Raw genomic sequence first — 109,621 nt, 5'->3', positions numbered from 1 at the left:
CGACGTGGCGCACCAGGTGGAGCACATCCTGGGGGCGGAGTTCTCCAGCCGGGGTTACGACCCGAAGCTGGCGGAGCTGTACTCGCAGGCGCTGGTGGGCATGGTGGCGTTGACCGGGCGCTGGTGGTTGGAGGTGCGCAAGCCGCGGAAGGAGACGGTGGCGGCGCACCTGGTGAACCTGGCCTGGAACGGCCTGTCGCACCTGGAGGCGAAGCCGGGTCTGATCACCGTCCGCAAGCGGGGCTGAGCCAGGGCTCAGCGGTGGGTCTCGGCGACGGGGTGGTTGCGGCGGCGCCGTTCCTCGGCGGCGTGCTCGTCGGTGCCGACCTTGTCGTAGAGGCCGGTGGCGAGCAGGACCAGCCCGAACACCAGCGAGACGAGGACGGTGGACATCGAGAAGTTGAGGAAGTTCGCCGAGGTCTGCAGCACGGCCATCATGAGGATGCCGGTGGCCAGGAAGACCGCCCCGGCGGTCAGGTTCATGTAGTGGCCGAGGTTGCCGCGGCGGGACGCGCCGATCATCAGGAAGGCGCCGAAGAGCACGGAGACCAGGGAGAACGCCAGGTTGGTGCGGAGGCCGAGGGCCGTGGTGTTCTCCCGGCTGAAGAGTCCGTCGCCCCAGGTCTCGAAGACCCCGTAGACGCCGAAGACCAGGATGTAGAGGCCGATGAGTCCGGACAGCACCCGGTAGAGCGGCCGTGCGGGGTGGTTCACCGGGAAGTGCGCCATGGGAGCCTCCGGTCGACTGACTGCTTTGGCGCAATTGTCCCCCGAGCCGCCCGCTCCCGTCCCTGGAAAACGCCGAAGGCCCGGCGGGCGCCGGGCCTTCGGGGGGTGGCTGCGGGTCAGAGCACCAGCCGGGCCTTCTGCCAGGCCTCGTGCTCGTCGTCGGTGCCGACCTTGCCGTACATGCCGACCATCAGGAGCACCAGGGAGAGGGTGAGCACCACGATGTCGGTCATGATCGAGAAGTTGAAGATGTTGGCGTCGGTGTGCAGGAACGCCAACTCGGCCAGGCCGAAGACCATCAGGACGTAGGCCAGCCACTGGTTGATCGCCACGTCGAGGTTGCGGCCGATCGCGGTGCCGACCAGGATCGCGGCGCCGAGCAGGATCGCGAGCATCGAGAAGCCGAGGTTGGTGCCCTGGCCGAGGATCTTGGTGTCGTCCTGGGCGAGGACGTCGTTGCCGGCGCTGGCGATGATGCCGAGCACGCCGAAGACGACGAAGTACAGACCAACGAGCCCGCCGATCGCCCGGTAGACAGGCCGCGCGGGGTGGTTGACGGGGGTGTGGGCCATCTGTGCGTCTCCAAGACCGAACGGAAGAGGGTCGCCTGCGATTGTCCCGCACGCCCGTCAGTGACGCCGCACACCCCCCACCACCCCGGGTGGGGTCAGCCGGCCGGCAGTTCCTCGGCGAGGGCCAGCCAGGTCTCCTCGGTGCGGTCCCGCTCGGCCCGGACCTCCTTGAGCTGGGCGTCCAGCTCGGCGACCTTGGCGTAGTCGGTGGCGTTCGCGGCGAGCCGCTCGTGCAGCGTCGCCTCCTTCTGTTCGAGCTTGGCGATCTGCCGTTCCAGCCGGCTGAGCTCCTTCTTGGCGGTGCGTACGTCGGCGGCGGACATGCCCTCCCGGGCCGGGGCGCCCGCGGCCGGGGTGAGATCCGCGGGCGCGGGGCCGCCGAGCGCGGCGGCGCGGGCCAGGTACTCGTCGACGCCGCCGGGGAGGTGCACCAGCCGGCCGTCGCCGAACATCCCGTACGCCACGTCGGTGACCCGCTCGATCAGGTAGCGGTCGTGGCTGGCCACGACGATCGTGCCGGGCCAGGAGTCGAGCAGGTCCTCCAGCGCGGCGAGGGTGTCGGTGTCCAGGTCGTTCGTGGGCTCGTCGAGGAGGAGCACGTTGGGCTCGCCGGCGAGCAGCCGCAGCATCTGGAGCCGGCGGCGCTCGCCGCCGGAGAGGTCGCTGACCGGGGTCCAGAGCCGCCGGTCGTCGAAGCCGAAGACCTCGGCGAGCTGGGCGGCGCTGATCTCCCGGTCGCCGAGCTGGACCCGCCGGGCCACCTCCTCGACGGCTTCGAGGACGCGCAGGTGGCCGGGGAGTTCGGCGAGTTCCTGGGAGAGGAACGCGGGGCGTACGGTCTGCCCGGCGGCGAACCGCCCGCCGTCGGGGCGGGTCACTCCGGCGAGCATCCGCAGCAGGGTGGTCTTGCCGGCGCCGTTGCGGCCCAGGACGGCGACGCGGTCGCCGGGGCCGACCTGCCAGGTGATGTCGTGCAGGATCTCCTTCGGGCCGGCGTGCAGGGTGACCTGCTCGAGGTCGTACACCTGCTTGCCGAGCCGGGCGGTGGCGAGCCGTTGCAGCGACGTGGTGTCGCGCGGTTCCGGCACGTCGGCGATGAGCGCGTTGGCGGCGTCGATCCGGAACTTCGGCTTGGAGGTACGCGCGGGCGGGCCGCGGCGCAGCCAGGCGATCTCCTTGCGGAGCAGGTTCTGCCGGCGGGCCTCGGTGGCGGCGGCGACGCGCTGCCGCTCGACGCGGGCCAGGGTCCAGGCGGCGAAGCCGCCGTCGTAGGCCCGGACGGTCTGGTCGGCGACCTCCCAGGTGGTGGTGCAGACGGCGTCGAGGAACCAGCGGTCGTGGGTGACCACGACGAGCGCGCCCTTGCGGGTGACGAGGTGCCGGGCCAGCCAGTCGACGCCGCCGACGTCGAGGTGGTTGGTGGGCTCGTCGAGGATGAGCAGGTCGGTGTCGCGGACCAGCAGGGCGGCGAGCGCGACGCGGCGGCGTTCGCCGCCGGACATCGTCCCGACCGGCGCGTCGAGGCCGAGGTGGGGCATGCCGAGGCCGTCGAGGATGGCGCGGACGCCGGCGTCGCCGGCCCATTCGTGCTCGGCGCCCATGCTCTCGCCGAGCCAGGCGGTGCCGAGCACCACGTCCCGGACGGTGGCCTCGGGCGCGAGGTCCAGGTTCTGCGGCAGCCAGGAGACCCGCAGGTCGCGGCGGTGGGTGACGCGACCGTCGTCGGGCTCCTCCTGCTTGGCGAGCAGGCGCAGCAGGGTGGACTTGCCGGCGCCGTTGAGGCCGACGACGCCGACCCGGTCGGCGTCGTCGAGGCCGAGCGAGACGTCGGTGAGCAGCGGCCCGGCGGCGCCGTACCCCTTGGACACCCGGTCCAGGTTGACGATGTTGGCCACGAACCCACCTTTCATGATCAAGGCGCCCCGGTGCCCGGGACGCCCGCATCAAGGGTACGCGGGCCCCCCGGCCACGGGATCGCTCGACCGGCGGGGCTCAGACGACGCGGGCGCCGGGGACCGGGCCGTGGGCGACCCGCGCGTCCCGGCAGACGCCGGCGGCGGACAGGTCGGCGGCGATCCGGCCGGCGTGCGCCTCATCGGTGGCGAGGAAGACGCAGGTCGGGCCGGAGCCGGAGACGAGGCCGGCGAGCGCCCCGGCCGCCTCCCCGGCCTTGAGCGTCTCGGCCAGCGACGGGCGCATGGTCAGCGCGGCGGCCTGGAGGTCGTTGCCGAGGGCGGCGGCGAGCACCCGCGGGTCGCGCTGGCGCAGCGCGCCCAGCAGCGTGTCGGTGCTGCCCAGCGGCTCGCCCGCGGTGCCGGCGTCGCGGAGCCGGTCCAGCTCCCGGTAGGCGGCCGGGGTGGAGAGGCCGCCGTCGGCGACGGCCACCACCCAGTGCCAGGAGGTGGGGCGGGCCAGCACGGGGCTGACCGCCTCGCCCCGCCCGGTGCCCAGCGCGGTGCCGCCGTGGATCAGGAACGGCACGTCGGAGCCGAGGTCGGCGGCGATCCCGGCCAGTTCGTCGCGGGACAGCCCGGTGCCCCAGAGCGCGTCGCAGGCGACCAGCGCGGCGGCCGCGTCGGCGCTGCCCCCGGCCAGCCCGCCGGCGAGCGGGATCTGCTTGCGCAGGTGCAGCCGGGCGTGCGGCAGGACGCCCGCGTAGCCGGCGAGGGCGTGGGCTGCCCGGATCACCAGGTTGGAGTCGTCGAGGGCCAGCTCGCCGGCGCCCTCGCCCTCCATGGTGAGGGTCAGCGTGTCGCCCCGGCGGGCGGTCAGCTCGTCGTAGATGGAGATCGCGTGGTAAACGGTGTTCAGCTCGTGGTAGCCGTCCCGGCGCAGCGGCCCCACCCCGAGGTGCAGGTTGACCTTGGCCGGCACCCGCACCTTCACCGGGCCGCTGGCCCCGCGCCGCTGCCCGTCCTCGTCCGGTCGCCAGGCCTCGGTCACGGGGCGATGTCCCGCGGTCGCAGGCGGATGTCGAACGGCTTCTGCACGGTCAGCTCCTCGGCGGGGTCGGCAACGGCGCCAGCCTACTGGGCGACGGCGGAAGCGGCCGGGGCCGACGCGGCGATGGCGGCGAACTGCTCCACGGTGAGTGACTCGCCGCGCGCGCCGGGGTCGACACCGGCGGCGGTGAGCGCCGCGGCGGCCCGGTCCGCGCCGCCGGCCCAGCCCGCGAGGGCGGCGCGCAGGGTCTTGCGGCGCTGCGCGAACGCCGCGTCGACCACCGCGAAGACAGCCTCCCGGGGTACGTCGGCGCGGGGCGGTTCGCGCCGGGTGAAGGCGACCAGTCCGGAGTCGACGTTCGGCACCGGCCAGAAGACGTTCGGCGGCACCTTGCCGGCGGCCCGGGAGCGGGCGTACCAGGCGAGTTTGACCGACGGGATGCCGTACACCTTGGAGCCGGGACCGGCGACGAGCCGGTCGGCGACCTCCTTCTGCACCATCACCAGGCCGTGGCGCAGGGTGGGCAGCTCGGCGAGCAGGTGCAGCACCACCGGCACGGCCACGTTGTAGGGCAGATTCGCCACCAGCGCGGTCGGCGCCGGGTCGGTCAGCTGGGCGGCGGTGATCCGCAGCGCGTCGGCGGCGTGCACGGTGAGCCGGGCGGCGTCCGGGCCGGCGAACCGGGCGGCGGTCTCCGGCAGCGCCGCGGCCAGGGCCGGGTCGAGTTCGACGGCGTGCACGTGCGCGGCGACCGGGAGCAGGGCCAGGGTGAGCGAACCGAGGCCGGGGCCGACCTCCAGCGCCACGTCGTCCGGGGCGAGCCCGGCGGTGGTGACGATCCGGCGCACCGTGTTGGGGTCGTGCACGAAGTTCTGGCCGAGCTTCTTGGTCGGCGTCACGCCGAGCCGCGCGGCGAGTTCCCGGATCTCCGCCGGGCCGAGGAGGCCGGTCACGCCGGGCATCCTTTCACCACGGCCCGAAGGCGCGTTCGCCGGTCGCGGAGATCGCCGCGCACAGCTCGTCGAGGTCGGCCCCGGTGGTCTCGGCCAGGAACCGCACGGTCAACGGGATGAGGTACGACGCGTTCGGCCGCCCCCGGTGCGGCATCGGGGTCAGGTACGGCGCGTCCGTCTCCACGAGCAGCTGCCCGGGCGGGGTGACGGCGGCGGCCTCGCGGAGCGCCGTGGCGCTGCCGAAGGTGACCGTGCCGGCGAAGCTGAGCAGGTAGCCCCGGCGGACGCACTCGCGGGCGAAGTCGGCGTCGCCGGAGAAGCAGTGCAGCACCACGGTGTCCGGGGCAGCCTCGTCGTCGAGGATCCGCAGCACGTCGGCGTGCGCGTCCCGGTCGTGGATGACCAGCGCCTTGCCGTACCGCTTGGCGATGGCGATGTGCGCCCGGAAGCTCTCCTCCTGCGCGGCCCGCCCCTCGTCGCCGGTGCGGAAGAAGTCCATGCCGGTCTCGCCGATGCCGCGCACACGGTCCCGGCCGGCGAGCGCCTCGATCTCGCGCAGCGCCGTGTCCAGGTCGGCCAGGCGGGGCGCCTCGTTTGGGTGCAGCGCCACGGTGGCCAGCACCGCGCCGTAGCGCTCGGCGACGTCGGCGCCCCACCGGGACGACTCGACGTCGACGCCGACCTGCACCAGCCGGTCCACGCCGACGCCGGCGGCCACCGCGATCGCCGCCGCCACCGGGTCGTCGGCCGGCCCGCCTGAGCCGCCGTTCGCTCGCGACTGCGGGGCTCGCCACCCCGGCTCGCTCCTCGCGCTCCCCAGGGGCACGCCGTATTCGCTGACCGTGATGTCGAGGTGGGTGTGGCTGTCCAGCACGGGCACCGCCAACGCCTCCGGGGCGGGCGGGAACTCACCGGCCCGGCGGGCGGCGCGCTGCTTACGGGATTCGGTCTGCTCGCTCATCGCGGCCAGCATCACACACCGCCGGGGGCCGGCGTTTCCGGACCGCCACCGACTGTTCACGTGCAGCACATCTGTCGCGCCTACGGTCCGGTGCGTGACCGTCACTCCTCAGGCCAACGAGGCCGCCCCCGAGCGGACCGGGCTGCGCGTGACGTACGACGGCCGCGTCCACCCGGCGGAGGAGATCGCCCGGGGCGCGGCGTACGAGCTGTTCAGCGCCGACGAGGCGCCCGGGTTCGAGTGGGCGCCCCGGCCCGGGGTGGCGTACCCGTGGCGGAAGTTCGTGCACGTCACCGAGGTGAGCGCGGTGCACGGGGCGGCTGAGCCGACGGAGGACGTCGACCCGCCGCTGCTGATGCCGCTGCACCGGGAGCACGGCTGGGCGTACCTGCACCAGCTCAGCCAGCAGCCGGGCGCGGCCGGCGACCCGACCCTCGCGGCGGCGCGCGGCTCGGCGCTGATCCGGCCGGGCACCCGGATGGTGAAGGTGCTCTCCGCCCGCCAGCTCGCCGGCTACGTGCGGGGCTGGCTGCCGCACGGCTTCTGCCACCGGGAACACGACGTGGCGCACCTGCGCACCCCGGCGGGCATGGCGGTGCTGCGCGGCGACTCGGAGGGCGGCGACGTGGCGTACGCGCTGCGCTGGCGCGCCACCGATCCGGCCGACTACGACGTGCCGGTCGGTCCGGCGTACCAGGGGCTGACGGCGCTGCCCTCGCGGGACCGGCTCGGACCCGCGGTGCTGGGCACCGGGTTCGTGCCGAGCAACACCCAACTCGTCCCGGAGTTCGTCACCCGCGACTTCGCCGACCTGCCGATGCCGGCGAACGCCACCCTGCTCGCCTACCCGGCGGAGGGGGTGGAGGTGGTGCTCTACACCTACCAGGCGGAGCAGCGTGGCTGGCTGCGCATGGTCGGCCCGCAGTGGCGGCACCTGCTCGCCGCGGTGCCCGGCCTCTCCCCCGACCAGGAGTACGTGCCGACCGGCGACGCACCCCGCTCCACCCAGCTCGTCGGCGGGTACGGCGGCACCGAGTACGAGGCGGTGGCCGACCAGCCCGGCGGGTTCCGGGTGCTGGCGATGACCCGGGCGGCCCGCTACCCGGTGGAGTCGGCGGCCCGCCGGCTGCGCTACGCCGCCTGGCGCGGGGTGCCCTGCCTGGTGCTCCGGGAGGAGGCGGGCTGGCTGCGGCTGCGGCTGTGCCGGCCGGATCCGGACGCGGTGGCCACGACCGGGGCACAGTGCCACGAGCGGGGCGTCTACGAGACGTGGGCGCCGGGCGCCGAGCTGACCGACGACCGGGTGGTGGATCTGCCGTACCGGACGGCATAACCGGAGGCGGGTCGGGAATGCGCGGGCGTCCGAGACGCACGCAAGGGGAGAGAACCCGACATGCCTTTCGTCACCGTCGGTACGGAGAATTCCGCACCCATCGACCTCTACTACGAGGATCACGGCTCCGGCCAGCCGATCGTCCTGATCCACGGCTTCCCGTTCAACGGGGCGACCTGGGAGAAGATGGCCAATCCGCTGCTCGCCGCCGGCTACCGGGTGATCACGTACGACCGGCGCGGATTCGGCAACTCCGCCCAACCGGCGTTCGGCTACGACTACAACACCTTCTCGGCCGACCTCGACGTGCTGATGACCGAACTGGACCTGCGCAACGCGATCCTGATCGGGCACTCGATGGGCACCGGCGAGGTGACCCGCTACCTCGGCGCGTACGGGTCGGACCGGGTGGACCGGGCGGTGCTGATGGCCCCGTTGGCGCCGTTCCTGCTGAAGACGGCCGACAATCCGGAAGGGGTCGACCAGAGCCTGTTCGACGGGTTCAAGGCGGCCATCATCCAGGACCGGTTCGCCTACCTCACCCAGTTCTGCGACGCGTTCTTCAACTACAGAGAGAACAAGGGCAAGTGGGTGAGCGAGGAGGCGTACCGGGCGCACTGGCAGATCGGGGCGCGGGCGTCCGCGAAGGGCACCCACGACAGCGTCGACGCCTGGCTGACGGACTTCCGGGGCGACCTGCCGAACATCAACCTGCCGGTGCTGATCATCCAGGGCGACAAGGACAACGTGCTGCCGTTCCCGGCCACGGGTCAGCGGCTGCAGAACATGCTGTCCGACTGCCGGCTGGTCACCCTCAAGGGGGCGCCGCACGGCACGCCGTGGACGCACCCCACCGAGGTCAACAAGGCGATCATGGAGTTCATCGGCGCGCCCCAGATGGCCCGCGCCTGAGCCACCGACGACGGCGGCCCCGGGGGACATCCCCCGGGGCCGCGTCGCGCGTGTCGGCTCAGCCGGCCAGCCGGGCCAGCTCCTCGTCGACGATCGACGGCTCGAGCTTGCGGAACACCGGCTTCGGCGCCGCGAGCGGCCGGCCCGCCTCCAGGGGTACGGACTCCCAGCGCGCCCCGACCGTGTAGTCGCCGGTCAGCACCGGGTACGCCGGCCCGCCGTCGAGGTCCTCGACCTGCTCGATCACCGGCATCGGCGCGTGCACCCCGGTGCCGCCGAGCAGCTCGTGAATCTTCTGGGCGGAGTGCGGCAGGAACGGGGTGAGCAGGGTGTTGGCGTCGCTGACCACCTGGAGGGCGACGTGCAGGATGGTGCCCATCCGGGGCTTGTCGTCCTCGCCCTTGAGCTTCCAGGGCGCCTGCTCGGACAGGTACTTGTTGGCCTCCGCGACGACCTTCATGGCCTCGCCGATGGCCTGCTTCTGCCGGTGCCGGGCGATCAGGTCGCCGACGGTGGCGAAGCCGGCCTTCGCGGTGTCCAGCAGGGCCCGGTCGGCCTCGGTGAGCCCGGCCGGGTCGACCGGCGGGATCGCGCCGAAGTTCTTCGCCGCCATCGAGATGGACCGGTTGACCAGGTTGCCCCAGCCGGCGACCAGCTCGTCGTTGTTGCGGCGGAGGAACTCGGCCCAGGTGAAGTCGGTGTCGTTGCTCTCCGGGCCGGCCACCGCGATGAAGTAGCGCAGCGCGTCGGCGTCGTACCGCGCCAGGAAGTCCCGGACGTAGATGACGACCTTGCGGGAGGACGAGAACTTGCGCCCCTCCATGGTCAGGTATTCGCTGGAGACCACCTCGGTGGGCAGGTTGAGCCGGCCCAGCCGGCCCGGCTCGCCGTCCCGCGAGCCCTCGCCGGAGTAGCCGCCGAGCAGCGCCGGCCAGATCACCGAGTGGAAAACGATGTTGTCCTTGCCCATGAAGTAGTAGCCGCGGGCGTCCTTGCCCTCGCCGTCGGCGGACCACCACTTCCGCCACGCTTCCGGGTCGCCGGTGCGCCGGGCCCACTCGATGGAGGCGGACAGGTAGCCGATGACCGCGTCGAACCAGACGTAGATCCGCTTGTCGGGCCGGTCGCGCCAGCCGTCGAGCGGGATCGGCACGCCCCACTCCAGGTCGCGGGTGATGGCCCGCGGCTGGAGGTCGTCGAGCAGGTTGCGGGAGAACCGGAGCACGTTGGGGCGCCAGCCCTCCCGGTTGTCCAGCCACTGCCGCAGCGCGTCGGCCAGGGCGGGCAGGTCCAGGAAGAAGTGCTCGGTCTCCACGAACTCCGGCGTCTCGCCGTTGATCTTCGACTTGGGGTTGATCAGGTCGATCGGGTCGAGCTGGTTGCCGCAGTTGTCGCACTGGTCGCCGCGGGCGCTGTCGTAGCCGCAGATCGGGCAGGTGCCCTCGATGTAGCGGTCGGGCAGGGTCCGGCCGGTGGACGGGGAGATCGCCCCGGTGGTGACCTTGGGGACGATGTAGCCGTTGCGGTGCAGGCCCTCGAACAGCTCCTGCACCACCGCGTAGTGGTTGCGGGCGGTGGTCCGGGTGAACAGGTCGTACGACAGGCCGAGCGCCCGCAGGTCCTCGGCGATCACCCGGTTGTAGCGGTCGGCCAGCTCGCGCGGGCTGACCCCCTCGGCGTCGGCCTGCACCTGGATCGGGGTGCCGTGCTCGTCGGTGCCGGAGACCATGAGCACGTCGTGACCGGCCATCCGCATGTACCGGGCGAAGACGTCGGAGGGAACGCCGAATCCGGATACGTGGCCGATGTGGCGCGGGCCGTTGGCGTAGGGCCAGGCGACCGCGGCGAGAACGTGACTCATGAGCGCCAAGCCTAGTGATTGCCGCGGGGCACCGGCGAACCAATAGGGCGCGTCCCACGCGCCGACCCCGGCCGTACGCCCGATTTGTCGCCGACACGCGGCCTGAGCTGCCCGGCGGCCCCGGCCCGCCGGTGTGAAATGAACGGCGTGACCAGCAGACCAGCGGCGCCCGGGCAGGGTCGGCCCTCCTCCGCGCCCCCGGCCGAGGAGGCCGCGCCGCGGCGCCCGGCGCGCGGCACGTCGGTGGCTCCCCAGCCCCGGCTGGACCCGGCGGACCCGCCCGTCGAGGTGGAACCGACCACCGGGGCGCCGGTGGACGCCGTCCCGCGCCGGGTGCCGGTCCGGCAACCGCGCTGGCACCGCCGATCCGCCGCCGACGGCGGGACCGCCTGGGCGCCGATCGAGGAGGTGCACTGGGACGGCACCCCGCTGCGGGAGGAGCCGCACCGCCGGTCCCGCCGGTGGCCGGTCCGCCGGTCGGCGTCCCGGCGCGACCGGGCCCGCCCGGCCCGTCCCGCGGACCCGGTCACCGGCCTGTCCGTGCTGCTGTCGCTGAGCCTGCTGGCCGCGTTCTTCGCCTGGGTGAGCGCCGGGCCGCTCTGGCTGGCCGTGGGGCACGGCACGAGCGGCACCGCCGTGATCACCGATTGCAGCGGCGGCGGGCTGACCCAGCGCTGCCGGGGTCTCTTCCTGGCCGACGGCGAGCGCTTCCTGGCCCACGGCGTCCGGGTCAGCGGGGTGCCGGCCGACCGCAGCGCCACCGGCTCGGTGCTGCCCGCCCGGATGACCAAGCCGGCCGGCGGCACGGCCTACGCGGACGCCGGCGCCGGCCGGCACCTGCGCTGGCTGCTCGGGCTGCTGCTGGTGGCCGGTTGCGCCGCCGGCATCGCCCGGTGGACCGGCGCCACCCGGCTGCCGGACCCCCGGCACCGCCGCTGGGCGGTGGGCGTGGCGCTGGCCGGCCCGCTGCTGATCACCGTCGGTTTCCTGGCCGCGGCCTGGTAGCCGCGTCAGGACGGGCCACCTCCTCTACCGGAGGCGTTGACAGGGGCCCCTTCCGTTCAGCTGTGCACGACCGTGTAGACCTCACGGCGGCGCAGCCCGTACTCGGTGGCCACCTCGGTGACGGCGTCGCGCCGGGACAGCCCGGCCGCCTCCCGCGCGGCCACCGCGGCGCGCAGTGTGTCGTCGTCGGGGCGGACGGCCGCGGCCGGCGGCGCCCCGGCCACGACCAGGGTGATCTCGCCGCGCGGCTCGCCCGCCGCGGCCCACTCGGCCAGCTCGCCGAGCGGCCGGCGGACGACCTCCTCGTACGTCTTCGTCAGCTCGCGGCACAGCGCGGCGGGCCGGTCCGGGCCGAACGCCTCGGCCATGTCGGCCAACGCACCGGCGATCCGGTGCGGCGCCTCGAAGAGCACCAGGGTGCGCTCCTCGGCGGCCAGCGCGCGCAGCCGGGACCGGCGGGCGCCGGGCGTGCGGGGCAGGAAGCCCTCGAAGCAGAACCGGTCACACGGCAGCCCGGACAGCGCCAGGGCGGTGGTCACGGCGCTCGGCCCCGGGGCCGCGGTGACCGGGACGCCGGCGTCGAGGGCGGCCCGGACCAGCCGGTAGCCGGGGTCGGAGACGCTGGGCATGCCGCCGTCGGTGACCAGCGCGACGGTGTAGCCGGCGGCGAGCACGTCGACCAGTTCGGGGGTGCGCCGCTCCTCGTTGCCCTCGAAGTAGGAGACGATCCGGCCCGGCACGGTGACCGCCAGGTCGCGGGCCAGCCGGGTGAGCCGGCGGGTGTCCTCGGCGGCGACCACGTCGGCGGCGGCGAGCACCTCGCGGAACCGGGCGGACGCGTCGGCCGGGTTGCCCAGCGGCGCACCGAGCAGCACCAGGCGACCAACCTCGGACATTTCACCCACGACATGCGCTCCTTCATCGACGGCCGTACCAATCTCGGAGACGACGGGCGCCACCGGGCACCTTCGCAGCCTACGATCGCCGGGTGACGAGTGCGTCGACAGCACAGAGCGCGAACGCGGGCGGGTCCGCCGTCGAGCCGACCAACGCCGACCAGGGCACGGGCCCCGCCACGAGTGGCGGCGGTGGCCGGATCCCGGCCGTCGTCCGGCGACGGCTCGACACCGTCGACGCCCGCCTCGACCGCGGGCGCGCCTGGCTGGCCACCGGGGTCGTGGTGGCGATCGCGGCGATCCTGCGCTTCGTCGGGCTGAGCGGTCCCAACGGGAAGATCTTCGACGAGGTCTACTACGCCCGTGACGCGTACGGGCTGATCGACCGCGGCGTCGAGTGGAACTACAAGGACAACGCCGCCTCGTACGTGGTGCACCCGCCGCTGGGCAAGTGGCTCATCGGCCTCGGCGAGTGGGCCTTCGGCTACCAGGACGCGGAGACGAAGATCTCCGTGCCGGGGCATCTGGTCACCACCGCCCCCGAGTTCGGCTGGCGCTTCGCGGCGGCCGTCGCCGGCACGCTGTCGGTGCTGCTGCTGGTGCGGATCGGCCGGCGGATGTTCCGCTCCACCACGCTGGGCTGCGCGGCCGGGCTGCTGCTCGCCCTGGACGGCTTCCACTTCGTGCTCTCCCGCACCGCGCTGCTCGACATCTTCCTGCTCCTGTTCGTGCTGGCCGCGTTCGGCGCGCTGGTGCTCGACCGGGACGCGCGGCGGCGGCGCTGGGCCCGGGCCCTGGAGGCGGGGCTCGACCCGACGCTGCCGGGGCGGGCGGGCCGGCCGCCGTCGACCTGGCGGGACTGGCCGTGGTGGCGGCTGGCCGCCGGGGTGCTGCTCGGCTGCGCGTGCGCGGTGAAGTGGAGCGGCCTCTACTTCGTCCCGGCCTTCGCGCTGCTGGTGCTCCTCTGGGAGGTCGGCATGCGCCGCTCGGCCGGGGTCCGCCGCCCGTGGCGGGACGCCCTGCTGGACGAGCTGCCCTGGCTGCTGGCGGCCGGCGTGCTGATGGTCGTCACCTACGTGCTCACCTGGTCGGGCTGGCTGCTCAGCGACGAGGGCTACTACCGCCTGGCCGACCGCTACCCGAACACCCCGGGGCTGAGCGACACCCCGGTCATCGGGCCGCTGATCAACCTGTGGGAATACCACCGGGCCGCGTACGGCTTCCACACCCAGCTCGACGACCCGCACAAGTACCAGTCCTGGCCGTGGCAGTGGCTGCTGCTCGGCCGGCCGGTCGCCTTCTACTGGTCCGGCGACGGCAACTGCGGCGCGCCGAGCTGCGCCTCGGAGATCCTGCTGCTGGGCACCCCGCTGCTGTGGTGGTCGTTCCTGCCGGCGCTGGCCGGGACGGTCTGGCTCGGGCTGGCCCGGCGCGACTGGCGGGCCGGAGCCATCCTGCTCAGCGTGGCCGCCGGCCTGCTGCCCTGGTTCTGGTTCGCCCTCGACGGCCGCACGATGTTCTCCTTCTACGCCGCGCCGGCGGTGCCGTTCCTGGTGCTCGCGGTGGTCTACGTGCTCGGCGCGATCATCTCCCCCGCGCCGGCCGCCGGCACGGCGGCGCCACCGAGCGCCGAGGACGCCTCCGACCGCCGCCTGGTCGGCGGGATCGTCGCGGGCGCGTACGTGCTGCTGGTCGCGCTCTGTTTCGGCTACTTCTACCCGATCTTCGTGGGCCGGCTGATGGCCTACGCGGACTGGTCCGCCCGGATGTGGCTGGACGGTCGCTGGATCTAGACCGGCGCGGCCCGGCGGGGCACCCGCCGGGCCGGAAAACCGGTTGCGATCACGAGCCCGTCGGCCTGCGGCGGCATCGGATACGAAAAAGCGCGCCCCGATCGCCTGCCACGGGGGAAGCGGGCGATTGGGGCGCGCAAGACAGAGCTTAACCACAGTGCGGCAGTGGCACAACCGGTCGGCCCTGGTCAGATTTCCGACGAATGCGCCACCCCACAAAAGGTTTACATCGGGCACCTCACGGTGGGTCACCCTGCGGAAACGTAACGAATTCCCTACCATTTGCCGACGCCTGGGCGACCCGCCCACAACTCCTGATCATGCCACCTGCCGCATCGATCGATCTCGACAACCGGACCCGGATGATCTTCCACAGTGGATCTCACTACACTTCGCCCGGTGATCAACAAGAGACGATCGGCGGCCGTCCTGATCGGACTGCTGGCGACGACCGCGCTGATCGGTCCGCCGCCCGCCGCAGCCGACGACGAGACCGCCGAACCCCCCGCCGAGCCGCCCAAGGTCGAACTCGTCCTGGACGTCAGCGGCTCGATGCGGGCCCGGGACATCGACGGGCGCAGCCGGATCTCCGTCGCCCAGCAGGCGTTCAACGAGGTGGTCGACGCGCTGCCGGACGAGACCCAGCTCGGCATCCGGGTGCTCGGCGCCACCTACCGGGGCGAGGACAAGAAGCAGGGCTGCCGGGACACCCAGCAGATCGTGCCGGTCGGCCCCGTCGACCGTACGCAGGCCAAGGCGGCCGTCGCCACCCTGCGCCCGACCGGCTTCACCCCGGTGGGGCTCGCCCTCCGCTCCGCCGCGCAGGACCTGGGCACCGGCAGCACCGCGCGCCGGATCGTGCTGATCACCGACGGCGAGGACACCTGCGCGCCGCCCGACCCCTGCCAGGTGGCCCGCGAGCTGGCCGCCCAGGGCACCAGGCTGGTCGTCGACACGCTCGGTCTGGCCCCCGACGAGAAGGTCCGCCGGCAGCTGCTCTGCATCGCCGGGGCGACCGGCGGGACGTACACCGCGGCGCAGAGCGCCGACGAGCTGACCGGGCGGATCAAGCAGCTGGTGGACCGGGCCCGGGACACGTACACCGCCACCCCGACCGTGGTCGGCGGTTCGGCTGAGTGCGACGGCGCGCCGCTACTCGCCCCCGGCGTCTACACCGACCGGGAGGCGTTCGCCGAGCACCGCTGGTACCGGGTACCGGTACGCGCCGGGCAGGAGCTGCGGGCCTCGGTCAGCGTCGCGCTGGACCGGCCGGTGAACCCGGACTACGGCGTGCTGCTGCGGGCCACCGCTCCGGACGGGCGGGAACTGGTCCGGGGTGTCGACGCCGGCAGCGGGCGTACCGACGTGGTCTCGGCCGGGCTGCGCTGGTCGGCCGCCGAGGAGGAGAGCCCCGATCCCGTCCCGAGCGGGGTGCAGCCGGCGCGGACCGTATGCCTGGTGGTGAGCAACTCCTTCGCGCCGCGCGCCGGCACCCAGGTCACCCCCGGCATGCCCGTGGAGCTGACCGTGGACGTGGTCGCCGCGTCCCCCGCCCCGGACGGGCCGGACCTCGGCCGCGGCTGGGCGCTGCTGCTCCTGCTCACGCTTGCGGGGCTGGCCACCGGGCTGGTCGCCGGGCTGCTCACCCGCTGGTGGGTGGCCACCTGGAGGGAGAACTGAGCATGCGTACGCTGATCCGCTCCGCGGCGGCGCTGGCCGCCGCCGGGCTGACCCTCACCCCCACGGCCGCCGCCGCGGCGCCGACTCCGTCGCCCGGCGCGGCCACCGTCACCAAGGCCGGCACCTCGTTCCTGACCGCCACGACCATCACCCCCGGCCAGCCGGTCCGGGTGGGTGCCTCGACCGGCGACCACCTCTACTGGTCGTTCCGCGCCGAGGCCGGCCAGGTCCACGAGGTCACCGCCACGGTCTCCTTCGGCAAGGCGCGCACCGGCCCGTCCACCTGGACCGTCGACGTCTTCGACGGGCTGCGCCGCCGGCAGGCGTGCGCGGCCGGCGCGCAGACCCCGACCGCGGCGGCGACCGCGACCAGCGTGACCCTCGGTTGCACGCTGCGCCGGGTCCGGCCCTGGGCGGAGCCGTGGTCCGGCGACCCGCTACCCGGCACCTACTACCTCCGGCTCTCGGTCACCGACCTGCCCGAGCCGGACCTGGGCCTGCCCGTCGAGGTGGACCTGCTGGTCGGCGGGGGCACCGAGGGCGGCGGGTCGGGCGACGACGGGGAGCTGGCGGCGCCACTGGTGGCGAACACCAGGGCCGGCACGGTGCTCACCGCGGAGCCGGCCCCCGAGCCGGTCGCCGAGGGGGAGGCCGGCCTCACCGGCTGGCTCCCGGAGCCCGGCTCCCGCTGGGTCTGGACCAGCGCGGGCGGGGTGCTCGCCGCCGTGGCGGGCGTGGTGGGCTTCGCGCTCACCCGGCGGCCCCGCCGCCCCTGAGCCCGCGACCGGTGGCCGCCGCGTCGGGTGCGGGGCGGCCACCGGAAGCGGGGGTCAGTGGGTACGTGGACCGCGCGGCACCCAGCCGATGAACCGGTCCTGGAGCGAGGAGCCCGGATCGGCGCGCAGGTCCTGCCTGGCGGCCGCCAGGCAGGAGCCGAGATAGACGCTCAACGAGGCGCGGTCCACCTGGTACTCGTCCAGCAGTTGCCGGCGCTTGCTGGCACAGGGCCAGTCCTCGCCGCAGGAACCGCAGGTCCAGTCGGGGGTCACGGGGGCGTGCTCGCCCGGTCGTGATTCCGACGCCTTCGCACCAGGCGTCATCGGCCGTTCCTCTCGTCAATGGACTTCGCTTGTGGACGGTGCTCCCCGCAATGACCTGACAGCGTCCCGGAACTCTCCGGCGTTACATGGTTGCGGTACGTTTCGGCGTCATGCGGGACCTGCTGCCACCCGAGGTCGCCGTGGCGGTGGCCGGCCCCGCGACTGGGCCGGCCCCCTGCTCCCGGCCGAGCGGGCCTGCCTGGGCGAGCGGGCCGTGGCCGGCCGCCGCCGGGACTTCACCGCCGGCCGGGTGTGCGCCCGCCGGGCGCTGGCCGGGCTGGGGCTGCCGCCCACGCCGGTCCCCACGGCCTCCGACCGCGCTGCGGTCTGGCCGGCCGGAGTGGTCGGCGCCATCACCCATACCCGGGACTACTGCGCGGCCGCAGCCGCCCGCGCCGTCGAGATCCGCGCGGTGGGCATCGACGCCGAACGCCACCGGGAACTTCCCACCGGGGTACGCCGGAAGGTCTGCCTGCCCGAGGAGGAGGCGGAGCTGACCCGGCTGCCCGCCGGGGTGGCCTGGTCGGTCGTGCTGTTCAGCGCCAAGGAGACCGTCTACAAGGTCTGGCGCCCGCTCGTCGGGACCTGGCTGGACTTCTCCGACGCCCGCGTCACGCTCGACGCGGAGGCGGGCACGTTCACCGCCCGCATCGCGCCCGCCCGGCTCACCGCCGCGCCGCTGACCGATTCGCCGTCGTCGATAGCCGGTCGGTTCGCGGTGGACGCCGATCTGGTGCGCACCGCCGCCGTTCTGGTACCCGGGTGAGGGCCTGACGGTCGCGTTGCCCGCGGCTTGTACCGTCGTCCCGACTGACGATCTCGAAGGTGCCCAAGGAGTACGGTGAGCCACCCTCAGCCTCCGTTCGGACCGCAGGACCCGAACCAGCAGCCTCAGGAACCGCCGACCCAGGCGTTCCCCACCGCGCCGATGCCCCCGGTGCCCGGCAGCCCGCAGCCGCCGCAGCCGCCGGTTTCGGGCACGCCGCAGCCGCCGACCTCGGGCGCCCCCTACCCGCCGCAGCCGCCGACCTCCGGTGCCCCGTACCCGCCGCCGGGTGGCGGGTACCCGCCCGCCCCGGAGTCGCCGTACGCGCCCCCGCCGACCTCGGGTTCGCCGTACACGCCCCCGCCGCCGACGTCGGGCGCGCCGTACCCGCCGCCGGGCGGGGTGCAGCCGCCGTATCCGCCGACCGGGTTCCCCCCGCCGCCCGGGCAGTTCCCGCCGCCGCCGGGTGAGGCGTACCCGCCGGCCGGGCCGTACCCGCCCGCGCCGGGGCAGTTCGGCCCGCCGGCCAAGAAGTCCAACAAGAACGTCTGGATCACCGTCGGCATCGTGGTGGCGGTCATGCTGCTGCTCTGCTGCGGCGGCGGCATCTTCGCCATCTACAGCGGGGCGCAGAAGACCAAGGACGCGATCGACAGCCTGCCCACCCCGGGGGTCACCTACAGCAACCCGGTCGACGACACCCCGACCGGCGGCACCTCGGCGACGCCGGAGCCGGGCCGGACCGACAGCGAGACCTTCAACATGCCGTCCGGCGACACGCTGATCGTCAACGACGACGACGGGACCGTCGAGATCACGGTCAGCAACTTCCGGACCAAGGACAAGGCCTGCCAGGAGTTCATGCCGGGGCCGAAGAACGGCATGTACCTGATCGCCGACGTGACCGCCGAGGTCACCAAGGGCACCGGCTCGGTCAACCCGTTCTTCTTCAAGTGGATCGGCACCGACGGCACCGAGGAGAGCGGCGTCGGCGGCGCCTTCTCCGGCTGCGGCAAGCTGATGGGCTCGGGCAACAACCTGCCCACCGGCAGCAAGCGCAGCGGCCAGCTCATCTTCGACGTCAAGAACAAGAACGGCACGCTGGAGTACGAGCACCACCTGCGTACCGCGGGCTCCTGGAAGCCGTAGCGGCTTCCGCGGCGCCAGCGAGGGGTCGGTCCCGGAGGGGACCGGCCCCTCTTCGCGTTGCCGAGCCGGTCAGGCGCGGCGGCCGAAAGCGCCGATCCGGGTGTGGAACAGGGCGATCGCGAGCACTCCGAACGACGCGGCCGCCCACGTCGGTCCCGGGAAGCGGGCCGGCTCGCCCGCGAGCAGGAGCAGCCCGGCGAGGTTGGCCATGCCCCAGCCGGCGACGACGTTGACCACCGGGGAGGGACCGAAGGGGTGGGGAACTGCTCCTTCGTCACGCCCTTGGCGAAGTGCGGCACGGCGTTGCCGGCCAGGATGCCGGCGAACAGGGCGAGCACCTCGTCGAGCCGCTGCTGGCCACGGTCGGCGCCAAACTGGCCGACGAGCCCAGCGAACTGCTGGCCATGCTCCGTTCGATGCTCAGCCGTCCCGAGGCGGCCCACGAGGTGCGCGCCTTCATGACCCGGCCCCAGCGGCAGGCGGCCGACGCGATCGACGGCGACGACGCCGAACTGCGGGCCGGCCTGGTCGGCGCGCTCACCATCGGCACGGTCGTCGCGCGCTACCTGCTGCGCCTCGACGGCGTACGGGACGCCCCGCCGGAACGGATCGTGGAGCTGCTCCGGCCCTGCGTGCAGGCGCTGGTCGACGGCGAACCCGACGAGACCGGGGACGGCCGGTAGGAACCGCTCCGCGTCACCGAGCCGCCCCGCTCCCGGGCGACCTCCCTCGTCCGTTCGGACATTTCCCGGTGCGAACGCCGCCCTCGCGCCGCTAGGAAGAACGGATGGCCCACGAGACGACCATCCCGCTGCTGCCGTGCCGCTCCCTCGACGACGTCGCGCCCTTCTACCAGGCCCTCGGTTTCCAGGTCGGCTACCGGCAGGCGCGACCCAACCCATATCTCGCGCTGCACCGCGAGGACCTCCACCTGCACTTCTTCGGGATGCCCGAGTTCGACCCGGCCACCTCGTACGGCTCCTGCCTGGTCCTGGTGGACGATCTCGTCGCGATCCACCGCGACTTCGCCACCGGTATGCGGGCGGCCTACGGCAAGGTGCTGGTCTCCGGCATGCCGCGGATGACCCGGCCCCGGGTACGGAAGAACCAGGACGGGCACAGCGGGTTCAGCATCGTCGACCCCGGCGGCAACTGGATTCGGTTCGTGGCCCGCACCAAGCCACCGGCCGCCGACGACCCGACCGGGCGGCTGGCCCGGACGCTGGAGAACGCGGTGGTGCAGGCGGACTCGGTGCTGAACGAGCCGGCGATCGCCCGGAAGCTGTTGGAGCGGGCGGGAGCCGTGCCGCTGAGTGAGGACGGCCGGGAGCGGCTGGCCGCCACGCTGCGGCACGCGGCCGACCTGGCCGCGGCCGGCGACTGACCACCTGCGCGCCCCCGGCCCACAGGTGACCCGGCCGGCGAACCGGTCGCTAAGCTACCGCTCCCCTTTCCCCAGAGGAAAATCATGGCGACGATCCGCCGCTCCAGGACCGCTCGGACGGTCGCCGCGACAGCTGCGGTGTTGGCCACCGCCGCACTGCTGCTGGCAGCCGGATGCACGACGACGGAACCTGCGGCAGCGCCGAGCACGAGCCCCTCGCCGCAGCGGAAACTGTCCCTCCCGGACACCCTCCTCGGGATGCCGAAGTCGATGAGCCGGGAAACGACCGGCGATGCCCGATCCCAGCTCGATCAGCTCAAGCGCGAGGCCGGCAGCCCCACCAGCGCCGTCGGCTGGGCCTACGGGGGTGAGACGCCGGACGCCGACGTGCTGTACGTGAGCGGCGTGTCCGGAACGGTCGCCGACCCGTCGGGCGCCCTGGACCGGGCCCTGCGGGTCTACCGGATCACCGGCACCGAGCCGGCCGACGCCGGCCCGCTCGGTGGCGAGGCCCGCTGCGGACAGGGACGCACCGAGAACGGCAGGTACATGACGATCTGCGGCTGGGCGGACGTGGAAACGCTCGGGGTGGTCGGGTTCACCTCCGCGCGCCAGCAGGCGGACCGCACCGCCGACTTCCACGCGGTGCGGAGCGCCCTCGTACAACCGGCTGCCTGACGCCCTCATCGGCCTGGTCGCGGCCTGGTCGGGCGGGGGGCAGTGAGCGACCACCCCGGGTTTCAATCCTCGACGGCCGGGGACGCCGCTGGCGGAGGGGTGCGACGGCGCCCACGACGACAGGGGAGGCGGCATGAGCGTCGAACGGGCGAAGGACGACCTCGAGGATCTGGCCGGCCCGGCCCGGGCGCGGTTGGGTGACATGACCGCGGACGAACGGTCCGAGGCGGACGAGGTGCGGCGCCAGGACGACATCCGGGGCAAGCGGCCCGGCGAGCACGTCCAGCAGGACGCCCGGGACGCGCGGGACGACTTCTCGGGCTGAGCCGCTCTGGTCTCGGCCGGTGCCGGTGACGGACACTCTACACCCCGCTCACGTGCGGGACGTTTCGAAAAGGATGCCGACGGGGCAGATATTCGTGACCGACCATGCGACAAGGGAGGCCACGACATGGCTAAGGGCGACATCGACACGTACCACGAGGACGGGCAGTGGAAGAACCGTCCCGAAGGCAACCAGCGGGCGAGCACGGTGCACGACACCAAGTCGGAGGCGGAAGCCGCGGGCCGGGAGACGGCCGCCGACCGCGGCGTCGAGCATGTGATCAAGAAGCAGGACGGCACGATCGGCGCGAAGAACACCTACCCCCGCAGCCGCGACCCCCGCGACATCAAGGGCTGAGCCGCCGGGTACGACGGCGCGCGTCCGAAGCGCACAGGTTCGGCGGTGGCCTCCGGAAGGGACGCCACCGCCGATCTCTTTTGAGGACGGGCTTGCACGGGGAGCGGGCGGCCGCCGCGCGCGATGCTCTACCCGGTCGGCCGGTTGCTGTTCGAGTGGCCGGTCGCCGGCCGGACCGGAACTGGGCTGACCAGCGTTTCTCGCCAGCCGAGTAGCTGATCACCACTCGTCGCTCCGGGCAACCAGTCGGCACACTCCGACATGACAGGCGGTCGAGGTGTCAGCACCGACGGTGCCCGATCAGCCGCTAGCAATTGTTGAGGCCGCAAGCACACTGAGACGCGTGACGTACCCACCCCCGCAGGACCCGTGGCACGGGCAGGCGCCGCCACCTCCGCCGCCGCCTCCGCCGCCTTACCAGCAGCCGACCGCCCAGTTCGGCGCGGTCCCGCCGTACCCGATGGCGCAGTACCCGGCCATGTCGCCGCAGCAGTCGTGGTGGCGCCGACTCTCCCGCGGCGCGCAGGTCGCCATCGTGACGGCGGGCGTGCTGGTGCTCTGCTGCTGCGGCGGCGTCGCCATCGGCGCGGTCACCGACACCCCGGCGAACACCGGCAAGAAGGACGCCGCCCCGGCCACCTCCGCGCCGAACGGCGGCGAAGCCGCCGCTCCCGCTCCGGCCGTGGCCGACGTCGCCACCCCGTCGGCGGTGGCGAGCCCGACCGAGGCGGCACCGAGCGAATCGCCGTCCCCGCAGGTGGAGACCCGGACCGTCACGGCCACCGAGAAGATCGCCTACTCGACCAGGACGGTCAAGGACTCCTCCCTGCCCGAGGGCACGAAGAAGATCCGGACCCGCGGGGTCGCCGGCGTCCGCACGCTCACCTACCAGGTGACCGTCACCGACGGGGTGCAGACCGGGAAGAAGCTGGTGCGTTCCGTGGTCACGAAGGCACCGGTCACGCAGGTGGTCGCCGTGGGGACCAAGCAGACGCGACAGTGCGACCCGAACTACAGCGGCGCCTGCGTGCCGATCGCCAGCGACGTCGACTGTGCGGGCGGCAGCGGCAACGGTCCCGCGTACGTCGACGGTCCGGTGCGGGTGGTGGGCAACGACATCTACGACCTGGACCGCGACGGCGACGGGATCGCCTGCGACGACTGACGGCGGAGCCGCCGGGCGCGGGAGCGCGCCCGGCGGTCGTACTTCGGGAACTGGCGCTCGTGTGGCGCCTCCGTGGATGCACCGGGCTGTTCGGGTTCCGCTAGTGCGGCGGTGAAGGCGCCTCTTCGGGGTTTCTGCGCTCGCGCATCCCGTCCCAGAGCGCCACCCCGGCGAGGACGACGGTGGCGGCAGCGGCGGCGAACATCGGCGCCCGGTGCAGCAGCGCCGGCGTCACGGCGGCGAGCGCGACCAGCCCGATCAACCGGGACGGCGACAGCCGGGAGAACACCTCGTACTCCATGCGGGACCGCCCGGCGAGGAAGAGCCCCGGCCCACCAAGAATGACCGCGAGCCAGAGCGGATCCTGGTGCCCGCGCGGCTCCCGGATGACCAGCGCGTAGCCGACGCCGGTGGCCAGAATGCCGGTCACGATGACGAGTTGGGTGAAGTACCCGGACTTGCCGAGCTTGTCGGGGCGAGCGGCGACCTCGATGGCGGCGGAGAACACCGCCCCGGCCCGGTGGAAGTAGATCCGCCACATCAGCACCGCGGTGGCGAAGGACAACACGCTCGGCGCCACCCGGTCGGGCGTGAACGCGTCGGCGAACGCCGCTCCCGTGAGCAGGATCGTCTCGCCGATCGTGATGACGATGAGCTGCTGGTAGCGCTCGGCGAGGTGCTCGCCCGCCAGCCGCCAGTCCTCCGCCCCGGTCCGGCCGAGCTTCGGGACGGGCCAGCCGGAAACGAGTCCCGCGTAGTCCACGGCGATCGCCAGCGTCCAGAGCGCCCCGCGCGCGGGGCTCTGGGGGAACAACGCCGCACCGGCGATCCACGGCACGGCTGCCGTGGCGGCCCAGCACAGATGACGCGCGGGGCTGTGCCGCTCGACGTCCCGGCGCGCGATCAGGAGGATGATGGGCTTGCCGGCCTGGATGGCGACGTAGGTGATCGCGAAGAGCAGCCCTCGCGCGCCGAACGCGTGCGGCAGGGTGACCGCGATGATCATGCTGCCGAACATGGTCCAGACGATCAGCAGCTGAATCACCGGTTGTCGGGGGTCCACCCTGCTGGTCACCCACGCCGCGTGGACCCAGACCACCCACAGGGCCAGCAGCAGGAGCACCGTCTGACCCACCTCGGGCAGGACGACCTGACGGTCCGTGGTGAGGTCCTCGATCAGGCGCTGCGACAACCGGGTCAGCACGAAGACGAAGACCAGGTCGAGGAGCAGCTCCCCCTCCCGGCCCTCCAGCAGTCCGCGCCAGCCGCCGATCGACATCTACCGCCCGTGTTCCTGTCCGCTTCGCACCGGTTTCAGGCAGTCGTACCACGCTGATCGGGCCGCTGACGCGGATAGGCGAAACCGCTGACAGCCAGACGGAGCAGTGCGTCGGCGGTCGGCAGTGTCGCGTCGCCCCTAGGGTGGGCGGATGATCCTCGCCGATTTCACCGGACCCTGGGCCGGCACCAACGGCTTCCGGTTGATGCCCTCCGACCCGCTCGCCGAGTCGCCGGCCACGCTCACCGTGACGACGGCCGCCGGTGGTCATCTGACCTCGGTCACCTACTCCTGGGCACATCCGGAGGACGGGCCGCAGGACGGCCTGATCGTCATCTGGGCCGGCGAGCAGGAGGGCTCGCTGGCCGCCATCTGGGGCGACTCGTGGCACCAGCAGCCGGCGCCCATGTCGTTGACCGGAGGCCCCGGAACGGACGCGACGTTCGAGCTGACGGCCGAGTACGGCGGCGGTTGGGCGTGGCGGATCGTCTTCGACGCCGCCGATGCGGAGAACCTGCGGATGCGGATGGACAACGTGATCCCCGCCGACCGGGCCACGGCCGAGAAGTCCGCCGGCCCCTATCCCGTCATGGTCACCGACGTGCGCCGGGTCTGACGAGTCAGCCGTCTGGGCTGCCCTTCCGTCGGCCCCGGCGAGCCGGTGAGCCGGCGCGTCAGATGGCGACCGGGTGACGCGGTTCGTAGAGACCGAGTTCGCCTCCACCGGGCAGCCGCAGCGCGGTGCGCAGCCCCCACCGCTCCTCGGTGACCGGGATCGTGAACTCGACGCCCTTCGCGGCGAGGTCGGCCATGGTCGCCGCGACGTCGTCGCACATGAGGAAAAGCTCGTGGGTCGGCTCGCCCTCGGTCGGGTGCATGGCGAGCTCGGCCGGTGGGAGCTTGAAGATGAGCCAACCATGGCCGGCGTCGACGTGACCGTAGCCGAGCGTGTCCCTGAAGAAGGCGCGGTCCGCTTCCGGGTCACGGCTGTAGATGATCATATGAGCACCGTTGATCATTCATCGACCATAGTGTCGAGGTCGACGGGGCGCCGCCATTCCCGCCAGAAAGCGGGAAAGGCCGTCTCCGACCGGCGGAAACGGCCTTCGAACTGGGTGGAGCTGAGGGGACTTGAACCCCTGACCCCCTCGATGCGAACTGGCTGCATCGTGGTCCGGTCGGGCTGCTCCCGAGGTCACGACCTCTGCTGACGCCGGACTCGGACTGGTTCGGCTGGCACAGTTGCTGTACTGCGCTGCTGTACGGAGTCAGCAACACCGTGATCCGGGCCGCCATGCTCCTGCTCAAAGCCGAGGGCCTGATCGATGGCCGGCAGGGGAAGGGCGTCTACGTCGCCAACCCGCTTCCCCGATAAGCCGGGGACGTCCTCCAAGTCGCGACCCCCCGCTTGTAAGGCGCTTCCGGCAAAGGTCGCAACGTCCGCCGGGGGTCCAACGGGGTTCGGCTCAAAGCCGACAGCCGACCACGCTCGGCTGGCCTCTGCCGCCACCGTTGATGTCAGCCACGGATGTCAAGCCGGGCCCCTCAGGTCCCCGAAAACGGTCCCGGGCCTCCCGGATGGCTGCCGGCCCAACCGATGCCCCCGGGCGGTTGCTTCCACTCGGAGGCACGCCTCTTCGACAGGCCAGGCCATCGTTTACGCGCGGCCTGCCGACTGGCGCCTACCGCTGCGCCAAGCTCGGGATAGCCGGCACCGTACTGCACCGCTTCCTCGGCGCTGGCGGAGACGAGGTCGGCGAGAAGGCGACGCATCTGCTCGCCTGCCGCCATCCGCGCGAGGTGAGTTCGCAGCTTCTCCGAGGAACTCGGCTCCTGGGCAGCGCTGCCCGGGGGATCCACATCAGAACTGTGCAGCCGCTGCGCCCAGTCAGCGGCAACAACACTCAGTTCCCGCCGCAGTTCCTGTCGCTCGTCCGACGTCAACTCCCGCATGACGGCTCCCTATCAGTGGCCTTCGACTTCAGCATCCGCTCGACAACCAGCGTTGTCAACCGTCGTAGCCATGCTGCTGGTCGTTGTTGGTCATCTCTGGTCGCCGTTTGACGGCCCCCTGACGGCCCTGCACGGCCCACTGACGGCCCGAGCTGCTGCTCCGGGCCTTCATCGGCGCCGCGTCGAACCTACGATCATGCGCATGGAGGGCCTTTTCGCCGTCGGGGCGCTGCTCTGCGGTGGGTTCGGTTGTCTGCTGCTGCTGTGCATCGTCACAGCGATGTGGACGGCCGGGCGGCCCGAGAGGCGTAGGTGATGGCCTCACCGCCTCTGATGTTGAAGCGGAACTAAGAGCCGCCGCCCCGCGACCAGCGGAATCGGCCCGCGACGCCTGCTGAGACGGCGTCTCGGGTTGCCATCGTTCAGCGCTACTTGACGTCGTTTCACGGTGTCTTGTGCCCCCTGTGTGCCCCGCAGTGGCGGGTACCGCGGCGGCGACCTGGGCGATTGGAGCGGCTACACGCCCTTCTCCCGACGCTAATAAAGCTAGCACGGGCTCAGGACCCTCGGTATCGGCCGACAGACTGATTACAAGCTCACCGCAATCTCGCTAGATTCGCCGAGCTAATCAACGGGGAAGGATCCAAAGTCTGTGCAGGCTCTACAGGGTCAAAAAAACAACCACCCTTCCGGACGAGACTCGGCCGACGATGAAGAGCGAAAGCCGTCGACGCTGGTCCGACGGGGACTGATTCCCGATACGCGTTCGCAACGGATTCTCGCTTTGGCAACGTTCGTCAACATGATTGGCAGCGGCGTCTTTATGGTCAGCGCCGCGCTTTTCTTCACCCGCGTCGTCGGACTTCCATTGGCTCAAGTCGGTATCGGATTGGGCATCGCTGCTGCCGTTGGTCTTTTCGCCGGCGTGCCGGTCGGGCATCTCGCTGACCGACGAGGGCCCCGAGAGGTTTATCTCTGGATGCTCGTCATTCAGGGCGTAGCGATGGCCGCGCTGGTACTCGTGCAGTCGTTCTGGCTGGTCCTGGTGGCGCTGTGCATGGGGGAACTCGCTCGTTCAGCGGGGGGAGCGGCGCGTGGCCCGCTAGTTCGCGGAATCGGCGGTGCTGCCCTCACCAGGTACCGCGCTTACCTACGCTCGGTCGCTAATCTCGCCGGAAGCTGCGCCGCCGTGGCTGCCGGCTTCGCCGTGCAGTACGACACGCGTCCGGCCTACCTGGCTCTAGTGCTCGGTAATGCGCTCAGTTTCGTGGCGAGTGCCGCCATCATTGCAGCGCTGCCGCCGCTTCCGCCCGTGCCCGCGCCGCCAACAGCCAGCCCTTGGGAGGCATTGAAGGACCGGGCGTACGTTGCCGTCACCGTGCTCGACGGCATCATGTCGATTCACCACCAAGTGCTGCTCTTCGCATTGCCAATCTGGATCGTGGGACACACCGACGCACCCCGGTGGCTGATTGGCGGGGCAGCACTCGTCAACACCGCCCTAGTGGTACTGCTCCAAGTCAGGGTCAGCCGAGGGGTCGATGACAGTGTCACCGCCGGGAAAGCCATGCGGCGTTCAGGTGTGGCGTTCTTTGTCGGCATGTCCGCGATGGCCGCAGCGGCAGGACTTCCCTCGCGGCTTGCGCTCATAGGCATCGTCGTCGGCATCATTGTCCACACTGTCGGTGAACTCTGGCACACAGCCGGCTCGCTGGAACTCCGATTCAACCTCGCTCCCGCCCACGCCCAAGGGCAGTACATGGGACTGTTCGGGTTCGGAACCGGCCTGGCGAACGTGATCGCTCCCACCGTACTGGCACTCTTCTGCATCGCCTGGGGAGTCCCTGGTTGGCTCCTGCTCGGCGGGCTGTTCGTCGTGGCGGGTCTGCTGACGCCGTACGTCGTGCGGTGGGCGGAACGGACGCGCCTGTACGCAAAGCAGCCCGCGTAGCTGGGCTAGCCATCCCGTCTGCCCTCGACCCGCCCTCCTGGGGAGCGGGCCCCCGCCCGGCCCGCCACGTCAAGCGGACCTTGACGGCTCGTACGGATCGTCTGCTTCGATGCCGAGCCTCGCGGTGATCTCGGCGGCCGACACCCGCTGGGAGCTCAGCGCGAAGTACACGTACTGCGAGACGATCACCGACGGAACCTACCTGCGCACGTACCTTCGCCGCTGCTGTTCTTCACTGCTGTACAAGATCGGAAAAGGCCGTCTCCCACGACGGGAAACGGCCTTTGAACTGGGTGGAGCTGAGGGGATTTGAACCCCTGACCCCCTCGATGCGAACGAGGTGCGCTACCGGTCTGCGCCACAGCCCCTCCGCTGGCGTGCCAGCGTCGGTCCCACCCGGCTTGCACCGGGCGGGCCGGCGCCAAGGCTAACAGGTTCCGCAGCGCCGAAGCGAACCGCCCCGCAGAGCGCGCAGATCTTGGAAGGAAAAGGCTCCCAGAGGGGCCCAAACCCTCCAAGATCGCGAAGCGACCGGCTCAGGACCGCGCGGCGTCGGGGGCGTACGTCAGGTTCAGCACCCCGCTCTTGAGGGTCGAGCTGTTCAGCAGCCGCAGCGGGTACGTCGGCGTGTCCTCGAAGAGTCGCTGGCCGTGTCCCACGGCGATCGGGTGGACCAGCAGTCGCAGCTCGTCCAGCAGGCCGTTGGCGAGCAGCCACCGGACCGTGGTGGCGCCGCCCGACATGCCGATCTCCCCGTCGGCCTGCTCCTTGATCTCCCGCAGCCGCGCCGCGACCTGGTCGGAGTCGCCGGAGATCAGGTGCGAGTTCTGCCAGGTCGTCTCGGTGAGCGTGTTGGACAGCACGTACTTCGGCACCGAGTTGATGAACGACGCGAACTCGAGGTCGTCCCCGGACTGGTTGGGCCAGAACTCGGACCACTCCTGGTACTGCGTGCGCCCCATGAGGAACGCCGTGGTCGCCTCCACCCCGCGGCCCACGACGGCGCCCATCTCGTCGTCGAAGTAGGGGAAGTGCCACTGGTCGGGCCGCTCCACGACCCCGTCCAGCGAGATGAAGAAGTTCGACACGATCTTGGCCATCACAAGCTCCCCTGTCCGCGGCCGGCTCCGCACCGGCCTTCACCAACCCGTCGAACGGGACCCGCCCGATTCGACAACGCCGGCGGAAAAAGTTTCAGGCGCCCCGACCGCTCTGGTACGGCCGCCCCCGCAGACCACCCGCCCGGCGGTAGGAGACCGAGCCACCGCTCGCCGCGGGTGGCAGGTCCGCGGGCCGGTCCAGCCCCATCGCGGTACGCCGGACCGCCTCCCGCTGGGCGGCCAGCCGGCGCTGCGCCTCCCGCCGGGCCGCGGCGCGCCGTGCCTGCTCGCGGCGCACCTCGGCCTGGCGGGCGGCCAGCCACGCCGCCTCCCGGGCCTCCGCGCGCCGCCGCCGGCGCTCGGCGAGGGCCCGCTGCCGCAGGTGTCCGACGTACGCGACGAGCAGGGCGCCGGTGACCGAGACACTGATCCAGAATCCGGGGCTCACCAGCACCACGCCGATCAGCTCGACGAAGTTGAGCAGCAGCAGCGCGGCGAGCACTCGGCGCCGGCGGTAGACGGCCGGCGTGTGCCGGCGCTTCGGCGGGTGCCGTCGGCGGGACTTGGCGGTCGTCGGCGGCACCGAGCGGAGCCGGCCGGACCGACGCCGCGCGGGGGGCGCCGAAACGGGACGGGCGAGACCGCCCGTGTCGGAATCTTCACTGAGAGTGACAACGAGAGAGCGCGGCGGATGCACCGGCCGCCGTCCGGGCACGGTGCGACGTCGACGGCGGCGCTGGAGCACCCGGGCCGTCGACTGCGCCCGCTCCGCCACCAGCCGCTCGGTGGCGTCGTACCGGCGGACCAGGGCCGGCGCGAGGGCGAGCAGACCGGCGGCGGCGAGGACGGCGAGGAGCACCGAGGTCGGCACCCTCACCCCTCCCGTCACCAAGTTCGGGGCGAGCGCCACACGACCGCAACTTCTTCCGTCGCCCGTCGTTTATGGCGCAGATCGTGCGGGCAGGCAGCGCTTGCCACAGCTTGCAGTTACTTGAGGTTACGGGCCGCCGACCGACTTCCCCGTGCGCCGCGCCGGGCATGGCGGGTGGGAGCCTTCAACCGCGGTTGTCACGTACGCGGTGCCACCGGGCCAGCAGCCCGCCTTCGGCGACCAGTTCCTCACTGGTCATCGCATATCCGATGTGGTCCCGCCAGGCGCCGTCGATGTGCATGTAGCGCACGTGGTAGGCCTCCTCGCGGAAGCCGAGCTTCTCGACCACCCGGCGGGACGGCTGGTTCTCCGGCCGGATGTTCACCTCGATCCGGTGCAGCCCGCCCGGGCCGAACGCGTGGTCCACAGCGAGGGCCACCGCGGTGGGGATGACGCCGCGACCGGCGACCCGGGCGTCCACCCAGTAGCCCACGTAGCCGGAGCAGAACGCGCGCCGCACGATGCTGCCCACGTTGAGGTGGCCGACCAGCCGTTCCTCGCCGTTCTCGCGCAGACAGACCGCGAACGGCATGCCGTCGCCGGTGCGCGCGGACTTCCGCTGGTCGGCGTGGACGTAGCGGAACGCGGACGGCGAGTTCATCTCGTCCCAGCTGCCCGGGAGGTGGGACTCCCACGGGGACAGCCAGGCCCGGTTGGCCCGCCGGATCTCCGACCAGCTCCTCGCGTCGGAACGCCGGTACGGGCGCAGCACCACCGGACCGTCCACCAGCACCGCCGGCCATCCCGGGGGCCGCCGGAACCAGCTCACCGAGTCAGCCTTCCGGTCACGACCGCGGGGCCGGCAAGCTCACTCCCCGCGCTCACCGGCGCCGGTCCAACAGGAGGACGTCCACAGTCGACCCCGCCGCCGCGGTGGTGACCCGCTCGCCGAGGACGAGCAGGCCGTTCGCCTCGGCCAGGCCGGAGAGGGTGAACGGCCCACCGGCGAGCGGCTGCACGGTGTAGCCGCCGCCGCGCCGCTCGGCGACGTGCGCCGGGCGGAACTCGCGCAGCCCCACCGGGGACGAGACCGTCTCCAGCAGGTGCGCCCGGACGCTGGGCCGGAACACCGGCTCGGCGCCGGCCAGCAACTGGATGGCCGGGCGGGCCAGCACCTCGAAGCCGATCAGCGCCGCGCCCGGCTCGCCGGGAAGACACACCACCGGCACCTCCTCGGCGCCGACCGTACCGAATCCGAGGGCCGTTCCGGGATAGAGGGCGACCTCGGTGAAGGTGACCGGGCCGGCCCGGCCGCCCTCCCGGCGGGACAGGATCCGGCGGACCATGTCGCCGGGACCGGTGCCGGTGCCGCCGGTGGTGATGATCAGGTCGGCCCGCAGGGTCTGGTCCTCCAGCAGGCCGCGCAGCGCCTCCGGGTCGTCGTCGCAGATCCCGACCCGGTACGCCAGCGCGCCCGCCTCGGCCGCAGCGGCGGTCAGCGCGTGCGAGTTGGTGTCCACCACCTGGCCGGGCTGGCTGCCCCGGCCCACGTCGACCAGCTCGTCGCCGGTGGCCACGATGACGACCCGCGGGCTGGGCCGGACCACGACGTGACCGATGCCGGTGGCGGCGCAGACCGCGACCAGGGCGGGCGAGACGTACGTGCCGGCGCGGGCGAGCAGGGTGCCGGCGGGCAGTTCCTCACCGGCGCGGCGGACGCCGTAGCCCCGCTTGGGGGCGCGGAAGATCTCCACGGCGGCCATGCCCTGGTCGGTCCACTCCACGGGGACCACCACGTCGGCGCCGACGGGCAGCGGCGCGCCCGCCGCCACCGAGAAGCAGGAGCCGGGGGTGAGCCGGACCGGCCGCCAGCTCGCCGCGCCCAGGTCACCGACCACGTTCAGCCGGATGCTGCGGCCACCGGGGATACCGGAGGGGGCCGGGACATAGCCCGGCCCCCGGCTCCCTCCGGAGATGTCCTCCCAGCGCGCGGCGTACCCGTCCACCGCCGCCTGGTCGAAGGCCGGGAACGAGTGCGGCGCGACCACGTCCTCGGCGAGGACGTTGCCGTACGCCTGGGTGAGGTCGAGGTCGAGCGGAGGCAGCGCGCGTAACCTGCGCAGCACGCTGCCCAGGTAGTCGGCGAGCGGCGTCAACTCGTTCGCGGCCGCCTCGGCGTCGGCCGTCGCGGTCATGTACCGGCACCGCCGGACGCGTCGCGCATCCCGTTCAGGATCGCCGCGGTGACCGTCTCGTCGCCGTTGTTGACGAACTCGGTCAGCCACTTGCGGAACTCGGCGCCCAGGTCCTCGCGCTCGACGGCGATCTGCACGACGGTCTGGAGATAGCCGAGCGGCTGGCCGGTGTCGTAGCGGGTGCCCCGGTAGACGATGGCGTGCACCGGCACGCCCTCGTTGCGCAGGATCTCCATGGCGTCGGTCAGCTGGATCTCGCCGCCGCTGCCCGGCTCGGTGCGCCGGATCGCGTCGAAGATCTTCCCGGGGAGCACGTAGCGGCCGAGGACGGCGAGATTGCTCGGGGCGTCCTCCGGCTTCGGCTTCTCCACCATGCCGGTGACCTTGACGACCTCGGCGAGGTCGCCGAACTCGGACCCGGCCGGCTCGACGGAGGCGATCCCGTAGCGCGAGGTCTCGGCCGGGTCGACCTCGAAGAAGGCCAGCACGACGCCGCCGGTGCGGGCCTGGAGGTCCAGCATGGCCGGCAGCAGCGGCTCGTCCATCTTGACGAACTCGTCGCCGAGCAGCACCGCGAAGGGCGCCTCGCCGACGTGCGACTCGGCGTAGCCGACGGCGTGGCCGAGGCCGAGCTGCTCGGGCTGCCGGCAGGTGTAGATCTCGGCCAGGTCCTCGGTGCGCTTGACGGCGGCCAGCAGCTCGGGCTTGTTCTCCAGCCGCTCCTCCAGGTCGGGCCGGCGGTCGAAGTGGTCCACCATGGCCGTCTTGCCGCGCCCGGTGATCAGCAGCACGTCGTTGAGCCCGGCCTGGGTGGCCTCCTCGACGATGTACTGGAGCACCGGCCGGTCGACGACCGGCAGCAGTTCCTTGGGGACCGCCTTCGTGGCCGGCAGGAACCGGGTGGCCAGGCCGGCGGCCGGGATGACGGCCTTGACGGCGCGGGAGCGACCGGTCGCGGCGGTCGCTGAGGGGTTCGCTGAGTGCTCCGACATGTCGCGAGACTATCGGCCACGGCTCTGCCGCGGCGGGTGAGGACCGGAAGACGCGCCGCCCTGTGCCACCGTCGCGGCGTCACCGGCGCCGGCCCGGGGCAGTCCGTCGGGCGGGCTGACCGCGGCGACCACCACGGGGATCTCCTGAGTGGGGACCGGGTCGGGGGCCTGGGCGAGCCGGTAACCGTCGCGACCGGCGGCCTTGGCCGCGTAGAGCGCGTCGTCGGCGGCGTCGAGAACCTGCTGCCCGCCGGCCGCGTGGTCGGGGTAGACGGCGATGCCGATGGAGACGGTCACCGGCACCCGGATGGGCTCCGCCGCGTGCCCCTCCACCGGCACCGGATGGTCGCGGACCACCGCGCCGAGCCGCTCCGCGACGATCGTGGCGCCCCGGGCGTCGGTCTCCGGCAGCAGCACCACGAACTCCTCGCCGCCCTGCCGGAACGCGAGGTCGACCTCGCGGATCTCGCCGCGTACCCGGCGGGCGAACTCGACCAGCACGGCGTCCCCCGCGGCGTGTCCCCAGGTGTCGTTGACGTGTTTGAACCGGTCGAGGTCGAGGGCGAGCACGCTGAGCATCCGGCCGAAGCGGTTGGCCCGCTCCACCTCGCGCCGGATCGACTCGCGCAGGTAGCGGTAGTTCCACAGCCCGGTCAGCGGGTCGGTGAGCGAGAGCCGCTGCGCCTCCTCGTGCACCCGGACGTTCTCCACCGCCACCGCCGCGTGCCCGGCGAAGGTCCGCAGGGTGACCAGGTCGTCGTCGTCGAACTCGTCCGCGCCGAGCCGGTCGTAGAGGGCCAGCACACCGAGCGCCCCCGAGTCGTCGGCGTCGGCCGGCGGATGGCCCGGCCGCTCCGGGTCGCCGCGCGGTTCCGCGCCGCGGGGGGCGGCGAAGGGCACCGCCACGTACGTCTCGCAGGACGGCTCCCCGGTCGGCGCGTCCGCCGGCTCCCACCGACCGCGCAGCGGCTCCCCGGTGGCGGCCACCGTGCCGAGCACCCCGGCGCCGACCGGCACCCGCAGCGTCGCCGGATCGGCCGGGTCGTCGGTCGTCCAGCGCCCGTCCAGCCCTTCGACGCACTGGCCGACGAGCGCGCCGTCGCCGTCGAGCAGCAGGACGGCGCCGGCCCGGGCGCCGGTCGCGGCGATCGCGCTGTGCAGGATCACCCGCAGGATGCGTTGCAGGTCGTGGGTGCTGGCCAGGGTGTCGCCGAGCACGGTCAGGTGGCCGCGGAGCTGGTCCCGGCTGCTGGTCAGGGCGGCCACGTAGCTGCCGGTCTCCCGGGTCATCCGGTTGAACGCGCCGGCCAGTCGCCCGATCTCGTCGCGGCTGCGGACCGGCACCCGGGTGGTGAGGTCGCCGTGCGCCACCCGGTCCACCGCGCCCGCCAACTCGACCAGGGGCCGGGTGGTCACCCGGGCCAGCCGCCAGGCGGCCAGCACGGCCAGCAGGGCGGCCAGCACCACCGCGCCGACCAGGGCGGCGTAGAGCCCGGGCGGGCGCTCCCCCGGCACCGAGAGCACCAGCGGCAGCGGCTGGCCGGGGGCGGGTCCGATCCGGCGCACGTAGCGGCCGTCGACGGTCCCGGTCACCCGGTCCCCGTCCGCCTGGCGGGCGGCGGCCAGCACCGCTGCGCGTACCTCCCGGTCCTCGGTCGTGTGGGTGATCCGGCCCGGGTCGTCGAGGAGGGTGACCCCGGCCCCGGTCACCGCGGCGAGCCGCGCCACGAAGGCCGGGTCGACGGGCTGCGCGGCGGCGACCGTGCCCAGGTCGGCGCCGGCCGGGTCGCGGAGGCGGACCTGGGCGGCGAGCGCGCGGACCGGGCCGGCCGTCGCGCCGGCGGCGCAGTCCTGCCAGGGCCCGGCCGGGCCGCCGAGGGTGGCGTAGCTGGTCCGGCCGGCCGGGTCGGCGATCAGCACGGCGGCGGCCAGGCCCCGGCCGACCACCTGGTCGGCCGCGCGGGGCCGGGCGGCCGGGTCGGCGACCAGCGCGACCGCGTCGGCCGCCGCACGGAGCTGTTGACAGAGGGCGTCGACGGAGGTGCGCACCCCGGCCGCGGCCACGCCCAGCCGCTCGGTGGCCCGGCCGCGGTCGACGGCGCTCAGGGTGGACCCGACGAAGAAGGCGCCGAGCAGGACGGGGCCGAGCACCACCGTGAGGAAGGCCGCTGTCAACCGCCCGCGTAGCGTCAAGCTTCCCCCCGGAAGTACCGCGCCCCTCCTGCGATGCTGACACAGAGCGACCGAGAGGCAAGCGTTGCGTCAGGAGTGTTGCGTGCCGGAATTTTCTGATGGAGCGGATGTGGCCAAGCGGGACCTGCGGGTCGCGCTGCTCGCCCACCGCCGGTCGCTGCCGGCGCCGCGCCGGGCGGAGGCGGCGGCGTCCGTCCAGGCCGAGCTGGTCGATCTGGTACGCCGGCTGCGCCCGGCCCGGATGACCGCGTACGTGCCGGTCGGCTCCGAGCCGGGCGGGAGCAACCTGCCCGCGGTGCTGCGGGCGGCGCTGCCGCCGGAGGCCGAGCTGCTGCTGCCGGTGCTCCTCGACGACCTCGACCTGGACTGGGCCGCCTACACCGACCCGGAGTCGCTGCGGGCCGCCGGCCGGGGCCTGCGCGAGCCGACCGGCCCGCCGCTGGGGGGCGCGGCGGTGGCCGGGGCCGACCTCGTGGTGGTGCCGGCACTGGCGGTGGACCACCGGGGCTTCCGGCTGGGCCGGGGCGGCGGCTCGTACGACCGGGCGCTGGCCCGGGTGCCCGCCACCGTCCCCACGGTGGCGCTGCTGCACGACGGGGAGCTGGTCGAGGCCGTTCCGGCGCAGCCGCACGACCGGCCGGTGGGCTTCGTGATCACCCCCGGCGGGGGGCTGGTGGCGGTGCCGGGTGTGGCCCAAGGCGCTTCCGCTGGACGAACCCGGGTTCCATGACGCACCATTGGCACTCGAATCCGTCGAGTGCCAGACCGGCCGTGCCAAGATCCGGAGGAGAACGTGCCCACGTACCAGTACGCCTGCACCGCGTGCGGCCACCAGCTCGAGGCGGTGCAGTCCTTCTCTGACGCGCCGCTGACCGAGTGCCCGGCGTGTGAGGGGCGGCTGCGCAAGGTCTTCAACTCGGTCGGCATCGTGTTCAAGGGCTCCGGCTTCTATCGCACGGACTCCCGTTCGTCCGGTTCCGACAGCGCCGCGAGCACCACGACCAAGCCGGCCAAGTCGGAGTCGTCGACCAGCGGCTCGTCCGACAGCTCGTCCAGCGGCTCGAGCAACGGCTCGTCCGCCGCGTCGTCCGGCTCGTCCTCGGGTTCCTCGTCCAGCAAGGCCCCGGCGGCCAGCAGTTCCTCCTGACGCTTCTTCGTCCTCGGAAAGTGGTCATCCCGCGCGGGTGGCCACTTTTCGCGTTCCCCGGCGTTTTCCTCCGGCGCTTGTCCACAGGCCGGCCGGTTTTCCACAGGTGAGCCGGCGGGGGCGGCGGGGGCCGTCGTCCGCCGCCTAACCTGCCCGCGTAGCGGTCGGACGAGTGGGCGGGAGGGCGCTGGTGGCGGGTGGGGAGGCATCGCTGCGACCGGTGCGCTGGCGTGGGCTGCCCCGGGGCCGGACGCTGCTGCGGGTGACGCTGGTCGCGGTGCTGCTCGGGCTGGCGGCGGCCGTCCTGCAGACCCCGGGCGGGTGTCCGCCGGGCGCGGTGCCGAGCGTGGCCCCCACCCCGGCCCGCGGTGCCGCCCCGGCCGACGGTGATCGTCCCTCGGCCGCCCTGCCGCTGCCGGCCGGGGCGGTCGGGGTGCCGGTGCGGCTCGCCGAACCGGCCGCGCTGGCGGTGCTCCGCCCGGGCGCCCGGGTGGACCTGCTGGTCGTGCCGGCCGGCGGGGAGGCGGGCGAGGCCACGCTGCTCGCCCCTCGGGCGCTGGTCCTCGACGTGGTGGGTGCGGCCGGAGCGGTCGACGGCTCCTCGGCGCTCTACCTGGCGCTCCGCCCGGAGCAGGCGCAGCGCGCGGTCGGCCTGCCCGAGGGCAGCCGCTTCGCCGTGGTGGTACGCGAATGACCGGGCTCGCGGCCCGAGACAGGCGGCCGGGCCTACCGGGGCCGGGCGTCGGTCCTGGCCCGACGGGGCGGCGGCTCCGGTCGGTGGGTCAGTCCCAGTGCGGCGGGCGCTCGGCGAGCAGCCAGTCGTCGTTGCCGGACGAGCGCTCGCCCCAGCCGCGGTCGGTGTCGTCGGTGGTCTGCTCGGGCAGCACCACGAAGTCTTCGCTGAGGTCGACCACGCGGTCGTCGTCGCCGCGCGGGACACGGATGCCGGGATCGCTCACGAGCGGCAAGGATACCGCCGGAGGGGAGACAGTTCGACCGCTCGGTCGTGAACGCCGGGGCACGGTGCCCCGTCGCGTCGGGCGGCCGACCGGCCGGGGCGTTGGTAGCGTCGGACGGCGTGACGACGCCGAGCGGTGGCAGCCCCGAGGACGAGACCTGGCGACGCCCGGACGAGCCGGCCGACACCGCCCCGGCGCCCGGCGCGGGCCAGGCCGGCGCGGCAGCCGGCGAGAACCAGCCCGGTGAGAACCCGCCCGCCGGCACCCCGCCGACGGGCGACGCTCCGGCCTCCGAGGCCAGCCCCTGGTCGCGCGCCGGGCACACGGACAGCCCGTGGGCGAGACCCGGTCAGGGTGCCGCCCCGGCCGGCGGGTGGTCCGGGCAGGCCGGGTCCACGGTCGGCTGGCCCGGCCAGGCCGTCCCGGCCGGTGGCTGGCCGCAGCAGGTCGCCTCGGCGGGTGGCTGGGGGCCGGGTGGCGCCCCGGCCGGATATGCGGGCCCGCCGCCGACCGTCCCGCCGCCGCCCGGCTGGCGGCCGCCGGTGCACGTGCAGCCGACCCCGCCGCGCCGGCTCCCGCCACAGGACATGGCCGCCATGGACCAGGCCGAGGGGCAGGCCCAGCGGCTCACCTACGGCATCGGCGCCGTCGTCGGCGTCGTGCTGGTGCTGCTCACCTGCCTGCTCTGCTCGCGCCTGCTCTTCTGAGCCGGCCCGGCCGCCTCAGACGAGGCGGCCGGGCCGGCGCGGTCGATCCGGGTCAGACGATGCCGCTCCACACCATCTTGGCGCCGCTGTCACCGGTCAGGTAGACGTAGACCAGCGCGAACACGGCGAGCACGACCACCACGGCGGTGAGCACCAGGGGCAGCCAGCGGGGCAGCTTGCGGGTCCGGGCGAAGCCGCTGGTCACCAGCAGCAGCAGGAGCGCCGCCACGGCCAGCCCGACGGTGAACCAGAACAGGTTCCCGCCGTACTCGGAATGCTCGTGGATCTTCTGCAGGCCCTCGGGCGGGTAGCCCCGCTGGCGCAGCACCTCTTCCAGCGCCTCGCCGGACTCCGTCGCCACCCAGGTGACGATCGGGGTGAGCACGGCGAGGATCGCCACCGCCCAGTCCAGCCGGGGCCGCCAGCGGGGCAGCACCCCGTACGCGACGGAGAGCAACGCCAGCAGCGGCACCAGCACCACTGCGGCGTGTACGACCAGGACGTGGCCCGGTAGGCCGTTGACTTCCCTGAACACCGACACCTCCGGCGAGTGGACGGGATCGCGCGGAAAGCGTACGTCGGGATGATCCGCCGTCACGCATCCGTACATCGACACACGCGCGGGTCACCGGCGCGGTTCACCTGTGGCCCAAACCACCCACGGTCACGCTCGCTTGTCGGCCCGGAGCGACCGTGCTGTCATGGACGCATGTCCACGGGTGAAGAGTTGCTCCGGTCGAGGGGCCTGCGGGTCACCCGGCCGCGTCTCGCCGTGCTGGACGTGCTCGCCGCGGGCGGTCACCTGGAGGTCGACGAGATCACCCGCCGGGTCCGCGAGCGCCTCGACTCGGTCTCCACCCAGGCCGTCTACGACGTGCTCGGTGCGCTCTCCCGGGCCGGGCTGTCCCGCCGGATCGAGCCGGCCGGCAGCCCCGCCCGCTACGAGGCCCGCGTCGGGGACAACCACCACCACGTGGTGTGCCGGGGCTGCGGCGAGATCGCCGACGTCGACTGTGCCACCGGCAACGCCCCCTGCCTGGATCCGAACGTCGCGCACGGCTTCGAGGTCGACGAGGCGGAAGTGACCTTCTGGGGCCTCTGCCCGGCCTGCCAGGCCCGCCGCTCCGCCGACGACTGACGAGCCGGGCCCGTTCGCGCCGGCGCCGATCCCCGCGCCGCAGCCGGCGTGGCACTCTTGGTCGGTGGACTCCGATGACCTCGGCCTGTTCGGTCCGGGATCGGTCACGTGGAAGGTGCACGAGGAGCCGATCCTGATCGTCGCCGGCCTGCGTTCGCTCTACCTCCAGGCGCTGCACCCCCGCGCGATGGCGGGCGTCGCCCAGAACAGCAACTACCGCACGGACGCCTGGGGTCGGTTGGTCCGCACGGCCACCTACGTGGCCACGACGATCTACGGCACCACCGCCGAGGCGGAGGCGGCCGGCCGGCGGCTGCGTACGGTGCACGCCCGGATGCGGGCCACCGACCCGTTCACCGGCGAGCGGTTCCGGATCGACGACCCCGACCTGCTGCGCTGGGTGCACGTCACCGAGGTCGAGTCGTTCGTGAGCACCGCGCGGCGGGCCGGGCTCGCGCTGACCGACGACGAGGTGGACGGCTACTACACCGAGCAGCGCCGGGCGGCGGCCCTCGTCGGGCTGGACCCGGCCGACGTGCCGGGCACCGCCGCCGAGGTCGCCGACTACTACCGCCGGATCCGGCCCGAGCTGCGGATGACCAGGGAGGCGGCGGAGACGGCGGTCTTCCTGACCGCCCCGCCGATCCCGTGGAAGCTCAGCCTGCCCGTGCGGCTCGGCCTGCACCTCGGCCCGCCGCGCTGGGCATACCTGGGGATTGCCGGCACCGCGCTGGCGCTGCTGCCGGCCTGGGCCCAGCGGTTGTACGGCGGCCTCGGCCTGCCCACCACCGCGCTCTCGGCGGACCTGAGCGTCCGCGCGCTGCGGCTCGCCCTGGCGGCGGTGCCGCGACGCTACCGGGAGGGCCCGTTGCAGCAGGCCGCCAAGGAGCGCGCCGCCCGCCTCGCGGCCTGACCCACCGGGCGGTCGGCGGCAGCTCAGTCCTGGCCGGCGACCGGCTCGGCGGGGCGCTCCACGGCCGCCCACGGGTCCTTGCCGGGGGCCCGCGCGCCGGCCGGGCAGGTGCGCCGGTAGTCGCACCAGCCGCACCGGGGCCCCGGCTCGGTGGGGAACGCCTCGTCGGGGTCGGCGCCGTCGGCGACGGCCCGCTCGGCGGCCATGATGTCCCGCGCGGTGTCCTCGGCACGGGTGAGCTGCCGCTGCAACGACTCCGGGGTGTGCTCGTGCGCCGCGACCGTGCCGGTGGGCAGGTGGTGCAGCTCGACGCGGCGGCACGGGCGGCGGAACACCCGCTCGGCCGCGTAGGCGTAGAGCGCGAGGGCCTGCGAGCCGCGCGCGTCGTCGCCGTCGAGCCCGGTGCGGCCGGTCTTGTAGTCGACGATGACCAGCTCGGGCCGGCCGTCCGGGCCGGGGCGGGAGTCGATCCGGTCGGTGCGGCCGTTGAAGGCGAGCACCGCCGTCTTCACCGCGACCACCCGCTCCACCCCGACCGGCTCGTCGGCCGGGTCGAGCCCCGCCACGTAGGACTCCAGCCAGGACAGCGCCCGCCGGAACGCGTCCCGCTCCTGCTCGTCGTCGCGGTAGCCCTCGCGGACCCAGGTGCCCTTGAGCAGGGTGGCCAGCACCTCGGGGCGGCGGCGGTCGGGGGCCAGCGCATACCAGTTCTTCAGGGCCGTGTGGACGCTGGCGCCGAGCGAGTTGTGCGCCCACGGCGGGCCCTTGGGCGGCGCGGGGCGGTCCACGTACGAGTAGCGGTAGCGCCGGGGGCAGTCGGCGTAGGCGCCGAGCTTGCTGGGGGTGCAGACGAAGAGCCGTTCCGGCATGCCCTCGAAGCCGAGCTGCTCGGCCTGCTCGGCGCGGGGGCGGGGTGGCCGGCCGCCGGTGGGTCGCCCGGTCGGGGAGGGTCGTCGCACGACTGAGATCCTGCCACCTGAGTACGACAGCGCCGCGACGGCTTAGCTCATGGTGAGGTACTGCGTCACGAACGCGGCGATCGCGTCGGCGATGAGCTGCACGGCGATGGCGGCCAGCAGCAGGCCGGCGATCCGGGTCAGCACCTCGATGCCGCCCGGCCGGAGGACCTTGACGATGCCGCCGGAGAAGCGCAGCACCACCCAGACCGCGACCATGACCGCGAAGATCGCGAGGGCGATGGCGAGGTAGTCGGTGAAGCCGCCGGCCTGCTGCACGAAGAGCATCGTGGCGACGATGGCGCCGGGACCGGCCAGCAGCGGGGTGCCCAGCGGCACCAGCGCGATGTTGGAGGTGGCCTGCTGGTTCGGGTCGTCGGACTTGCCGGTCAGCAGTTCCAGCGCGACGAGGATCAGCAGCAGCCCGCCGGCGGCCTGCAGCGCGGGCAGGTCGACGTGCAGGTAGGCCAGGATCGTCTGGCCGGCCACGGCGAACACCACGATGACCCCGAGCGCCAGCGCGACGGCCTGCCAGGCGGCCCGGTTACGGTCCCGGGCGGCCAGCGGGCCGGTCAGCGCGAGGAAGATCGGCATCATGCCGGGCGGGTCGACGATCACCAGCAGGGTCACGAAGACCTCGCCGAAGAGCTTGAGATCCACGCGGACACGGTAGCCGCGTGGCCGGATCGGTTCAGCTCGAAGCGACCGGGGTCACCCCCCGGGCCAGCCCGACGATCCGCTCGTACGCCCCGGCAGCGGTGGTGAACGCGCCGAGCCGGACGGTCTTGTGCGTGCCGTGGAAGTCCGACGACCCGGTGACCAGCAGCCCCAGCTCGGCGGCGAGCGCGCGGACGTGCTCCCGCTCGGCCGGGCTGTGATCCTCGTGGTCGGCCTCCAGGCCGGCCAACCCAACCGCCGCCAGCTCCGCGATCAGCTCGTCCGGCACGATCCGGCCGCGCCGGCTGGCCCTTGGATGGGCGAAGACGGGCACCCCGCCGGCCGCCCGGACCAGCGCCACCGCCCGGAACACGTCGATGTCCTCCTTGGGCAGCCGGTACCGCTCGCCCAGCCAGCGCGGCCCGAACGCCTCGGTGGTGGTGGCGACCAGCCCGGCCCGGATCAGCGCCTGCGCGATGTGCGGCCGGCCGACCGTCCCGCCGGCGGCGCCGGCCAGGATCTCCGACCAGCTGACCCGGATCCCGTCGGCCTGGAGGAGCCGCACGATGCGCTCGCCGCGCTCCTCCCGGGCGCGCCGGACCCGGGCCAGCTCGGCGACCAACTCCGGCTCGGTCGGGTCGAAGAGGTAGGCGAGCAGGTGCAGCGGGATCGCCGGCTCGATGCCGAACCAGCGGCAGGAGAGTTCGGCGCCCCGGATCAGGGTGAGCCCGGGCGGCAGGGCCGCGACGGCGGGCTCCCAGCCGGCCGTGGTGTCGTGGTCGGTGAGTGCCACGACGTCGAGACCGGCCGCGGCGACGGCGCGGACCAGCTCGGCGGGGCTGAGAGTGCCGTCGCTGGCGGTGGAGTGGGTGTGCAGGTCGATCCGGGCGGCGGCGCTCACCCCGCCGACGCTACGCCAGCCGGTCAGGAGCGGGTGTCGGCCACCACCACGGGGCGCTCGCCCGGGGCCACCCCGTCGAGCGCGGAGGCGGTGGGACGCTCGCCGGCCAGCACCCGGTCGGGCCGCACCCGGACCAGGCCGCCGGTGGCGTCGACGTGCAGCGCCGCCCCGCTGCGGGTCCAGGCCACCGCCCCGGCGACCGCCGGGCCGGCCGGATGGGTCGCGGCGGCGGCGCCGAGGTTCGCCAGGTCGACCAGCAGGGCGCTCTTGCGCGCGGCGTTGATCAGCAGCCACCGCCCGTCGGCGGAGACCCCGCCGAGACCGTCGGTGGCGAGCGTCGGGCCGCAGCCGGTGCGGACCGGGGTGAGGCCGCGGGCCGGGTCGAGCAGCGCCACGCAGGGCTGCGGGGGCGTGCCGGCGGAGACCAGGCCGACCACCCGGCCGTCGGGCAGCGCGCCGTAGACGGTGAGCACGTCCCGGTTCGCCGCGCCCGGCACCCCACCCGCCGACCGGCGCCAGACGCTGACCCCGCGCCGGTCGGGCTGCCGGACCAGCACGGCGTCGCCGGCGAAGCCGATCGGCGTCGCCCCCTCGGGAGCCGCCGTCCGGCTGCTGGCCAGGAGTTGGCCGCCGACCACGCCGGCGGCGGCCAGGTAGGCGCCGTCGCGCCAGGCGACCTGCCGCCCGTCGGTGGCCACCACGACGGCGTCCGCACCGGCGAGCAGCACCTGCGGGTCGCTGCCGTTGGGCGGTACCCACCAGAGGGTACGGCCGGCCGGGGTGGCCGCCGAGGTGACGAGCCAGCCGCCGTAGTCCGGGATTCGCTGCGCCCGCTCGACGCCGCTCACCCCGGTCAGTTCCCGGCGCTCGCCCCCGTTGGTGTCGAGCCACGAGCCGACGATCAGGTCCAGCTCGGCGCGGATCGGACCTTTCCCGGGCGCCGGGCTGCTGGCGGTGGGCAGCGGTGAGGGTGTGAACCCGCCCGGGTCACCGAGCACCACGGTGGGCGTGCCGCTGTGCCCGGTCGGCCCGCCGAGCTGGGCCATGCCGGTGGTGGCCAGCACGGTCGCCACCCCGGCCAGGGCGAGCCCGGTCAGCGTGCGGCGCCGCGCGGCGACCCGGGCCCGCCGGAGCGCGGCGCCGGCCGGGTCGGCGGCGAGCGGCCGGGACGTGGCGACGCGGCCGGCCAGCGTCTGCCGCAGCGCCCGTTCCAGCTCGTCCTCGGTCACGGGGTATGGACGCTTCGGGCCGCCCGTCCGGTTGTCGTACGAATCCGGCGTGCGGCTCATCGGGACTTCACCGGGACGGACGCGGCGGGTCGCACGGTCGGCCGGACCTCCGGCGGCGCCGGGGCAGGTGGTGCCGGGGCAGGTGGCGGCGTGGCGGGCTGCCGGACCACCCGCGGCGGGGTACGCGGCGCGGGCGGTGCGCCCTTCTCCTCCGGCTCGACCCGCAGGCCGAGGGCGGCCTCGGAGCCGAGCCGGCGGCGCAGGGTGTTCAGCGCCCGTGAGGTCTGGCTCTTCACCGTGCCCGGCGAGATCTCCAGCAGGGCGGCGGTCTGCGCCTCGGACATGTCCTCGTAGAAGCGGAGCACGAGCACGGCCCGCTGTCGGGCCGGGAGCGCCTGGAGGTGCCGCCACAGCGCGTCGCGGTCGAGCTGCTGCTCGATCTCGTCGACCCCGGCCCGCTCGGGCAGCACCTCGGTCGGGCGTTCCCCGTGCCACCGGCGGCGCCACCAGCTGGTCGAGGTGTTGACCAGGACCCGGCGGGCGTAAGGCTCGATGGCGTCGATCCCGCCGAGCCGCTTCCAGGCCAGGTAGGTCTTGGTCAGCGCGGTCTGGAGCAGGTCCTCGGCCGTGGCCCAGTCACCGGCGAGCAGGTAGGCGGTGCGCAGCAGGGCACCGGAGCGGGCCGCGACGAAGTCGCGGAACTCCTCCTCCAGCGGGTCCCTGCTCGCCACGCGCACCTCCACAGCCCGTCCTGCCTGGCAGGCTCCCACGGCAGGGCGGGGTGGGTCGACGGCAAAAGGTGCGCAGTTCCTCCGATGTTCGGACGAAAACCTTCAGGCGCCGTCGTCGGCCTTGGCCTCGTCCTGCTCCTTGCCGATCCGCGCCTCGACGGCCTGCGGCTCGTACATCTCTTCCACGACGCGCAGGTAGAGCTCGTTCGGGTTGGGCAGGTTCTTGATCTCGCGGAGCGCCTGCTCCTGGCCGGCCGATTCCAGCACGAAGGTGCCGTAGTTGAGCGCGCGGCCGGTCGGGGTCTGCTCGTACTTCATGTCGGTGACCCGGACCAGCGGCATCATCGCCACCCGGCGGGTGATGATCCCGTTGACCACCATGACCCGCTTGTTGGTGAGGATGAAGCGGTCGTACCACCAGTCGGCGACCCGCCAGGCGACCCAGCCCATCACGGCGAACCAGAGCAGGACCGCGACGGTGGTCAGCGCCCCGACGTCGCGCCCGGCGAGGAAGCCGGAGAGGTAGCCGAGCACGAAGGTCGCCGCGATGCCGACGATGATCGGGGTGGAGAGGTGGACCCAGTGCCGCTTCCACTCGCCCCGGAAGCGCTCCGTCGGGAAGAGGTAGCGGGCCGCCAGGGCGCTCGGCTCGTCCTCCATCGGCAGCACCCGGCGCGGGGCCATGCCGGAGGCGTCGGCGCGCAGGCCCGCCAGTTCCTCCTCGGAGATCTGCGGGTTCTGGTAGCCGGCCTCCGGGTCGCGGATCCAGGCGCGGCCGGACCGCCCCTCCCCGGCGTACGCCGGGCCGTCCCCGAAGGCGGCTTCGTCCGAAAGGGAGGGGCCGCCGCCGTAGCCGGATCCGGAGCCGAAGCCCGGGCCGTCGTCGGGATCGATCCGCGGGATCGGCTCGGTGTCGCGCTCCCGGCGCTCCCGGTCGGGGTCGTCGGGATCGAAGGGCGGACCGGAGGGGCTTCCCATGGGCGGCTAGGCGACCAGGTTGGTGAAGAAGTCGCCGAAGCCCTGCGCGATGTCCATGATGCCGCCGCCGAGGGACTTGAAGACGTCGGCGGCGGAGTTCGGCCGGTAGGCGACGAAGAAGATCAAGAATGCGATGCCGGCCCAGGTGAGGACCTTCTTGACCATAGCGGGCCATCCTCTCGCGCGGAGCCGGGTCCGTTTACCGCAGCGGCACCCAGAGTATCAGTATGGTGTCGTAGAGTGAATATCTGCGTCTGTTCTCCGACTCGCCGGTGCCGGCCGGTCAGGCCCGCCCGTGCAGGTACGGAGATGGTGCGCCGTACACGAGTTCGGGCGGTGTCCACTCGGTGAGGTCGTGCAGCACGACTTCTTCCGCGAGGAGGTGACCCGCACTCGCCGGCCAGGCTATCGCATGTAGCCACATTCCCCGAGCCTCGCCGGCGTACGCGCTTCGATCGGTCGGGGAATTCACGAGCCACAGTGGAGTGGGATGGCCGCCCACCCGGATCTTGGCGTGCGGCACCCGCTCGGGGTGACCAGGGCCGGGATCGGTCAGCGCCTCCGCCATCTCGGGCCCCGGATCAGGGCCGGGGAGGCCGGCGAGGCGGGAGCCCAGCCCGACGCCCGGCTCCTCGGCGACGAAGAGCAGATCGGCCGGTCCACCGTCGAGCGGGGCCGGGCCGGCGCAGGCCACCGCCGTGGCGCGGACCCCGGAACGGTCGTCTCCCGCCCAGGCCACCCCGGTCAGCGTCCACCCGGTGGGCAGCGGCCACGGGCACCAGAGCGGCATCCCCAGCCGCCCGGCCGGGTCGGTGGCGGCGGCCACCCGCTCGACCACGCTCGCCATGATCTCGGCACCGATGTGTTCCGGCACGTGCAGCGGCGGCACCGGACCGCAGCGCAGGCACCGGTATTCGCCGTGCATCAGGTCCGGCTCCCGGACCGTGCCCGCGCACCTGGGACAACTCACCGCGACACTCACGCCTTCACCGTCACCCCGGACCGGCGGGTCGTCAAGCGGAGCGGCCGGATCGGTCACTCCGGTGGCGGCCCGGCGTACTCGCGGATCCAGGCGTGCATGGCGATCCCGCTGGCCACGCCGGCGTTGATGGAGCGGGTCGAGCCGTACTGGGCGATCGAGATGAGCTGGTCGCAGGCGGCCCGCGCGACCTCGGACAGCCCCGGCCCCTCCTGGCCGAAGAGCAGCACGCAGCGGCGCGGAAGCGTGCCGGTCTCCAGCGGCTTCGAGCCGGGCAGGTTGTCGATGCCGACCACCGGCAGCCGCTCCCCCGCGGCCCACGCCACGAACTCCTCGATCGTCGGGTGGTGCCGGACGTGCTGGTAGCGGTCGGTCACCATGGCGCCCCGCCGGTTCCACCGCCGTCGGCCGACGATGTGCACCTCGGCGGCGAGGAAGGCGTTGGCGTTGCGGACCACCGTGCCGATGTTGAAGTCGTGCTGCCAGTTCTCGACGGCCACGTGGAAGTCGTGCCGACGCCGGTCCAGGTCGGCCACCACGGCCTCGCGCCGCCAGTAGCGGTAGCGGTCCACGACGTTGCGCCGGTCGCCCTGGGCGAGCAGCTCCGGGTCGTAGCGCGGGTCGTCCGGCGGGTCGCCGGGCCACGGCCCCACGCCCACGTCGAGCTGGTCGTCGGTCACGGTCTGCAGAGGGTACGGCCCGACCGGCGGGATGGCCGCCACGGGCCCGCAGGTCAGCGGAGGTCCAGCGCGCCGGCGAGCCGGTCGAGGAAGCGCCGGTCGGCGGGGCTGGGGACGGCCTCGCCGGCCCGGCACACGCGGGCCGCCACCGACTCCACCCACTGCCGGTACGCCGCCGAGTCGGCGGGGTCGGCGCGCCGCCGCAGCACCCGCACCGCGGCCCGGGCGGCGGCGAGCAGGTCGACCAGGTCGGTGAGGCGCTCGTCCCGCTGGGCGGCGCCGTCGTGGCGGGCGTAGATCGTGGCGACCACGGCCCGGATCAGGTCGCTGTCGAAGGCCCGGCCGGCGGCCACCGCGTCCAGTCCGGCGAGCCCGGCGGCGACGCCGCGCGGCGCACGGCCCGGACCGGGCGTGGCGGCGGCGACGAGGACCCGTCCCGGCAGGTCGGTCAACAGGTCCCACTCCGCTGCGGAGTAGACGGCGGTGGTCAGCGGTGCGGCACGGCGGCCGGCAGAGGGCGGCTCTCCGGCGACGGAGTGGCTCATGGTGACCTCCGGCGTCAGCATATGCCCCGGAACGGGAAAAGGGCCCCTTCCCCGCGGATCGGAGAGGGGGCCCTTCCGGGCGTACGTGAAGGGTCAGCGCGGCTCGGGGAAGCTGGGCCGCTCGGGGTCGACACCCTCGGGCAGGGCGGCGGCCGCGTACTCCTTCTTGGGGACCATGACCTTGCGGCGGAACACGCAGACCAGCGTGCCGTCCTGGTTGTAGCCCCGGGTCTCCACCGCGACCACGCCCCGGTCCGGCTTCGAGGAGGACTCCCGCTTGTCCAGCACCGTCGTCTCGCCGTAGATGGTGTCGCCGTGGAAGGTCGGGGCGACGTGCCGCAGCGACTCGATCTCCAGGTTGGCGATCGCCTTGCCGCTGACGTCCGGCACCGACATGCCGAGCAGCAGCGAGTAGATGTAGTTGCCGACCACCACGTTGCGCTTGAACTGGCTCGCCGACTCGGCGTAGTGGGCGTCCATGTGGAGCGGGTGGTGGTTCATGGTGAGCAGGCAGAAGAGGTGGTCGTCGTACTCGGTGACCGTCTTGCCCGGCCAGTGCCGGTAGACGGCGCCGACCTCGAACTCCTCGTAGTAGCGGCCGAACTGCATCCTTGTCCCCTTCGACGGGCGGCGATGGAGTTCGGCACAGCATGCCTTACCGCTTGTTAAGGCGGTGGGCGGGGCGCAGCCGGTGCGGAAAAGTCACACCCGGACCGACCCGGGTGGAGACGCAATGAGCGGCGGGGCCCTCCCCGGCACCCGCCGCCCACGCTCTGATGCGACAGATTCTGCCGTACGCCGGTACTGTGACGACAGAGACGGACGTCACATTTATCTTTTCGTAACACTACTCGTAGTGACTCGTGATCACTCCACAAGCGATCTCCGCAGTCCGGATCGCCGCTTGTCAAGCGTCAAGTTACCGATTCGTAGCGCAGGCCCCCTGTGATTGGCTTGGAAGCGCTCCCATCACGTCCCGTCACGCAAATGCGGCGTGCACTTGCGTTCCGCAGGACGGGGGAAACAGACTGCCCTCGATGCGCCGGAGCGTCACCATCGCGCTGCGCAGCGTTTCGTCGCGCACGTCACGGGAATGCGGAGGCATTCACCCTGGTTCCACGGGACGTAGGAATACGCGCTGATCGGAGAGTGCAATGGCAACGGTTGAGCTGACCACGGCCAACTTCGACGAGGTGACCGAACGCGACGGCATCGTCCTGCTCGACTTCTGGGCCGACTGGTGCGGCCCGTGCAAACGCTTCGCCCCCGTCTACGAGCGCTCGTCCGAGAAGCACTCGGACATCGTCTTCGGCAAGGTCGACACCGAGGCGCAGCAGGAGTTGGGCGCCAAGTTCAACATCAGCTCGATCCCGACCGTGATGGCGATCCGCGACGGCGTGATCGTCTACGCCCAGCCGGGCGCGCTGCCGGAGTCGGCGCTGGAGAACCTGATCGAGCAGGTCCAGCAGCTCGACATGGACGACGTCCGCAAGAAGCTCGCCGAGCACGGCCACAAGCACTGACCGGCGACGAGCACTGAGCCGGCGACCGGCTCCGACACACCGGCCGGGCCCCTCACAGGGGCCCGGCCGATGTCGTCCGGGGCCGGTGCCGACGGCCCGGAAAGAGCGACACGGGCAGCCAGGAATGGCCGACAGACCGACGCCTTCCGGACATGTTCCTCCCGTATCGTCACCAGCCGATGGAGACCTTGACCACCCGCGGGCGTGCCGTCCGGCTGGGCGCCACGCTGCTCGGGCTGGCGCTCCTGCTCCTGGGCACCGTGCGCGGCACCGACGACGACTTCCCGTTCGGGCCGTTCCGGATGTACTCCACCTCGGACCCGCCCGACGCGCCCGCCCCCGACACCCGCGTCGAGGGCGTCGACCGCACCGGGACGGTGGTGCCGCTCGGCCAGGACGCCACCGGCATCCGGCGCGCCGAGATCGAGGGCCAGCAGGACCGGTACGCCACCGACCCGAGCCTGCTGCGCCAGGTCGCCGAGGCGTACGCCGAGCGCCACCCGGCCGCCCCCGCGCTGGTCGAGGTCCGCATCGTGGTCCGCTGGTACGACATCCAGGGCGGCCGGCCGACCGGCCGCTGGACCGACCGCACCGCCGTACGCTGGGAGACCGCCCCGTGACCGGCTGGCTGACCGAGGCGGTCCCGCGCGGCCGGGTGGCCGCCTTCCGGACCCTCGTCTACCTCTTCGTCGCCGCCGACCTGGTGGTCTTCACCCCCTGGGTACGCACCCGGGTCGACGTGCCCGGCGACCTCTACCAGCCGCTGCTGATCGGCCGGCTGCTCCCGCTGCCCACCCCCACCCCGGCCCTGGTCGGCGCGATCTTCTGGGTGCTGCTGGCGGTCTCCCTGCTCGCCGCCACCGGCCGGGCGCCCCGGCTGCTCGGCTGGACGGTCTTCGCCCTCTACTTCGAGTGGATGATCGTGGCGATGAGCTACGGCAAGGTCGACCACGACCGGTTCGGGCTGCTCGTCGCGCTGGCCGTGCTGCCCACCGCCGGTCGTGCCCGGCACGGCGACCCCACCCGCACCGAGGCGGGCGGCTGGGCGCTCCGGGTCACCCAGATCGCGGTCATCTGCACCTACTTCCTGGCCGCCTGGGCCAAGTTCCGCTTCGGCGGCCTGGACTGGGCCACCGGCTCGGTGCTGGCCCGCGCGATCATCCGGCGCGGCACCGACCTGGCCGACGTGATCGCCCAGGTGCCGCACCTGCTGATCGTCGCCCAGTTCGGCATCCTGGCGTTCGAGCTGCTCAGCCCGCTGGTCTTCCTGCTGCCGGAGCGGTGGCGGCTGGCCATGGTCGGCTACTTCTACTCGTTCCACCTCGTGACCATCGCGACGATCACCATCTCGTTCGCGCCGCACCTGGTGGCGATGACCAGCTTCCTGCCCCTGGAGAAGGTCCGTCCGATCGCCCTGCTCCGCCGGCGCCGGTCACCGGCCCCCCTCGGCCAGCTCGGCGAGCATCCCCTCGCAACTGCGGACGACCACCTGGGCGCCACGCCGCTGGGCCAGCCGTAGCAGCGGATCCTCCGCGCGGTTCCGCCACCGCCACTGGGCCTCCGAGGCGACGTCCCAGAGCCGGTGCACCGTCGCGTCGTGCTCCACGCCGAGCCGGGCCGCCAGGCCGACCCCGTCGCCGCCGACCAGCCGCTCCGCCTCGGCCGCCAGCTCGGCGTCGAAGCCGAGCCGGGTGGTCCGCAGCGCGGCGAGCAGGCGCAGCTCGCGGAACTCGTGCGCCCCGACGAGGATCTGCTCGACCCGGCCCAGCAGTTCGTCCGTACCCCGGCCGGGCTCGGCCCGCAGCAGCGCCTCGACGGCCGCCAGCGCCGAGCGCGCCTTGAGCGTGTCCCGCCGGTCGACGAGGAAGCGGGCCATGGACTCGCGCAGCTCGGTCAGACCGCTGCGCCGGATCAGCTCGGCGGAGAGCTTCGCCCGGCTGTCGCAGCCCGTGCGGATCAGCGTGGTCGCCAGCCGGATCCCGAAGAGCCCGAGCCGGTCCAGCAGCGCGGCGCGCACGCCGGTGTCGAGCCGGACGGGCAGGTCGCCGCGGAGGAACCGATCCGCCGAGAGCAGGTGCGTCTCCAGCTCCGGCCGGGGCACCCGGGCCAGCGCCGCGAGCACGGCGTAGTCCGACTCGCTGAGGATGCGGCCGGCCAGGCCGAGCAGGCCGCTGCACGGGACGACGTGCACGCTGAGCTCGTTCACCCGGGGGTCCCGGTGCTGGCGCCGGGCGAGCCGGCGGGCGGTGAGCAGGCCGTCGATCCGTCCGCCACCGGTCTCGTCCACCCGGGACAGCACCATGATCACGTGCACCGCGGCGGCCTGCCCGACCGCGCTCTCCCGGCTGGTCTCCAGCACCCGCAGATCGCTGTCGCGGCCGTCGCGGGTCAGGTACAGCACCGCGTCCGCGTCCCGCAGCACCCGCTCCATCACCGGCGCCCGGCCCTGCTCGTCGCGGCCGGTGGCCGGGGTGTCGATGAGCGTGACCTGGCGCAGCGTCCGGGTCGGCCACTGCACCACGATGTCGCGCAGCTCGCCCGCCCGCCAGCCGACGAGGTCCACCCGCATGCCGGTCGCCGACTTGGCGATCGCCAACTCCTGCGGCGGCTGGCCGCTCGCGTACGCGGTGGCGCTCGGCTGGGGCCCGTCCTCGTACCAGGTGAAGACGGTGCTGCCGTCCACCCCGTCGACCGGCGCGACCTCCTCGCCCATGATCGCGTTCAGCAGGGTCGACTTGCCGGACCGCCACGGGCCGGCGATCGCGATCCGCAGCGGTTGCTCCAGCCGGGCCAACTGGTGCCGCAGGCGGTCCGTCGCCCTGGGGTTGTCCCGGTAGTGCTGGAGCGCCTGGTGCAGCAGCCCCCAGACCGCCTCTTCCAGCCGCAGCCCGACCGTCACGGCCGGGGCTCCAGCGGCGCCGGGGCGGACCGGGCGCCGGTCAACTGCTGGGCCTGCTCGAAGAGCCCGGCCAGCCGGGTCATCTTCAGCCGGATCTCCCGCTGCCGCTGGTCACGGACGGCCGCGTCGGTGTCGGCGGCCTGCTTGGCGCTGCGGAACGACCGGATGATGGCCTCCTGGAGTTCCTCGGTCAGCGCCGTGAAGTGGTCCCGCAGCATCCGCTGGACCTGCCGGACGGCGTCCCGGCGGTCCTTGGTGACCCGGACGAAGAAGTCGTCGACGTGCCGCTGGATCGCCGTCTTGACCACCGCTTGGCGGCGGCGGAGCAGTTGCTTGCTCTCGTCGCGGATGCTCTTCCCGCCGAACAGCGCGCCGACCCCGACCGAGAGCGGGTTGATCATGGGCATCCCGGCCAGCGTCGTGGCCAGCCCGACCATCAGCAGGCCGCCGTACGAACCCCGCATGCCGCTGATCAGCTTCTGGCTGGTCGTGAACCGGTCGATGGTGGGCAGCTCCAGCTCGGGCAGGCCGGCGCCGAGGTCCGCGGGCGTCGTCATCGACCAGGGCGGCAGCACGTCACCGCCGTACCGGGCGAAGTTGTCGGCCACCCGGCGGGCGGCCCAGTCGCAGCGCCGGACCAGCCACTCGTGGTTGGCCTCCGCCGCCTCCGACAGGCTGCGCTCCAGCCACTCCTGGAACTCCTCCCAGCTGACCAGCGGGTCGGCGCTGTCGAACGCCTCGTCGACCTCCCGCAGGATCTGCCGGGTCCGGTCGCGCAGGTCGTACTCGATGTCGGAGAGCAGGTCGGCCATCTCGTCGGCGAGGTTGTTCTGCCACCTCGTGGAGCAGCGACGCAGCTCGTCGACCTCGCGCTGCGCCGCGTGCAGCCGGGAGATGGGGCCGGACTGCTCCTCGACCTCCTGGCTCTCCAGCTCGGCACGCAGCGGCGCGGCCAGCTGTTCCACCACCGTCCGGGCGATCACGCCGACCGCGGCCCGGGCCAGGCGGTCGGACTTGCCGGCGAGATCCCGCTGCAACCGGCCGATCAGCACGGGAAAGCCGGACTCGGCGTTCAACTCCCGGTCGTCGCCGACGGCCGCGCGCAGCCGCAGGGCCGCCGAGACCGGGATGACCGGCGCCGGCACGCCGGCTTCGGCGAGGTGCCGCCGGTTGCGCTCGGCGACCGCGCGCCAGTCCGGCACGAGATCAGTCTTGGTCTGCACCAGCACCACGTTCGGGTGCGACCGCGCGACGTGCAGCAGCATGGTCAGCTCGCCGGCCGAGAGTTCCCGGGTGGAGTCGGAGACCAGCAGCACGGTGTCCGCCCACGCCGGCGCGGCGGCCGGGCCGGCGGCGCCCAGTGCGGCCGCCTCCTCCGTGCCCGGGGTGTCCACCAGCACCAGCCCGGAGCCGAGCAGCGCGCGCGGCAGTCCGATCTCGACGTACGCGGGGCCGCCGCCCGCCCGGCGGCCGAACGCGCCGGCCACCCCGGCGGCGACCTGGTCCAGCGGCACCGGGGTCCGCTCGCCGGTCACCGGGAGCACCGCGCCGGCGGGCCGGCCCGGGGCGGGGGGCGGCGCCTGGACCACGGCGGCCGACGGGACCTCCGCGTGCTGCACCACGGTGGGCAGCACGGTGGTGCGGCCGTCGCCGACCGGGCAGGCCGGCGCGTTGACGATGGCGTTGATCAGCTGACTCTTGCCCTGCTGCGACTCGCCGATGACCAGGACGCGCAGCCTGGGGTCCAGCAGTTGCAGCCGCTTCTGCCGCACCGTCTGAAGCAGGTCGCCTCGCCCGTGTGCGCCGCACGTACGGGCGATCTCATCGAGCACATCCAGCCAGATCCCCGCGATCACGCACCAAGTGTGCGGATTGTGGCTCAATTATCAAGAGGGTCGTGAACGGAGAAAGGAGCGGGAGGCCGGATCGTGCCTCCCGCTCCTGGCTGAGCCCTCCGTCAGAACAGCCCGCCCAGCAGGCCGCCATCGGTCGAGCCGTGCACGTCGCCGTGGACCCCCGCGCCGTGCGCCCCGGCGTCGCCGGTGACCCCGTCGGTCAGCCCACCGGTCAGGCCGCCGACGGTGCCCGTCACGCCGCTCACCGTGCCGGTCACACCGGAGAGCGTGCTGTCCACCTGGTGCGTCACACCGTCCACGGTGGCCGGCACGTGCACCGGCGGGACCACACCGGTGCCGTCGCCCAGGCCGAGCCCGCCCAGGGTCTGGTCGACGCCGAGGGAACCGACGACGCCGTGGACCTGGGCCTGCGTGCCGCCGAGAACACCCAGGTCGCCGCCGAGCACGCCGCCGTCGTGCAGCAGGTCGGTGCCGGCCGCGGTGCCGAGCGGGTCGCCGACCGTCCCGGCGACGTCCCCGACGACCGGGTCGACGGCGGTGTTCACCGTGCCCACCACGTCCGAGTCGAGGGTGTCCGCCACATCGTGCACCGCGGTCAGGTCGGTGCCGAGCCCGCCCGGCCCGACACCCAGGCCGATGCCCGGGACCAGGGCCGCCCCGGCGTACAGGCCGGCCGGGTCGACCGCGATGGCGCCCAGCGCGCCGGCCGACACGTCCACACCGCTGTGGGAGCTGCTCACGCCGATCTGGTGCGGCACCGCCTGGAGCTGGCCGACCACGTCGGTGGCGTCGCTCGTGAGCGGGTCGAGCCCGAGCTGCCCGACCACCGGGGCCACCGGGGCGAGCCCCGCCGCGCCGGGGGCGTAGTCGACCACCAGCGGGACGACGTCCTGCACGTCAGCGGCGGTGACGTCGGTGAGCCCCGCGGCCTGCAGCGCGCCCTCCGGGTCGAGGTCGAAGGCCGACCGCGCGTCGGGGTCGGTGAGCAGGTTGAGCACGAAGTCGTGCAGGGTCTGGTGCGAATCCATGGGGGCTTCTCCTCGAACGTAGCGTCAGCACCGTCGTGCCGCGACAGTGACGCTATGGCCGGGGGTCGGTGGTCGTCATCGGGGCGCGACCCGCAACCGGCCCCCGCCGATTAGGGCCCTCGCCCCCTCGTGCGTTAGGGGAACAGGGGGAGCCGGGCCGGCCGGAGTTAGGGTACCGGGTCGGAGGCGATCTCTGGTACGAACGTAGGAGCCCACGGGGTTCGCCGGGGGTGGGTCGACACGGTGCCGACACCGTCCCCAGGCCACTCGCGGTGGAGGAAGAACGAATGCCGTACGTCCTGGGGTTGGACATCGGGAACACCGGCACGGCCGCCACCGTCGCGAGGCGGCGGGGCGACGCCTGGGCCCGCCCCGAGGTCGTCGCGCTGGGTGGCCGGTCGGCCGTCGTACCGTCGGTGCTGCACCTGGCGCCGGACGGATCGCTCCGGGTGGGCGAGCCGGCCACCGACGACCGCAGCGGCACCACCCGGGATTTCGTCCGCCGGGTCGGTGACGACGTGCCCCTCCTGCTCGGCGGCGAGCCGTGCCCGCCGGAAACGCTGGTCGCGGAGCTGGCGACGTGGGTCGTGCACCGGGTCTCCGCCCACGAGGGAGCGTTCGCCGAGGCCGTCGTGCTGAGCCATCCCGCCGGATGGGGCCCGCACCGACGTGACCTGCTGCACCGGGCGCTGTGGAACCTCGACCTGCGGAACGTCACGCTGCTCCCCCGCACGGTCACGGTGGCGGAGAGCCATGCCGCGCGCGGCTTCCCGGGCACCACGGCCGCGGTCTACGCCCTGGGCGGCAACACGTTCGAGGCGGCGCTGGTCCGCCGCAACGCGCGGGGCAGGTACGAGACGTTTGGCCTGCCGCAGGGCCTGGAGACGCTCGGCGGCACCGACTTCGACGAGGCGCTCGCCGAACACGTGCGCGCCGCGCTCGGCCGCGAGCTCGCCGGCCCGGCCGGCGGAGAGGCGTACCCGGCCCTGCGCGGGCTGCTGGCCGAGTGCGACCGCGTCAAGCGCGAGCTGACCATCGGTACGGAGACCGACGTCATGCTCACCCTGCCGAGCGGGCCGGTCCGGGTGCCGGTGACCCGGGCGCAGTTCGAGGACATGATCCGGCCCGCGGTGCGGGCCACCGTCGACCTGCTGGTGCAGACCGTGCACTCCGCAGGTCTGACGCCGGCGCAGCTCGACGGCGTGCTCCTGGCCGGCGGCTCGGCCCGGATCCCGCTCGTCACCGAACTGCTCGCCGCGGCGCTTCCCGTCCCCGTCGAAGTGGAGCCGGACCCCCAGCTGACCGCCGCCACCGGGGCGGCGCTGGCCGCCTGCCAGGTGGTGTCACCGCGCCCGCGCCGCCCGGCGCCGGTCCCCGCCGCCGCACCGGCCGGTGACGCCGGACCGGCCGTTCCGGCATGGCGGCACGCCGAACCCGACCTGCCCCTCACCGGTGAGCCGCCGGCCCGACCCCCGGTCCGGATCACCCCGCTGAACCTGCCGAAGGCGTCCCGCCTGGCGCTGGCCCGCGGCCGGGGCCGGGACCGGGACCGCGAAGGATGACCCACATGATCATGAGTACCGTCACCGACGCCCGGCTCGTGCTGGGCACCGGGCCGACCGCCCTGCTCGGGGCCGTCGTGGCGGATCCCGGGCGTCCCCTCGCCGTCGGCGTGACGGGTCCCGGCGGTCACGGAAAGACCGCCCTGCTCAGGGAGCTGGCGCGGGCCCACCGGGACGCGGGCAGCACCGTGCGGGAAGGCGCCCCGAGCCCCGACCTCCCGGTCGACCCCGGGGCCGTGCTGCTGGTCGACGACGCGCACCTGCTGGACGACGCGCGGCTCGAGACGCTGCGCCGGCTGGTGGCCGACCGCCAGCACCGGCTGCTGGTCGGTTACCGCCCGTGGCCACGGCCGGCGGCGCTGGCCCAGCTGGCCGACGCGCTGAAACGGGACGGGCAGCAGGTCGTGCTCGGCCCGTTCACCGCCGAGCAGACCCGCGACTACCTCGCCGGCGTACCCGACCTCGGCCGGGGAAGCGAGCTGGCCGCGTTCGTGCACGCGCAGACCGGTGGAGTCCCGCGGGACGTCGACCGGCTGGTCCGTGGGCTGCGCGGATCGGAGAGCCCGCCCGGCCTGCCGACCGAGCCGCCGCGGGCGGCCATCCTTCCGTTCGGGCCGGACCTGGAGGAGCTGCCGCAGGACGTCCGGCGGCTGCTCCTGGCCGTCGCCGCGGGCGTGCCGCTGCCCGTGGACCTGCTCGGCCCGCTGCTCGACCGGGAGCCGGCGGCCGTGGACGAACTGGTGGCGTACACCAGGGCGGCGGGCCTGCTCGGCGCGGACGGCCGGCTCGCGCCGATCGTGCGGCGGGCGGTCGTCGCGCTCAGCCCGGCCACCGAACGCACCGCAATCTGGCGCCGCCTCACCGAGGTGCAGCTCGGTCGTGGTGCGGCGGTGCTCCCGCTGGTCCGGTCGCTGCGCACGGCCGGCGCGCTCACCGACTGCCCGGCCGCGGCGCTGGAGGCCGCGGCCGAGGAGGCGCTGGGCGGTGAGCCCGCGCTCTCCGCCGAGCTGTTCGCCGCGGCCACCGCGGGAGGGCTGCCGGCCGCTGCCCGCCAGGCCGTCGCCGCGGCGCTCGCCGGCGACCTGGAGGCCGCGCTGCGGCTGGCGAACCGGCTGCTCGCGACGGCCCCGCCGGACGTGCGGGCGGAGGCGGCCACGGTGGCCGCGACGGCGCTGGCGCACCGGGGCCAGGTGGAGCGCAGCGTCGAGCTGTACCGGTGGTCCGGCCTCGCCCCGTCCGCGGCGTTCGCCGCCGTCGGAGCGCTCGCCCTGGGCCGCCCGGTCACGGGCGTGGACCTGCCCGACGACCCGGCCGGCGGGCCTCCGACCCTGCACGCCAGCGCCGCACGGCTGATGGCCGAGGGGGTACGGGAGAGCATCACCGCCCCGCCGACCAGCGCGCTGTCCCGGCTGGTGCAGGCGACCGCGCTGCTGGAGCCCGACGGGCGGCGGGTGCTCCTGCCGGACAGTCCGGCCGCGCTCGCCGCGTTGACCGCGATCCACTGTGCCGAGTTGGACATCGCCGAGGGCGTGCTGGACCGGGCCGTGACGACCGGCATCGGCGGGCCGCTGATGGCCCGCCGGCACCGGTTGCTGCAGGCCTGGATCCTCATGGTCCGCGGCCAGACGGCCGCCGCGGCCGACCGCCTCGCCGCGCTGACCGCCGGCGACCGGCCGCTGGAGTCGCGCGACCTGCTCCTGGCCAGTGCGCTCCGACTCGGCATCGCCCGGCGCAACAGCGACGTCGCGGGGCTGCAACACGGTTGGGGCCCCGCGCTGGACGCAGTCGTCCGGCACCCGGTGGACCTGTTCACGCTGCTGCCGCTGGGCGAGCTGGCGGTGGCCGGCGCCCGGCTGGGCGACCTGGGCCGGCTGAAGCCCTACCTGCGGGAGGCGTGGCTGCTGCTGGACCGGCTCGGCGGCACGGCGCTGTGGAGCGCACCCCTGCACTGGACCGGGCTGCACGCCGCGATCCTCACCGAGGAGCCGGCCGTCGCCGACGCGCACGTCGCCGCCCTGCTCGCCGCCGCCGACCACAGCCGGTACGCCGCCGTGGCCGCCGGGGCCGCCACGGTCTGGGTCGAGGTGCTGCGCGGCGTCGTGGACCCGGTCCGGGTGGAGGCCGCCGCCCGTGGGCTGCACGACGCCGGGCTGTGCTGGGACGCGGCCCGCCTCGCCGGGCAGGCCGCCATCCGCACCTCGGACCGGCGTGCGATGACCGCCCTGCTGGAGTGCGCCCGGGTGCTCCAGGCCCGGTCGCCCGCCCGCACGGACGGCGCGGGTGACGGCTCGGCAGCGGTGGCCGACTCCGCGACCGGTGCCACCCGGTACCGGCTCAGCGACCGGGAGCACGAGGTGGCCGAGCTGGTGCTGGCCGGGCTGACCTACCGGGAGATCGGCGACCGGCTCTTCATCTCGGCGAAGACGGTGGAGCACCACGTGGCACGGATGCGGTCCCGGCTGAACTGCGCCAACCGGGCGGAGCTGCTGGCCCTGCTGCGCACCATCGTGGCGGACCGGTCGGGCGTAGCCGGCCGGCAGCCGTGGCCGGAACGGGACCCGCGGTGAGCCGGCCGGCAGGGCCGCCACCGGTGGCGCGGACCGGTGACCGACGGATGCGGTTGAGGCTCGGCGCGCTGGCCGCCGTGCTGCTGACCCTATGGGCGTACGCCGCGGTGCTGACCAGCCGGGACGCCGCCGACCTCGTGCGGGTCCGGGCCCTGGCGGACACCCTCGGCCAGCCCACCGACCTGCTGATCCTCCACCTTCAGCTCGAACGCCGGCTGACCGCCGAGACGATCGCCGGTGCCAGCCCTGCCGGGGCCGCACTGGCCGAGGCGCGGGACCAGACGGACGGCGCCGTCGCCCCGGTGCGCGCGTTCACCGAGGACCACGACCCGCGCCTGCTCACGGCGGGCGCGGTGCGGGACCGGGCCGACGAGCTGGTCCGGCAGTTGACCGGGCTGGCCACTCTCCGGTCCGAGGTGGACGGCGGGCGGCTCGACCGGCCCAGCGCGGTCGCCGCGTACGACCGGCTGGTCGACGCCGCCTTCGCGGTGTACGGCCCGGAGTGGGGCGGCCGCGAGGACGAGCTGGCCGGCGAGACCCGGGCCGTCGTCGCGCTGGCCCGGGCCCGCGAGCTGCTCGCCCGCGAGGACACGCTGGTGACCGCCGCACTGGCCGGCGGCGAGATCGGCGACGACGACCGGCGCCGCCTGGCCGAGCTGGTGACCATCCAGCGGTACGCCCGGACAACGGCCGCCGCGGCGCTGCCGGCCGGCGGACGGGACCAGCACCAACGGCTGGTGGAGGGCCCACGGTTCGCCGGCCTGCTGCGGCTGGAGGACCGGCTGCTCCGGGCGGCGGACGCCGACGGCACGACCGGAATCAGCGCGCAGAGCTGGCGAGAGGCTGTCGACCCGGCCCTGAGCGGGCTGCGGGATTTGGTGACCGCCACGGCCCGGGGCAGCGTCGAGCGGGCCGCGCCGGGCGCCGCGCTGGTGGTCACCCGGACCGGCGTGGTGGTGGGGTTCGGGCTCATCGCCGTGCTCGTCGTGCTCGTCGGCTGGTCCCGCGCCGTTCGCCGCCGGACCGACGGGCCGGACCGCTCCGGTGCCCTCCCTCCGGCGGGGGCGCCGGGCGACGCGGGTGACTCCGCCGCCCGCCGGACCGGCGACGACGGGGGTTCGGTGCCGGCGGTGGCCGCCACCGGCGAGCTGTTCCTGCGGCTGACCCGGCGCAACCAGGCCCTCCTGCGCGAGCAGCTCGACCTGCTGGCCGCCATGGAACGGCGGGAGCGGGCGGCGGAGGAGACGGCCGACCTGTTCCGGCTCGACCACCTCGCCACCCGGATCCGGCGCAACGTGGAGAAGCTGGTGATCCTGGCCGGTGCGGCGCCGGCCCGCCGCTGGCGACGGCCGGTGCCGCTGCTCGACGTGGTACGCGGGGCGGTCGCCGAGGTGCCCGACTACCACCGGGTCCTGGTCGCGCCGCACTGGCCGTGGACGCTCGCCGGATCCGGCGTCACCGACGTCGTCCACCTGCTGGCCGAGCTGATCGAGAACGGGCTGGCCTGCTCCCCGGAGCACACCACGGTACGGGTCGCCGGCGAGCCGGGGCCGCAGGGCTGCGCCGTGGTGATCCTCGACGACGGGCCCGGCCTGGACGCCGCCGCGCTGGCCGAGGCGAACGAACTCCTGGACCGGCCACCCCTGGACGGCCCGCCCGCCGGCCGCGCCGGGCTGCACGTCGCCGCCCTGCTCGCCGCCCGCTGCGGCGCACGGGTCTCGCTGCGTCCCGGCCCGCGCGGCGGAACCGCCGCCGTCGTGCTGCTCCCGCCCGGTCTGGTCGCCGCGACCGCACCCGCCGGCGACACGGTGGCCGGCGGCCGTGCGGCCGTGCCGGCGCCGGCCCGGCCCCCGCACCCGCCGGCCCCGGCGGCCGCCGGCGCCGCGCTGCCCACCCGGATCCGCCAGTCCGGGGCGGTCCGGCCCGCACCCGGCGCCACCGGCCCCGACACCCCCGAGACAACGCTCCGCAACAGCGGGAGAGGACCCACATGACGCATTCAGCGGTCGCCACCGACAGCCTGGCCGCCGCCCTGGACGGCCTGGTCGACCGGGTCCCGGGGGCCGAGGTCGCCGTGGTCCTCTCCCCCGACGGGCTGCTGCTCGGCCGGTCCCGGCACGTCGAGGACCACCTCGCGGAGCAGGTCTCCAGCCTGGTCAGCGGGCTGTACGCGCTGGGACAGGCCGCCGGGCGGGTGTGCGTCGCCGGCGGGCTGCGGCAGGTCGTCGTGCAGATGTCGCGCTCGTTCGTGTTCGTGGCCACCACCCGGGGCGGAGCGATCCTCACCGTCCGGATGGGCGGCGACGCCGACATCGGCGACATGGCGTACGAGGTGGCGCTGTTCGCGGCGCAGGCCGAGCGGGCCCTGCCCGTCTACCTCGAACCGGCCCGGACGGTGACAGGCGGGATCAGCGGTGCGCACCACTGGAGACCATGACGAGGCGTGGTACGACGAGGACGCCGGGCCGGTGGCCCGGCCGTACACGGTGACGCGCGGCCGCATCACGTCCGACCACGGTCAGCTCGACCTGATCTCCCTCGTGGTGGCCCGGCGGGAGGCCCCTGCCTCCACACTGCTGTTTCCCGAACAGGCCTGCATAATCGAGCGGTGCCGGCGTCCACTGTCGGTGGCGGAGGTCGCTGCCGAACTGGATCTGCCGTTGGGTACCGTCCGGGTACTGCTCGGCGACCTGCTGGAGGCGGGCCTGATCGAGACGCACGAGCCACCGTCGCTGTCCGGGGCGCCGTCCAGGGAACTGCTTGAGGCGCTGCTCGACGGTCTTCGCACGCTGTGACGGGTGGAGACCGCCGGGACCGAGACCGCGGACTCCGGCCCGATGGACGACCTGAAGGGGGAAAGGCCCAGTGCCGGCACCACCGTCCCCGCCACGGCGGACCCTGCCGATCATCCTGTTGGACGGGCTCGTCGCCGCGGTTGGGGCCGTACGCCGGGCCGTCATCGGCCGGCGTGACGGCTCACGGCTCGCCTACGTGGCCATCGCCGCCTCGCTGGGGGTGCTGCTGGCGACGGCCTACTCGATCGTCACGGTGCTGAGCACGCCGGAGCGGCTGACCCCGGTGGCCGTCGGGCCCGGTGGGGCCGTGCCGGCGACCGACCCGGTGGTGACGGGGACACCGGACGAGCAGCCCGAGTCGACCGACGCCACCCCCCGGACGTCCCCACCGCCCGTGAGCACCGCCGCGCCGGCGGCCCCCGCCCCACCGGCCACGCTGCCCTCGACCGGGGCGCCGTCGGCGACCACCCCGGCGCCACCGGCGCCCGTCCCGCTGGGCGCCGCCTTCACCGTCGAGGAGAACGCCCTGCTCAGCTACGGCGCCGCGGTGACGATCGACAACCCGGGTCCGACGCCGGCGGCGACCTGGACGCTGGTCGTCGTGCTGCCCCGCGAGTCGCTCCGGGTCACCTCGGTCACCGGGGCCCGGGCCAGCCGGGACGGCGCGACGTGGACCTTCGTCCCGGAGGGGGACGCCGGCCGGGTGCCCGGCCGCGGCACGGTCCGGGTGACGTTCCGGGTGGACGGCGCGGCACTCAGTTCCACGCCCACGGCGTGCACCATCGACGGGGCCGCCTGCACGGGCCTGCCCGGCTGACCGGCCGGGCCGAGGCGGCGGGTCGACCGCGTCAGTTGCGACCGGCGGACGGGACCGCGCAGGCCGCGGTGCCGCCGGGCAGGCGGTGGCGGTTGCGGGCCACCCAGCGGTACGCCGGCCAGGCGGCGGCGCGTACCGGAGGGAACCGGAGACCGGCCCCGGCGGTCCGCCAGAGCGGGTTGCTGTCGCCGAGCAGCCGGGCGATGGCGTCCGGGCCGGCGGCGCGTACGCCGTCCGCGCCGACCCACTGCACCGCCTCCTCGCACTCGGCGGCGGTCAGGCCGAGCGCGTCGAGGTCGGCGAACTGCCAGGGCAGCACCCGGGCCCGGGTCGGGATCCAGCGCTCGATGATCCGCGCGCACCGGGTGCAGAACGCGCAGTCGCCGTCGTAGACGAAGGTCGACGTCTCCATGCCCCCATCCTGCACCCCGCGGGTCCCACTCCGGTGGCCGGTGTCCGGCGGGTCACTTGCGCTTCGTTCGTACGCATGTTCGAATGAAGCACATGCGCTGGGACAACCTCTCCGCTCCCCCGGACGAGGGGACTCCCGACGGGGCAGCGCCAGCGACTCCACCCCTGCCGCTGGCGCTCCCCGGCGCGATCGCCCGCACGTTCGACACCCCCGGCTTCGCCGGGATGACCTTCTACGAGGTGCGGGCCAAATCGATCATCAATCGGGTGCCGGGCCAGTCCCGCGTCCCGTTCGAGTGGACGATCAACCCCTACCGGGGTTGCAGCCACGCGTGTGTGTACTGCGTCGCCGGCGACACGCCAATCCTCATGGCTGACGGCAGCACGAAGCCGATCAGTGAACTGGAACCGGGTGACCGGATCTACGGCACCGAACGGCGCGGCGCCTATCGCAGGTATGTAGTGACCACGGTCCTCGACAAGTGGTCGATGGTGAAGCGGGCCTACCGAGTGACCCTGGAGGACGGCACCACGTTGGTGGCCAGCGGCGATCACCGGTTCCTCAGCGAGCGCGGCTGGAAACACGTGACCGGCGGGATGGGCGGTGCCAGCAAGCGGCCGCACCTGACCACGAGCAACCGACTGATTGGGACCGGCCGGTTCGTAGCCGGGCCCAAGGAGTCCGCCGACTACCGACAGGGATATCTATGCGGCATGATTCGGGGTGATGGAACCATTGGCGTCTACCCCCTTCGAAACAGTTGGAGCCGCCAATTTCGCTTGGCATTGACGGACAGAGAGGCGCTCGACCGCGCCGAGCGGTTCCTGAAGGAATTTGGCGTGGGAACATCCCGCGCTCCCTTCGGACAGGCCAAGCCGAACCGCCGGGCGATGGAAGCCATCCGCGCATCGGGCACACAGAAGGTCGATGCGATCAAGAAGCTGATTGGCTGGCCGGGCGCCCCGACGGACGACTGGCGACTGGGCTTCCTCGCTGGCATCTTCGACGCCGAGGGCAGTTGCAGCCGGGGCGTGTTCCGGATCAGCAACTGTGATGACGAAATCCTCGACCACACCGTCGATGCCTTGGAAAACTTCGGCTTCAAATGGGTCCTTGAGGACCGCCGCCGCCCCAATCGACTACGGCAGATCCGTCTCACCGGTGGCCTCCCGGCCCGGCTGCGCTTTTTTCACCTGACCAACCCGGCCATCACCCGCAAGCGATCCATCGACGGTGCGGCATTGAAGTGCCAGGCGGCGTTGCGGGTGGCGAGCATCGAGGATCTCGGGCTGGAGCTCCCGCTCTGGGACATCACCACCGGCACCGGCGACTTCATCGCCAACGGGGTGGTCAGCCACAACTGCTTCGCCCGCAACACGCACACCTACCTCGACCTCGACGCCGGCGCGGACTTCGATCGAAGGGTGATCGTCAAGGTCAACGCCGGTGAGCTGGTGCGCCGGGAGCTGGCCGCGCCCAAGTGGCGCGGCGCGCACATCGCCATGGGCACCAACGTGGACTGCTACCAGCGGGCCGAGGGGCGCTACCAGCTCATGCCCCAGATCCTCACGGCGCTGCGAGACTTCGCCAACCCGTTCTCCATCCTGACCAAGGGGACTCTGCTGCTGCGGGACCTGCCGCTGCTGCGCCAGGCCGCCGAGGTGACCCGGGTCGGGCTGTCCTACTCGGTGGGGTTCGTGGACGAGGCGCTGTGGCGGACGGTCGAGCCGGGCACGCCGAGCCCGCGTCGCCGCCTCGACGCCGTACGCCGGCTCACCGACGCCGGCTTCTCCGTCGGGGTGCTGATGGCGCCGGTCCTGCCGGGGCTCAGCGACGGCGACGAGTCGATCGACGCGACGGTCGCCGCGATCGCCGCGTCCGGGGCCACCAGCGTCACCCCGCTGCCGCTGCACCTGCGGCCGGGCGCCCGCGAGTGGTACGCGCGCTGGCTGGCCCGCGAGTTCCCGCACCTGGTCCCCCGTTACCGGCAGCTCTACCAGGCCGGGGCGTACGCGCCGCAGGCCTACCAGCGGGAGGTGACCGCGCGGGTGCGGATGGCGGCCCGCCGGCACGGGCTACACCGGGGCGAGGTCGGCGACAATCGCCAGTTGCCCGCCGCGCCCGCCCCGGCGGCCGAGCAGCTCTCCCTGCTGTAGCCGGGAGGCACGCCCGGCCGTCCGCCGCCGGCCGGGTTAGGCTCGGCGAATGCGTTCCGCCCAGCAGATCCTCGCCGACTCCGCCGTGATCGCCGTCGTGGGCGCGTCCCGCGACCCGGGCAAGGCCGCGCACCGCGTGCCGCTGGAGATGCAGCGGCACGGCTGGCGGGTCATCCCGGTGAACCCGACCGTGGACGAGCTGTTCGGCGAGAAGGCGTACCCGTCGCTGGCCGACATCCCGCACCCGGTCGACCTGGTCGACGTGTTCCGCCCGGCCCGGGACGCCGTCGAGGTGGTCCGGCAGGCGGTGGCGATCGGCGCGCCGGCGGTCTGGTTGCAGCTCGGGATCTTCTCGGCCGAGGCGCGGCGGGTCGCCGAGGAGGCGGGGATCGACTACGTCGAGGACCGCTGCCTCATCATCGAGCGCGCCGCCGGGGGCCTGACGCGGCGCGGCTGACTGCCACCCCGGCCGGGGGACGATCGGGCTCGGGGCCGAAGAGCAGGTCGAGCTGGGTGTCGAGGGCGGCCAGCGCGGTTTCCGGCGGGTAGTGCCCGCCGAGCAGGTAGATGCCGAGGCCCTCCATCACCGCCAGCAACCCGACCGCGGCCCGCTCCGGATCCACCTTCGTGCCGGCTTCGGAGCGGATCAGACTGGCGATGAAGCCCAGCAGGGCGGCCGTCTCGTCGTGCAGCGCGGCGGCGACGGCGGGGCGTACGGCGGTGTAGGCCAGGAACGCGAGCGCGACCCGGCCGTCGGCGCGGCGCTCCTCGTCCAAGGGCAGCAGCTCGGCCAGCATGGTCCGCAGCAGCGTGCGCGGTGCCGGCGTCGCGCCGAGCGCCCCGATCGCCCGGGTCACCCGGGCCTCGTTGCGTTCCCGGACCACGGCGAGCGCGAAGGTCATCATCTCGTCCCGGGTGCCGAAGTAGTGCTGCACCATCCCGGCGCTGACCCCGGCCGCGGCGGCCACGTGCCGGAGGCTGACCGCCTCCAGGCCCTGCTCGGCCGCGACCCGCATCAGCGCGTCCGCGATCAGCGCCCGGCGCTCCCGGTGGTCGACCCGCTTCGGCATCCCCCCATGCTTTCACAATGCGACTGCATTGACACGCCGCCCGGCAGCGTTTACGTTGCAACTGCAATGCAAAAGAGGGGTGGGCGGGGGATGGCAAAGATCGACGTGGTCCGGCTGGCCCGGCGCGCCGTCGCGTACGAGTGGGGCATGTGGCGCAGCCTGGCCCGGTGGGTCCTGCGGCGGCCCTACCCGCTGGCCCCGGGCGCGGCGACGTTCGCCTACGTCGGCGTGGTGCAGCCGATCCTCGGCGTGTTCATCGTGCTGTCGGCCATCGAGATCCCGGTCCTCGACCTGATCCTCCGGCACACCGTCGGCTGGCCGACGGTCCGGCACGTCGCCATCGGGCTCGGCGTCTGGGGCGTGCTGTGGATGATCGGGCTGCTCGCCAGCCTCCGGATCCACCCGCACGTCGTCGACGACGCCGGCCTGCGGCTCCGCAACGGCGTCTCGCTCGACGTCCTGATCCCGTGGTCCGCCGTCGCCGGGGTGGAGGCGCGCTACCGGTCGCTGCCGTCCAGCCGCGCCGTGCAGTACGACGCGGACGACCCGGCGGTGCTGAACCTCGGCGTCGGCAGCCAGACCGCGGTCGACGTGGTGCTGCGGGAGCCGCTGTCGGTGCGCCTGCCGAAGGGACCGAGCGAGCCGGTCCGGGAGATCCGGCTGTACGCCGACGACCCGAAGTCCCTGGTGGCCCGGGCCCGCCGGCACCTCCCCGGGACGGGCACGGAGGATCACTCCCCCGGGCGGTCCGGCTCGCGTCCCCGGCGTTGAGAAGGGCCCCTGCCTCGACGGCAGCCGTCAGGAAGGGGCCCCGCCACACGCCTCAGAGCTTGTACTCCTTCAGCAGGCCTCGGGAGATGATGGTCTTCTGGATCTCCGAGGTGCCCTCGCCGATCAGCAGGAACGGGGCCTCCCGCATCAGCCGCTCGATCTCGTACTCCTTGGAGTAGCCGTAGCCGCCGTGGATGCGGAACGCCTCCTGGACGACCTCGGCGCAGTACTCCGAGGCGAGCAGCTTCGCCATCCCGGCCTCGACGTCGTTGCGCTGGCCGGCGTCCTTGAGCCGGGCCGCGTTGACCATGAGGGCGTGGGCGGCCTCGATCTTCGTGCCCATCTCGGCGAGCTTGAACGCGACGGCCTGGTGCTTCGCGAGGGGCTGGCCGAAGGTGCGGCGCTGCTGGGCGTACGCGACGGCCAGCTCGAACGCACGGATCGAGATGCCGCAGGCGCGGGCCGCCACGTTGACCCGGCCGACCTCGATGCCGTCCATCATCTGGTAGAAGCCGCGACCGACCTTCTCCTCGCCGCCGAGCACTGCCGAGGCGGGGACGGTGACGCCGTCGAGCACCATCTCGGTGGTCTCGACGCCCTTGTAGCCCATCTTGTCGATCTTGCCGGGGATGGTCAGTCCGGGGGCGGTCTCGCCGAAGCCGGGCTCCTTCTCCAGCAGGAAGGTGCTCATGTTGCCGTAGACCGAGTCGGCCCCGGTGTCGGTCTTGACCAGGGTGGCCACCACCGACGAGTACGCGCCGTTGGTCAGCCACATCTTCTGGCCGTTGAGCACGTAGTTGTCGCCGTCGCGGACCGCCCTGGACTTGATCGCCGAGACGTCGGAGCCGCACTCGGGCTCCGACATCGAGAAGGCGCCGCGCACCTCGCCGGTGGCCATCCGGGGCAGCAGCCGGGCCTTCTGGTCGGCCGAGCCGTGCTGAGAGATCAGGTACGCCACGATGAAGTGGGTGTTGACGATGCCGGAGATCGACATCCAGCCCCGGGACAGCTCCTCGACCACGAGGGCGTAGGTCAGCAGGGACTCGCCGAGACCGCCGTACTCCTCGTCGATGGTGAGGCCGAACAGCCCCATCTCGCGCATCCCGTCGAGGATGTCGGTGGGGTACTCGTCGGCGTGCTCCAGCCGCTGGGCGTGCGGGATGATCTCCTTGTCGGCGAACTCCCGGACGGTTTCCAGGATCGACCGCTGCACGTCGGTCAGGCCGGGCGTCTGGGCGAGTCGAGCCATCTCAGCCTCCGGGGGATCGGCGCATTACTCGTGGGTAACTGAACGCTGGGTCAGTATCGGTCCCGGGACCGGCGGAGCCAAGGTGACCAGTCCACACAACCGCTGTGAAAAGGTTCACCGCTGCGGGTAGCGTCCGCAAGAGAGAGGGCCGTCGACCTGCGACGAAGGGGCGAGGAGGGACGTGAGCCAACCACCCGGTGAGCCCGAGCAGCCACCGTCGCCGTACGAGCCGCCGGCCTACGGCCAGCCGTACGGGGAGCCGCAGCAGCAGCCGCACTGGGGGCACCAGCCGCCCGGGGCCGCCCAGCCGCCCTACGCCCCGCAACCCCCGTACGGCCAGTACGGGCCGCCCGGCCCTGGACCGCAGCCGCGCGGCGGCGGGCCGAACGTGCTCGCCATCCTGTCGCTGGTCTTCGCCTTCGTCTTCGCCCCGGCCGGCATCGTCTGCGGTCACCTGGCCAAGCGGCAGATCCGGCGGACCGGCGAGGAGGGCGACCAGCTCGCCACCTGGGGGCTGATCCTCAGCTACGTCTTCACCGTGATCGGCCTGCTGGTCTGCTGCGGCTGGATCGGCCTGGCCATCTGGGCCAACTCGGACAACGGCAACACCTACTGACCGTCAGCGGAACTCGGCCTCCCGGACGCTGTTGCCGCCGTCGACCACCAGCATCTGCCCGGTGATGTAGGAGGCGGCCGGCGAGCAGAGGAAGGCGATCGCCGCCGCCACCTCGTCGGGCGTGCCGGGGCGGCCGACCGGGGTGCCGTGGCCCTGCTTGATCTCGACCATGGTGGACGCCGCGGTGTGGATGATGCCCGGCGCCACCGCGTTCACGGTCACCCCGTCGGCGATCATCTCCATGGCCAGCGCCCGGGTCAGCCCGACCACGCCCGCCTTCGCCGCCGCGTAGCCGGCCTCGGTGGGCAGCGCGTTGACCGGCCCGGCGGTGGCCGCCAGGTTGACGATCCGCCCCCAGCCGCGCTCGGCCATTCCGCTGATGAAGGCGCGGCTGCACAGGAACGCCGTGGTCAGGTTCCGGTCGATCTCGCCGCGCCACTCGTCGTAGGTCAGCTGGGCCACCGGCCGCAGCACCTCCGGGCTGGCCCGGCTGGCCAGGCCGGCGTTGTTGACCAGCACCTCGACGTCGCCGAGCTGCTCGGCCACCGCGTCGGCGAGTGCGCCCACCTCGGACTCGTCGGTGAGGTCCGCGACGAAGCCGGTGACGCCCAGCTCGCCGGCCCGGTCGTGGATCCGCCGGGTGGTGGAGACGATCGCCACGCGGGCACCCAGGTCGGCGAGGCGGCGCGCCGTCGCGTACCCGATGCCGTCCGCACTGCCCGCTCCGGTGACCAGCGCGACGCGGCCGTCCAGGCGCATGGTGGCCGGCTCGTCGAGCGGTGCCCACTGGTCCTCCTGGTCGGCGGAGCCCGTGGGGGCGCCGCCGCGGGGCCGGCGCACCAGGCCCGGCCGGCTGACGTCCCGTCGAGACCGACCACCGCGCGCGTCAAGTGCCATGCCGCGATCCTGCCCGCTGTGGACGTTCCGGGCAACGCGGCACCCGGAAAGGGGTCCCTCCGACTTGCCCGCCGGTGGCTACCCTGACCGCACCACGTCCATGGAGATGATCTGATGAGCTATCCCCCACCGCCCGGTGGTTGGCACGACCCGTCGGCGGCCGGGCCACAGTCGAGCCCGCCGGTCGACCCGACGCTGCCGATGGCCGGCAACCCCATCCCGACCCAGCCGACGTCGGCGGACCCGTACGCGCCCGCCGACCCGTACGCCGCCCCCGGCTACCCGCCGGCCGGCAACCCGTACGCCCCGCCCGGCTACCCGCCGCCCGGCGATCCCTACGCCGCGGCCGGCTACCCGCCGGCGGCATACCCCGGCTACGCGCCCCCCTCCAGCAAGACGAACACGCTGGCCATCGTGGCGCTGGTGCTCTCGCTGGTCGGCTTCACCTCCTGCATCACCGCCCCGATCGGCGCGATCATGGGCCACGTCGCCCGGAAGCAGATCCGGCAGACCGGCGAGCAGGGCGAGGGCATGGCGAAGGCGGCCATCATCGTGGGCTGGATCCTCACCGCCCTGCTGGTGCTGCTGATCATCTTCTACGTCGTGATGATCATCATCGCCATCAACTCGGACAGCTCCAGCAGCTACTGACGCGGACGGGCCGCCCCGGTCGGCCGGGGCGGCCCGTCGCGTCAACGGCTCGTGGTCACTCCGCCGGCGGGGTGAACGACGAGGTGCGGCTCATTCCGGCGGCCCGGCCCTTGGCCGCGATCACCAGCGCCATCTTGCGGGACGCCTCGTCGATCATCTCGTCGCCGAGCATCACCGCGCCGAGCTTCCCGCCCGCCTCCGAGGTGTACCAGTCGTACGCGTCGAGGATCAGCTCGGCGTGGTCGTAGTCGGCCTGAGCCGGGGAGTAGACCTCGTTGGCCGCGTCGATCTGACCCGGGTGCAGCACCCACTTGCCGTCGAAGCCCAGCGCCGCCGAGCGCTTCGCCACCTCGCGGAACGCGTCCACATCCCGGATCTGCAGGAACGGGCCGTCGATGGCCTGCTTGTCGTGCATCCGGGCGGCCATCAGGATCCGCATGAGGATGTAGTGGTAGGGGTCGCCCGGGTAGTCCGGGATCAGTGCGCCGACCACCAGCGACTTCATGTTGATCGAGGCCATGAAGTCGGCGGGGCCGAAGATGATCGTCTCGACCCGGGGCGAGGCGGCCGCGACCGCGTCGACGTTGACCAGGCCGGCCGCGTTCTCGATCTGCGCCTCGATGCCGATCCGGCCGACCTCCAGGCCGAGGGTCTTCTCGATCTGGGTCAGCGTCAGGTCCAGCCACTGCACCTGCGCGGCGTTCTGCACCTTCGGCAGCATGATGCAGTCCAGATTGGCGCCGGCGCCCTCGACCACCTCGACGACGTCCCGGTAGGTCCACGGCGTGGTCAGGTCGTTCACCCGGACCACCCGGGTCTTGCCGGCCCAGTCGCCCTCGTTCAGGGCGGCGACGATGTTCTTGCGGGCGTCCGGCTTGGCCAGCGGGGCGACCGCGTCCTCCAGGTCGAGGAAGACCTGGTCGGCGGGGAGGCCCTGGGCCTTGCCGAGCATCTTGACGCTGGAGCCGGGTACCGCGAGGCAGGACCGGCGGGGGCGACCGACTGCGGCCATGGATGCGCTCCTTCCAGCGTCCGGCGGGCACGCCGACGCCACCACGTGAAAGACGAGAACTTAACGATCCCAAAGGGCGTTGTGACGCCACGGTAACCTCGTGCCGTGACCGGGGTGAATGGACCTGTGGAAGATCTCACTGAGCGGCGGACGGTGGTGGTGACCGGCGCCAGCTCGGGCATCGGCCTCGCCGCCGCGGTCGACCTGGCGGGTCGTGGCGACCGGGTGGTACTGGTCGGCCGGGATCCGGCCCGGCTGCGCGCCGCCGGGGAACGCGTCCGCGAGTGCTGCGGCGAGCAGCCCGAGCTGTTCCGCGCGGACTTCGCCGTGCTGGACGACGTACGCGGGCTCGCCGAGCGGCTGCGCGCCGCGTTCGACCGGATCGACGTACTGGCCAACAACGCCGGGGCGATCGTGCTCCACCCGGTCACCACCGTCGACGGGTTCGAGCTGAGCATGCAGGCCAACCACCTCGCGCCGTTCCTGCTCAGCAACCTGCTGCGGGATCAAATCGGCCGGATGGTGGTGACCGCCTCGGGCGCACACCGCAGCGGCGTGCTCGACCCGGACGACCTCAACGCCGCGCTGCGCCGCTACCGCCCGATGCGCGCGTACGGCACCAGCAAGCAGGCGAACATCCTGTTCACCGCCGAGGTGGCCCGGCGCTGGCCGCAGATGCCGGCGCACTCGTTCCACCCCGGCGTGGTGCGGACCCGGTTCGGCAACGAGAGCCGGCTGGTCGCCCTCGGCATGCGGCTGCTGCCGTTTCGCAGCCCCGAGCGGGGCGCGGAGACCCTCGTCTGGCTGGCCAACCAGGACCCGGCCCGGCTGGTCGACGGCGGCTACTACGCCGACCGGCGGCTCCGCCGACCGCTGCCCAAGGCGGCCGACCCGGCCCTCGCCGCCCGACTCTGGAGCGCCAGCGCCAAGGCCGTCGGGATCGAAGCCTGACCTGCTTCCCCGGCAACCGGCCGGGCCGACCGCTGCCATACTCCGCCGCATGACCGAACACGCGGAAGCGCCCCTGCTCGTCGCCCTGGTCGACCTGAGTGCCGACCCCGAGGCCGGCCAGCGGTACGAGGACGCGGTGCTGGCCCTGCTCGGGCGGCACGGCGGGCGGCTGGAGCGGCGGCTGCGCACCGGGGACGGGACGACCGAGGTGCACGTGATCCGGTTCGCCGCGCGGGCCGGCTACGACGCCTTCATGGTGGACCCGGAGCGGGTGGCGCTGCGGGCCGCGCTGGGCGACACCGCCCCCACCACCCGGGTCCTCGACGTCCACGACGTCTGACGCTCACTCGGCGAGGTGGACCGGGACGCTGGTGACCACCACGCCGGGCAGCGCCCGCAGGGCGGCGCGGAGCCGGTGCTCGGCGCGGCTGTGCAGCGGGCGGTGCCAGGCGTGGCGGAGCACCACCTCCGGCACGATCACGGTCAGCGTCAGCTCGGGCCGGGTGGTGTGCAGCGCCTCCAGGTAGTGCGCGAGCGGCCCGATCACCGCCCGGTACGGCGACACGATGGTCTCCAGCCGCAGGTGGTCGCCCCAGGCCCGCCACTGCTCGCGGAACCGGTCCGACTCGGCCTCCTCCGGGGCGATGTGCACGGCCAGCGTGGGCTGGCCCAGTGACGCCGCGTACGCCAGGGCCCGCAGCGACGCCCGGTTCAGCCGGGCCACCGGCACGACGACCAGGTGGCGTACCTCCTGGGGCAGTTCCTCGCCCTCGGCGGACCCGGCGGGTCCGGCGGGGCCGGGCGGCGCGGGCGGGTGCAGCGCCAGCGCGTCGTGCAGCGCGGCGTAGTGGCGGTGGATCCGCCGGAACAGCAGCACCAGCAGCGGCACCGCGACCACCACCACCCAGGCACCCTCGCTGAACTTGGCCACCGCGGCGGTGAGCAGCACCAGCCCGGAGAGGGTGGCGCCGACGGCGTTGAGCACCAGCCGGCGATGCCAGCCCGGCCCGCGGCGGCGTCGCCAGTGCACCACCATGCCGGCCTGCGACAGGGTGAAGGCGAGGAAGACGCCGACGGCGTAGAGCGGGATCAGCGACGCGGTGTTGCCTCGGAAGGCGACAAAGATGAGCCCTGCGGCGAGCGACAGCGCGACCAGGCCGTTGCTGAACGCCAGCCGGTCGCCCATGTGCAGGAACCGGCGGGGGGCGTGGCCGTCCCGGGCCATGAAGAAGAGCAGCCGGGGGAAGTCGTTGAACGCGGTGTTCGCCGCCAGCAGCAGGATCAGCGCGGTGGTGGCCTGGAGGAACGCGTACCAGGGGCCGGTCGGGAAGGTCACCCGGCCGAGCTGGGAGAGCAGCGTCTCGCCCGGCTGCGGGACCAGGCCGTCCAGGTGGATCAGCCCGACCAGACCGGCGAAGAGCACGACCAGCATGGCGACCATCCAGCCCAGCGTGGCGCGGGCGTTGCGCCACTCGGTGGGCCGGAACGCGGGGACGGCGTTCGACACCGCCTCGATGCCGGTCATCGACACCGCGCCGGAGGAGAACGCGCGCAGCACCAGCAGCAGGCCCAGTCCTTCGGCGGCCGGCACCGGCGGCGGCGACACCGGCGCGAACCCCCGGCCCGCCGCTCCGGCGTAGCCAACCACCAGCAGCGCGAGGACCGTGACCACGAAGGCGTAGGTGGGGAGCACGAAGAGGTTTCCGGCGGTGCGCACGCCGCGCAGGTTGCCGGCGAGCAGCAGGGCGATCACCAGCACCCCGAGCGGCACGGTGACCGGGGCCAGCGCGGGCAGCGCCGAGGTGACCGCGTGCACCCCGGCCGCCACCGACACCGACACGGTCAGCACGTAGTCGAGCATCAGCCCGGCCGCCGCCGCCAGTCCCGAGGTACGTCCCAGGTTGTCGCTGGCCACGATGTACGAACCGGCACCGTGCGGGTACGCCGGGATGGTCTGCCGGTAGGACAGCCCGACCGCGACCATCAGCACCACCAGCAGGGCGGCCAGCGGCAGGGACAGCCCGAGCGCGGCGCTGCCGGCCAGCACCAGCACGCCCAGCATCGCCTCTGGCCCGTACGCCACCGAGCTGAGCAGGTCGGACGAGAGCACGGGCAGGGCGACCAGCTTGCGCATCCGCTCGTAGAGCACCGAGGCGCTGGAGATCGGCGGGCCGAACAGCGTCCGACGGACCCGGGTGAGCAGCCGCCCGGCCCGCGAGCCGGGCAGGTGGGCCGGCTCGGTGGCGACCAGCTCGTCCGGCTCCTCGACGGTGAACATCTCGATCGGAACGAGCCGGCCGAACCGGCTCGGCCGCGGGGGCCGCCCGCTGCGGCCGAGGGTCGGGTCGACGGGCAGCTCGTCCGGGCCGCGCGGCTCCCGCCAGCGCTCGCCGATCCGGCCCAGGGCCGCCCGTTCCTCGGGGCCGAGCGGCGGGAACTCGGCCGACGGGGTGACGATCGTCCCCCGCTCGGCCGCGTCGTCGCGTTCCCCTTCCGCCCCCACCCTCCGCACTCTCACCGAAACCGGCGCGGCGGGGAGCAGTTTCTGCGAATGCGAGGCGGACCCGGTCAGTCGGCCAGCGGTGCGGGGTCGGCGGGCACCGCGACCGGCACCGTGCGGCGGCCGGCCCGGGCCCCGCCGAGGATGACGACGGCCACGCCGGCCAGCAGCAGGGCCAGCCCGGGCAGGGCGAGCGGGCGGGGCAACTGGCCCAGCCAGACCCCGGCGATCAGCGCCGCGCCGGGCGCCTCCAGCAGGATCAGCACGCTCACCGTGGTGGCGGAGACCCGGTGCAGGGCGTAGTTGAACATCGAGTGGCCGAGCAGTTGGGCGCCGGCCACCAGGCCGAGGATCGCCAGCCAGGTGGCGCCGTCGTAGCCGTGCAGGCGCACCCCGCCGACCAGGCAGACCACCAGCAGGATCGCCGCGCAGACGCCGTAGCAGATGGTGGTGTAGGTGGTGGTGCTGATGCTGGCCCGGGCGCGCTCGCCGAAGGCGGTGTAGACCGCGGCGAACATGCCGCCCGCGACGGCCAGCAGGTCACCGGCGAAGGCCCGGCCGGAGACGCCGAAGTCGGCCCCGGTGGCCAGCGCCGCACCGAGCACGGCGACCGCGATGCCGGCCCAGACCGCCGCGGGCAGCCGCCGACCCTGCCAGCGGGCGATCAGACCCTGCCAGACCGGCTGGGTGGCGCCCAGCGCCGTGGCCGCGGCCACGGAGGTGAGCTGCGCGCTCGGCATCCAGGTGGCGAAGTGGGCGGCCAGCGCCACCCCGGAGAGTACGCAGTAGAGCCCCTCCCGCCGGCCCGCGCCGACGGTCAGCCCCCGGAACTCGGCCCGCCGCCGGGTCAGCGAGACCGGGCCGAGCACGGCCAGCGAGAGCACGTTGCGCCAGAAGGCGATGGCGAGGGCCGGCGCGGCGGCGAACGCGACCAGCGGCGCGGAGGACGAGACGGCGGTGACGGCCAGCGCGAGCGCGCCGACGGTCAGCGCGTCGAGCGGCGGGCGGTGCGGAGGGTGGGACACGGAGAGCAATACTCACACGCCATCTGGCACCACGGACGGTCAGCACTCCGTTACGATCATGCGCGTCCCGGCGAACCCCCTCGACGTCCGGAGCCCTCCCCCATGCCCAGATACCAGGCGGTGCTGTTCGACTTCTTCGGCACGCTGACCCGCTGCGTCCAGCGCGGGTCCGCCCACCGGACCATCGCCGAACTGCTCGGCTGCTCGGCCGACACCCTGACCGACGTCCTCGACCGCAGCTACTACCAGCGCGCCAGCGGGCGGTTCGGCAACGCCGAGGCCACCCTGCGCTGGGTCTGCGGGCAGGCCGGCGTGCACCCCTCCGACGAGGCGGTACGCGCCGCCGTCGCCTCCCGGCACCGGGCGGTGCGCGCCGACACCCGGCTGCGCGCCGAGGCGGTGCCGGTGCTGGCCGCGCTGCGCGGGCTGGGCGTCCGCACCGGCCTGATCAGCGACTGCACGCACGAACTTCCGGCCTTCCTGCCTCAACTGGCGGTCGCGCCGCTGCTCGACGTCCGGGTCTTCTCGGTGCAGGTCGGGCGCTGCAAGCCCGACGCGACGCTCTACCTGACCGCCTGCCACCGGCTCCACCTCACGCCGGCCGACTGCCTCTACGTCGGCGACGGCGGCAGCCAGGAACTCACCGGCGCCGAGCGGGCCGGCATGACCGCGGTCCGGCTGGCCGCCCCGGACCTCGCCCGTCACATGGTCTTCAACGCCGACCACGGCTGGGACGGCCCGGAGCTGACCTCGCTCACCGAGGTGCTCGGCCTGCTCGACCCCATCGCCGTCGGCTGACCGGGTGACGGGCCGGGGCGGTTCAGCGCCGGCGGACCCTGTGCAGCCGGAAGGGCTTGCGGGTGGCCCGGACCGCCGTCGTCTCCCGGGGCTGCTCGGCGAGCGAGTCGGCCGGCAGGTCGGCACCCGCGACGGCGGCGCCCTCCGGGCTCAACCGGTTCACCGCACAGCCCTCGGCCGCCCAGCGGGCCACCAGGTCGACGGAGGGGCCCGAGGCGTTCAGCCGCTTGGCGGCGACCAGCGGCGCGGCGCTCTCCCACTCCTCGCTGCCCGGCCGCAGCCGGGTCACCCGGGCCGGCCAGGTCACGATCCGGCCGCCGTGGTCGCCGCGCAGCGTCACCTCGGCCGCGTCCGCGTCGGCCAGCCCGGGGGCGGACTGCTCGCCCGGGCCGGTCACCACCAGCAGCGCGCCGTCGAGCGGCAGGCACCAGAGGCCGTACGCCGGGCCGCCGTCGACGCTGACCCAGCAGACGGCCGCCTTTTTCATCGCCTCGTCCACCAGCGGTGTGGTGGTCCGCTCGCCGACCTCGTCGCTCACTCCGGCATCCTCCCGCATCCCGGCTCGGCCGGGGTGGACCACGTCCTCAGCGGCACGCTACCGCGCCGGCATCCGCCGTCTCAGCCCACGAAGGGCGGGACGGCGATCTCGCCCCGGGCCACCGGCATGACGTGGCCGGCGACCGTCGCGGCCACCGCCACCCCGCCGGCCGCGGTCACCGTGCAGGCCAGCGCGGACGGCCGGTTGATCTCGATGCCCTGGCGGACCGCGTACTCGAAGCGACCCTCGCCGGGCAGCAGCCCGCTGGCCACCAGCCAGACGCCCAGCCCCAGGGCGGCGGAGCCGGTCGCCGGGTCCTCCGGCACCCCGAGGCCCGGCACGAAGACGCGCGCGTGCGCGGTTTGCGAGTCGGCGTCCCAGGAGAAGACGCTGACGTGCTCCACGCCGTACCGCTCCGCCGCCGCCGCGTTCACCTTGGCGCGGGCCATTGCGTCGGGACGTACCGGAAGGTAGGGGAATTCCAGCCCGCAGCCGGCGACCCGGGGCGCCGGCCCGGCGTGGTCCGCGGCGGTGAGGCCGGCCATCTCCAGCAGCGGCTCCGGGTCCAGTTCGGGCCCCAGGGTCGGTGTGCTCCCGGTGAGGGTCGCGCCGGTGGGGGTGACCTCGATCGGCAGCACCCCGACACCGCACTCCTGGGTGACCCTGCCCACATCGAACATGCCGCGGCGGCTCGCGGTCACCGCGGCGCCCACACTCGGGTGCCCGGCGAACGGCAGTTCCTCGGCCGGGGTGAAGATCCGCGCGCGGTACGTCGCACCGACCTGCGTGGGCGGCAGCACGAACACCGTCTCCGACAGGTTGAACTCCAGCGCGAGCGCCTGCATCTGCTCGGTGGCGAGCCCTTCCGCGCCGAACACCACGGCCAGCGGGTTGCCGGCGAACGGGCGGTCGGTGAAGACGTCCACGATCTCGTAGGCCAAGGTCGACATGTTGATAAACACTAGGCCCTTAGGCTGGTGCCCGTGAGCACGCCGAACCGGGTCTACATCGCTCGACTCGCCGGAGTCGCCGTCTTCGACCCGAACGGTGACCAGGTGGGTCGGATCCGGGACGCCGTCGCCCGGGTGCGGCCGACCCAACGCCCGCCCGAAGTGGTGGGGCTGGTCGCCGAGATGCCGATGCGGCGGCGCATCTTCCTCTCCATCAACCGGATCACCTCCATCGACGCGGACGCCGTGGTGCTCGGCAGCGGCACGCTCAACCTGCGCCGGTTCGAGAAGCGCCCGAACGAGCTGCTCGTGCTCCAGGAGCTGCTGGACCGGCGGGTCCAGCTCGACACCGGGCAGGCCGGCTCGGTGGTCGACGTGGCCATGGAGTGCAGCCGCGGCGGCGAGTGGGCACTCACCCGGGTCGCCGTCCGCGAGCAGACCAGCCGGCTCGCCCGCCGCGGCCACCTGCACCAGGTGGAGTGGGACCGGGTGCGCGGCCTCGGCACCCTCGGCGAGAACCGCGGTACGGCCAACCTGCTCGCCGTGCTGGAGGACATGCGCCCGGCCGACCTGGCCAACGCCCTCCAGGACCTGCCCGACGCCCGGCGCAACGAGGTGGCCGCCGCGCTGGACGACGAGCGCCTCGCCGACGTGCTCGGCGAGCTGCCCGAGCACGACCAGGTGGAGATCCTGGCCGCGCTCGACCGGGAACGCGCCGCGGACGTGCTGGAGGAGATGGACCCGGACGACGCCGCCGACCTGCTCAACGAGCTGCCCCCGCCGGAGCAGGACGTGCTGCTCGACCTCATGGAGCCGGACGAGGCCACCCCGGTCCGCCAGTTGCTGCGCTACGCCTCCGGCACCGCCGGCAGCGTGATGACCTCCGAGCCGGTGATCCTGCCGCCGGACGCCACCGTGGCCGAGGCGCTGGCCCGGATCCGCGAGCCGCAGCTCTCCCCCGCGGTGGCCGCGCAGGTCTTCGTCACCCGCGCCCCGCTCACCACGCCGACCGGGCGCTACCTGGGCATGGTCCACTTCCAGCGGCTGCTCCGCGAGCCCCCGGCCGACCTGCTGGGCGGGGTCGTCGTCAACGACATCGACCCGCTGCGGCCGACCACCCCGCTGCCCGAGATCACCCGCCGCATGGCCACGTACGACCTGGTCGCCATGCCGGTGGTGGACCGGTCCATGCGGCTGGTCGGCGCGGTGACGGTGGACGACGTGCTGGACCACTCGCTGCCGCGGGACTGGCGGGACCGGGACGCCATGGCGCCCGCGCCCGCCGACGAGGGAACCCTGGACGGCGGCAATGGCTGACCAGCGACGAGCGGAGCGGCTGGACCAGCCGCGGGCGCCCCGGGGCCTCCGGCTGCCCCGGATCGACGCGGAGACCTTCGGCCGCTGGTCGGAGGGGATCGCCCGGGGCATGGGCACGGCGAACTTCATCGTCTACATGACGCTGGTGATCGCCGCCTGGTTCGCGTGGAACACCCTGGCCCCGACGAACCTGCGCTTCGACCCGTACACCTTCACCTTCCTGACCCTGGTGCTCTCCCTCCAGGCCTCCTACGCGGCCCCGCTGATCCTGCTCGCGCAGAACCGGCAGGCCGACCGGGACCGGATCGCGCTGGAGGAGGACCGGCGGCGGGCCACCATGCAGAAGGCCGACACGGAATACCTGGCCCGGGAGATCGCCGCGCTGCGCATCGCTCTGGGCGAGGTGGCGACCCGGGACTTCCTCCGCTCCGAGCTGGCCCGGCTGGCCGAGGAGCTGGACGAGGCGGCCGAGCGGCGGCGGAAGCTGGAGCGCCGGCAGCAGGAGCGGGAGGCCCGGCGGCAGGCCGGCGGGGAGCCGCTGGACGAGCCCCGCGACGACCTCGACGGCGACTTCGCCCGCGACGGGCAGTTCGAGGGCTGAATTCGCCGGGAAACGTATTGAACGCCGCGCGCCTCAAGGGGCCAGGCGAGCGGCGTTCGGTGCGATCGTCCCACTTCGCGGCACGGCCCGTCCACCCCTCGGGCGGCCATCGATTCGCTCACACCCGGCCCCCGCCAGCGGCGGACGCCGATGACCACCGACGTAGCATTGCGGACATGTCAGCACCCGTCAGCACCATCTCCGACGCGATCCAGGCCGCCCTGGCCACCGTCAACGACCCGGAGATCCGTCGGCCCATCACCGAGCTCGGCATGGTCCGCTCCGCCGAGATCGGCGACGACGGCGTGGTCCGGGTCGAACTGCTGCTCACCGTGGCCGGCTGCCCGCTGAAGGACAAGCTGCGTACCGACATCACGGCCGCCGTCGGGGCGGTGCCCGGCGTGGCCGGCGTCCAGATCGAGTTCGGCGTGATGAGCCCGGAGCAGCGCCAGGAGCTCCAGTCGAAGCTGCGCGGCGGCGGGGCCACCGCCGAGCCGGTCATTCCGTTCGCCCAGCCCGGCTCCCGCACCCGCGTCTACGCGGTCGCCAGCGGCAAGGGCGGCGTCGGCAAGTCCAGCGTCACCGTCAACCTGGCCGCCGCGCTGGCCGCCCGCGGCCTCTCGGTCGGCGTGGTGGACGCCGACATCTACGGCCACTCGGTGCCCCGGATGCTCGGCGCCGACGGCGCGCCCACCCGGGTCGAGGACATGATCATGCCGCCGCAGTCGCACGGCGTGAAGGTCATCTCGATCGGCATGTTCACCCCGGGCAACGCGGCCGTCGTCTGGCGCGGCCCGATGCTGCACCGGGCGTTGCAGCAGTTCCTCGCCGACGTCTACTGGGGCGACCTGGACGTCCTCCTGCTCGACCTGCCCCCGGGCACCGGCGACATCGCGATCTCGGTCGCCCAGCTCCTGCCAAACGCCGAGATCCTGGTCGTCACCACCCCGCAGGCAGCCGCCGCCGAGGTGGCCGAGCGGGCCGGCGCCATCGCGCTCCAGACCCACCAGCGGGTGGTCGGCGTCATCGAGAACATGTCCTGGCTGGAGCTGCCGGACGGCTCCCGGATGGAGGTCTTCGGGGCCGGTGGCGGTGCGGCCGTCGCCGAGTCGCTGACCCGGACCATCGGCGCGCAGGTGCCGGTGCTGGGGCAGATCCCGATGGACACCCGGGTGCGCGAGGGCGGCGACGCCGGCAACCCGATCGTGCTGGCCGAGCCGGACGCCCCGGCCGCCCGGGCGCTCGTCCAGGTCGCCGACCGCCTCGCGGTGCGCCGCGAGTCCCTGCTCGGCAAGCCCCTAGGTCTCAAGCCCGCCGGTCGCTGACCCCCGGAAAGCTCCGCACCGACCCTCCCCGGCCCCGGCCGCGGAGGGTCGGTCCGGTTACGGGGTGGTGCGCGGGCTCAGGTGGCGTCGTCGTAGGAGGGGCGCTGGACCGGTGCCGGGGCGCCGCCGGTGGCGGTGGCCGGGCGGGTGCCGTTGGTACGCAGGTCGGCCGCCTTGGCCACGTCCTTCAGGTCGTCGTGCACGCCGGTGACGTCCGAGCGGAGGTTGTCGTACATGCTCTGCAGCGGCTTTCGGAGGGCCTGCTCGTCCTCCTCGCTGAGCAGGTGCTTCCGGATGAACGCCTTCGGGTGCAGGTCCTCCAGCTGGATGTCGGTGCCCAGCTCGCGGCTCAGGTCACCGGTGGCGTTCCGCGCCATGTTGCGCAGGTTGCGGACCATCCGGAGGCCGTCGTTGATCACCGTGGGCAGCCGGTCCCCGAAGATCAACAGTGCCAGGAGCAGCAGGGCGCCGATCTCCCACCAGTTCAGGTTCTCGAACACTCGGCCTCCTCGTGGCGTGTCAGGGCAAGACTACGCACGTCAGGTGGCCGGCCGGGAGGGGGTGAGGGGACCTCACTTGGCGTCTGCGGCGAGCGTCACCGAGGCGTTCTGCCGGTTCGACCCGCGCCGGTACTCCACCGTCACCACCGAACCGGGGGCGTACTTGCGGACCAGGGCCACCAGGTCGGTCGGATCGGTCATCGGGTGCCGGTCGAGCCGGAGCACCACGTCCCCGGTACGCAGCCCGGCGGCCGCCGCCGGCCCGGCCGGCTCGACGGTGTTGAGGCGTACGCCGCCGCCGCTCACGCCGGTGCCGCCGACCTGGGCGCCGATCACCGTACGCCGGGCCTTGCCGGTGCCGATGATGTCCTCGGTGACCCGCTTCGCCTGGTTGATCGGGATGGCGAAGGCGAGCCCGATGTTGCCGGCCTCCTGCCCGTCGGCGACCAGCGACTTGATCGTCGAGTTCACCCCGACCACCCGGCCGGCCCCGTCGACCAGCGGGCCGCCGGAGTTGCCGTGGTTGACCGCCGCGTCGGTCTGGATCGCCGCGTAGTAGCGGGTCGGCCCGCCCGGCTCACCCGCCATCATGGTGCGGTCCAGGGCGCTCACGATGCCGGCGGTCACCGTGTTGGCCAGGGAGAGCGGCGAGCCGATGGCGAGCACCGGGTCGCCGACGGCGAGCGCGTCGGAGTCGCCGAACTCCACCGGCTTCAGCCCGGTCCGGGTCACCTTGATGACCGCGATGTCCGACTCCGGGTCCTGCCCGACCACGGTGCCCGGGGCGGTGCTGCCGTCGTTGAAGACCACCGTGGCCTTGCCGGGCCCGCCCGCGACCACGTGGTCGTTGGTGACGATGTGCCCGTCGGCGCTCACCACGAAGCCGGAGCCCTCGCTGGTGCCGCCGAGACTGGCCACCCGGACCGTGACCACGCTGGGCAGCACCCTCTCGGCGACTCCGGCCAGTGACTCGGGCTTGCGCTGGGCGAGCGCCGGGGCCTGCCCGGACTGCGCCCCCAGCGTCGGCACACTCCCGCCCGTGCGCAGGAACGCGTAGGTCAGCGCGCTGCCGAGCGAGCCGGCGAGCAGGGCGGTGATCAGCGAGACCAGCACCACCTGGCGCAGGCCCGGCCGCCTCGGCGCATCCGGGTCGGTCACCGGTTCCGGCTCGCCGCTGCCGGCGACCGGGGCGGCCGGCACCACCACGGCAGCGGGCGCGTACGGGTCGCGCCAGGGGTCGGCGAGCGCGTCGGACCACCAGGGCGAGGTGCCACCCCCGGCGCCCTGCGGCGGCTGTCCGGGCGCCGGCCCTCCCGCCGGTGCCGGACCCCCGCCGGGCTGGCGCCAGTCCCAGCCGTCGGTCACGTCGGTGCCTCCCAGTCCGTCCCCCACGCCCCGCGCCGGGCGGTCGGCGGAGCCGGCCGTGCCGCACGGGACTCCGTCCAGGATTGCACGAATGCCCCGAGTGGAGTCAGGGGTTGCCGCGCGTGATCGTCTGAGGGCGGACGCGCGGCTGCGCCCGTCGAGGCGCGCCTCTAGGCTCTCAGTGCCAACCGACCCCTCGCACCATCCCGCCCGGAGGTGTCCCATCGCCACGGTCGCCGGCTCCGGCAACTCGACCGCCCAGGTGCTTAAGTTCGCCGAGTCGTACGTCACCGAGGATCTCGTGCTGCGGACGGCCCGCGCCCTCGCCCACGAGGTGGGCGTGGACGCGGTGACGCCGGGCGCCGGGGCCGCGCTGCGCCTGCTCGCCGCCGCCGGGAACGCCCGGGCGGTGGTGGAGATCGGCACCGGCACCGGGGTGAGCGGTGTCTGGCTGCTCCGCGGCATGCGCCCCGACGGGGTGCTCACCACCATCGACGTGGAGGTCGAGCACCAGCGCATCGCCCGGCGGCTGTTCCAGGAGGCGGGCTTCGCGTCCGGGCGTACCCGGATCATCACCGGCCGGGCCCTCGACGTGCTGCCGCGGCTCGCGGACGGCGCCTACGACCTGGTCTTCGTCGACGCCGAGGCGGCCGGCTTCGCCGCCTGCGTGGACGCCGCGCTGCGGCTGCTGCGCCCCGGCGGGGTGCTCGCGCTCAACGGGGCCCTGGCCGGCGGCCGGATCGGCGACCCGGCCGCCCGCGACGTGGAGACGGTGACCGTGCGGGAGACCATCAAGGCGATCCGCGAGTCGGAGCACTGGGTGCCGGCGCTGCTGCCCGTCGGGCACGGCCTGCTCGCCGCCGTGAAGGGCTGACCGCCTTACCCGGTCAGCCCAGCGTGGCCAGCCAGCGCAGCAGCCCGCGGACGCCCCAACCGGTGGCGCCCTTAACCAGCTCGCCGTGCACGTCGTCCGACCAGGAGGGCGCGGACATGTCCACGTGCACCCAGCGGTCGCGCAGGTCGCCGGTGAACTCGCGGAGGAAGAGCGCGGCCACCACCGAGCCGGCACCCCGGCTCGGGGAGCTGTGCAGGTCGGCGATGTTGCTGCCCAGGTACTCGACGTAGTCGTCGGCGAGCGGCATCCGCCAGGCCCGTTCGCCGGCCGCCGCGATCGCGCCCAGCAGGTCGGCGGCCAGGTCGTCGTTCTCGCTGTAGAGGGCGGCGTGCCGCTTGCCCAGCGCCACCGCGTTCGCCCCGGTCAGGGTGGCCAGGTCGACCAGCAGGTCGGGCTTCAGCTCCCGGACGGCGTACGCCATGGCGTCGGCGAGGACCAGCCGGCCCTCGGCGTCCGAGTTGGTGCTCTCGCTGGTCAGGCCGCCGTAGTGGCGGACGACGTCGCCGGGGCGGAACGCCGAGCCGCTGACCATGTTCTCGGCGAGCGGGGCCAGCGTGGTGACCCGCACCGGCAGCTCCAGCGCGGCGGCGCCCAGGGTGGCGGCGACCACCGCGGCGGCCCCGGCCATGTCCTTGCGCATGAGCTTCATGGCCGGCACCGGCTTGATCGAGATGCCGCCGGTGTCGAAGGTGATCCCCTTGCCCACCAGCACCACGTGGGTACGCGCGCCGGCCGGCCGCCAGTCCAGCTCGACCAGGCGGGGGCCGCTGGCCGAGCCGCCGCCGACGGCCAGGATGCCGCCGAAGCCCTCGGCGTCCAGGTCCTCCGGCCCGCGCACCCGCAGGTGCAGGTCGGCGCGGCCGGACACGGCGGAGGCCACCTGGGCGGCGAACCACTCCGGGTTCTTGGTGGACGAGGGGGTGTTGGTCAGGTCCCGGGCCAGCCGGGTCATCTCAGCGGTGGTCCGGGCGGTGGCCAGGGTCGGCGCGAGCGCCTCCGGGTCGCCGACCACGACGTCCACCTCGGCCAGCGCGGGCCTGCCGCCGGCCTCGGTCAGGCGGTAGCGGTAGGAGCCGAGCAGCAGCCCCTCGGCCAGGCCGCGCAGCGCGTCCGTGGCCTCGTCCGGCAGGGTGATCGTGATGTGTGTCTCATCCTTGGCGGCGCGGGCGAGCGCCGCGCCGGCGACCCGCCAGCCGTGCTCGTCGCCGTCGCCGACGCCGAGCAGCCAGAGCCGGGCCGGGGTGCCGCCGGGACGCAGGTGCTCCCGGACCTCACCGGCGGCGCCGGTGAGCCGGGCGGCGGGCAGCAGCGCCGTCGCCTCGGCCCGGACGTCGTCGCCGGGCGGGACGGCGGTGGGAACCAGCGCGGCCGGGGCGTCCGGCCCTTCGGGACGAACGGGCAGGACAAGGGTGTCGGGCCGCGCGGGCCCGCTCACCAGACGAATGGCCAGCACGCTGGACGGTACCTCCGAAACTGCTCGAAGCGGGACATTTTGTCGCTCACCGGGCGAGGAAGGCCCTGAGCCACCGGCTCTGCCGGTGGCTCAGGGTAGGGCGAACCGTTCGCGCGACGGACGTCACGCGAACCGCTCGCCGCATCAGCCGGCAGCCGCCTTCAGCGCGTCACCCAGCGCGGTGGCCTCGTCGGGAGTCATCTCGACGACGAGCCGGCCACCACCCTCCAGCGGGACTCGCATGACGATGCCCCGGCCCTCCTTGGTGACCTCCAGCGGACCGTCGCCCGTCCGCGGCTTCATCGCCGCCATGTTGTCTCCCCTCAGACCTACACCAGGGTCGGTGGGTTGCCCCACAGCCACTTCGTCATGACCACCCGCAACCGTCGCGGGGGCGTCGACCAACGATTTTCCCTGATGAACACCGCCGGACCCAAACCGAAGCAGCATTGATGTAACAGCATCTAGCTTATCTTGGATAGGCCTGTCACAATGTGCGGTCATGCAGGCACGGTCGGCACTCTTCGACCTGTACGGCGACCACCTCCGGGCGAGGGGCGGCCGTGCACCGGTCGCCGCCCTGGTCAAGCTGCTGGCACCGCTCGGGATCGCCCCGCCGGCGGTTCGCACCGCGGTCTCCCGGATGGTCCGTCAGGGCTGGCTCGAACCGCTCCGGCTCGCCTCCGGGCCCGGATATTCGATCACACCGAAGGCGGCCCGCAGACTCGACGAGGCGGGCGCCCGGATCTACCGCACGGGGCGGCACGCCTGGGACGGCCGATTCGATCTGCTGGTGCTGGACGCGCCCGCGTCCCGCCGGGACCGGCAGCGGCTCGCCGCCAACCTCACCTTCCTCGGCTACGGCACGCTGGACGACTGCACCTGGGTGGCGACCCGGCCGGGCGAGGACGTCGACGTCCTGCTCGCCGAAGCCGGGGTGCGTTTCGAGCGGTTCACCGCCGCGCACGCCGCCGGCACCCCCGGCGCCATGGGGGTGGTCCGCCGCGCCTGGAACCTGGCCGAGATCGGCCGCGCGTACGAGCGGTTCGTCGCCGAGCAGAAGCCGTTGCTCACCGGGGTCACCGTGCGCAGCAGCGACGAGGAGGCGTACGCGGCCCGGTTCCGGCTCGTCCACGCGTGGCGTACCTTCCTGTTCCGGGATCCGCAGCTGCCGCCGGCGCTCCTCCCCGAGCGCTGGCCGGGCAGCAGCGCCGCCAGTTTCTTCGACCGGCACGCGGCCCGGCTCCGGCCGGCCGCCGACCGGTACGTCGAGCAGTGCCTCGACGCCAGCAACCGCCTCGCCCGACAGAAGGGTCGTTAGAAACGTGACCGAGCCGCTGCTCGTCGACCGCACCGACGCCGTCGTCACCCTGACGTTGAACCGCCCGACGGCGATGAACTCGCTCGACGTGGCGCTCAAGGAGGCGCTCCGGGACACCCTGGCGGAGCTGGAGGCCGACCGGTCCTGCCGGGCGGTCGTGCTGGCCGGCGCGGGCGGCTCGTTCAGCGCCGGGCAGGACCTGCGGGAGCACGTGCAGACCCTGGAGTCGGCCGACGCCGACCCGCTCGGCACCGTGCGGGCCCACTACAACCCGATCGCCGCCCGGCTGGCCAACCTGCCCAAGCCGGTGATCGCCGCGGTCCGGGGCATGGCCGCCGGGGCCGGCGCCTCGCTGGCGTTCCTCGCCGACTTCCGCATCGGCGGCCCGAAGACCCGGTTCCTGATGGCCTTCGCCGGCGTCGGGCTCGCCGCCGACACCGGCGCCTCCTGGACGCTGCCCCGGCTGGTCGGCCACGCCAAGGCCGTCGAGCTGCTGATGCTCGCCGAGCCGGTGGGCGCCGAGGACGCCTGCCGGCTGGGTCTGCTCACCCGGCTCGTGGACGACGACGAGCAGGTGCTGCCGGCCGCGCAGGAGCTGGCCGCCCGGCTCGCCGCCGGCCCGACCGTCGCCTACGGGGCGATCAAGCGGCAGCTCTCCATCGCCGACGCCGGCACCCTGGCCGACGCGCTGGCCGCCGAGGCGCAGGCCCAGGCGATCTGCGGCGCCACCGCCGACCACCGGGCCGCCACCATGGCCTTCGTGAACAAGCAGAAGCCGGTCTTCGAGGGCCGCTGACCGCCGGTCAGTCGTCCTCTTCGGGATCCTGGTTGGCCTCGGCGCCGAGCACGAACGCCTGCATGGCCAGCTCGTCACCGGCCGGCGAGACGAAGGCGGGCAGCTCGCGCGGGCCCAGCTCCTGCACGTAGGCCCAGAAGAGCCGGACCGCCTCGGCGGGCGAGGCCGCCTCGATCGGCAGGTCGAGGCTCACCAGCCACGAGCGGCGCGTCGGCGGCGGGCCGATCCGGTCGGCCAACTCCCGGAAGCGGCCCGGGTCGAGCCCGGTGACCGGCCCGTCGAGGGCCAGGCCGGCGACCGGCACCGGCTCGTCGAGCACCCGCTGGGTGTACGTCACCACGAGCACCCCCGGACCGGCCTCGGACTGCGGGTCGTCCGGGTCCTCCCGGGTCTCCCCGGTGGCGGGTGCGACCCGCCCGAGCGCGACCAACCGCAGCGGTCCGTCGACCAGCACCGCGACCGGGTCGCCGGGCCGGGGCCCGGCGGCCTCGTCGAGCCCGGTCAGCTCCAGGGTGTCGTGGTGCACCAGCCGCTCGGCCTCGTAGCGCTCGGCGGGCAGCAGGACCGCCCAGGCGCCCGGCGCGGTGCCGCCCTCGATCGTCCCGCTCGTCCGCGGCTCGGTGTCGGTCATGTCCCAATCCCATCACGCCGGACCGGAGCCGGTCCCGGCACGTCCGCCGCCGGGTCACGCCTCCGGACGGTCGCCGGCCGCGTGGCAGCCGGCGAGGTGGTCGTCGACCATGCCGGTGGCCTGCATCAGCGCGTAGGCCGTGGTCGGGCCGACGAAGCGGAAGCCGCTCTTCTTGAGCGCCTTGGCCATCGCGGTGGACTCCGGGGTGAGCGCCGGCACCTCGGCGAAGGACCCCGGCCGGGCCGCCCGGGGCGGCGGCGCGTAGGACCAGAGCAGCGCGGAGAGGCCGTCGGGCAGCGCCAGGGCCGCCCGGGCGTTGGCGATGGCCGCCTCGACCTTGGCCCGGTTGCGGACGATCCCCGCGTCGGCCAGCAGCCGGGCCACGTCGGCCTCGCCGTAGCCGGCGACCTTCTCGATCCGGAACTCGTCGAACGCAAGCCGGAACGCGGGCCGCTTGCGCAGGATGGTCAGCCACGACAGGCCGGACTGGAACGCCTCCAGCGTCAGCCGCTCGTAGAGCGCGTCGTCGCCGCGCAGCTGCCGGCCCCACTCCTCGTCGTGGTAGATGGCGTAGTCCGGGGTGCTCGCCCCCCAGGCGCAGCGGGGCAGCCCGTCGGCGCCGGTCACCAGGTCAGTCACGTCGTACACGGTAGGTCAGCCCACCGACAACCGGCGGCGGCCGCCGTCAGGGCAGCCGGCCCTGCTCGACCAGCCGGGCGAACTTCTTCAACGCCTGCGTCAGGCTGAACTTCGAGCCGGGCCAGAGCACCGGCCAGGCCACCCGGCCCGCCGGCCCGCCGGGCAGGTGGAACCACTCGTGCCAGACCACCTGGGTCCGGTCCCGCTCCATGGGGGTGCAGCGCAGCACGCCGGGGCCGCGCAGCAGCTTGCCGCAGTGCACCACGCCGACCTCGTACGGCGCGTCCACCCGGACCACCCGCATCTCGTCGCGGAGCACGGCCGGGCCGAGCGTGGTGACCGCCTCGACCAGGCTCCCCTCGCCGCCGTCCCCCTCGACCACCCGGACCGTGGTGAGCGGGATCCAGTCGGACTGCCGCTCCCAGGCGGTCAGCGCGGCGAAGACGCGCTCGGCCGGCGCTTCGACGATCACCGAGGCGGTGACCTCGGCGGCTCCGGGCTGCGCCGCCTCGGCGAAGCCGGCGCCACCGTCCGCGCCGGTCACGCGGACTCTGAGCGGACCACCGGCCCGCGCTCCCGGTCGGCCTCGGCGTCCGCGTCGGCGGCCCCGGCGTCGCGGGCGGCCTCCACGGTCGGTCCGGCGTCGCGGGTGGCCTCCGCGGTGGCGTCGCGGTCGGCGGGGGTGGCGGTCGGGTCGGTGGGCGGCCGGAGGCCGACCTCGGGTGGGGTTTCGTCGACCGGGGTCGCCACGGGGGCGATGGTGGCCGGCCCACCGGTGGCCGCCGCCGGGACGGCGGCGGACGGCAGCGTCGCCACGTCCTCGACGGCGGCCGCGGCCGGGGCCTCCGCCACGCCGGCCTCGGCGGTGAGCGGCGTCGCGCCGGCGGTGGGCGGGTCGGCGGCCGGCGGCCGGGCGGGGGCCTCGGCCTCCGAACCGGTCGCGGCGGCCTCCGCGCGGGCCCGGCGCAGCGCGTCGGCCTCCTCCATCCGGCCCTCGCGGAGGGCGGCGTTCTCGGCCTCCAGCACGCCGATCAGCTCGGTCTTGTAGCCGATGTCGTAGGCGGCCCGGCGCATCGCCGCGTCGACCTGGGCCATCCGGTAGCCGCGCAGCGCGGTGTCGAAGCGCACCTCGGCGACGTCCGACTCGTCCAGCGGGCGGCTGCCCGGCAGGGGCACGGCCCGCCCGTCCGGCTCGGCCGGCGCCAGGCCCGGATCCCGCCCGGAGACCAGCACCGTCACCCCGAACACCACCGCCGCCACGGTCAGCGCGACGACCAAGAGGAGCAGAACCTCACCCATGGGGAGATCGTGGCATGCGGGCCGGGATCGGGCGAGCCCTCCGCCGCCTCCGATCGGAATCGCCCGCGCCGGCCCGGCTCGCGAAGGTCGGCGTCCGCCGTCCTCCGGACACCGGGTTCGCCACACCCGGCCGCGCGGGCGGTCCGGCGGGCGACGCCGCCCGGCCTGGGCCGGGGCGGTCGGGACCGGATAGCGTCGGGGGCGACCGGTGGAAGATCGGCGCGGAGGAGGCGGGCATGACCGAGGCGTTGCGGCTCGGCGGGCGGACCTTCTCCCCCGGCGACCTCGTCGTGATGGCGATCGTCAACCGCACGCCGGACTCGTTCTTCGACAAGGGCGCCACCTTCGCCCAGGACAACGCGCTGCGTGCCGTCGAGCGGGCGGTGACCGAGGGCGCGGAGGTCATCGACATCGGCGGGGTGAAGGCCGGGCCGGGCGACGAGGTCGACGTGGCCGAGGAGATCCGCCGCACGGTGGACACCATCGCCGCGGTCCGGGCGGCCTTCCCGGACGTGGTCATCTCGATCGACACCTGGCGCGCCGAGGTGGCCGTGGAGGCGGTGGCGGCCGGCGCCGACCTGCTCAACGACACCTGGTCGGGGGCGGATCCCGCGCTGGCCCGGGTTGCCGCGGCGACCGGCGCCGGACTGGTCTGCTCGCACGCCGGCGGGCTCGCCCCGCGGACCCGGCCGCACCGGGCCGCGTTCGACGACGTGGTGGCCGACGTGGTGGGAACGGTCACCGGCCTCGCCGAGCGCGCGGTCGGCCTCGGCGTACGGCGGGACGGGATCCTGATCGACCCGGCGCACGACTTCGGCAAGAACACCCGGCACTCGTTGGAGATCACCCGGCGGCTCGGCGAGCTGGCCGACACCGGCTGGCCGCTGCTGGTGGCCCTGTCGAACAAGGACTTCATCGGCGAGACGCTGGACCTGCCGGTGCCCGATCGGCTGGAGGGCACTCTGGCGGCCACCGCCGTCTCGGCCTGGCTCGGCGCCCGCGTGTTCCGCGCCCACCAGGTCCGCGAGACCCGCCGGGTGCTGGACATGGTGGCGTCGATCCGGGGGGACCGGCCACCGGCCCTGACCCGGCGCGGGCTGGCCTGAGCCGGGTCAGGTCCAGCGGAGGATGTTCCGGCGCCAGGCGTAGAGGATGCCGAGGGCCACCACGGCGACGAAGACGCCCATCTCCACCACTGTGGTCACGCCGAACCCGGGCCGGTCGAAGACCAGCGCCCAGGGGAAGAGGAAGACCGCCTCCACGGCGAAGAGCACGTACAGGTAGGCGTAGACGTAGTAGCGGATCTGCATCTGCGCCCAGTCGCCGCCGACCGGGTCGAGCCCGCACTCGTAGCTGGCCCGCTTGCCCCAGGGATCAGCCGGACGGCCAGGACGTAACACCCGGTTGGCCGAGAACGCCGTAACGAAGAAGAGCACGGCGGCAAGGAGGAGGAGACCGAGCGTGGCGTACGAGCCGAGGTAACCGGTCACGGTCGGGAGCCTACCGGGCGGGCCGTCCGGCCGCCTCGAACACGTTACGGATTTGTTTCCTTGGGGGACTAGTGCCCGAAGGCAACGGTTGCCAAATAATGAGACCTCACTGACCGTCACGGAGGACACATGGCCCGCCCCCGCGTACGGCCTGCTCGGCGCGCCGCGCTCCGAGGTATCCCCGCGTTGCTCGTGCCCGCACTGGTCGCCGGGATCGTGGCGGCCGTGGCGGTAGGGCCGGCCTGGGCGGCGACCTCGCCGACCGTGACCGCCGAGGCCCGGGCGGCCGATCCGGGCGACCCGGGCGAGCCCGGGGGCGACCCCGGCACCGACCCGACCGAGGCGACACCGACCGTGGACCCCACGACGACGGAGCCGGCGCCCACCAGCCCGCCGCCGACCGAGGACGTGCCGTCGACCACGCCGCCGGCACCGACCACCACCCCTCCGGCACCAACCACCACGGCCCCCGAGCCGGCGCCCACCACCACGGCGCCCACCACCGCTCCGCCTCCCCCGCCGGTCGGGCCGCCGCCCGTGGTGGCCCCGCCCCCGCCGGGCCAGCCGGCGGGCAGCCCGCTCGGCGTGCGGGTCACCACCGATGACGTCGTGCTGACCCCCGCCTACTGGAACGCGGACAGCACGGTGACCACGCTGCGGGTGACGGTGACCAACACCGGCGGCCGACCGGAGCTGATCCGCCTCGGCTACACCCTGCCGTCCGGCCTGACCGACGCCGGCACTCCGGGCTGCGCCTCCGCCGGCGGGAGCAGCCACCGCTGCGGCGGGTGGACCACCGCCCCGGGCGCCCAGTTCCGCGCCTCGATCCGCGTGCGGGTCGCCGGCACCGCTTGGCGGTCCATGCCGTTGAGCGGGTCGGTCCAGGTCACCGCCACCGCCCCCGGAGTGGCCGGCGCGGCCGGCGACGACGAGGGCTTCGCGGTCCTCTTCCCGCCCGGGCCGCCGGTGCCCGGCATCTCGCTCCGCGCCGACGAGGTGCTCTTCGACATCAGCGGCGCGCCGAGCACGCTAGGCGTCCGCCTCGGCAACACCGGCGAGGTCGACGCCGCCGGCCGGGTCGACGTGGTCCTCCCCGCGGGGGTGAGCGTCACCGACCCGCCGGCCGGCTGCGCCGCGACGGCCCCCGACCGGACCCGGTGCGAGCTGGGCACCGTCCCGGCCGGCCGGACCATCAGCCTGAGCCTGCCGGTGACCGCCTCCGCCGAGGCACAGCGCCGGGCGCCGCTGGCCGGCGCCGTGGTCGGGCGGCTGGACCCGCGCAGCGGGCGCGACCGGCAGGTGCAGATGAGCTTCCGGATCACCGCCGCGGCCGCGCTGGCCACCCCGGGGGTCGGGACACCCGCGCCGACCGGTTCACAGGGCGTGGTGGCCGCCGCCGCGCCGGCCACCGACGACGACGTCAACTCGATGCACGGGACGGCGGTGACCCTGATCGGGGTCTCCGGACTGCTGGTGGTCCTCGCGCTGGCCCTGGCGACCACCTCGCTGCGCCGCCGCATGGGAGGCACGCCGGCGCAGCCGGTTGCCCGCCCCGCCGAGGAGTGAGTTACGGATGCGTCCGGCTGGTTGCGGTGATCTGAATTACGGGCCGCGGTACTAAACACCGCAAAGCCGGGCATACAGCGGTCCGATCAGGTCCCATACGTCGGACCTCCACCAAGGTTGCCCTAACGGACCGACGTAGGCTCTGACGTGAGAGATGAAGCAGGTCGGACCAATCGACGGACGGCCGGCGGCAGCAGCACGTCTAGGAGGGCACGTGGCCGGGCAAGGCGGGGTCACCATCACGTTCAGCCGCCCGTGCGACGGCGCTCAGCGAAGCGAGGTGCGGGCGTGACCAAGCAGATCCGTCAACTGGACCGGGTGGTCATCCGGTTCGCCGGCGACTCCGGCGACGGCATGCAGCTCACCGGTGACCGGTTCACCTCGGAGACGGCGCAGTTGGGCAACGACATCTCCACGCTGCCCAACTTCCCGGCCGAGATCCGCGCCCCCGCCGGCACCCTGCCGGGCGTGTCGAGCTTCCAGGTGCACTTCGCCGACTACGACATCCTGACCCCCGGCGACGCGCCGAACGTGCTGGTGGCGATGAACCCGGCCGCGCTCAAGGCCAACCTGACCGACCTGCCGCGCGGGGCGGACATCATCGTCAACACCGACGAGTTCACCCGGCGCAACCTGGCCAAGGTGGGCTACACGACCAGCCCCCTCGACGACGACTCCCTCGCCGGCTACGTGGTGCACCCGGTCGCCCTGACCTCGATGACGGTCGGCGCGCTGGCCGAGCACGAGGTGTCCAAGAAGGACGCCGAGCGGGCCAAGAACATGTTCGCGCTCGGCCTGCTGAGCTGGATGTACTCGCGCCCGTACGAGTCGACGCTGCGCTTCCTGGAGCGCAAGTTCGCGGCCCGTCCCGAGCTGGTCGCGGCGAACGTGGCCGCCTTCCGGGCCGGCTGGAACTTCGGCGAGACCACCGAGGACTTCTCCGTCCGCTACGAGGTCAAGCCGGCGAAGATGGTGCCGGGCACCTATCGGAACATCACCGGCAACGCAGCGCTGTCGCTGGGCCTGGTGGCCGCCGGGGTCCGCTCCGGACTGCCGGTCTTCCTGGGTGCGTACCCGATCACCCCGGCCTCGGACATCCTGCACGAGCTGAGCAAGCACAAGAAGCTCGGCGTGGTCACCATGCAGGCCGAGGACGAGATCGCCGCGGTCGGCGCGGCGCTGGGCGCCTCGTACGGCGGCTCGCTCGGCGTCACCACCACCAGCGGCCCGGGCGTCGCGCTGAAGAGCGAGACGATCTCGCTGGCCGTGGCGCTGGAGCTGCCGCTGGTCATCGTCGACGTGCAGCGGGCCGGGCCGTCCACCGGCATGCCCACCAAGACCGAGCAGGCCGACCTCAACATGGCCCTGTACGGCCGGCACGGCGAGGCCCCGGTCGCGGTGATCGCGCCGAAGTCGCCGGCGGACTGCTTCCACGCGGCCCTGGAGGCGGCCCGGATCGCGCTGACCTACCGCACCCCGGTGCTCCTGCTGTCGGACAACTACGTGGCCAACGGCTCCGAGCCGTGGCTGCTGCCGGACGTGGAGAGCCTGCCCGACCTGCGGGTCGAGTTCGCCAGCCGGCCCAACGGCGAGGACGGCACCACCTTCCTGCCGTACCTGCGGGACCCGGAGACGCTGGCGCGTCCGTGGGCCATCCCGGGCACCCCGGGGCTGGAGCACCGGATCGGCGGCCTGGAGAAGGCCGACAAGACCGGCGACATCTCGTACGACCCGGCGAACCACGACTTCATGGTGCGCACCCGGGCGGCCCGGATCGAGACCATCCCGGTGCCGGACGTCGAGGTGGAGGACCCGGACGGCGACGCCCGGGTGCTGGTGCTTGGCTGGGGCTCGACGTACGGCCCGATCGGGGCGGCCTGCCGGGGGCTGCGGCAGCGCGGGCTCGCCATCGCCCAGGCGCACCTGCGTCACCTGGCTCCGATGCCGGCCAACCTCGGCGAGGTGCTGCGCGCGTACGACCGGGTGGTCATCCCTGAGATGAACCTCGGCCAGCTCGCCCACGTGATCCGGGCGAAGTACCTGGTCGACGCGATCGGCTACAACCAGGTCCGCGGCCTGCCGTTCACCGCCGCCGAGCTGGAGACGATGCTGGAAGAGGTCCTCAAGAATGTCTGAGCCCGTCGCCCTCAAGCTCACCGCCAAGGACTTCAAGTCCGACCAGGAGGTGCGCTGGTGCCCCGGCTGCGGTGACTACGCCATCCTGGCGGCCGTCCAGGGCTTCATGCCGGAGCTGAACATCCCCCGGGAGAACGTCGTCTTCATCTCGGGCATCGGCTGCTCGTCCCGCTTCCCGTACTACATGAACACCTACGGGATGCACTCGATCCACGGCCGCGCCCCGGCGATCGCCACCGGCCTGTCGGTGAGCCGGCCGGACCTGTCGGTCTGGGTGGTCACCGGTGACGGCGACGCCCTCTCCATCGGCGGCAACCACCTGATCCACGCGCTGCGCCGCAACGTCAACCTCAAGATCCTGCTGTTCAACAACCGGATCTACGGCCTGACGAAGGGGCAGTACTCGCCGACCTCGGAGATCGGCAAGGTCACCAAGTCGACGCCGGTCGGCTCGGCGGACGCGCCGTTCAACCCGCTGTCGCTGGCGCTCGGCGCGGAGGCCACCTTCGTGGCCCGGACCATCGACTCCGACCGCAAGCACCTCCAGTCGGTGCTGCGGGCCGCCGCCCAGCACCAGGGCTCCGCGTTCGTGGAGATCTACCAGAACTGCAACATCTTCAACGACGGCGCGTTCGACCCGCTCAAGGAGCCGGCCACCCGGGACGACTTCCTGATCCGGCTGGAGCACGGGCAGCCGATCACCTTCGGCAAGGACGGCCAGTTCTGCGTCGTCCACCCGCCGGGCGGCTTCGGGCTGGAGGTCCGGGAGACCGCGGCCACCCCGGTCGAACAGATCGTGGTGCACGACGCGGGAGTCCCCGACCCGGCGTACGCCTTCGCGCTGTCCCGGTTGCCGGGGCTGGACCTGCGGAACACCCCGATCGGTGTGTTCCGCTCGGTGACCCGCTCCTCCTACGACAGGGTGGTGCAGGAGCAGGTGGCGGCGGCGAAGGCCGGCGCCGACCAGACCCCCGAGCAGCAGCTCGCCGGGCTGCTGTCCGCCGGCGACACCTGGACGATCCTCTGACCCGTCCCTGACGACGACCGGAAGGGCGGGCCGTTCCCCCGAGGGGACGGCCCGCCCTTTCGTCGTCGGGTCAGGCCACCGCGGAGGCCGACACCCACAGCTCGTCGATGGCCCGCTCGGCCGCCGCGAGGCTCTGCTCGTGCAGCGGGATCAGCTCGGCCATGGCCGGGGTGACGGGGGCCAGGGTCAGCTCGGCCGAGATGAAGCGCGGCGCCAGGCCGGTCATCGACAGGCCGTGCGGCAGCCAGGGCTCAGCGTGGTCCCAGCCCTCGCGGGGGGTGCCCGCGCCGTAGCCGCCACCCCGGGTGCCCAGCACGATGAACTCGCGACCGCCGAGCAGGCCGGCCCCGGTGGCCGGGTCGTACGCGATGCCGGGCGCGATGAGGTGGTCGACCCAGGTCTTCACGCTGCTCGGCGCGCCGTAGTTGTAGAGCGGGAGGCCGAGCAGGATCGTGTCGGCCCGCCTCACCTCGTCCACCAGCCGCTCGCTCAGCTGCCAGGACGCGCGCTGCGCCGGGGTGTGCTGCTCGGCCGGGACCATGCGCGCCAGGCCACCGGCCTCGTCGAGGTGCGGCAGGGGCTCCCGGCCGAGGTCGCGGTGGGTGACCGTGCCGCCCGGGTGGGCGGCGCGCCACGCGGCGGCGGCCCGGGCGGTGAGCCGCCGGCTGACCGAGTGCTCGCCCCGGATGCTGGAATCGATGTACAACAGGTGTGCCATGTTTGGTTAGCCTTCCACGGATCGTTTGTGTAACGCCAATCATTTATACCAGGCCGATGTTCCACGCCGTGCGTAAACTGGGTCACATGTCAGCCCTGCCGGTCGAGGAGTCGGAGCACCGCTCCGGGCCGCTGCTCGACCATCTGGCCCGGCGGATGCGGCTGCGCTCCGAGTCGGTGCTGGCGCCCCTCGGCCTGCGGCCCCGACACCTCGTCGCGCTCACCGTGCTGCGGGAGTCGGGCGGCATCAGCCAGCAGGGGCTGGCCGGCACGCTGCAGATCGACGGCACCAACGTGGTCGGGCTGCTCAACGACCTGGAGGCGGAGGGCCTGGTCGAGCGGCGACGGTCACCCGAGGACCGCCGCCGCCACGTGGTGAGCCTCACCGCGGCGGGCGCGAAGCGGCTCCGCGAGGCCGAGTGCGCCCTGGCCGTGGCCGAGGACGAGGTGCTCGGCGCGCTGGAGCCGGCCGAGCGGGACACCCTCTACGAACTGCTCCGCCGGGCGACCAGCGGCCGCCCGGTGAGCTGCGTCGAGGCGTCCGGGGACGAGTCGGACGCCACCTGCTGACCGCCGAGCCGGCGGGCGGGTCGGGGGAAGGTCAGACCGTGGCCGCGGACTGCGGCCGGTCGTCACGGACGTGGACCAGCATGTCGCCGGTCTCGATCACCGCGCCGGCCTTGTCGTTCAAGGTGACCACCTTGCCCCGCCGAACCAGGGCGATGACGAGCGAATCCAGCTCACGGGGCGGCCGGCCCACCTCACTGCGCTCGGCCGAGCGCATGGCCAGCGCCATGCCCTGGCCGGGGGTGAGCAGGTCCTCCACCACGTCGATCAGCGGCGGGGCGGAGGTGGACAGGCCGAGCAGGCGGCCGGCGGTCGCCGAGGAGACGATCACGTGGTGCGCCCCGCTCTGCTTGAGCAGCGGAGCGTTCTCCGCCTCCCGGACCGCCGCGATGATCCGCACCTGGCCGGCGGTGAGCTGCCGGACGGTCAGCGCCACCAGCACCGAGGCGTCGTCGCTGTCGGTCGCGATGATGACCGCCTTGGCGGTGCGGACGTGCGCCTCCTCCAGCACGGACGAGCGGGTGGCCGAGCCCTCGATGGCGACCAGCCCGGCCGAGGTGGCCTGCCGCAGCGCGGGGCCGCTCCGCTCGACCACCACGATCTTGGACTTGTCCGCGCCGTTCTCCAGCAGGGCGGAGACGGCGCTGCGGCCCTTGGTGCCGTAGCCGCAGATGATGACGTGGTCCTTCACGATTCTCCTCCACCGCGTCAGGCGACGGCCGGTCCGGTACTGCTCGGTCAGGACTTCCAGGGTGGTGCCGACCAGGATGATCAGGAAGAGCACCCGGGCGGGGGTGACGAACAGGACGTTGACCAGGCGCGCCGAGGCGGCGGCCGGGGTGATGTCGCCGTAGCCCGTGGTGGAGAGCGAGACCACCGCGTAGTAGAAGCAGTCGAGGAGGGTGAGGCCGTCCTCGTTGACGTCGCGGTAGCCATCGCGGTCGATCCAGACCGCCGTCACCACGGCGAGAACCAGGCCGAGGGCGGCGAGCAGGCGCAGACTCAGCGCGCTCAGCGGCCCCCGCCGTTGCGCGGGAAAATGGATCACCGTCGGCCCTGCTCCGCCACCGTCGCCTGCACGCCCACAACATAGCGGGTACGCCGGGATCCGGCCTGCCGGGGCGAGGTGCGGGCCCGGCCGGGCCGGTCTCCGTCGCCGGGACGGGGCATGATGGGGACGTCCGGGGGACGACAACCGCGAGGAGGCCCGCATGTCGTTGCTGCGACGGGTGATCGGTGGGGTGCTCCGCCGGGTACGCCTGCGCCAGGGCCGCACCCTGCGCGAGGTGGCGCTGGCGGCCGGCGTCTCCCTGCCCTACCTCTCCGAGGTGGAACGCGGCCGCAAGGAGGCCTCCTCCGAGGTGCTGGCGGCGATCTGCCGCGCCCTCGGCATCCACCTCTCCGACCTGCTCGAGGAGGCCCGCGACGAGCTGCGCCGGGTCGAGCGGCGGGCCCCGGTGGCCTCCGGGGTGACGCTGGCCCGGCTGGACCGGGTGCCGGCCACCCGGACCGGGCCGCAGCTCCGGGTCGGCGGGCCGCGGCTGCACGCCACCCGGCGGCCGGTCACCCCGACCCCGCTGCTCGGCGGGGCGCTGCGGCTGCCGGGCATCGCGCCCGCGCCCGTCGGCCCGGAACTCGGATACGCCTCCCCGACTGCGTTCGGCACCGGCACCCGGATCTGGCTGATCCCCTCCGCGCCGGCCGCCCGCCACCGTCCGCGTACCTCCGTCACGCTGGCCCGGCGGCGGGCCCGCGCCGGCCGGCGGCGGCTGATCGCCGCCTAGGCCGGCCGGTTCTGCCCACGGCGGATCTGCCCCGGGCAGAAACCCTGGGCCGCGGGGTGCCGCCCGCCGGAGGCTGGAGACCGCCGGTTGCCGGGCGGTCCCTCGCCCACCGGCGGCACGGAGGGTGGTCAGGTCATGGGATACGGCATCTGGATGCTGGACGAGGGGCAACCGACCCTCGGCGACCGGGTCTTCGAGAAGCTGCTCAAGGAGCGGATCATCTTCCTCGGCACCGAGGTCACCGACGCCTCGGCCAACCAGATCTGCGCGCAGATCCTGCTGCTGGCCGCCGAGGACCCGGAGCGGGACATCTTCCTCTACATCAACTCCCCGGGCGGCTCGGTCAGCGCCGGGATGGCCGTCTACGACACCATGCGCTACGTCAAGAACGACGTGGCCACGCTGGCCCTCGGGATGGCCGGCTCGATGGGGCAGTTCCTGCTCTGCGCCGGCGCGGCCGGGAAGCGGTTCGCGCTGCCGCACTCGCGGGTGATGATGCACCAGCCGTCCGGCGGGATGGGCGGCACGGCCGCCGACATCACGATCCAGGCGGAGAACATGCTGCACGTGAAGCGGACCATGCAGGAGCTCATCGCCCAGCACAGCGGGCACACGCTGGACGAGATCCAGCGCGACTGGGACCGGGACCGCTGGTTCACCGCCGAGCAGGCCCGCGAGTACGGCCTGATCGACCAGGTGGTCACCCGCGCCGAGCAACTTCCCGCCTGAGCGGGGCGGCCGACAACGCGGCCGGCCGGCGTCGGACGCGCCCCCTCGATCGCGTCCGTCGCCCCTCGCGGGTGGCCGCGGTGCCGCCGGATCGAGCCTATGGGCGGGATTCCTAGCGCGCACAGGACGACGGCTGCAGCGTGTTCCGGCGAATTCTCGTTACATCGCCCGAGCCACCACCGGCCGGCCGCGAGCGCGGCCGGCCGGGGTCCGGATCGGCGGATCAGGGGTAGCTGACCACCGGGCTGGTGCCGTACGAGCCGACCACCGGGGTGCCGGCCTCGTTGACGGTGCGCTCGATGCCGCCGCTGCCGTCCAGGAACACGGTGATCGCGTCGTGGAACCGCACGCCGGCCCGGCGCGGCGCCTCGATGGCCCGGTCGCAGCGGATGTCCACCTGCTGGTTGAAGTACGAGTAGACGCCGAGCCCCCAGGCCTCGTGCTCGCGCACGTGGTCGGCGACCTTGTAGGACGCCCAGCCGTTGCCGGTCGGGCTGCGCCAGGCCGCCTGGCTCGGTGGATCGTAGGGCAGCTCGCTCTGGTAGAAGACGGTCCGGCCGCGCTCGCCGTTCCAGATGGTCTGCCAGCGCTGGTAGTGCTCGACGAAGAGCCCGTACGCGGTCACGTCGTCGCCGTTGACCACCACCCCGGTATCGGCGGTGTTCACGGTCCAGCCGATGGTGCCCGGCTTGCCGTGGTCGCCGCGCCAGGCCCAGATGTTGTCGATCAGGGTGTGCCGGCTGTTCACCACGAGGCTGGTCACCGCCCGGCCCGCGTACGGGCCGCCGATGCGGAAGAAGACGTCCTGGAGCGAGATCGGGTCGCCGGCGTGCGAGCGGTGGCTGTGCCGCTTGCCGACCTCGACGAGCACCTCCGACTCGACCGGCCCGGCGTCGACCAGCACCCCGGCGACCCGGACGCCGTCGACGTCCTCGATCCGGAGGGCGGCGTCGCCGCTGGTCGGGGCGAGGCTCGGCATGCCGAGGCCGAGCACGACGGTGTCCGGCCGCTTGACGCGCAGCGCCCGGTCCAGGCGGTAGACGCCCGGGGTGAGCAGCAGGTGCCGCCCCCGCGAGAGTTCCTGGTTGATCCGCTTGGCCGAGTCGGTGGGCTTGGCGATGAAGAAGTCGGACAGCGGCAGCGAGGGCACCGGCGGGGCACCGGCGGCCCAGGTGGTGCCGGCGGTGTCGCGGCGGAGCCGGGGAACGGCGACCCGCCAGCGGCCCGCGCCGTCCACGAAGAGGTACGGCTTCTCCCGGGTCACCGGGCTGGTCGCCAGGGTGGTGTACGGCGGGTTCGGGAAGCCCTGCGCGGGTGCGCCGACGACGCCGGAGAAGACCTGGTTCCAGACCCCGTTGGTCCAGTCGCCGCCGAGTTCGCTGTCCCGGGTCAGCCACTGCTGCTGGGAGCCGTTGATGGTGATGCCGTCCACCTTGGAGTCGGCGATGTAGCCGCCGCTGGAGAAGCCGCCGTTGCCGGGCTCGAGCCAGAGGATGCCCTTGATGTGCACGCGGCGCATCGGCGACGCCTGGGAGACCGCCCACTGGTTCGACCAGTCGGTCGGGCTGACGGCGAGGTTCTCCACCGAGCGCCAGAAGTTGGTCAGCGCGGAGATGCCGGCCTGCGAGTTCGGGTCGGGCTGGCCGATCACCCGCACCGCGCCGTGGACCTCCACGTCGTCGGGGTGCGCGCCGAGGCCGGCCACGGTCGTGTAGTAGCCGAGCCGGGCGTTCACCTCGTACCGGCCGGGCTTGAACAGCACGGCGTACCGGTCGAGGCCCATCTCGTTGTGCTCCTGGGCGGCGAAGATCCGGTCCAGGTTGGACTGGATCTCCTCCACCGGGGTTGCCGGGTCGTACACGAAGACGTTGGGGCCGAAGTCGGGCTCGGCGGCGGCGTCCTCGCCGGCCGGGGACGCGGCGGCGGGCACGGCCGGGAGCCCGAGGGCGGTGACCGAGGCCGCCGAGGCGGCGGTGATGGCGAGGAAGCGGCGGCGGGAGGGGTCGAGTGGTCTCATCTGCCTGCCTGTTCGGTGATGGGGACGGAGAGCGCTCTCTGCGCGTTCCTACCGCATCGACACCGATCCCGCCAGACTCGGGCCGGTTCCGGAACTAGCCCCGGGCGTCGTAGCGGGCCCGGGCGGCCTCCACCTCGGTCAGATGGGTGGTGGCCCATGCCTCCAGGCCGGCGACCAGGTCGAGCAGGCTGCGGCCGAGGTCGGTGAGCGCGTAGTCCACCCGGGGCGGCACGATGGCGTGCACGGCGCGGGTGACGATGCCGTCCCGCTCCAGACCGCGCAGGGTCTGGGTGAGCATCTTCTGGCTGATCCCGTCGATCCGCTCGGCCAGCTCGCCGTAGCGCCTGTCGCCCTCGGCGAGGGTGAGCACGACCAGCACGCTCCAGCGGTCGCCGATCCGGTCGAGGACCTTCCGGCTGCCGCAGTTCCGGTTGAACGGGTCCGCCTGCACTGGGCACTCTCTTTCAGTGCGTATCGAACTTGAAGGTGTCTACTCTCCAACGGGAAGTATCAGGGAGTTGTTCCCGTTGGCGAGGGAAGACAGTTGACGTCGCCACCAACAGGGAGTGCTCATGTCCATCGTCGTCACCGGTGCCACCGGCCCACTCGGCCGCCTGATCATCTCCTCGCTGCTCGACCGGGGCGTGCCCGCCGACCAGATCGTGGCGGTCGGCCGGGACGTCGACCGGCTCGCCGGCCTCGCGGAGCTGGGCGTGGTCACCCAGCGGGCCGACTACGACGACCCCGGGTCGCTCCAGGCGGCCTTCGCGGGCGCCGAGAAGCTCATGTTCGTCTCCGGCAGCGAGGTCGGCAAGCGGGTGGTGCAGCACGGCAACGTGGTCACCGCCGCCAAGGAGGCCGGCGTCGGGCTGGTCGTCTACACCAGCATCGTCAACGCGGACACCTCCAGCCTGGTGCTCGCCGCCGAGCACAAGGCGACCGAGCAGCTGATCAAGGACTCCGGGCTGCCGTACGTCTTCCTGCGCAACAGCTGGTACCTGGAGAACTACACCGGCCAGCTCCCCACGTACCTCCAGCACGGGGTGGCGGGCGCGGCGGGCGACGGGCGGGTCAGCGCCGCCACCCGCGCGGACTACGCCGAGGCCGCGGCCGCGGTGCTCACCACCGAGGGTCAGGCCGGCAAGGTGTACGAGCTGGGCGGCTCGCCGTTCACCCTGACCGAGCTGGCCGCCGAGATCTCCCGGCAGGCCGGCGCCACGGTCAGCTACCTCGACCTGCCCGTGGACAAGTACACCGAACTGCTGGTCGCGGCCGGCCTGCCCGAGGGGTACGCGGCCGTGCTCGCCGACGGCGATCGGGGCCTCGCCCAGGGCGAGCTGGCGGTCGGCGACGACCTGGCCAGGCTGCTCGGGCGCACCCCGACCACGCTCGCCGAGGCGATCCGCGCCGCCCTCTGACGCCCCCCTGGCCGCCGCCCCTCATTCCGGGGCGGCGGTCAGGCCGGCTCGGCCCGCTGCTTCACCAGGTCGTCGACGAGGGCCTCCACGTAGTCGGCCGTCTCCTCCCAGCGGGTGACGGCCACGCAGCGGATGCCCATGGCCTTCACCGGGTAGTCGTTGCCACCCACATCGAGCCGGTCACCGACGAAGAGCACGTTGTCGATCTTCAGGTCCAGGCACTCCAGCAACTTCCGCATGCCGTACGCCTTGTCCACGCCCTTGCGGGTGACGTCGATCGAGGTCGAACCGCCGCCGCGGACCTCCAGATCGGGCAGCTTCGCGGCCACCGCGTCCCGCAGCCGCTTCTTCTTGCTGCCGTCCGGGTCCCAGCCGTACTTCTCCGCGGGCGGCGCGGACTGGCCCAGCGCCGAGAAGGTGATCTGGCTGCCCCGGTCCTCGATGATGTCGCCCCAGGTCTTCGACTCCCAGAGGTCGAGCGCCTGCGCCGACTCGGTGAGCGCCGCGACGACCCGGGCCTTGTCGGCCTCGCTCAGGTCCTCGGCGTAGACCTGCCGCCAGTCCCCGTCCAGCCACCGGTAGTAGCGGGTGCCGCAGGTCGGCATCAGGTGCAGCCGGCCACGCTGCTCCTCGGTCAGGTCGAGGTGCGCCAGCATCTGCGCCTCGAACTGCTCGAACCGGCCACCGGAGATGACCAGCACATCCACCTCGGTGAGCAGGTGGCCGAGGAGCTCCGCCATCCGACGATCGATCTGGGACTTGGAAACCGCCAGGGTGTCGTCCAGGTCGAACGCCACCACTCGAAGATCGTTCACGAAGTACCACCATGTCGTCGCGGGCAGGCCAGGACTAGCAGGGTACCGACGGTGACCATCCGGCACCCGCGAGCCCCGATCGTCACACCACGCAGCACTCCGAACGCAGGCTATCGCCTTCTCCCGCGCCGGCCTTCCGGAATCCGTTGGACAGCACCGCCATCGACGACGATCGTGGGCGCATGCGCCAGGAGGAGATCTGGGACGCCGAGACGGCCCAGCGCTACGACACACCGGGCACCGGGATGTTCGCGCCGGAGGTCCTCGGGCCCGCGGTGGACCGCCTAGCCGCGCTCGCCGGTGGCGGACGCGCCCTCGAATTCGCCGTCGGCACCGGCCGGGTGGCCGTCCAGCTGGCGGAACGCGGCGTGCCGGTCACCGGGATCGAGCTGTCCGTCCCGATGGTCGAGCAGCTCCGGACGAAGGCCGACGAGGCCACGATCCCCGTGGTCGTCGGCGACATGGCGACGGCCCGGGTGCCCGGCGACCACACCCTCGTCTACCTGGTCTACAACACCATCTCCAACCTGCTCGACCAGGCCGAGCAGGTCGCCTGCTTCCGCAACGCAGCCCGCCACCTCGGCCCGGGCGGGCGGTTCGTCATCGAGCTGTGGGTGCCCGAGTTGCGCAAGCTGACCCCCGGCGAGCAGGCGACGGTGTGGCGCGCCGATCCCGGCTACATCGGCCTGGACACCTACGACGTGGTGCGCCAGCAGGTCGTGTCGCACCACTTCCGGTTCGGCGAGGGCCGCGAGGCGCGGGTGTTCCGCAGCCCGCACCGCTACATCTGGCCCGCCGAGCTGGACCTGATGGGCCAGCTGGCCGGATTCGAGCTGGAGTCCCGGCACGCGGACTGGTCCGGAGCGGAGTTCACGGCCGAGTCCCGATCCCACGTCTCCGTGTACCGCCTCCCCGGCTGACCGGCGACTCGCCTCGGCGGTCAGCCGACGGCCGGGCTGCGGCGTTCCAGGAGGACGACGTCCCGCCACCGGCCGTGGTGCCGGCCGACCCGCTCCCGCGTGCCGACGACCCGGAAGCCGGCCCGGCGGTGCAGGGCGAGACTGGCGGTGTTCTCGGGAAAGACACCGGACTGGATGGTCCACACGCCGGCCGCTTCGGTGGAGGCGATCAGCGCGTCCAGGAGCAGCCGGCCGGCGCCTCGCCCCTGAGCGGCGGGGCTCACGTACACGGAATGCTCCACCACCCCCGCGTAGACGGCACGGGTCGAGGTCGGCGAGACGGCGACCCAGCCGATGACGGTGTCGTCGCCGTCGACGGCGACGAACCGATGGTCCGCCAGCTTGGCGGCGTCGAACTCCGGCCAGGTGGGAGCGGTCGTCTCGAAGCTGGCGTCGCCGGCGTCGAGCCCGGCCTGGTAGATCGCCAGCACCGCGTCGGCGTCCTCCGCCGTCATCGGCCGGACGGTGCTGCCGGCCATGAGCCGACTCCCTCCAGGTTGTCGTGTCCCGCCGGCCCGCAGCTCCGTGAGACGTCCGGCTACGAGTACAGCATCATGAGGAGACCGCAGGCCAGCAGAGCGCAGCCAAGCCAACCGCTGAACGCCGCCAGTGTGCCCGTGACCACCGCCGATTCCCACCGGCGGACGAGGAACCGGTGCACCAGCAGCGAGATCACCAGGCCGACCAGAAGGGGCGGCAGCAAGACGTGAAGGCCGGGAACTGGGCTGCGAGCAGTGGGTCACGTGTGGGGATGGCTGGTGATGCCGTCCAGGATGGTGATCAGGTTGTGGTGGAAGGTTTCCTCGGCGTCGAGGTGGGCGCCGTCGATGACGAGCCGGGCGACGGTGGGGTAGCGGCCGGTCTCGAGCATGCGTGTCAGGTAGGGCCCGAGGGCGGCCTGCCAGGCCAACACGTCGGTGCCGGTTGAACGGGCGGTGCGGCGCTCGGTGATCTCCCTGCGGAGCGCTCCGACGATGAACGCGTTGAGGGCGCCCAGAGCCCGCTGAAGATCGTCGATGCTGCGCACGCCAGGGGCCTGGCTGAGCGCCGCCGCGGTCGATTCGCCCACGGCGAGCGCGTGAGGTCCCAGGTGTGGCCTTCCGCCGAGCAGGTCGACGAACCACTCATGATCAAGAGCGGCTTGGCGGGTCCGGTGAACGATGGCCAGTACCGTGGCGCGCCACTCGGAGTGCTGGCCGGCCTCGGCGATCTGGGCATACACGGCGTCGACCATCAGATCGAGCAGTTCGGATCTGTTGATCACGTAGTCGTAGAGCCGCATCGGACCGACCCCGAGCTCTTTGGCGATCTTGCGTACCGACAGCCCGTCGAGGCCGTGTGCGTCGGCGATCCGGATCGCCGTGGCGGCGATCTTCGCGCGGCTCAACGGCACCGGCGCCGCCCGCGGCTGAGGCTCGGGGCGTTCCCAGACGGGCAGCGGTGCGCTACCGTACGGCGTATCCATGAAATACAGCGTACGGTAACGGAGATGATGATGCGAATCGCGATCGCCGGTGGTGGCCTCGGCGGCCTGACGCTGGCCCGAATCCTGCACCGGCACGGCATCGGCGCGGTGGTGTACGAACGCGAGGCAAGCCGATCCGCGCGATCACAGGGCGGAATGCTCGACCTGCACCCGGAGTCCGGGCAACAGGCCCTGGCCGATGCGGGCCTCGCCGACCGATTCCGGTCCGAGGCACGGCCGGAGGGCGAGGAACATCGCATCCTCGACCCGGCCGGACGCACCCTCGTGCACCACAAGCCACAACCCGGCTCATTCTCCGGACGCCCCGAGATCGACCGCAGCGCACTGCGTGATCTGCTGCTCGATTCGCTCCCCGGCGACGCGGTGGCCTGGCAGCACCGGCTCGTCGCGGCGACGCCACGACCCGGCGGAGGCTTCGGGCTGACGTTCGATGGCGGCCACACCGCCGATTGCGACGTCCTCATCGGCGCAGACGGCGCACGCTCGGTCGTCCGATCGCTGCTGACCGACGCGACACTGTCCTCCGTGGCCACCTTGGCCGAGCTCAGCATCAGCGACGCCGACCGGCGCCACCCGGATCTCGCCGAACTGGTCGGCCCCGGAAACCTCTGGTGCATCGGCGTGAGCCAGATCCTGGCAGCACAACGCCTCGGCGACGGCACCATCCGAGTCGGGATCTCCCTACCCGCGGACGATCGCCACCTGGACACCTACCGCAGCAAGCGCGCTCTGCTGGACATGTTCGATGGCTGGGACCCCAGCCTCACCGCACTCATCGAAGCCGGCGACAGCGCGCCGACCCCACGCAGGATCGAGGCGATGCCCACCGGTACACGCTGGACCCACCAGCCGGGCATCACCCTCATCGGTGACGCCGCGCATCTCATGCCGCCGGTCGGCGAGGGCGCCAACCAAGCCATGCTCGACGCCGCCGAACTCGCCGCCGAACTCGCCACCAACCCCGCCGACCCCGACTCGGCGATCCGGACGTACGAGGAGGCGATGTTCGCCAGAATCCACCCGATCGCCGAAATGTCCGCACGAGTCCAGGCCATGATGCTGTCCCCCACCGCAGCCGAGGACATCATCCGCTTCTTCACGCCGCGGCCCACCGAGCCGGCAGCCGCAGATTGACGTCCGTGTCGGCGGCCGGAACCACGGCAGACGTCTCTCCGAGGTGGGCGCGCACTCAGCGCAGCAGGGCGGCAAGCTGAGAATCAGCTATCCGATCGCTGGTCACGGGCGGAGCGTAGGACCAGGCGGACGCTCGCGCCGCAGGCTCGGGCACGCAGCGGGCACGCAAGCCCCGGAAGGCGGAACAGTGATCTTGATTGAGGGTGTGATCTGGTGCCCCCGGCAGGATTCGAACCTGCGACACACGGTTTAGGAAACCGATGCTCTATCCCCTGAGCTACGAGGGCGCGAAGGCCCAGCCTACCTGCCACCGGGTGTCCGGGAGTACCCAGGAGTACCGGCATGTGCTCACCGGTGACAGCTGCCCGCTGCTCGGACCGGCGGAGCACACATGGAGCACACCGATTGCCCGCCGGACCGACCCGCGCCAACCGCTGCCCGGCCGTGACCGCAGCTGTCAATCGGCACCAACCACCCACCGAGCGCATTTCGAGCACCGCAAAGATCATCTGACACACCGACAATCGGTGCGCTGGTTCACCATCGGTTCGGTGCCCTGTCACCCTGCCACCAGCGGATACGGAGCATCGGACTACGGATCAGAGGGGTGGCACCCGGCGAAGCCGGCCTCCGCAGAGTGCTGACATCCTGAGCGGAGTCGTTGAAGGAGACCTGGATGTCCGAGGCTGGCCCGGTAGAGCTCATCCGATTGGCGGACGAGGAGAACAGCGTCATCGTCCGAGTTCTCGGACGCCTTGAACCTGGGAACCTCACCTTTCACGATTATTTCCGCGCCGAAATCGTCGTTGACAGCGGGTTCGCCCGTGGGCAGCTCGGCACGCCCCTGTCTCGTGACGACCTTGACGACTGGGAGCGGACGGTGGACGCGTTGGAAGCCGGGCAGAGCGTCCGATGGATGGAGGATGGCCGTAACCCGGAGATTCAGGTCGAGCGGACGGACGAAGCTGACTACGTTGAGGTCGTCGTGATCGACCCCGTGATGTCGATGACCTCGGTTCGCGTCGCCGTGTGCCTGCCCGATGGGTGGCTCACCGATCACCGCGACCGGCTGCAGCTGGTCCGGCGAACCTGGCCGAGCGAGGTCAATAAGACGTCGTACGGCGCACTGACCTGGCGGACCTGACGCGCCTAGGAAGTCTTCGCTGGGAGCCACGTGTGGGAGCCACTGAGACGAACTGAGCCGGACCAAGCCGAACCAACTGAGGTGCCGAGTGTGCGGCGACCACGGGATCTCGGACCGGGCCGGACGTGCTGGAAGCGGTCTTGGGAATCTACGGATCTGTGAGTGTCACGTCTGGCGGTTCTGGGTGGACTGCCGTCAGGATCAGTGCCGGTGTTGTCGGGTGACTCGCTA

At 73.5% G+C, this 109,621-nt stretch carries 118 protein-coding genes, 2 tRNA genes and 2 pseudogenes (1 of these 122 cut by a window edge); 59 read left to right on the top strand and 63 right to left on the bottom strand.

What is annotated here, in order from left to right:
* Positions 1-247, top strand: partial view of a TetR family transcriptional regulator gene (locus ACFYPD_RS28080; RefSeq protein WP_387119707.1) — the end only. Its footprint begins 440 nt before the window's first position; 247 of the gene's 687 nt are visible here — the last part of the coding sequence; its start codon lies beyond the left edge, outside the window; it ends in the stop codon at positions 245-247.
* Positions 248-255: 8 nt separating this feature from the next.
* Here ACFYPD_RS28080 and ACFYPD_RS28075 read toward each other — a convergent pair whose 3' ends face one another.
* From ACFYPD_RS28075 to ACFYPD_RS28050, 6 genes are all read right to left on the bottom strand, one after another.
* Positions 256-729 carry a DUF4383 domain-containing protein gene (locus tag ACFYPD_RS28075; protein WP_387119704.1) on the bottom strand — a complete coding sequence of 158 codons (474 nt, stop codon included), beginning with the start codon at positions 727-729 and terminating at the stop codon, positions 256-258.
* A 116-nt stretch (positions 730-845) separates the two neighbouring features.
* Positions 846-1,301, bottom strand: a complete 456-nt coding sequence (locus ACFYPD_RS28070) for a DUF4383 domain-containing protein (protein ID WP_387119701.1) — start codon at positions 1,299-1,301, stop codon at positions 846-848.
* Positions 1,302-1,396: 95 nt separating this feature from the next.
* Positions 1,397-3,196 carry an ABC-F family ATP-binding cassette domain-containing protein gene (locus ACFYPD_RS28065; protein WP_387119698.1) on the bottom strand — a complete coding sequence of 600 codons (1,800 nt, stop codon included), beginning with the start codon at positions 3,194-3,196 and terminating at the stop codon, positions 1,397-1,399.
* 97 nt (positions 3,197-3,293) lie between these two features.
* Positions 3,294-4,244, bottom strand: coding sequence for a 4-(cytidine 5'-diphospho)-2-C-methyl-D-erythritol kinase (locus ACFYPD_RS28060; protein ID WP_387119695.1), 951 nt, complete (start codon positions 4,242-4,244; stop codon positions 3,294-3,296).
* A gap of 83 nt (positions 4,245-4,327) precedes the next feature.
* The gene (rsmA, locus tag ACFYPD_RS28055) at positions 4,328-5,197 is read right to left on the bottom strand and encodes a 16S rRNA (adenine(1518)-N(6)/adenine(1519)-N(6))-dimethyltransferase RsmA (RefSeq protein ID WP_387119692.1); all 870 of its coding nucleotides are present in this window, start codon (positions 5,195-5,197) and stop codon (positions 4,328-4,330) included.
* Between the two features lie 13 nt (positions 5,198-5,210).
* Positions 5,211-6,170: a TatD family hydrolase gene (locus ACFYPD_RS28050; RefSeq protein WP_387119689.1), complete on the bottom strand. Its 960-nt coding sequence runs from the start codon at positions 6,168-6,170 to the stop codon at positions 5,211-5,213.
* An 82-nt stretch (positions 6,171-6,252) separates the two neighbouring features.
* On the opposite strand from ACFYPD_RS28050, the gene ACFYPD_RS28045 reads away from it, so the two are divergent.
* Both ACFYPD_RS28045 and ACFYPD_RS28040 read left to right on the top strand, forming a co-directional pair.
* Positions 6,253-7,491, top strand: coding sequence for a hypothetical protein (locus ACFYPD_RS28045; RefSeq protein WP_387119686.1), 1,239 nt, complete (start codon positions 6,253-6,255; stop codon positions 7,489-7,491).
* A 60-nt stretch (positions 7,492-7,551) separates the two neighbouring features.
* The gene (locus tag ACFYPD_RS28040) at positions 7,552-8,403 is read left to right on the top strand and encodes an alpha/beta fold hydrolase (RefSeq protein WP_387119683.1); all 852 of its coding nucleotides are present in this window, start codon (positions 7,552-7,554) and stop codon (positions 8,401-8,403) included.
* A 58-nt stretch (positions 8,404-8,461) separates the two neighbouring features.
* On the opposite strand, the gene metG is transcribed toward ACFYPD_RS28040, so the two are convergent.
* Positions 8,462-10,264: a methionine--tRNA ligase gene (gene metG, locus ACFYPD_RS28035; RefSeq protein ID WP_387119680.1), complete on the bottom strand. Its 1,803-nt coding sequence runs from the start codon at positions 10,262-10,264 to the stop codon at positions 8,462-8,464.
* 138 nt (positions 10,265-10,402) lie between these two features.
* Between metG and ACFYPD_RS28030 the strand changes: the two genes are divergently transcribed.
* The gene (locus ACFYPD_RS28030) at positions 10,403-11,269 is read left to right on the top strand and encodes a hypothetical protein (protein ID WP_387119677.1); all 867 of its coding nucleotides are present in this window, start codon (positions 10,403-10,405) and stop codon (positions 11,267-11,269) included.
* A 56-nt stretch (positions 11,270-11,325) separates the two neighbouring features.
* On the opposite strand, the gene rsmI is transcribed toward ACFYPD_RS28030, so the two are convergent.
* Positions 11,326-12,165 carry a 16S rRNA (cytidine(1402)-2'-O)-methyltransferase gene (gene rsmI, locus ACFYPD_RS28025; RefSeq protein ID WP_387119983.1) on the bottom strand — a complete coding sequence of 280 codons (840 nt, stop codon included), beginning with the start codon at positions 12,163-12,165 and terminating at the stop codon, positions 11,326-11,328.
* 92 nt (positions 12,166-12,257) lie between these two features.
* On the opposite strand from rsmI, the gene ACFYPD_RS28020 reads away from it, so the two are divergent.
* From ACFYPD_RS28020 to ACFYPD_RS28010, 3 genes are all read left to right on the top strand, one after another.
* On the top strand, positions 12,258-13,958 hold the full coding sequence (locus tag ACFYPD_RS28020) for a dolichyl-phosphate-mannose--protein mannosyltransferase (RefSeq protein ID WP_387119674.1): 1,701 nt from the start codon (positions 12,258-12,260) through the stop codon (positions 13,956-13,958).
* Between the two features lie 399 nt (positions 13,959-14,357).
* Entirely contained in the window at positions 14,358-15,638 is a 1,281-nt protein-coding gene (locus tag ACFYPD_RS28015; RefSeq protein ID WP_387119671.1) for a VWA domain-containing protein, read from the top strand.
* A 2-nt stretch (positions 15,639-15,640) separates the two neighbouring features.
* A complete protein-coding gene (locus ACFYPD_RS28010) occupies positions 15,641-16,414 on the top strand; it encodes a peptidase (protein WP_387119669.1) in 774 nt (257 codons plus the stop codon).
* 54 nt (positions 16,415-16,468) lie between these two features.
* Here the strand turns inward: ACFYPD_RS28010 and ACFYPD_RS28005 are convergent, their stop codons facing one another.
* Complete coding sequence (locus ACFYPD_RS28005; RefSeq protein WP_387119667.1) at positions 16,469-16,738, bottom strand: hypothetical protein; 270 nt, start codon at positions 16,736-16,738, stop codon at positions 16,469-16,471.
* Between the two features lie 110 nt (positions 16,739-16,848).
* On the opposite strand from ACFYPD_RS28005, the pseudogene ACFYPD_RS28000 reads away from it, so the two are divergent.
* Both ACFYPD_RS28000 and ACFYPD_RS27995 read left to right on the top strand, forming a co-directional pair.
* Positions 16,849-17,504, top strand: a pseudogene (locus tag ACFYPD_RS28000) (4'-phosphopantetheinyl transferase).
* A 75-nt stretch (positions 17,505-17,579) separates the two neighbouring features.
* Positions 17,580-18,653: a hypothetical protein gene (locus ACFYPD_RS27995; RefSeq protein WP_387119664.1), complete on the top strand. Its 1,074-nt coding sequence runs from the start codon at positions 17,580-17,582 to the stop codon at positions 18,651-18,653.
* Positions 18,654-18,722: 69 nt separating this feature from the next.
* Here the strand turns inward: ACFYPD_RS27995 and ACFYPD_RS27990 are convergent, their stop codons facing one another.
* The gene (locus ACFYPD_RS27990) at positions 18,723-18,890 is read right to left on the bottom strand and encodes a hypothetical protein (RefSeq protein ID WP_387119661.1); all 168 of its coding nucleotides are present in this window, start codon (positions 18,888-18,890) and stop codon (positions 18,723-18,725) included.
* 53 nt (positions 18,891-18,943) lie between these two features.
* Here ACFYPD_RS27990 and ACFYPD_RS27985 point away from each other — a divergent pair, with 53 nt between their 5' ends.
* From ACFYPD_RS27985 to ACFYPD_RS27960, 6 genes are all read left to right on the top strand, one after another.
* A complete protein-coding gene (locus ACFYPD_RS27985; RefSeq protein ID WP_387119658.1) occupies positions 18,944-19,336 on the top strand; it encodes a hypothetical protein in 393 nt (130 codons plus the stop codon).
* 104 nt (positions 19,337-19,440) lie between these two features.
* The gene (locus tag ACFYPD_RS27980; protein WP_387119655.1) at positions 19,441-20,037 is read left to right on the top strand and encodes a VOC family protein; all 597 of its coding nucleotides are present in this window, start codon (positions 19,441-19,443) and stop codon (positions 20,035-20,037) included.
* 258 nt (positions 20,038-20,295) lie between these two features.
* The gene (locus ACFYPD_RS27975) at positions 20,296-20,715 is read left to right on the top strand and encodes a hypothetical protein (RefSeq protein ID WP_387119653.1); all 420 of its coding nucleotides are present in this window, start codon (positions 20,296-20,298) and stop codon (positions 20,713-20,715) included.
* 133 nt (positions 20,716-20,848) lie between these two features.
* Complete coding sequence (locus tag ACFYPD_RS27970) at positions 20,849-21,040, top strand: general stress protein CsbD (RefSeq protein ID WP_387119650.1); 192 nt, start codon at positions 20,849-20,851, stop codon at positions 21,038-21,040.
* Positions 21,041-21,166: 126 nt separating this feature from the next.
* On the top strand, positions 21,167-21,397 hold the full coding sequence (locus tag ACFYPD_RS27965; RefSeq protein WP_387119647.1) for a DUF2188 domain-containing protein: 231 nt from the start codon (positions 21,167-21,169) through the stop codon (positions 21,395-21,397).
* Between the two features lie 343 nt (positions 21,398-21,740).
* Positions 21,741-22,562: a G5 domain-containing protein gene (locus ACFYPD_RS27960; RefSeq protein ID WP_387119644.1), complete on the top strand. Its 822-nt coding sequence runs from the start codon at positions 21,741-21,743 to the stop codon at positions 22,560-22,562.
* Between the two features lie 100 nt (positions 22,563-22,662).
* On the opposite strand, the gene ACFYPD_RS27955 is transcribed toward ACFYPD_RS27960, so the two are convergent.
* A complete protein-coding gene (locus tag ACFYPD_RS27955) occupies positions 22,663-23,841 on the bottom strand; it encodes a low temperature requirement protein A (protein ID WP_387119641.1) in 1,179 nt (392 codons plus the stop codon).
* A gap of 151 nt (positions 23,842-23,992) precedes the next feature.
* Here ACFYPD_RS27955 and ACFYPD_RS27950 point away from each other — a divergent pair, with 151 nt between their 5' ends.
* The gene (locus tag ACFYPD_RS27950; protein ID WP_387119639.1) at positions 23,993-24,457 is read left to right on the top strand and encodes a hypothetical protein; all 465 of its coding nucleotides are present in this window, start codon (positions 23,993-23,995) and stop codon (positions 24,455-24,457) included.
* A 58-nt stretch (positions 24,458-24,515) separates the two neighbouring features.
* Here ACFYPD_RS27950 and ACFYPD_RS27945 read toward each other — a convergent pair whose 3' ends face one another.
* Positions 24,516-24,842, bottom strand: coding sequence for a VOC family protein (locus ACFYPD_RS27945; RefSeq protein WP_387119636.1), 327 nt, complete (start codon positions 24,840-24,842; stop codon positions 24,516-24,518).
* A gap of 260 nt (positions 24,843-25,102) precedes the next feature.
* Here ACFYPD_RS27945 and ACFYPD_RS27940 point away from each other — a divergent pair.
* A pseudogene (locus ACFYPD_RS27940) lies at positions 25,103-25,216 on the top strand (GntR family transcriptional regulator); the annotation flags it as partial.
* Between the two features lie 170 nt (positions 25,217-25,386).
* Here the strand turns inward: ACFYPD_RS27940 and ACFYPD_RS27935 are convergent.
* Positions 25,387-25,794: a hypothetical protein gene (locus tag ACFYPD_RS27935; protein WP_387119633.1), complete on the bottom strand. Its 408-nt coding sequence runs from the start codon at positions 25,792-25,794 to the stop codon at positions 25,387-25,389.
* 652 nt (positions 25,795-26,446) lie between these two features.
* Between ACFYPD_RS27935 and ACFYPD_RS27930 the strand changes: the two genes are divergently transcribed.
* Both ACFYPD_RS27930 and ACFYPD_RS27925 read left to right on the top strand, forming a co-directional pair.
* Positions 26,447-27,745: an MFS transporter gene (locus tag ACFYPD_RS27930; protein WP_387119630.1), complete on the top strand. Its 1,299-nt coding sequence runs from the start codon at positions 26,447-26,449 to the stop codon at positions 27,743-27,745.
* A 109-nt stretch (positions 27,746-27,854) separates the two neighbouring features.
* Entirely contained in the window at positions 27,855-28,058 is a 204-nt protein-coding gene (locus tag ACFYPD_RS27925) for a hypothetical protein (protein ID WP_387119627.1), read from the top strand.
* On the opposite strand, the gene ACFYPD_RS27920 is transcribed toward ACFYPD_RS27925, so the two are convergent.
* The 7 genes from ACFYPD_RS27920 to ACFYPD_RS27890 all read right to left on the bottom strand — a co-directional run bounded on the left by ACFYPD_RS27920 (position 28,040) and on the right by ACFYPD_RS27890 (position 35,096).
* Positions 28,040-28,113 (bottom strand) — tRNA-Ala (locus tag ACFYPD_RS27920). The genes ACFYPD_RS27925 and ACFYPD_RS27920 overlap by 19 nt on opposite strands.
* A 168-nt stretch (positions 28,114-28,281) precedes the next feature.
* The gene (locus tag ACFYPD_RS27915) at positions 28,282-28,845 is read right to left on the bottom strand and encodes a dihydrofolate reductase family protein (RefSeq protein ID WP_387119624.1); all 564 of its coding nucleotides are present in this window, start codon (positions 28,843-28,845) and stop codon (positions 28,282-28,284) included.
* Between the two features lie 94 nt (positions 28,846-28,939).
* Positions 28,940-29,722 carry a hypothetical protein gene (locus ACFYPD_RS27910; protein ID WP_387119622.1) on the bottom strand — a complete coding sequence of 261 codons (783 nt, stop codon included), beginning with the start codon at positions 29,720-29,722 and terminating at the stop codon, positions 28,940-28,942.
* A gap of 178 nt (positions 29,723-29,900) precedes the next feature.
* The gene (locus ACFYPD_RS27905; protein ID WP_387119980.1) at positions 29,901-30,509 is read right to left on the bottom strand and encodes a GNAT family N-acetyltransferase; all 609 of its coding nucleotides are present in this window, start codon (positions 30,507-30,509) and stop codon (positions 29,901-29,903) included.
* An 88-nt stretch (positions 30,510-30,597) separates the two neighbouring features.
* A complete protein-coding gene (gene glp, locus ACFYPD_RS27900) occupies positions 30,598-31,911 on the bottom strand; it encodes a gephyrin-like molybdotransferase Glp (protein WP_262286934.1) in 1,314 nt (437 codons plus the stop codon).
* A complete protein-coding gene (locus ACFYPD_RS27895) occupies positions 31,908-32,903 on the bottom strand; it encodes a UTP--glucose-1-phosphate uridylyltransferase (protein WP_387119619.1) in 996 nt (331 codons plus the stop codon). The genes glp and ACFYPD_RS27895 overlap by 4 nt, the downstream gene beginning before the upstream one ends.
* 9 nt (positions 32,904-32,912) lie before the next feature.
* Positions 32,913-35,096, bottom strand: a complete 2,184-nt coding sequence (locus ACFYPD_RS27890) for a diguanylate cyclase (protein WP_387119616.1) — start codon at positions 35,094-35,096, stop codon at positions 32,913-32,915.
* Positions 35,097-35,178: 82 nt separating this feature from the next.
* On the opposite strand from ACFYPD_RS27890, the gene ACFYPD_RS27885 reads away from it, so the two are divergent.
* The 3 genes from ACFYPD_RS27885 to ACFYPD_RS27875 all read left to right on the top strand — a co-directional run bounded on the left by ACFYPD_RS27885 (position 35,179) and on the right by ACFYPD_RS27875 (position 36,937).
* Entirely contained in the window at positions 35,179-35,826 is a 648-nt protein-coding gene (locus tag ACFYPD_RS27885; protein WP_387119613.1) for a 5-formyltetrahydrofolate cyclo-ligase, read from the top strand.
* 63 nt (positions 35,827-35,889) lie between these two features.
* On the top strand, positions 35,890-36,243 hold the full coding sequence (locus tag ACFYPD_RS27880) for an FmdB family zinc ribbon protein (protein WP_387119610.1): 354 nt from the start codon (positions 35,890-35,892) through the stop codon (positions 36,241-36,243).
* Positions 36,244-36,433: 190 nt separating this feature from the next.
* Complete coding sequence (locus ACFYPD_RS27875; protein WP_387119608.1) at positions 36,434-36,937, top strand: flagellar biosynthesis protein FlgA; 504 nt, start codon at positions 36,434-36,436, stop codon at positions 36,935-36,937.
* A gap of 88 nt (positions 36,938-37,025) precedes the next feature.
* Here the strand turns inward: ACFYPD_RS27875 and ACFYPD_RS27870 are convergent, their stop codons facing one another.
* The gene (locus ACFYPD_RS27870) at positions 37,026-37,211 is read right to left on the bottom strand and encodes a hypothetical protein (protein ID WP_151465544.1); all 186 of its coding nucleotides are present in this window, start codon (positions 37,209-37,211) and stop codon (positions 37,026-37,028) included.
* Positions 37,212-37,321: 110 nt separating this feature from the next.
* Here ACFYPD_RS27870 and ACFYPD_RS27865 point away from each other — a divergent pair, with 110 nt between their 5' ends.
* Positions 37,322-37,909, top strand: coding sequence for a hypothetical protein (locus ACFYPD_RS27865; RefSeq protein ID WP_387119606.1), 588 nt, complete (start codon positions 37,322-37,324; stop codon positions 37,907-37,909).
* 52 nt (positions 37,910-37,961) lie between these two features.
* On the opposite strand, the gene ACFYPD_RS27860 is transcribed toward ACFYPD_RS27865, so the two are convergent.
* The gene (locus ACFYPD_RS27860) at positions 37,962-38,444 is read right to left on the bottom strand and encodes a DUF2231 domain-containing protein (protein ID WP_387119604.1); all 483 of its coding nucleotides are present in this window, start codon (positions 38,442-38,444) and stop codon (positions 37,962-37,964) included.
* A gap of 174 nt (positions 38,445-38,618) precedes the next feature.
* Between ACFYPD_RS27860 and ACFYPD_RS27855 the strand changes: the two genes are divergently transcribed.
* Positions 38,619-39,047, top strand: coding sequence for a Fur family transcriptional regulator (locus tag ACFYPD_RS27855; RefSeq protein WP_262286943.1), 429 nt, complete (start codon positions 38,619-38,621; stop codon positions 39,045-39,047).
* A 64-nt stretch (positions 39,048-39,111) separates the two neighbouring features.
* On the top strand, positions 39,112-39,960 hold the full coding sequence (locus tag ACFYPD_RS27850) for an oxygenase MpaB family protein (RefSeq protein WP_387119601.1): 849 nt from the start codon (positions 39,112-39,114) through the stop codon (positions 39,958-39,960).
* A gap of 23 nt (positions 39,961-39,983) precedes the next feature.
* On the opposite strand, the gene ACFYPD_RS27845 is transcribed toward ACFYPD_RS27850, so the two are convergent.
* The 11 genes from ACFYPD_RS27845 to ACFYPD_RS27795 form a co-directional block, all read right to left on the bottom strand.
* Positions 39,984-40,829 (bottom strand): RecB family exonuclease, encoded by an 846-nt coding sequence (locus tag ACFYPD_RS27845; RefSeq protein WP_387119977.1) that lies wholly within the window; start codon positions 40,827-40,829, stop codon positions 39,984-39,986.
* A 132-nt stretch (positions 40,830-40,961) separates the two neighbouring features.
* Positions 40,962-41,576: a MarC family protein gene (locus ACFYPD_RS27840; RefSeq protein ID WP_387119599.1), complete on the bottom strand. Its 615-nt coding sequence runs from the start codon at positions 41,574-41,576 to the stop codon at positions 40,962-40,964.
* A gap of 31 nt (positions 41,577-41,607) precedes the next feature.
* Positions 41,608-42,474 (bottom strand): PHP domain-containing protein, encoded by an 867-nt coding sequence (locus tag ACFYPD_RS27835; protein ID WP_387119596.1) that lies wholly within the window; start codon positions 42,472-42,474, stop codon positions 41,608-41,610.
* 23 nt (positions 42,475-42,497) lie between these two features.
* The gene (locus ACFYPD_RS27830; RefSeq protein WP_387119593.1) at positions 42,498-43,703 is read right to left on the bottom strand and encodes a hypothetical protein; all 1,206 of its coding nucleotides are present in this window, start codon (positions 43,701-43,703) and stop codon (positions 42,498-42,500) included.
* Positions 43,704-43,759: 56 nt separating this feature from the next.
* Positions 43,760-44,434, bottom strand: a complete 675-nt coding sequence (locus tag ACFYPD_RS27825; RefSeq protein WP_387119590.1) for a SigE family RNA polymerase sigma factor — start codon at positions 44,432-44,434, stop codon at positions 43,760-43,762.
* Between the two features lie 102 nt (positions 44,435-44,536).
* Positions 44,537-45,412 (bottom strand): PH domain-containing protein, encoded by an 876-nt coding sequence (locus ACFYPD_RS27820; RefSeq protein WP_387119587.1) that lies wholly within the window; start codon positions 45,410-45,412, stop codon positions 44,537-44,539.
* Positions 45,413-45,418: 6 nt separating this feature from the next.
* Positions 45,419-45,577: a hypothetical protein gene (locus tag ACFYPD_RS27815; protein ID WP_013283898.1), complete on the bottom strand. Its 159-nt coding sequence runs from the start codon at positions 45,575-45,577 to the stop codon at positions 45,419-45,421.
* 118 nt (positions 45,578-45,695) lie between these two features.
* A complete protein-coding gene (locus ACFYPD_RS27810; RefSeq protein WP_387119584.1) occupies positions 45,696-46,382 on the bottom strand; it encodes a DUF6758 family protein in 687 nt (228 codons plus the stop codon).
* Between the two features lie 65 nt (positions 46,383-46,447).
* Complete coding sequence (locus tag ACFYPD_RS27805) at positions 46,448-47,071, bottom strand: TrmH family RNA methyltransferase (RefSeq protein ID WP_387119581.1); 624 nt, start codon at positions 47,069-47,071, stop codon at positions 46,448-46,450.
* Between the two features lie 53 nt (positions 47,072-47,124).
* Positions 47,125-47,616: a hypothetical protein gene (locus ACFYPD_RS27800; protein ID WP_387119578.1), complete on the bottom strand. Its 492-nt coding sequence runs from the start codon at positions 47,614-47,616 to the stop codon at positions 47,125-47,127.
* Positions 47,617-47,709: 93 nt separating this feature from the next.
* A complete protein-coding gene (locus ACFYPD_RS27795; RefSeq protein WP_091314480.1) occupies positions 47,710-48,225 on the bottom strand; it encodes a MaoC family dehydratase in 516 nt (171 codons plus the stop codon).
* Between the two features lie 545 nt (positions 48,226-48,770).
* Here ACFYPD_RS27795 and trxA point away from each other — a divergent pair.
* The 3 genes from trxA (at position 48,771) to ACFYPD_RS27780 (ending at position 50,658) form a co-directional block, all read left to right on the top strand.
* Positions 48,771-49,139: a thioredoxin gene (gene trxA / locus ACFYPD_RS27790; protein ID WP_262286952.1), complete on the top strand. Its 369-nt coding sequence runs from the start codon at positions 48,771-48,773 to the stop codon at positions 49,137-49,139.
* A gap of 179 nt (positions 49,140-49,318) precedes the next feature.
* Positions 49,319-49,759, top strand: coding sequence for a hypothetical protein (locus ACFYPD_RS27785; protein WP_387119575.1), 441 nt, complete (start codon positions 49,319-49,321; stop codon positions 49,757-49,759).
* A complete protein-coding gene (locus ACFYPD_RS27780) occupies positions 49,756-50,658 on the top strand; it encodes an MFS transporter permease (protein ID WP_387119572.1) in 903 nt (300 codons plus the stop codon). Before ACFYPD_RS27785 ends, ACFYPD_RS27780 begins: the two co-directional genes overlap by 4 nt.
* Here the strand turns inward: ACFYPD_RS27780 and ACFYPD_RS27775 are convergent.
* The 3 genes from ACFYPD_RS27775 to ACFYPD_RS27765 form a co-directional block, all read right to left on the bottom strand.
* Positions 50,572-52,038, bottom strand: a complete 1,467-nt coding sequence (locus tag ACFYPD_RS27775) for a dynamin family protein (RefSeq protein WP_387119569.1) — start codon at positions 52,036-52,038, stop codon at positions 50,572-50,574. The genes ACFYPD_RS27780 and ACFYPD_RS27775 overlap by 87 nt on opposite strands.
* On the bottom strand, positions 52,035-53,894 hold the full coding sequence (locus tag ACFYPD_RS27770) for a dynamin family protein (protein WP_387119565.1): 1,860 nt from the start codon (positions 53,892-53,894) through the stop codon (positions 52,035-52,037). Before ACFYPD_RS27770 ends, ACFYPD_RS27775 begins: the two co-directional genes overlap by 4 nt.
* Positions 53,895-53,995: 101 nt before the next feature.
* Positions 53,996-54,922 (bottom strand): IniB N-terminal domain-containing protein, encoded by a 927-nt coding sequence (locus tag ACFYPD_RS27765; RefSeq protein WP_387119561.1) that lies wholly within the window; start codon positions 54,920-54,922, stop codon positions 53,996-53,998.
* A gap of 287 nt (positions 54,923-55,209) precedes the next feature.
* On the opposite strand from ACFYPD_RS27765, the gene ACFYPD_RS27760 reads away from it, so the two are divergent.
* From ACFYPD_RS27760 to ACFYPD_RS27735, 6 genes are all read left to right on the top strand, one after another.
* Positions 55,210-56,484 (top strand): Hsp70 family protein, encoded by a 1,275-nt coding sequence (locus tag ACFYPD_RS27760; protein ID WP_387119558.1) that lies wholly within the window; start codon positions 55,210-55,212, stop codon positions 56,482-56,484.
* Positions 56,485-56,489: 5 nt separating this feature from the next.
* Positions 56,490-59,051, top strand: coding sequence for a LuxR C-terminal-related transcriptional regulator (locus tag ACFYPD_RS27755; RefSeq protein ID WP_387119556.1), 2,562 nt, complete (start codon positions 56,490-56,492; stop codon positions 59,049-59,051).
* Positions 59,052-59,098: 47 nt separating this feature from the next.
* Positions 59,099-61,045 (top strand): nitrate- and nitrite sensing domain-containing protein, encoded by a 1,947-nt coding sequence (locus tag ACFYPD_RS27750; RefSeq protein ID WP_387119553.1) that lies wholly within the window; start codon positions 59,099-59,101, stop codon positions 61,043-61,045.
* The gene (locus ACFYPD_RS27745; RefSeq protein ID WP_387119550.1) at positions 61,042-61,488 is read left to right on the top strand and encodes a roadblock/LC7 domain-containing protein; all 447 of its coding nucleotides are present in this window, start codon (positions 61,042-61,044) and stop codon (positions 61,486-61,488) included. The genes ACFYPD_RS27750 and ACFYPD_RS27745 overlap by 4 nt, the downstream gene beginning before the upstream one ends.
* Positions 61,466-61,846, top strand: a complete 381-nt coding sequence (locus tag ACFYPD_RS27740) for a DUF742 domain-containing protein (RefSeq protein ID WP_387119547.1) — start codon at positions 61,466-61,468, stop codon at positions 61,844-61,846. The genes ACFYPD_RS27745 and ACFYPD_RS27740 overlap by 23 nt, the downstream gene beginning before the upstream one ends.
* 70 nt (positions 61,847-61,916) lie before the next feature.
* Positions 61,917-62,663 (top strand): cellulose binding domain-containing protein, encoded by a 747-nt coding sequence (locus tag ACFYPD_RS27735; protein ID WP_387119544.1) that lies wholly within the window; start codon positions 61,917-61,919, stop codon positions 62,661-62,663.
* A gap of 31 nt (positions 62,664-62,694) precedes the next feature.
* Here the strand turns inward: ACFYPD_RS27735 and ACFYPD_RS27730 are convergent, their stop codons facing one another.
* On the bottom strand, positions 62,695-63,075 hold the full coding sequence (locus tag ACFYPD_RS27730; protein WP_387119541.1) for a thiol-disulfide oxidoreductase DCC family protein: 381 nt from the start codon (positions 63,073-63,075) through the stop codon (positions 62,695-62,697).
* Between the two features lie 92 nt (positions 63,076-63,167).
* Here ACFYPD_RS27730 and ACFYPD_RS27725 point away from each other — a divergent pair, with 92 nt between their 5' ends.
* Positions 63,168-65,231 carry an intein-containing Rv2578c family radical SAM protein gene (locus ACFYPD_RS27725; RefSeq protein ID WP_387119974.1) on the top strand — a complete coding sequence of 688 codons (2,064 nt, stop codon included), beginning with the start codon at positions 63,168-63,170 and terminating at the stop codon, positions 65,229-65,231.
* A 49-nt stretch (positions 65,232-65,280) separates the two neighbouring features.
* Positions 65,281-65,688, top strand: a complete 408-nt coding sequence (locus ACFYPD_RS27720) for a CoA-binding protein (protein WP_387119538.1) — start codon at positions 65,281-65,283, stop codon at positions 65,686-65,688.
* On the opposite strand, the gene ACFYPD_RS27715 is transcribed toward ACFYPD_RS27720, so the two are convergent.
* Entirely contained in the window at positions 65,648-66,301 is a 654-nt protein-coding gene (locus ACFYPD_RS27715; protein ID WP_387119535.1) for a TetR/AcrR family transcriptional regulator, read from the bottom strand. The genes ACFYPD_RS27720 and ACFYPD_RS27715 overlap by 41 nt on opposite strands.
* Before the next feature lie 90 nt (positions 66,302-66,391).
* On the opposite strand from ACFYPD_RS27715, the gene ACFYPD_RS27710 reads away from it, so the two are divergent.
* Entirely contained in the window at positions 66,392-67,072 is a 681-nt protein-coding gene (locus ACFYPD_RS27710; RefSeq protein ID WP_387119532.1) for a PH domain-containing protein, read from the top strand.
* Between the two features lie 52 nt (positions 67,073-67,124).
* Here the strand turns inward: ACFYPD_RS27710 and ACFYPD_RS27705 are convergent, their stop codons facing one another.
* Positions 67,125-68,321, bottom strand: coding sequence for an acyl-CoA dehydrogenase family protein (locus ACFYPD_RS27705; protein WP_387119529.1), 1,197 nt, complete (start codon positions 68,319-68,321; stop codon positions 67,125-67,127).
* Between the two features lie 181 nt (positions 68,322-68,502).
* On the opposite strand from ACFYPD_RS27705, the gene ACFYPD_RS27700 reads away from it, so the two are divergent.
* A complete protein-coding gene (locus tag ACFYPD_RS27700; protein WP_387119526.1) occupies positions 68,503-68,937 on the top strand; it encodes a DUF4190 domain-containing protein in 435 nt (144 codons plus the stop codon).
* 3 nt (positions 68,938-68,940) lie between these two features.
* Here ACFYPD_RS27700 and ACFYPD_RS27695 read toward each other — a convergent pair whose 3' ends face one another.
* Positions 68,941-69,834 carry an SDR family NAD(P)-dependent oxidoreductase gene (locus ACFYPD_RS27695; protein WP_387119523.1) on the bottom strand — a complete coding sequence of 298 codons (894 nt, stop codon included), beginning with the start codon at positions 69,832-69,834 and terminating at the stop codon, positions 68,941-68,943.
* A 114-nt stretch (positions 69,835-69,948) separates the two neighbouring features.
* On the opposite strand from ACFYPD_RS27695, the gene ACFYPD_RS27690 reads away from it, so the two are divergent.
* Positions 69,949-70,485 (top strand): DUF4190 domain-containing protein, encoded by a 537-nt coding sequence (locus ACFYPD_RS27690; protein ID WP_387119520.1) that lies wholly within the window; start codon positions 69,949-69,951, stop codon positions 70,483-70,485.
* A gap of 55 nt (positions 70,486-70,540) precedes the next feature.
* On the opposite strand, the gene ACFYPD_RS27685 is transcribed toward ACFYPD_RS27690, so the two are convergent.
* Positions 70,541-71,497 (bottom strand): HpcH/HpaI aldolase/citrate lyase family protein, encoded by a 957-nt coding sequence (locus ACFYPD_RS27685; RefSeq protein WP_387119517.1) that lies wholly within the window; start codon positions 71,495-71,497, stop codon positions 70,541-70,543.
* 126 nt (positions 71,498-71,623) lie between these two features.
* Here ACFYPD_RS27685 and ACFYPD_RS27680 point away from each other — a divergent pair, with 126 nt between their 5' ends.
* Positions 71,624-72,448, top strand: a complete 825-nt coding sequence (locus ACFYPD_RS27680) for an SDR family NAD(P)-dependent oxidoreductase (protein WP_387119514.1) — start codon at positions 71,624-71,626, stop codon at positions 72,446-72,448.
* A gap of 49 nt (positions 72,449-72,497) precedes the next feature.
* A complete protein-coding gene (locus ACFYPD_RS27675; protein WP_387119511.1) occupies positions 72,498-72,788 on the top strand; it encodes a hypothetical protein in 291 nt (96 codons plus the stop codon).
* Between the two features lie 3 nt (positions 72,789-72,791).
* Here the strand turns inward: ACFYPD_RS27675 and ACFYPD_RS27670 are convergent, their stop codons facing one another.
* Together ACFYPD_RS27670 and ACFYPD_RS27665 are read right to left on the bottom strand one after the other, a co-directional pair.
* Positions 72,792-74,951, bottom strand: coding sequence for an APC family permease (locus tag ACFYPD_RS27670; protein ID WP_387119508.1), 2,160 nt, complete (start codon positions 74,949-74,951; stop codon positions 72,792-72,794).
* Positions 74,952-75,016: 65 nt separating this feature from the next.
* Complete coding sequence (locus ACFYPD_RS27665) at positions 75,017-75,982, bottom strand: DMT family transporter (RefSeq protein WP_387119505.1); 966 nt, start codon at positions 75,980-75,982, stop codon at positions 75,017-75,019.
* 93 nt (positions 75,983-76,075) lie between these two features.
* Here ACFYPD_RS27665 and ACFYPD_RS27660 point away from each other — a divergent pair, with 93 nt between their 5' ends.
* Complete coding sequence (locus ACFYPD_RS27660) at positions 76,076-76,771, top strand: HAD family hydrolase (protein ID WP_387119502.1); 696 nt, start codon at positions 76,076-76,078, stop codon at positions 76,769-76,771.
* 22 nt (positions 76,772-76,793) lie between these two features.
* Here the strand turns inward: ACFYPD_RS27660 and ACFYPD_RS27655 are convergent, their stop codons facing one another.
* The gene (locus ACFYPD_RS27655; protein WP_387119499.1) at positions 76,794-77,327 is read right to left on the bottom strand and encodes a hypothetical protein; all 534 of its coding nucleotides are present in this window, start codon (positions 77,325-77,327) and stop codon (positions 76,794-76,796) included.
* A gap of 62 nt (positions 77,328-77,389) precedes the next feature.
* Entirely contained in the window at positions 77,390-78,259 is an 870-nt protein-coding gene (locus tag ACFYPD_RS27650) for a PhzF family phenazine biosynthesis protein (protein ID WP_387119496.1), read from the bottom strand.
* Positions 78,260-78,292: 33 nt separating this feature from the next.
* On the opposite strand from ACFYPD_RS27650, the gene ACFYPD_RS27645 reads away from it, so the two are divergent.
* The 3 genes from ACFYPD_RS27645 (at position 78,293) to ACFYPD_RS27635 (ending at position 81,502) form a co-directional block, all read left to right on the top strand.
* A complete protein-coding gene (locus tag ACFYPD_RS27645; protein ID WP_387119493.1) occupies positions 78,293-79,576 on the top strand; it encodes a magnesium transporter MgtE N-terminal domain-containing protein in 1,284 nt (427 codons plus the stop codon).
* Entirely contained in the window at positions 79,569-80,177 is a 609-nt protein-coding gene (locus ACFYPD_RS27640; RefSeq protein WP_387119490.1) for a DUF1003 domain-containing protein, read from the top strand. The genes ACFYPD_RS27645 and ACFYPD_RS27640 overlap by 8 nt, the downstream gene beginning before the upstream one ends.
* A 176-nt stretch (positions 80,178-80,353) precedes the next feature.
* Positions 80,354-81,502, top strand: a complete 1,149-nt coding sequence (locus ACFYPD_RS27635) for a P-loop NTPase (RefSeq protein WP_387119487.1) — start codon at positions 80,354-80,356, stop codon at positions 81,500-81,502.
* Between the two features lie 77 nt (positions 81,503-81,579).
* On the opposite strand, the gene ACFYPD_RS27630 is transcribed toward ACFYPD_RS27635, so the two are convergent.
* Both ACFYPD_RS27630 and ACFYPD_RS27625 read right to left on the bottom strand, forming a co-directional pair.
* Positions 81,580-82,002 (bottom strand): preprotein translocase subunit TatB, encoded by a 423-nt coding sequence (locus tag ACFYPD_RS27630; protein ID WP_355061977.1) that lies wholly within the window; start codon positions 82,000-82,002, stop codon positions 81,580-81,582.
* 72 nt (positions 82,003-82,074) lie between these two features.
* Positions 82,075-83,382: a S1C family serine protease gene (locus ACFYPD_RS27625; RefSeq protein WP_387119971.1), complete on the bottom strand. Its 1,308-nt coding sequence runs from the start codon at positions 83,380-83,382 to the stop codon at positions 82,075-82,077.
* Between the two features lie 247 nt (positions 83,383-83,629).
* Here ACFYPD_RS27625 and ACFYPD_RS27620 point away from each other — a divergent pair, with 247 nt between their 5' ends.
* Positions 83,630-84,241 (top strand): O-methyltransferase, encoded by a 612-nt coding sequence (locus ACFYPD_RS27620; protein WP_387119484.1) that lies wholly within the window; start codon positions 83,630-83,632, stop codon positions 84,239-84,241.
* Positions 84,242-84,254: 13 nt separating this feature from the next.
* Here ACFYPD_RS27620 and ACFYPD_RS27615 read toward each other — a convergent pair whose 3' ends face one another.
* Together ACFYPD_RS27615 and ACFYPD_RS27610 are read right to left on the bottom strand one after the other, a co-directional pair.
* The gene (locus ACFYPD_RS27615) at positions 84,255-85,715 is read right to left on the bottom strand and encodes a leucyl aminopeptidase family protein (protein WP_387119481.1); all 1,461 of its coding nucleotides are present in this window, start codon (positions 85,713-85,715) and stop codon (positions 84,255-84,257) included.
* Between the two features lie 144 nt (positions 85,716-85,859).
* A complete protein-coding gene (locus tag ACFYPD_RS27610; protein ID WP_013283866.1) occupies positions 85,860-86,027 on the bottom strand; it encodes a DUF3117 domain-containing protein in 168 nt (55 codons plus the stop codon).
* A gap of 190 nt (positions 86,028-86,217) precedes the next feature.
* Here ACFYPD_RS27610 and ACFYPD_RS27605 point away from each other — a divergent pair, with 190 nt between their 5' ends.
* Both ACFYPD_RS27605 and ACFYPD_RS27600 read left to right on the top strand, forming a co-directional pair.
* Complete coding sequence (locus ACFYPD_RS27605) at positions 86,218-87,036, top strand: PaaX family transcriptional regulator C-terminal domain-containing protein (protein WP_387119478.1); 819 nt, start codon at positions 86,218-86,220, stop codon at positions 87,034-87,036.
* A 4-nt stretch (positions 87,037-87,040) separates the two neighbouring features.
* Positions 87,041-87,832, top strand: a complete 792-nt coding sequence (locus ACFYPD_RS27600; protein WP_107076012.1) for an enoyl-CoA hydratase/isomerase family protein — start codon at positions 87,041-87,043, stop codon at positions 87,830-87,832.
* Positions 87,833-87,839: 7 nt separating this feature from the next.
* Here ACFYPD_RS27600 and ACFYPD_RS27595 read toward each other — a convergent pair whose 3' ends face one another.
* The 4 genes from ACFYPD_RS27595 to ACFYPD_RS27580 are packed head-to-tail and all read right to left on the bottom strand — an operon-like array spanning position 87,840 to position 90,401.
* Complete coding sequence (locus ACFYPD_RS27595) at positions 87,840-88,463, bottom strand: hypothetical protein (protein ID WP_387119475.1); 624 nt, start codon at positions 88,461-88,463, stop codon at positions 87,840-87,842.
* A 54-nt stretch (positions 88,464-88,517) separates the two neighbouring features.
* Complete coding sequence (locus ACFYPD_RS27590) at positions 88,518-89,102, bottom strand: DNA-3-methyladenine glycosylase I (RefSeq protein ID WP_387119472.1); 585 nt, start codon at positions 89,100-89,102, stop codon at positions 88,518-88,520.
* 46 nt (positions 89,103-89,148) lie between these two features.
* Positions 89,149-89,646 carry an SRPBCC family protein gene (locus ACFYPD_RS27585; protein ID WP_387119469.1) on the bottom strand — a complete coding sequence of 166 codons (498 nt, stop codon included), beginning with the start codon at positions 89,644-89,646 and terminating at the stop codon, positions 89,149-89,151.
* Entirely contained in the window at positions 89,643-90,401 is a 759-nt protein-coding gene (locus tag ACFYPD_RS27580; protein WP_387119466.1) for a DivIVA domain-containing protein, read from the bottom strand. The genes ACFYPD_RS27585 and ACFYPD_RS27580 overlap by 4 nt, the downstream gene beginning before the upstream one ends.
* A gap of 236 nt (positions 90,402-90,637) precedes the next feature.
* Between ACFYPD_RS27580 and folP the strand changes: the two genes are divergently transcribed.
* The gene (gene folP / locus ACFYPD_RS27575) at positions 90,638-91,507 is read left to right on the top strand and encodes a dihydropteroate synthase (RefSeq protein WP_387119463.1); all 870 of its coding nucleotides are present in this window, start codon (positions 90,638-90,640) and stop codon (positions 91,505-91,507) included.
* Between the two features lie 6 nt (positions 91,508-91,513).
* Here the strand turns inward: folP and ndhC are convergent, their stop codons facing one another.
* Positions 91,514-91,891, bottom strand: a complete 378-nt coding sequence (gene ndhC, locus ACFYPD_RS27570; protein ID WP_151465237.1) for an NADH-quinone oxidoreductase subunit A — start codon at positions 91,889-91,891, stop codon at positions 91,514-91,516.
* A gap of 192 nt (positions 91,892-92,083) precedes the next feature.
* Here ndhC and ACFYPD_RS27565 point away from each other — a divergent pair, with 192 nt between their 5' ends.
* The 3 genes from ACFYPD_RS27565 to ACFYPD_RS27555 all read left to right on the top strand — a co-directional run bounded on the left by ACFYPD_RS27565 (position 92,084) and on the right by ACFYPD_RS27555 (position 96,620).
* Positions 92,084-93,457 (top strand): hypothetical protein, encoded by a 1,374-nt coding sequence (locus ACFYPD_RS27565; protein WP_387119968.1) that lies wholly within the window; start codon positions 92,084-92,086, stop codon positions 93,455-93,457.
* Positions 93,458-93,745: 288 nt separating this feature from the next.
* Entirely contained in the window at positions 93,746-95,593 is a 1,848-nt protein-coding gene (locus ACFYPD_RS27560; protein WP_387119460.1) for a 2-oxoacid:acceptor oxidoreductase subunit alpha, read from the top strand.
* The gene (locus ACFYPD_RS27555) at positions 95,586-96,620 is read left to right on the top strand and encodes a 2-oxoacid:ferredoxin oxidoreductase subunit beta (protein WP_387119457.1); all 1,035 of its coding nucleotides are present in this window, start codon (positions 95,586-95,588) and stop codon (positions 96,618-96,620) included. The genes ACFYPD_RS27560 and ACFYPD_RS27555 overlap by 8 nt, the downstream gene beginning before the upstream one ends.
* 70 nt (positions 96,621-96,690) lie before the next feature.
* Here the strand turns inward: ACFYPD_RS27555 and ACFYPD_RS27550 are convergent, their stop codons facing one another.
* Positions 96,691-97,338, bottom strand: a complete 648-nt coding sequence (locus ACFYPD_RS27550; protein WP_387119454.1) for an FMN-dependent NADH-azoreductase — start codon at positions 97,336-97,338, stop codon at positions 96,691-96,693.
* Between the two features lie 86 nt (positions 97,339-97,424).
* On the opposite strand from ACFYPD_RS27550, the gene ACFYPD_RS27545 reads away from it, so the two are divergent.
* Complete coding sequence (locus tag ACFYPD_RS27545; protein WP_387119451.1) at positions 97,425-97,907, top strand: MarR family winged helix-turn-helix transcriptional regulator; 483 nt, start codon at positions 97,425-97,427, stop codon at positions 97,905-97,907.
* Between the two features lie 31 nt (positions 97,908-97,938).
* Here the strand turns inward: ACFYPD_RS27545 and ACFYPD_RS27540 are convergent, their stop codons facing one another.
* Positions 97,939-98,952 carry a potassium channel family protein gene (locus tag ACFYPD_RS27540; RefSeq protein WP_387119448.1) on the bottom strand — a complete coding sequence of 338 codons (1,014 nt, stop codon included), beginning with the start codon at positions 98,950-98,952 and terminating at the stop codon, positions 97,939-97,941.
* Positions 98,953-99,115: 163 nt separating this feature from the next.
* Between ACFYPD_RS27540 and ACFYPD_RS27535 the strand changes: the two genes are divergently transcribed.
* Positions 99,116-99,688: a helix-turn-helix domain-containing protein gene (locus tag ACFYPD_RS27535; RefSeq protein WP_387119445.1), complete on the top strand. Its 573-nt coding sequence runs from the start codon at positions 99,116-99,118 to the stop codon at positions 99,686-99,688.
* Positions 99,689-99,823: 135 nt separating this feature from the next.
* Entirely contained in the window at positions 99,824-100,417 is a 594-nt protein-coding gene (locus ACFYPD_RS27530; protein WP_387119442.1) for a ClpP family protease, read from the top strand.
* A 223-nt stretch (positions 100,418-100,640) separates the two neighbouring features.
* Here the strand turns inward: ACFYPD_RS27530 and ACFYPD_RS27525 are convergent, their stop codons facing one another.
* Both ACFYPD_RS27525 and ACFYPD_RS27520 read right to left on the bottom strand, forming a co-directional pair.
* Positions 100,641-102,434 carry an adenylyl cyclase gene (locus ACFYPD_RS27525; protein WP_387119440.1) on the bottom strand — a complete coding sequence of 598 codons (1,794 nt, stop codon included), beginning with the start codon at positions 102,432-102,434 and terminating at the stop codon, positions 100,641-100,643.
* A gap of 94 nt (positions 102,435-102,528) precedes the next feature.
* Positions 102,529-102,885: a winged helix-turn-helix transcriptional regulator gene (locus ACFYPD_RS27520; RefSeq protein ID WP_387119437.1), complete on the bottom strand. Its 357-nt coding sequence runs from the start codon at positions 102,883-102,885 to the stop codon at positions 102,529-102,531.
* 121 nt (positions 102,886-103,006) lie between these two features.
* On the opposite strand from ACFYPD_RS27520, the gene ACFYPD_RS27515 reads away from it, so the two are divergent.
* Positions 103,007-103,852 (top strand): SDR family oxidoreductase, encoded by an 846-nt coding sequence (locus ACFYPD_RS27515; protein WP_387119434.1) that lies wholly within the window; start codon positions 103,007-103,009, stop codon positions 103,850-103,852.
* Between the two features lie 38 nt (positions 103,853-103,890).
* On the opposite strand, the gene ACFYPD_RS27510 is transcribed toward ACFYPD_RS27515, so the two are convergent.
* Entirely contained in the window at positions 103,891-104,667 is a 777-nt protein-coding gene (locus ACFYPD_RS27510) for an HAD-IIB family hydrolase (protein WP_387119431.1), read from the bottom strand.
* Between the two features lie 182 nt (positions 104,668-104,849).
* On the opposite strand from ACFYPD_RS27510, the gene ACFYPD_RS27505 reads away from it, so the two are divergent.
* Positions 104,850-105,587 (top strand): class I SAM-dependent DNA methyltransferase, encoded by a 738-nt coding sequence (locus ACFYPD_RS27505; RefSeq protein WP_387119428.1) that lies wholly within the window; start codon positions 104,850-104,852, stop codon positions 105,585-105,587.
* Positions 105,588-105,607: 20 nt separating this feature from the next.
* Here the strand turns inward: ACFYPD_RS27505 and ACFYPD_RS27500 are convergent, their stop codons facing one another.
* Genes ACFYPD_RS27500 through ACFYPD_RS27490 form a run of 3 tightly spaced genes read right to left on the bottom strand, consistent with a single transcriptional unit; the run spans position 105,608 to position 107,091 of the window.
* Positions 105,608-106,105 (bottom strand): GNAT family N-acetyltransferase, encoded by a 498-nt coding sequence (locus tag ACFYPD_RS27500; RefSeq protein ID WP_387119425.1) that lies wholly within the window; start codon positions 106,103-106,105, stop codon positions 105,608-105,610.
* A gap of 59 nt (positions 106,106-106,164) precedes the next feature.
* The gene (locus ACFYPD_RS27495; RefSeq protein ID WP_387119421.1) at positions 106,165-106,329 is read right to left on the bottom strand and encodes a hypothetical protein; all 165 of its coding nucleotides are present in this window, start codon (positions 106,327-106,329) and stop codon (positions 106,165-106,167) included.
* A 36-nt stretch (positions 106,330-106,365) separates the two neighbouring features.
* Positions 106,366-107,091: a TetR/AcrR family transcriptional regulator gene (locus ACFYPD_RS27490; RefSeq protein ID WP_387119419.1), complete on the bottom strand. Its 726-nt coding sequence runs from the start codon at positions 107,089-107,091 to the stop codon at positions 106,366-106,368.
* Between the two features lie 24 nt (positions 107,092-107,115).
* On the opposite strand from ACFYPD_RS27490, the gene ACFYPD_RS27485 reads away from it, so the two are divergent.
* The gene (locus tag ACFYPD_RS27485; RefSeq protein ID WP_387119416.1) at positions 107,116-108,246 is read left to right on the top strand and encodes an FAD-dependent oxidoreductase; all 1,131 of its coding nucleotides are present in this window, start codon (positions 107,116-107,118) and stop codon (positions 108,244-108,246) included.
* Between the two features lie 211 nt (positions 108,247-108,457).
* Here the strand turns inward: ACFYPD_RS27485 and ACFYPD_RS27480 are convergent.
* Positions 108,458-108,533: transfer RNA gene (locus tag ACFYPD_RS27480), tRNA-Arg, on the bottom strand.
* 389 nt (positions 108,534-108,922) lie between these two features.
* Between ACFYPD_RS27480 and ACFYPD_RS27475 the strand changes: the two genes are divergently transcribed.
* Positions 108,923-109,390, top strand: coding sequence for a DUF5959 family protein (locus tag ACFYPD_RS27475; protein ID WP_387119413.1), 468 nt, complete (start codon positions 108,923-108,925; stop codon positions 109,388-109,390).
* Positions 109,391-109,621: the final 231 nt, after the last annotated feature.

The organism is Micromonospora sp. NPDC005299 (assembly GCF_042872345.1).
In the GTDB taxonomy this organism is placed as follows: Bacteria; Actinomycetota; Actinomycetes; order Mycobacteriales; family Micromonosporaceae; genus Micromonospora.
The sequence above is the reverse complement of the archived record's forward strand: the minus strand, read 5'-3'. Positions and strand labels throughout refer to the sequence as shown.

Excerpts from the sequence above, each read along its gene's own strand:
- ACFYPD_RS27635 (WP_387119487.1), top strand. The coding sequence starts at position 80,354 with ATGTCAGCACCCGTCAGCACCATCTCCGACGCGATCCAGGCCGCCCTG.
- ACFYPD_RS27720 (WP_387119538.1), top strand. The coding sequence starts at position 65,281 with ATGCGTTCCGCCCAGCAGATCCTCGCCGACTCCGCCGTGATCGCCGTC.
- ACFYPD_RS27595 (WP_387119475.1), bottom strand. The coding sequence starts at position 88,463 with ATGACCGACACCGAGCCGCGGACGAGCGGGACGATCGAGGGCGGCACC.
- ACFYPD_RS27820 (WP_387119587.1), bottom strand. The coding sequence starts at position 45,412 with ATGGGAAGCCCCTCCGGTCCGCCCTTCGATCCCGACGACCCCGACCGG.
- ACFYPD_RS27605 (WP_387119478.1), top strand. The coding sequence starts at position 86,218 with ATGCAGGCACGGTCGGCACTCTTCGACCTGTACGGCGACCACCTCCGG.
- ACFYPD_RS28070 (WP_387119701.1), bottom strand. The coding sequence starts at position 1,301 with ATGGCCCACACCCCCGTCAACCACCCCGCGCGGCCTGTCTACCGGGCG.
- ACFYPD_RS27500 (WP_387119425.1), bottom strand. The coding sequence starts at position 106,105 with ATGGCCGGCAGCACCGTCCGGCCGATGACGGCGGAGGACGCCGACGCG.
- rsmI (WP_387119983.1), bottom strand. The coding sequence starts at position 12,165 with ATGTCCGAGGTTGGTCGCCTGGTGCTGCTCGGTGCGCCGCTGGGCAAC.
- ACFYPD_RS27705 (WP_387119529.1), bottom strand. The coding sequence starts at position 68,321 with ATGGCTCGACTCGCCCAGACGCCCGGCCTGACCGACGTGCAGCGGTCG.
- trxA (WP_262286952.1), top strand. The coding sequence starts at position 48,771 with ATGGCAACGGTTGAGCTGACCACGGCCAACTTCGACGAGGTGACCGAA.
- ACFYPD_RS27580 (WP_387119466.1), bottom strand. The coding sequence starts at position 90,401 with ATGGGTGAGGTTCTGCTCCTCTTGGTCGTCGCGCTGACCGTGGCGGCG.
- ACFYPD_RS27965 (WP_387119647.1), top strand. The coding sequence starts at position 21,167 with ATGGCTAAGGGCGACATCGACACGTACCACGAGGACGGGCAGTGGAAG.
- ACFYPD_RS27545 (WP_387119451.1), top strand. The coding sequence starts at position 97,425 with ATGTCAGCCCTGCCGGTCGAGGAGTCGGAGCACCGCTCCGGGCCGCTG.
- ACFYPD_RS27795 (WP_091314480.1), bottom strand. The coding sequence starts at position 48,225 with ATGCAGTTCGGCCGCTACTACGAGGAGTTCGAGGTCGGCGCCGTCTAC.
- ACFYPD_RS27490 (WP_387119419.1), bottom strand. The coding sequence starts at position 107,091 with ATGGATACGCCGTACGGTAGCGCACCGCTGCCCGTCTGGGAACGCCCC.
- ACFYPD_RS27610 (WP_013283866.1), bottom strand. The coding sequence starts at position 86,027 with ATGGCGGCGATGAAGCCGCGGACGGGCGACGGTCCGCTGGAGGTCACC.
- ACFYPD_RS27950 (WP_387119639.1), top strand. The coding sequence starts at position 23,993 with ATGATCCTCGCCGATTTCACCGGACCCTGGGCCGGCACCAACGGCTTC.
- ACFYPD_RS27655 (WP_387119499.1), bottom strand. The coding sequence starts at position 77,327 with ATGCGGGAGGATGCCGGAGTGAGCGACGAGGTCGGCGAGCGGACCACC.
- ACFYPD_RS28030 (WP_387119677.1), top strand. The coding sequence starts at position 10,403 with ATGAACGGCGTGACCAGCAGACCAGCGGCGCCCGGGCAGGGTCGGCCC.
- ACFYPD_RS27685 (WP_387119517.1), bottom strand. The coding sequence starts at position 71,497 with ATGGCCGCAGTCGGTCGCCCCCGCCGGTCCTGCCTCGCGGTACCCGGC.
- ACFYPD_RS27785 (WP_387119575.1), top strand. The coding sequence starts at position 49,319 with ATGGAGACCTTGACCACCCGCGGGCGTGCCGTCCGGCTGGGCGCCACG.
- ACFYPD_RS27475 (WP_387119413.1), top strand. The coding sequence starts at position 108,923 with ATGTCCGAGGCTGGCCCGGTAGAGCTCATCCGATTGGCGGACGAGGAG.
- ACFYPD_RS28050 (WP_387119689.1), bottom strand. The coding sequence starts at position 6,170 with ATGCTGGCCGCGATGAGCGAGCAGACCGAATCCCGTAAGCAGCGCGCC.
- ACFYPD_RS27555 (WP_387119457.1), top strand. The coding sequence starts at position 95,586 with ATGTCTGAGCCCGTCGCCCTCAAGCTCACCGCCAAGGACTTCAAGTCC.
- ACFYPD_RS27550 (WP_387119454.1), bottom strand. The coding sequence starts at position 97,338 with ATGGCACACCTGTTGTACATCGATTCCAGCATCCGGGGCGAGCACTCG.
- ACFYPD_RS27745 (WP_387119550.1), top strand. The coding sequence starts at position 61,042 with ATGACGCATTCAGCGGTCGCCACCGACAGCCTGGCCGCCGCCCTGGAC.
- ACFYPD_RS27660 (WP_387119502.1), top strand. The coding sequence starts at position 76,076 with ATGCCCAGATACCAGGCGGTGCTGTTCGACTTCTTCGGCACGCTGACC.
- ACFYPD_RS27815 (WP_013283898.1), bottom strand. The coding sequence starts at position 45,577 with ATGGTCAAGAAGGTCCTCACCTGGGCCGGCATCGCATTCTTGATCTTC.
- ACFYPD_RS27650 (WP_387119496.1), bottom strand. The coding sequence starts at position 78,259 with ATGTCGACCTTGGCCTACGAGATCGTGGACGTCTTCACCGACCGCCCG.
- ACFYPD_RS27955 (WP_387119641.1), bottom strand. The coding sequence starts at position 23,841 with ATGTCGATCGGCGGCTGGCGCGGACTGCTGGAGGGCCGGGAGGGGGAG.
- ACFYPD_RS27505 (WP_387119428.1), top strand. The coding sequence starts at position 104,850 with ATGCGCCAGGAGGAGATCTGGGACGCCGAGACGGCCCAGCGCTACGAC.
- ACFYPD_RS27970 (WP_387119650.1), top strand. The coding sequence starts at position 20,849 with ATGAGCGTCGAACGGGCGAAGGACGACCTCGAGGATCTGGCCGGCCCG.
- glp (WP_262286934.1), bottom strand. The coding sequence starts at position 31,911 with ATGACCGCGACGGCCGACGCCGAGGCGGCCGCGAACGAGTTGACGCCG.
- ACFYPD_RS27750 (WP_387119553.1), top strand. The coding sequence starts at position 59,099 with ATGCGGTTGAGGCTCGGCGCGCTGGCCGCCGTGCTGCTGACCCTATGG.
- ACFYPD_RS27855 (WP_262286943.1), top strand. The coding sequence starts at position 38,619 with ATGTCCACGGGTGAAGAGTTGCTCCGGTCGAGGGGCCTGCGGGTCACC.
- ACFYPD_RS27725 (WP_387119974.1), top strand. The coding sequence starts at position 63,168 with ATGCGCTGGGACAACCTCTCCGCTCCCCCGGACGAGGGGACTCCCGAC.
- ACFYPD_RS28075 (WP_387119704.1), bottom strand. The coding sequence starts at position 729 with ATGGCGCACTTCCCGGTGAACCACCCCGCACGGCCGCTCTACCGGGTG.
- ACFYPD_RS27935 (WP_387119633.1), bottom strand. The coding sequence starts at position 25,794 with ATGCGGGAGTTGACGTCGGACGAGCGACAGGAACTGCGGCGGGAACTG.
- metG (WP_387119680.1), bottom strand. The coding sequence starts at position 10,264 with ATGAGTCACGTTCTCGCCGCGGTCGCCTGGCCCTACGCCAACGGCCCG.
- ACFYPD_RS28010 (WP_387119669.1), top strand. The coding sequence starts at position 15,641 with ATGCGTACGCTGATCCGCTCCGCGGCGGCGCTGGCCGCCGCCGGGCTG.
- ACFYPD_RS27485 (WP_387119416.1), top strand. The coding sequence starts at position 107,116 with ATGATGATGCGAATCGCGATCGCCGGTGGTGGCCTCGGCGGCCTGACG.
- ACFYPD_RS27800 (WP_387119578.1), bottom strand. The coding sequence starts at position 47,616 with ATGAGCCACTCCGTCGCCGGAGAGCCGCCCTCTGCCGGCCGCCGTGCC.
- ACFYPD_RS27690 (WP_387119520.1), top strand. The coding sequence starts at position 69,949 with ATGAGCTATCCCCCACCGCCCGGTGGTTGGCACGACCCGTCGGCGGCC.
- ACFYPD_RS27765 (WP_387119561.1), bottom strand. The coding sequence starts at position 54,922 with ATGGATTCGCACCAGACCCTGCACGACTTCGTGCTCAACCTGCTCACC.
- ACFYPD_RS27730 (WP_387119541.1), bottom strand. The coding sequence starts at position 63,075 with ATGGAGACGTCGACCTTCGTCTACGACGGCGACTGCGCGTTCTGCACC.
- ACFYPD_RS27710 (WP_387119532.1), top strand. The coding sequence starts at position 66,392 with ATGGCAAAGATCGACGTGGTCCGGCTGGCCCGGCGCGCCGTCGCGTAC.
- ACFYPD_RS27975 (WP_387119653.1), top strand. The coding sequence starts at position 20,296 with ATGCCGAAGTCGATGAGCCGGGAAACGACCGGCGATGCCCGATCCCAG.
- ACFYPD_RS27695 (WP_387119523.1), bottom strand. The coding sequence starts at position 69,834 with ATGGCACTTGACGCGCGCGGTGGTCGGTCTCGACGGGACGTCAGCCGG.
- ACFYPD_RS27925 (WP_387119627.1), top strand. The coding sequence starts at position 27,855 with ATGCCGAGCCTCGCGGTGATCTCGGCGGCCGACACCCGCTGGGAGCTC.
- folP (WP_387119463.1), top strand. The coding sequence starts at position 90,638 with ATGACCGAGGCGTTGCGGCTCGGCGGGCGGACCTTCTCCCCCGGCGAC.
- ACFYPD_RS27525 (WP_387119440.1), bottom strand. The coding sequence starts at position 102,434 with ATGAGACCACTCGACCCCTCCCGCCGCCGCTTCCTCGCCATCACCGCC.
- ACFYPD_RS27530 (WP_387119442.1), top strand. The coding sequence starts at position 99,824 with ATGGGATACGGCATCTGGATGCTGGACGAGGGGCAACCGACCCTCGGC.
- ACFYPD_RS27755 (WP_387119556.1), top strand. The coding sequence starts at position 56,490 with ATGATCATGAGTACCGTCACCGACGCCCGGCTCGTGCTGGGCACCGGG.
- ACFYPD_RS27715 (WP_387119535.1), bottom strand. The coding sequence starts at position 66,301 with ATGCCGAAGCGGGTCGACCACCGGGAGCGCCGGGCGCTGATCGCGGAC.
- ACFYPD_RS27915 (WP_387119624.1), bottom strand. The coding sequence starts at position 28,845 with ATGGCCAAGATCGTGTCGAACTTCTTCATCTCGCTGGACGGGGTCGTG.
- ACFYPD_RS27640 (WP_387119490.1), top strand. The coding sequence starts at position 79,569 with ATGGCTGACCAGCGACGAGCGGAGCGGCTGGACCAGCCGCGGGCGCCC.
- ACFYPD_RS27945 (WP_387119636.1), bottom strand. The coding sequence starts at position 24,842 with ATGATCATCTACAGCCGTGACCCGGAAGCGGACCGCGCCTTCTTCAGG.
- ACFYPD_RS27845 (WP_387119977.1), bottom strand. The coding sequence starts at position 40,829 with ATGCCGGAACGGCTCTTCGTCTGCACCCCCAGCAAGCTCGGCGCCTAC.
- ACFYPD_RS27535 (WP_387119445.1), top strand. The coding sequence starts at position 99,116 with ATGTCGTTGCTGCGACGGGTGATCGGTGGGGTGCTCCGCCGGGTACGC.
- ACFYPD_RS27675 (WP_387119511.1), top strand. The coding sequence starts at position 72,498 with ATGACCGAACACGCGGAAGCGCCCCTGCTCGTCGCCCTGGTCGACCTG.
- ACFYPD_RS28005 (WP_387119667.1), bottom strand. The coding sequence starts at position 16,738 with ATGACGCCTGGTGCGAAGGCGTCGGAATCACGACCGGGCGAGCACGCC.
- ACFYPD_RS28040 (WP_387119683.1), top strand. The coding sequence starts at position 7,552 with ATGCCTTTCGTCACCGTCGGTACGGAGAATTCCGCACCCATCGACCTC.
- ACFYPD_RS27515 (WP_387119434.1), top strand. The coding sequence starts at position 103,007 with ATGTCCATCGTCGTCACCGGTGCCACCGGCCCACTCGGCCGCCTGATC.
- ACFYPD_RS27760 (WP_387119558.1), top strand. The coding sequence starts at position 55,210 with ATGCCGTACGTCCTGGGGTTGGACATCGGGAACACCGGCACGGCCGCC.
- ACFYPD_RS27895 (WP_387119619.1), bottom strand. The coding sequence starts at position 32,903 with ATGTCGGAGCACTCAGCGAACCCCTCAGCGACCGCCGCGACCGGTCGC.
- ACFYPD_RS27980 (WP_387119655.1), top strand. The coding sequence starts at position 19,441 with ATGGCCCACGAGACGACCATCCCGCTGCTGCCGTGCCGCTCCCTCGAC.